Raw genomic sequence first — 115,073 nt, forward strand, 5'->3', positions numbered from 1 at the left:
ACCCGATCGTCACGCCGTCGACGCTGGTGAACCGCACCACATGTTCGATCCGTACGCCGTCCGAGCCCGGGACGCTGCCCGCGCGGGACGTGACCGTGTAGGAGCCGGGTTTGGGATGGACGGTGCTCGGCATCACCGCGAAGGTGCGCGTCACCTTGTCCTTCGCGTCGACCAGCCAGACCCGCCGCTCCCCGAGCGAATACACCACCCGGGCGCCCGCGCCCGACTGCTTCGGAGGGGTCGGCACCTCCTTGACCGGCGGCTTCACGCCGCCCGGCGCCGGAGCGGTCGGTGACGCCGCGGGCCTGGCCGGCTCCGCGGAGAGGTCGGCGGGAGCCGTGGCCGACGCCTGGTAGGCGAGGAAGCAGACCGCCGCGACCGCTGCCGCGGTGAGCCCGGCCACGAATCCCGAGCTGCTCCTAGCCACACTGCCCACCTCTCGTACGAACGTATCGGTGTGACGTTAGCAGCAGGGCGTGGACGCCACGGGGCGCCGTGCCTCCACGCGCGGAGCCGTAGGCTGTTTGCGTGCTCTTGCTCGCCATGGATACCGCCACGCCCGCCGTCACCGTCGCCCTCCACGACGGGGAATCCGTCGTCGCCCGGTCGAGTCAGGTCGACGCCCGGCGCCACGGGGAGCTGCTGCTGCCCGCCGTCGACCGGGTGCTCCAGGAGGCCGGTCTGAAGATCGACGCCGTGACGGGTGTCGTCGTCGGCATCGGCCCCGGCCCGTACACGGGACTGAGGGTCGGCCTGGTGACGGCCGCGACCTTCGCCTCCGCGCTCTCCGTGCCCGTGCACGGCCTGTGCACCCTCGACGGACTCGCGTACGCCTCCGGCATCGACGAGCCGTTCGTGGTGGCGACCGACGCGCGCCGCAAGGAGGTCTACTGGGCGCGTTACGACAACGCCCGCACCCGGGTCGGCGAGCCCTCCGTGGACCGCCCCGCCGACATCGCGGACCAGGTGGCCGGACTCCCCGCCGTCGGGGCCGGGGCACGGCTGTACGCCGAGGTGTTCCCGGACGCCCGCGACCCCGAGCACCAGTCGGCGGCCGCGCTCGCCGCGCTGGCAGCGGAGCGGATCCGGGCCGGGGAGGACTTCCCCGAGCCGCGCCCGCTCTATCTGCGGAGGCCGGACGCGCAGGTCCCGAAGAACTACAAGGTGGTCACCCCGAAGTGACCGACGCGACCGCCGGAAGCGCCGGACACGCCGAGCCCTCGGGGACTCCTGGAGCCCCTGGGCCCTCGGGGGTCGCCGTGACCCCTGGAGCCCCTGGGCCCTCTGGGGACGCCGTGACCCCTGGGGCCTCCGGGACCTCGGGGGACGCCGTGACCGTCACCGCACTGCGCGAGATGCGCTGGTGGGACATCGGGCCGGTGCTGGCGCTGGAGGACGAGCTGTTCCCCGACGACGCCTGGTCGGAGGGGATGTTCTGGTCGGAGCTGGCCCACGCGCGCGGGCCCCGGGCCACCCGCCGCTATGTCGTCGCGGAGGCCGGCGGGCGCCTCGTCGGCTACGCGGGGCTCGCCGCGGCCGGCGGGCTGGGCGACGTCCAGACCATCGCCGTCGCGCGCGACCAGTGGGGCACGGGGCTCGGCGCCCGGCTCCTGACCGACCTGCTCCAGCACGCCACCGCCTTCGAGTGCGACGAGGTGCTGCTCGAAGTGCGGGTGGACAACACCCGGGCCCAGAAGCTGTACGAGCGCTTCGGCTTCGAGCCGATCGGCTTCCGTCGCGGCTACTACCAGCCGGGCAACATCGACGCACTGGTCATGCGCCTGCACGTACAAGGAACCGAGACTCAAGGAACTGACAGTCATGGCTGACTCACGCGACGAGCCGCTCGTACTCGGCATCGAGACCTCATGCGACGAGACGGGCGTCGGGATCGTCCGCGGGACGACCCTGCTCGCGGACGCCATCGCGTCGAGTGTCGACACGCACGCCCGGTTCGGGGGCGTCGTGCCCGAGATCGCCTCGCGCGCGCACCTGGAGGCGATGGTCCCGACCATCGAGCGCGCGCTGAAGCAGGCCGGCGTCTCCGCCCGCGACCTGGACGGCATCGCCGTCACGGCGGGACCGGGGCTCGCGGGCGCGCTCCTCGTCGGGGTCTCGGCGGCGAAGGCGTACGCGTACGCCCTGAACAAGCCGCTGTACGGCGTCAACCACCTCGCCTCGCACATCTGCGTGGACCAGCTGGAGCACGGGCCGCTGCCCGAGCCGACGATGGCGCTGCTGGTGAGCGGCGGGCACTCGTCGCTGCTGCTGGCGCCGGACATCACCGCCGACGTGCGGCCGATGGGGGCGACGATCGACGACGCGGCGGGCGAGGCGTTCGACAAGATCGCGCGCGTGCTGAACCTGGGCTTCCCCGGCGGGCCGGTGATCGACCGGCTGGCCAAGGAGGGCGACCCGGCGGCCATCGCCTTCCCGCGGGGCCTGAGCGGGCCGCGTGACCCGGCGTACGACTTCTCCTTCTCCGGCCTGAAGACCGCCGTGGCCCGCTGGATCGAGGCGAAGCGCAACGCCGGCGAGGAGGTGCCGGTACGGGATGTGGCGGCGTCCTTCCAGGAGGCGGTCGTCGACGTCCTGACCCGCAAGGCCGTGCGGGCCTGCAAGGACGAGGGCGTCGACCATCTGATGATCGGCGGCGGCGTGGCCGCCAACTCGCGGTTGCGTGCGATGGCGCAGGAGCGGTGCGAACGGGCCGGTATCCGGCTGCGCGTGCCGAGGCCCGGGCTGTGCACCGACAACGGCGCGATGGTCGCGGCGCTGGGCGCCGAGATGGTGGCCCGCAACCGGCCGGCCTCCGACTGGGAGCTGTCGGCCGACTCCTCCCTGCCGGTGGCGGACCCCCACGTGCCCGGGCACGGCCACGGCCACGACCACGACCACGTGCACGAGATCAGCAAGGAGAACCTGTACTCGTGACGGTCACCCTGATGTGGGAGGCCCGTGCGGAGCCGGGCAGGGGCGCGGAGCTGCTGGAGTGGGCCCGTGCCCAGGAGCTCCCGGAGCGCCCGCTGCGCCGGGAGACCTTCACCGCGCCGCAGGACCGGGTCCTGGTGATGACCTGGTGGGACGCCCCGTACGATGCCGGGCTGCCCGAGCTCCCCGAACCTGCCGCCGGCCTGGTCGTGCGCGCCGTGCACCGCTGGCGGTTCGAGTCCCACGGCACCTGACGCAACCTCGCGCCCGATCGAGCCGTCAAGCAGTACGGCTGATCAGGCGTTCGAACATGGGGTTGCACGGTGCGGAAGAGAAGCGCGGGAGCGGCGGCGGTCGCCGCTCTGCTCATATCGGGGCTGATAGCGGGCTGCAGTACGGAGAGCACGGCCTCTCCCGCCCGTCCGTCGGCCGAGCCCGCCGCGTCCCCCGGGGCTCCGGGCGGGGCCGGTGGCGGGAAGGGGAAGGGGTCTGCCGGCGGGGGTCCCGAGCAGGCCGCCGCCGCTGCCTACGAGAAGTGGGGCCTCAAGCCGTTCGCCCCGCCGCCCGCACCCCCCGCGGTCAAACCGGTCGGAACCGGCGCGGGCCAGGTGCCGGTCATCAGCGACATACCCACCAAGGACAAGATCGTCTTCGTCACCTTCGACGACGGTGCCGAGAAGGATCCCGAGTTCGTCGAGATGATGCGGGACCTCAAGGTCCCCTTCACGATGTTCCTCACCGACGCCGCCATCAAGAGCGACTACGGCTACTTCGAGCGGCTGGCGGAGCTGGGCAACGGCGTCGCCAACCACACCCTCGGCCACCCCAACCTCCGTACCCTGGACGCGAGTGCCCAGCAGCGGGAGATCTGCGGTCAGCAGACCAGGCTCGCCGAGGAGTACGGCACCACCCCGCGCCTCCTGCGCCCTCCCTACGGCAACTGGAACGAGGACACCCGCGCCGCAGCCGGCCGGTGCGGTGTCGAGGCGATCGTGCTGTGGCGCGAGTCGATGCAGATCACCAACATGCAGTACCAGCGTGGCGACAAGAAGCTCCACCCCGGCGACATCATCCTGGCCCACTTCCGGGGCCCCGCCGACCTCAAGGGCACGTCGATGACCGAGATGACGGCGAACATGCTGCGCCGCATACAGGAACAGGGCTTCACGGTCGCCCGGCTGGAGGACTACGTCTGACGGCCCGCGCCGGAGCCCCCGTACGACGGTCCGGCTCTGGCCGCGGACCCCGTCCCCCGGCCCCGCTCCGGCGGCCGGGGGACGGGCGGGAGACCGTAACCTCGATCCATGTCCCGCCGTGATTCCCCTCCCCCTCCTCCGCCTCCTCCCGCGCACCTGCGGACCTGGCCCGACCGTGCCGCGCTGCTCGCCGACCGGTCCCTGGCCATGGGCGAGCTGAACGACCGTCTGCTGGGCGGGAAGCGGCTGACCCTGTTCCTGCTGATGCTGGCGGCGCTGCACGTGGGCTGGGCCTTCGTCGGGGGTGGCCTCGTCTCTCTCGACGGCGTCGTGGACGTGTTCTCCGTCCTCTTCGTCGCCATCGGGGTCTGCGCCGGTCTGTCCGTCATGGTCCCGGCCGTCTTCGTCGTGGCCCGCGGGGTGCGCCAGGACCGGCGGCTGCGCGAGGTGTTCGCGCGGTGGGCGGTGCTGGACCGCTCCCCGGCCCACGACGCCCGGCTCCGGGCGCCGGGGATGAGCCTGGTGTGGCTGTTGCTGTCGTTCCTGCTGTGCGCGCTCGGCCTGTGGATCTCGTTCACCGTGCCGGCGTCCGCCCGCCCCGGCGAGACCGGGTACGGCGAGGTCACCTACTTCATGGGCGCCGGGCTCATCTTCTGGATCGTGGGCCTGATCGGCGTGACCAAGGCCGTGGGCCACTACCGGCTGGTGATCCGGCTGTTGCCGCCCGTCCCGTCCGCGACGGCGGCTCCCCGGGGCGACGCCGCCCGCTGACGGCAGGGCGGGGCGTGGCTTCCGTCAGGCGGGCCCGGCCGTCAGCGGGCGGCGTCGGTCATGACGCGGCCGTCGGCCTCACCGCGCTGCCGGGCGCCCGATCAGCATGGTCGGGGCTCCCGCGACACGCGTGAGGAAGACCGTGGCGGAGTTCCGGCCCTTCGGCTTCACCTTGCGGCGCAGCTCCTCCGGTTCCACCGCCGAACCGCGCTTCTTCACCGTCAGGATGCCCACCTCGCGCTCACGGAGCAGGGCCTTCAGCTTCTTGAGGCTGAAGGGGAGTTCGTCGGTGATCTCGTAGGCGGTGGCGTACGGCGTCGGGCGCAGCTCGTCCGCCGTGATGTACGCGATCGTCCCGTCGACCAGCCCGCCGTCGAGCTCCCTGGCGACCTCCGCGACCAGGTGCGCGCGGATCACGGCGCCGTCGGGCTCGTACAGGTAGCGGCCGACCGGCCGTACCGGCGGGTCGGGCAGCGGGGCGGCCGTGGCGAGGGCGTCACCCGCCGGCAGGAGGGTCGCGCGGACCGTCCCGGGGCGCGTACCGAACCAGAGAACGGCCTCCTTCACGTCGCCGCCGTCCGAGATCCACTCGGCCTCGGCGACGTCCGGGATCACCTCGTGCGGGATGCCCGGGGCGATCTTCAGCGCCGCGTGCGGGGCCTTGCGCGCCGCCTCGATCGCCCAGGACAGGGGCGGGGAGTACGCCTCCGGGTCGAAGATCCGGCCCCGGCCGCCCCGCCGTGCGGGGTCGACGAAGACCGCGTCGTAGGGGGAGGTGTCGATGTCCGTGACGTCGGCGCAGCGCACCTCGATCAGCCCGGCCAGCCCCAGCGCCCCGGCGTTCGCGCGGGCGACCTCCGCGGTCAGTGGGTCCCGGTCGACGGCGAGGACCGAGATCCCGGCGCGGGCGAGCGCGATCGCGTCGCCGCCGATGCCGCTGCACAGGTCCGCGACGCTGCGCACGCCGAGGCCGGCGAAGGCCGCGGCCCGGTGCTCGGCCACCGTCCTGCGGGTGGACTGCTCGACGCCGCCCGGCGTGAAGTACATCCGGTACGCGTCCTGCTCGCCGAACTTCGCGACCGCCCGCTGACGCAGCCTGGCCTGCCCGAGCGCCGCTGTGACCAGCTCGGCCGGGTGCTCGCGGCGCAGCCGGGAGGCGACCGCGAGTTCCTGGGCCGGGTCGTAGTCGCGCAGGGCGGTGAGCAGGGTCCTGCCCTCGTCGGTGAGGAGCGCGGAGAAGGCGGCGAGATCGGTCACCCGGCCCATTGTGGGCCAGGCGGGGGATGGTGCGCGTCAGGTGGCGGTGTCGGCCGGGTGCGTGGGCGTGGCGCTGCCAGGATGCGAAGCCATGCAGCTAGTACGACAAAAACACCAATTGTGCGGAAGGCGGTCACGGGTGGCGGCTCTCGCCGCCGCGCTGGCCGTCGCCCTCGCGTCCGGCTGTGCGGCGGAGCCCGGCAACGGCGCCGGCGCCGGCGCACCCCCCGGCGGCCGGCCGCCCGGCACTCCGCCGTCCGGCACCCCCGCGTCGGGTCCTCCGGCTTCCGGCCCCCCGGCCTCCGGACCTCCGTCCTCCGGCGCTTCGGCGTCGGGCGGCGTCCGGTCCCCCGGGGCCGGGGTCGGGCCCGCGCCCGGCCAGCCGCGACGGCCCGTCGAGCGGCCGCAGCAGCCCGGGCTCGTGCAGCCCGGCGCGGCGGCCGCCCTCGGCGCGTACGTCGAGAAGGTGAAGCGGGCACACACCGCGCGGGCCGCCGCCGCCCGGAAGTGGGGCCTGGCCCGCACCCCGCTGGTCGCGCCCCCGCCGCCGGCCGAGAAACCCGAGATCACCTTCCGCAAGGGCTTCGAGGCCGGTGACCCCAGCCTGCCCCCCGTCTTCACGACCGTCCCGACCAAGGAGCGGATCGTCTTCCTCACCATCGACGACGGCGCGGAGAAGGACCCCGAGCTGCTGAGGATGATGACCGAACTGGACGTCCCCTACAGCGCCTTCCTCAGCGACTACCTGATCAAGGACGACTACGGCTACTTCGAACGCATGCAGGCGCGGGGCGTCGCCCTGCAGAACCACACCCTCAACCACCGCTACATGCCGGCCCTCTCCTACGCGGAGCAGAAGCACGAGATCTGCGGCCAGCAGGAGATCATCGAGAAGCGGTACGGCAAGCGGCCCCGGCTCTTCCGTCCCCCCTACGGCAACTACAACCGGGACACCCTGCGCGCCGCCCAGTCGTGCGGGGTCAAGGCGGTGCCCCTGTGGTCCGCCGAGGTGTTCCCGGACCACATGGAGTGGCGCGAATGGGACCGGGACCTGCATCCCGGCGACATCGTCCTCACGCACTTCAGGGGCCGGGGGGACTGGAAGGGCAGCATGGCGGACATGATCAGGCGCGCCCTGAACACCATCACGGCCAAGGGCTACGCGGTGGCCAGGCTGGAGGACTACGTATGAGCCGGGCGCAACGGCCGCCGGCCGCGCGGGCCGCGCTGCTGGCGGCCGCTGCGCTGCTCGCCTGCTCCGGGTGCACCACGCCCATGGATCCGATCGAACGGCTGGGGCGGAAGGCGGCACAGCGGATCGGCCCGCGGGAGAGCGCCCCCGCGCCGGTGTCCCGCCCGCGGCCCCGGCCCAGACCCGTCCCGGAGTCCCGCCCGGAGTCCCGGTCGCGGTGATCGTGGACAACACGGTCTCCCCGGAGTCCCGGCCGGAGCCCTCGTCGGAGTCCTGGCCGGAATCCCGGCCTCTGAGGCCGTGACCGGCCCCCGGCCGGAGCCGGTGCTCAGCCGCCGATGTCCGCGCACTCGCTGTTGTCGCCGCCGCTGCGGCACCCCACCGATGGCGCCGGCGGCCGGCCGGGCGCCGGCTCCGGATGCGTGTGCTCCCACTCCGTATGGGTCGCGAGGAGCGTCACCACGCACAGGAACGCGGCCGCGAGGAACTGGAACCCGGCCGCCCAGGGCCACTTCCCGCGCGCCAGCGCCACGGCGACGAGGGTGACGGCCAGCGTGAGCCCACCCAGCCAGAGCGTCGGTGCCCAGTCCATCGCGGGCGGGCGGCCCGAGGAACCGAGGTCCAGCTGCCGTCCCCAGCCGCGCATCGCGAGGCCGAAGGCGATGAGGAGCGCGATTCCGGCGTCCAGGGCGAACAGCAGCAGGCCCAGCATGACGTCGGCGCAGCCGCTGGGTGCCGACTCGCCGCCGCGGGTGCGGTTCTGGGGGGAAGTCATCTCCGTACGGTCGTACGGAATCAGCGGGTCCACGACGGTGTTTCCCGGGGTTTCCCGTATCGAGATCGAACCGCGTCGGATCCGACGCCACGAGGGGAATTGGCACTCCGCTTGACCGAGTGCTAATCGCAGTCATAGTCTCAGGTCTGGCACTCCCCACCGGAGAGTGCCAACACAGCGACGGGCAGGTCCGGCACCCGCGACGACGGATCCACCTGGTCGCCACCTCAGACAGTTAACCCCGTGAGATCTCCGAAGGGGGAGGTCGGATCGTGACGACCACCAGCTCCAAGGTTGCCATCAAGCCGCTCGAGGACCGCATTGTGGTCCAGCCGCTCGACGCCGAGCAGACCACCGCCTCTGGCCTGGTCATTCCGGACACCGCCAAGGAGAAGCCCCAGGAGGGCGTCGTCCTGGCCGTGGGCCCGGGCCGCTTCGAGAACGGCGAGCGCCTGCCGCTCGACGTCAAGACCGGCGACATCGTGCTGTACAGCAAGTACGGCGGCACCGAGGTGAAGTACAACGGCGAGGAGTACCTCGTCCTCTCGGCTCGCGACGTGCTCGCGATCGTCGAGAAGTAATCACCTGCTTCACCCGTTTTTGCTTTGATCCGCGCCCCTGGCCCCCGCTGACACTGCCGGGAGGCTGGGGGCGCGGTTCGTTCACCGAGTTTCCGAGAGGGCTGAATCGCTCCCATGGCGAAGATCCTGAAGTTCGACGAGGACGCCCGTCGCGCCCTTGAGCGCGGCGTCAACAAGCTTGCCGACACGGTCAAGGTGACGATCGGCCCCAAGGGCCGCAACGTCGTCATCGACAAGAAGTTCGGCGCCCCCACCATCACCAACGACGGTGTCACGATCGCCCGTGAGGTCGAGCTCGACGACCCGTACGAGAACCTCGGCGCCCAGCTGGTGAAGGAGGTGGCGACCAAGACCAACGACATCGCGGGTGACGGCACCACCACCGCCACCGTCCTGGCCCAGGCGCTGGTCCGCGAGGGTCTGCGCAACGTCGCCGCGGGCGCCTCCCCGGCCGCCCTGAAGAAGGGCATCGACGCCGCGGTCAAGGCCGTCTCCGACGAGCTCCTCGCGACCGCCCGCCCGATCGAGGACAAGTCCGACATCGCCGCCGTGGCCGCGCTCTCCGCGCAGGACCAGCAGGTCGGCGAGCTCATCGCCGAGGCGATGGACAAGGTCGGCAAGGACGGTGTCATCACCGTCGAGGAGTCCAACACCTTCGGCCTGGAGCTCGACTTCACCGAGGGCATGGCCTTCGACAAGGGCTACCTGTCCCCGTACATGGTGACCGACCAGGAGCGTATGGAGGCCGTCCTCGACGACCCGTACATCCTGATCCACCAGGGCAAGATCTCCTCGATCCAGGACCTGCTCCCGCTGCTGGAGAAGGTCATCCAGTCGGGTGGCTCCAAGCCGCTGCTGATCATCGCCGAGGACGTCGAGGGCGAGGCCCTGTCGACCCTGGTCGTCAACAAGATCCGCGGCACCTTCAACGCGGTCGCGGTGAAGGCCCCCGGCTTCGGTGACCGCCGCAAGGCGATGCTCGGCGACATGGCCGCCCTCACCGGCGCCACCGTCATCGCCGAGGAGGTCGGCCTCAAGCTCGACCAGGCCGGTCTGGACGTGCTGGGCTCCGCCCGCCGCGTCACGGTCACCAAGGACGAGACGGTCATCGTCGACGGCAAGGGCAACACCGACGACGTCACGGGCCGGGTCAACCAGATCAAGGCCGAGATCGAGTCCACGGACTCCGACTGGGACCGCGAGAAGCTCCAGGAGCGCCTCGCGAAGCTGGCCGGCGGCGTGTGCGTGATCAAGGTCGGCGCCGCCACCGAGGTGGAGCTGAAGGAGAAGAAGCACCGTCTGGAGGACGCCATCTCCGCGACCCGCGCCGCGGTCGAGGAGGGCATCGTCTCCGGTGGTGGCTCCGCTCTGGTCCACGCCGTCAAGGTGCTCGAGGGCAACCTCGGCAAGACCGGCGACGAGGCCACCGGTGTGGCGGTCGTCCGCCGCGCCGCCGTCGAGCCGCTGCGCTGGATCGCCGAGAACGCCGGCCTCGAGGGCTACGTCATCACCGCGAAGGTGGCGGAGCTCGACAAGGGCCAGGGCTTCAACGCCGCGTCCGGCGAGTACGGCGACCTGGTGAAGGCCGGCGTCATCGACCCGGTCAAGGTCACCCGCTCGGCCCTGGAGAACGCCGCCTCCATCGCCTCCCTCCTCCTCACCACCGAGACCCTCGTCGTGGAGAAGAAGGAAGAGGAGCCGGCGGACGCGGGCCACGGCCACGGTCACGGCCACTCCCACTGAGCAACGGGCTCCTGACCGGCAGCCGGTACGGCTGACGGTCCACGGCCGAGGCCCGGTGTCCCCTTCCCGGGGGCACCGGGCCCCGGCCGTTCTCGTCGTCCCGGCCGGTCCGTTCGGCGCACGGTCCCTCCGGTGCACGAGTCCTCACGTGGGTCCGTGCGTGGGTCCTCGCGTGGGTCCGTGCGCCGGGCCTTCGCGCGTCAGGCAGAGCGGGACAGTTCCTCCGGGGACACCGGATCCGCGAACGGCAGGCCACGCCCGTACCGCTCCAGCTCGTCCAGCGCGTGGTCCGTCATGCGGTGGAGCTCGTTGCCGAGTGAGCCCGCGATGTGCGGGGTCAGCAGGACGTTGGGCAGGTCGTACAGCGGGGACCCGGGCGGCGGGAGCTCCGGGTCGGTGACGTCCAGGACCGCGTGCAGGCGACCCGCCGTCAGATGCGGGAGCAGGGCCGCCTCGTCGACCAGGGAGCCGCGCGAGGTGTTGATGAGCGTCGCGCCGTCCGCCATGAGCGCCAGCCGCGCGGCGCCGATCATGTGGTGCGTGGCGGGGAGCTGCGGGGCGTGCACCGAGACGATGTCGGCGCGGGCGCAGAGGTCGTCCAGCGTGGTCGGTACGGCGCCGAGCGCGGCGGCCTCCTCGGCCGTCACATACGGGTCGTACAGCAGGACCCGCAGGTCGAAGGGGCGCAGGAGCTCGATGACCCGGCGGCCGATGCGGGACGCGCCGACGATGCCGACGGTGCGCCGGAAGTTGCCGGCCATGGCGAGTTCACGCTGCCAGTCGTGGCCGGCGCGCAGTTCGGCGTACCGCCGTGCCGCGCCCAGGACGCGCTTGCCGGACAGCAGGATCGCGGCGAGCGTGAACTCGGCGACCGGCAGCGCGTTGGCCCCGGCCGCCGAGGTCACCGCGATGTCCCGCTGCCAGCAGGCCTCGGTGACGTGGTGCCTGACGGAGCCGGCGGCGTGGATCACGGCCCGCAGCCGCGGGGCGCGGTCGAGAACGGCCGGGGTGAGCGGGGTCGCTCCCCAGCAGGTCAGCAGCACCTCCGCCTCGGCGAGCGCGGCGGTGGTACGGGGCGTGGGAGCGGCCAGGTCGTGGGCCACCAGGTGCGGATCGGTGCGGGACAGCGCGGTGAGGCGGGCGCGGTGCGCGTCGGTGAACAGCCGCTCGGCGATGCCGGGTGCCATCGCGAGCAGGACGGACGGCCGGTTGTCGGTGGCGTGGCGCATGGTGGCTTCCGGGCTCCTCGTTTCAGGCCGCCGGCGGTCAGGCCGGCCTTCCGGCGCCGCCGCGGGGAGACGAAGGCGACGACAGGGGGTCACGGGCCGCCTTCGGCGGCGTCACTTCGGCCCGTACTTGCGGCCCGCCTTGGAGCTCACCCCGCCGAGCAGGCTGCGCGGAGCCAGCTTCACCACACCCATCAGGGCCTTGTAGCGGGGGTCGGGGACGGACAGGGTCTTGCCCCGCGCGAGGTCGTTCAGCGCCTCGGCCACCAGCTTGTCGGCGTCCAGCCACATCCAGCCGGGGATGTTGTCCGTTCCCATTCCGGCCCGCTCGTGGAACTCCGTCCGTACGAAGCCCGGGCACAGCGCCATCAGGCGCACCCCGCTGCCGGCGAGGTCCCGGGCCGCACCCTGGGTGAACTGCACGACCCACGACTTCGAGGCCCCGTACGTGCCGCGCGGCACGAAGGCCGCCACGGAGGCGACGTTGACCACCCCGCCGCGGCCCCGCTCGCGCATCGCCCCGGCCGCCGCCGCCGTCAGCCGCAGCACCGCCTCGCAGTGCACCTTCAGCATGGTCAGCTCGTCGGCCATGGAGACTTCCAGGAACCGGCCCTTGTTGCCGAACCCGGCGTTGTTCACCAGCAGGTCCACCGGCCGCTTCGGGTCCGACAGCCGGGCCTCCACCGCCGCGATGCCCTCCTCCAGCGACAGGTCCGCGGCCAGCACCTCCGCCTCGATCCCGTGCCGGTCGTGCAGTTCGGTGGCCTGTTCGCGAAGCCGTTTCACATCGCGGGCCACGAGCACCAGGTCGCGGCCGTCCGCCGCCAGCCGCCGCGCGAAGGCGGCCCCGATTCCCGCTGTCGCGCCCGTGATCAGTGCAGTCGTCATACGCGGCACGTTAGTGCCCCGACGGGGCGCAGGGCGTACCCACCCGCCCCATCCACCCCGTACGCCCTGTCCGCCCTGTCCTCATACCCGGTCGGTTCCGGCCCGTTCCGGCCGACCAACCCGCCCGCCGGGGCGGATCCGCCGCTCCGCCTTCTCCGCGCGGGCATGCCCCTACGAGGGGGTGCGCTCCTGTGCGGCGGTGTACTTGAGCGCCGCCGCCCGCAGTTCGGGGTGGAGCGCCTCGCCCGCGGCCAGCACGCGCGGCAGCAGATCGCGCTGGATGGTCTCGGCACGGAACGCCATCTCGACGGTGACGTCATGGTCCGGCCGGTGCACCAGCCCGACCGGATCACCCGAGCGGATCTCCCCGGGCTCGATGACCCGGAGGTACGCGCCGGTGACGGCGTGCCGGGTGAAGCGCCGGACCCAGCCGGTCTGGCCGAGCCAGCTCGCGAACGTCCGGCAGGGGATGCGGCCGGTGGTGACCTCCAGCACCGGGCCGCCCGAACCGATCCGCCAGCGCTCTCCGATCAGCACGCTGCTCATGTCGATGCCGGAGGTGGTCAGGTTCTCGCCGAACGCGCCGTTGCCGATCGGCCGTCCCAGCTCGCTCTCCCAGTGGTCCAGGTCCTCGCGGGCGAAGGCGTACACGGCCTGGTCGGAGCCTCCGTGGTGCCGCAGGTCGCAGACCGCGTCCCCCGCCACCCCGCTGGCCCCCTGGCCCTTCGGCCCCGGGTCCGACACCCACACGGCCTGATCGGTGGGCTGCTTGTCGATGCCGGTGGTGCCACTGGGCGCATCGGTGTACTCGACGGCCTTCGGCCGTCCCACGTTCACGGTCAGAACCTTCATGAGCGGCACGCTAACCCGACCCCCCTCAAAGGATCCAGCGCATATGTCATCTCGCTCCCAAGGCGGACTTATATTTGTGAAGTGATCGAAGCCCGTCATCTCCGCGTCCTGCGTGCCGTGGCCGCCACCGGCTCCTTCTCCGCGGCCGCGCGCGAACTCGGCTGCACCCAGCCCGCCGTCAGCCAGCAGATGAAGGCGCTGGAGGGCTCCGCGGGCACCCCGCTGCTGATCCGCACCGGCCGGGAGATGCGCCTGACCCAGGCCGGCGAGGCCCTGGTGCGCCACGCCTCCGGGATCCTCGCCGGACTGACCGCCGCCGAGGAGGAGATCGCCGCCATCGCGGGCCTGCGGGCGGGCCGCGTCCGACTGGTCTCCTTCCCCAGTGGCAGCTCCGTCCTGGTCCCCACCGCCCTCGCCGCCCTCCGCGCGGCCCACCCCGGCACCCGGGTGTCCCTGGTCGAGGCCGAACCGCCGCGTTCGGTCGAGATGCTGCGCGAGGGCGACTGCGACGTGGCGCTGGCCTTCCGCTACGGCCCGAACGCCGCCGAGTGGGACGACCTGGTGGTACGCCCCCTGCTCACCGACCGCCTGGTCGGCCTGGTGCCCGAGGCGCACCGGCTCGCGGGCGCGGGCTCGGTGGCCATCGGCGAGCTGGCCGAAGAGTCCTGGATCGCGGGCTGTCCGCGCTGCCGGCGCCAGCTGGTGGAGGTGTGCGAGAGCGCGGGCTTCACGCCCCGCATCGACTTCGCGACGGACGACTATCCGGCGGTGGTCGGCCTGGTGGGTGCCGGCCTGGGCGTCGCGGTCCTCCCCGAGCTGGCCATCGAGTCGGTACGTCCCCGGGGCGCCCGGACGGTGGCCGTGGAGCCGGCCGTGGAGCGGGAGATCGTGGCGCTGACCCTGCCGGACCTGGCGAAGGTCCCGGCGGTCGCGGCGACCCTCGACGAACTCACCCGCGCGGCCACGCGGGACCAGAACCCCTCCGGACCCCGACCCCTCACCCGGCCGTCCGGCGGCGACGTCGGCTGACCGCCCTCACGGCCGCCGTCGGGGGCCGTCGCGGCGGGGGCGCCGCCGACGGGGCATGGCTCCGGGGCACAGGGAACCGACGGCGCCCGAGGCGCCCGGCACTCCGGCCCGGGGCCCGGCGGCGACACTCGGTTCCCGCCGGCACGGCGCGTCCCAGGGCCACCGACCGGCGTTCGGGGCGCATGACGGGGTCGAGGCGTACGGCGCGTTCCAGCGCCACCGACCGGCGTCCGATGCGTACGGCGCAGGGGCATGACAGCCCGCCGTCGAGGCGCACGGCGCAGGGCAGCCCACTGCGTCCACGGCGCACGGCGCGGCTCAGTGGCTCAGTGCGGCTCCGCGGTCACGCGGCTCGGCGCGGCTCCCCGAGGCTCGGGCGCGACGCAGCCCACCTCGACGCCTCACGGGGCCGCCTGCCGGCCCCTCGGCGCCGCACGCTTTGTACAGATGTGCAGAAACGTTCCTTCATGCGTGTGCGGTCGCCGACGGCGCCGTGATCAGGCGGGTGCGCGCCCGCCCCATGAGCTCCTCGCGCTCGTCCTCGGTAAGGCCGCCCCATACGCCGTAGGGCTCCCGTACCGCGAGTGCGTGGGCCGCGCACTCGGCGCGAACCGGGCACCGCATGCAGACCTCTTTCGCCGAGTTCTCGCGCGCGCTCCGTGCCGCGCCGCGCTCTCCCTCGGGGTGGAAGAAGAGCGAACTGTCGACCCCCCGGCAGGCCGCGAGCAGCTGCCAGTCCCACAGGTCGGCGTTGGGTCCGGGAAGGCGGGAGAAATCTGCCATAGCGCTTGTCCCCTTGAAACCGGTTCTGGGTGGATGGCTGGGCTGATACAACCTCGACCGTACAACTACTGTCTAAGTAGATGTAAATATGACTCATTGCGAATCTAGCCACAGACACCGACAAAGTGAAGCAAGAGCCGCTAAATGGGGCATAGCTCTGAGTGAACCAACGGTGACCTGCGTCGCTCTGCTCCGTACGCGCTCCCTCACGTAGAGTGCTGAAGGGGGAGGGCGTACCCGTAACTCTTTCGAGTGACCGTCGTTGAGAGTGCGGATGCGGTTGAAGAGAACAAGCGCTCGGGCAGGCGTCCGGGGGTGTCAACCGCACAGGTGACGATACGTAACCAGCCTGGAGGCTCAAGGTGACGCGCATCAGCTGCGGAGGACGGCCATGACATCCGTCCTCGTCTGCGACGACTCCCCGCTTGCCCGAGAAGCGCTCCGCCGCGCCGTCGCGACTGTGCCCGGCGTGGAGCGCGTGACGACCGCGGCCAACGGCGAGGAAGTCCTCCGCCGCTGGGGCGCGGACCGCTCGGACCTGATTCTGATGGACGTACGCATGCCCGGACTGGGCGGCGTGGAGACCGTCCGCCGGCTGCTCTCCGCGGACCCCGGCGCCCGCATCATCATGCTCACCGTCGCCGAGGACCTGGACGGTGTCGCGCTCGCCGTCGCCGCCGGGGCCCGCGGCTATCTGCACAAGGACGCCTCGCGCGCCGAACTGCGGGCCACGGTGACCCAGGCGCTCGCCGACCCCACCTGGCGGCTCGCGCCCAGGCGCCTGCGCTCGGCCGAGATGGGCGCCGCGCCCACGCTCACCGCGCGGGAGATCCAGGTGCTCGAAGGCATGAGCCACGGACGCTCCAACGCGGAGATCGGCCGTGAGCTCTTCCTGTCCGAGGACACGGTGAAGACGCACGCCAGGCGGCTCTTCAAGAAGCTGGGCGCCTCGGACCGGGCGCACGCGGTCGCGCTCGGATTCCGCTGGGGTCTGGTGCGCTAGGGCGTGACCGTTCGGTTCCCCGTCCGCCCCCCGGCGGACGGGGCGACGGAGGCCCGATATCCGTTTCCCGCGCGATGCCGCATCCTTGAGATGTGGAGTTCCTCGGGGACGAGTCGATCGAGCGGGAGGGGAGGGCGACGGAGATGACATCCGGCGCGCCTGCTCATAACGCTTCGGTGCACAACTATGAGCGCGGTGCCACGGACCGGGAGACGTCAAGGCACCATGGTCCGATGCGCGACGACGAGGCGGTGCCTGCCCGCGGGCCCATCGGCGCACTCGTTCACCGTGCCGTCGACGGTGACGAGCAGGCGACGCACGACCTTCTGGCCCATGTCCACCCCCTGGCCCTGCGCTACTGCCGCACGCGGCTGAACCGGCTGCCCGGTGACGCCCGGCACTTCGTCGAGGACCTCGCCCAGGAGGTCTGCGTCGCGGTGCTGATGGCGCTGCCCCGCTACCGGGACACCGGCAGGCCGTTCGAGGCGTTCGTCTTCGCCATCGCCGGACACAAGGTCGCGGACCTCCAGCGGGCCGCCATGCGGCACCCGGGGTCCACCGCCGTGCCGTCCGACGAGATGCCGGAGCGGCCCGACGACTCGCTGGGACCGGAGGAGCGGGCGCTGCTCAGCGACGACGCGGAGTGGGCCAAGAAACTGCTGGCCAACCTCCCGGAGAACCAGCGCGAACTGCTCGTGCTCCGGGTCGCGGTCGGCCTGACCGCCGAGGAGACCGGCCAGATGCTGGGCATGTCCCCGGGGGCGGTGCGCGTCGCGCAGCACAGGGCCCTCAGCCGGCTGCGGGCGCTCGCCGAACAGTGAGTCGCGCCCCCGCCCGGGGGCCGCACCACCCGTGCTGACGCGAACGCCGCGTCGTCCGCGTACGTATGGGTGGAGGAGAACGGGGCCGTACGTGTGAACGTACAAAGCTTGCGGGTGATCTTGCTCGTGGAATGAGACACGGCCGAAGCCCGTTAGCATGGACATCCGCACCGATCAAGGCCATTTGGGGAAGGTGTCATGACTGCCAACGTCGACGGAGTGCCCGGAAAATTCGCGACACTCGGGCTGACCTACGACGACGTGCTGCTCCTGCCGGGCGCGTCCGACATGGCGCCCGACCAGATCGACACTGCCTCGTACATCTCCAAGAACGTACGGGTGAACATCCCGCTGCTCTCGGCCGCGATGGACAAGGTCACCGAGTCGCGCATGGCGATCGCCATGGCGCGGCAGGGTGGTGTCGGTGTGCTGCACCGCAACCTCTCCATCGCCGACCAGGCCAACCAGGTCGACCTGGTGAAGCGCTCCGAGTCGGGCATGGTGTCCGACCCGATCACGGTCCACCCCGACGCCACGCTGGGCGAGGCCGACGCCATCTGCGCCAAGTTCCGCATCAGCGGCGTGCCGGTCACCGACCCGGCGGGCAAGCTGCTGGGCATCGTCACCAACCGCGACATGGCGTTCGAGACCGACCGCAGCCGTCAGGTCCGCGAGGTCATGACGCCGATGCCGCTGGTCACCGGCAAGGTGGGCATCTCCGGCGTCGACGCCATGGAGCTGCTGCGCCGCCACAAGATCGAGAAGCTTCCGCTCGTCGACGACGCGGGGATCCTCAAGGGCCTCATCACCGTCAAGGACTTCGTCAAGGCGGAGAAGTACCCCAACGCGGCGAAGGACAAGGGCGGCCGGCTGCTCGTCGGCGCCGCCGTCGGCGTGGCGGGCGACGCCTACGAGCGCGCCCAGGCCCTGGTCGAGGCGGGCGTCGACTTCATCGTCGTCGACACCGCGCACGGCCACTCCAAGCTGGTCGGCGACATGGTCGCCAAGATCAAGTCCAATGCCCCGGTCGATGTCATCGGCGGCAACATCGCCACCCGCGACGGCGCCCAGGCGCTCATCGACGCGGGCGTCGACGGCATCAAGGTCGGCGTCGGTCCCGGCTCCATCTGCACCACCCGCGTCGTCGCCGGCATCGGCGTCCCGCAGGTCACCGCCATCTACGAGGCCTCCCTCGCCGCCAAGGAGGCCGGAGTCCCGGTCATCGGCGACGGCGGTCTGCAGTACTCCGGGGACATCGCCAAGGCCCTGGTGGCCGGCGCCGACACGGTGATGCTCGGCTCGCTGCTCGCGGGCTGCGAGGAGTCCCCGGGCGAGCTGCTCTTCATCAACGGCAAGCAGTTCAAGTCGTACCGCGGCATGGGCTCGCTGGGCGCGATGCAGACCCGTGGTGAGCAGCGCTCCTTCTCCAAGGACCGGTACTTCCAGGAGGGCGTCGCCTCCGACGAGAAGCTGGTGCCCGAGGGCATCGAGGGCCAGGTGCCCTACCGCGGCCCGCTCTCCGCGGTCGTCCACCAGCTGGTGGGGGGCCTGCGCCAGTCGATGTTCTACGTCGGCGGGCGTACCGTTCCGGAGCTCCAGGCGAACGGCCGGTTCGTACGGATCACGTCGGCGGGTCTCAAGGAGAGCCACCCGCACGACATCCAGATGACGGTCGAGGCGCCGAACTACAGCAGGAAGTAGCGCGCACACGCGCGTGACGCGTGTGAGGGGCGGTCCGGGGGTTCACCGGGACCGCCCCTCACACGTGTGTCGGGGATACTGGTAGGCGCAGACGTAGAGGGAAAGGCCACACATCGTGACTGAGATCGAGATCGGGCGCGGCAAGCGCGGCCGCAGGGCGTACGCGTTCGACGACATCGCCGTCGTCCCCAGCCGGCGCACCCGGGACCCGAAGGAGGTCTCGATCGCCTGGCAGATCGACGCCTACCGCTTCGAGCTGCCGTTCCTGGCCGCTCCCATGGATTCGGTGGTCTCCCCGCAGACCGCGATCCGCATCGGCGAGCTGGGCGGACTCGGGGTGCTGAACCTCGAAGGACTGTGGACCCGGTACGAGGACCCGCAGCCGCTGCTCGACGAGATCACCGAGCTGGACGAGGCCGCCGCGACCCGCCGTCTGCAGGAGATCTACGCGGCCCCGATCAAGGAGGAGCTGATCGGGCAGCGCATCAAGGAGGTGCGTGACTCGGGCGTGGTCACCGCCGCCGCGCTCTCGCCGCAGCGCACGGCCCAGTTCTCCAAGGCCGTCGTGGACGCCGGGGTCGACATCTTCGTCATCCGGGGTACGACCGTCTCCGCCGAGCACGTCTCCGGCGCGGCCGAGCCGCTCAACCTCAAGCAGTTCATCTACGAGCTGGACGTTCCGGTCATCGTCGGCGGCTGCGCCACGTACACCGCCGCCCTGCACCTGATGCGCACGGGCGCGGCCGGTGTGCTGGTCGGCTTCGGCGGCGGCGCCGCGCACACCACCCGCAACGTGCTGGGCATCCAGGTCCCGATGGCCACGGCCGTGGCGGATGTCGCCGCCGCCCGCCGGGACTACATGGACGAGTCCGGCGGCCGGTACGTGCACGTCATCGCGGACGGTGGCGTGGGCTGGTCCGGTGACCTCCCCAAGGCGATCGCGTGCGGCGCCGACTCGGTGATGATCGGCTCCCCGCTGGCGCGGGCGACGGACGCGCCGGGCAAGGGCCACCACTGGGGCATGGAGGCCGTCCACGAGGACGTGCCGCGCGGCAAGCTGGTCGACCTCGGCATCGTCGGCACGACCGAGGAGATCCTCGCCGGGCCGTCGCACTCGCCGGACGGGTCGATGAACTTCTTCGGCGCGCTGCGCCGGGCGATGGCGACGACGGGCTACAGCGAGCTCAAGGAGTTCCAGCGCGTCGAGGTGACGGTCGCGGACGCGCAGCACAAGCGCTGACCCGGCCCCCGGCCCGGCCGCCCCGAGCGGCCGGCCGGGCGGGGCGCACCGTGGAACGCCGTACGCCGAAGGGGCCCGCACCACCCGGTGCGGGCCCCTTCGGCGTACGCCCGGTGGTTACGCGTCGGCCTTCTTGGCGCCCGCGAAGGCGGTGACCGCGGCGATGGCGAGGAAGACGTACGTCATCACGTCCGCCGCTTCCTTCCAGACGTCGATCAGCGTGCCGAAGTCCTCCAGGAGGATGTCGGTGACGGAGCCGCCGGCGAGCTCGCTGAGGACGACCGCGATGGCGACGATCTGGCCGAGGTAGACGGCGCCGATCGAGAGGACGGCGGCGATCACGGGCAGTGCGGGACTGCGGCCGCCCGCCTTGGCGGCGACGAAGCCCACGAGGAAGCCGACACCGACGGCGGCGTACCCGATCTCACGCTCGATGGCGCCGCCGATCGCGCCGTACGCGCCCGCGGCGACGAGGGCGGCCACCAGCGCGGCCAGCAGGCCGAGGACGACGTTGTCGCGCGCGGGAGCGGGGGCGGGGGCCGCCGGGTACGGGGTGGCGGGGCCGTCGGCGAACGGGTTGCCGGGCGGCGGAACGGACTGGGACATGCTGAAGGATCCCCCCTGGGACGGTGACACGATCGAGTCGCACGTCTGTGCGTATAAAGACCGTGTGAAGTCGAGGCCCGGAGACTAGCAGCCCGGTCCGACAACGGCCGGGGGGATTTTCCCGGGGCGTCGGTCAGAGGCGGTGTGCCGCGCCCGCGGGTGTCGCGCCCCGGGTGTCCAGCAGCAGCTGGGCCTTCACCGACAGACCCTGGAGGTCGTAGGTGCGGTGATGCTGGAGCAGGACGGTCACATCGGCGTGGGCCGCCGCCTCGTACAGGGAGTCCGCGCGCGGGACGGGCCGGTCACGGACGCGCCAGTCGGGGACGTACGGGTCGTGGTAGCTGACCGCCGCGCCCATGTCCATCAGGCGGCGCGCGATCTCGGCGGCGGGCGCCCCCTCGCGGTCCGCCAGGTCCGGTTTGTACGTGACCCCCAGCAGCAGCACCCGCGCCCCGCGGGCGGACTTGCCGTGCTCGTTCAGCAGGGTGGCGCAGCGCTGGATGACGTACTGCGGCATGCGCTCGTTGATCTGGCCCGCCAGTTCGACCAGCCGCAGCGGGCGGTGGGAGCCGATCGTGTCGGCGGGTACGCCGTGACCGCCGACGCCCGGTCCGGGACGGAACGCCTGGAAGCCGAAGGGTTTCGTCTCGGCGCACCGGATCACGTCCCACAGGTCGACGCCGAGCTCGTGGCAGAGCACGGCCATCTCGTTGACCAGGGCGATGTTGACGTGGCGGAAGTTGGTCTCCAGCAGCTTGACCGTCTCGGCCTCGCGTGTCCCGCGGGCCCGCACCACCTTGTCCGTGAGGCGGCCGTAGAAGGCGGCCGCGGCCTCGGTGCAGGCGGGGGTGAGGCCACCGATGACCTTGGGGGTGTGGGCGTAGTCATGGGTGCGGTTGCCGGGGTCGAGGCGGCCGGGCGAGTACGCGAGGTGGAAATCGCGGCCGGCCCGCAGCCCGGAGCCCTCTTCGAGGAGGGGGCGCAGGAAGTTCTCGGTGGTGCCCGGGTGTACCGGTGATTCGAACAGGACGGTGGTGTGGGGGCGCAGCCGGGCGGCCAGTGCCTGTGCGCCGGCGGCCACGGAGGTGAGGTCCGGCGCGTGGTCGGCGCCGGGCGGTGTGGGGGCGCAGATGACGGCGGTGCGGACCCGTCCCAGTTCGGCGGGGTCGGAGAGTGGCCGAAAGCCCCCCGAGAGCATCCGGCGGATCTCCGGGGCGGTCAGCGAGCCGTCGACCGGGGGGCGCCCGGCGGCGAGGTCCGCGACGGGGCGAGGGTCGACGTCATAGCCGATGGTGCCGATACCGGCGGCTGTCGCGGCGTGGGCGAGGGGCAGTCCGAGGTGGCCGAGGCCGATGACGGCGAGGTCTGCGGGCATGGGTGGGCCGTCCTTCCCAATAGCCGGAGTGGACGATATGCGCAAGTCCTGTGGACAGAACGAGCGGAAGCAATGTCAGACTAGGCGTAAATATGACCGTTATGCGGCATTGTGGGCTTCCGTTGTGCCGAGTGTTGTCCACAGGCGGTGGCTGAAGTCGGAGGACGGGGACAGAATCGAGTCTGTGAGCCCGACCACTTGGGGGGACGACGGGAGGCAGCAGTGAGGACAGCGACACTGGGACCCGCGGAGCGCGCCGAGGCGCTGGCGGCCATGGCCGAGCGTGAACTGGACGTGCTGGTGGTGGGCGCCGGCGTGGTCGGTGCCGGGACCGCCCTCGACGCGGCGACCCGGGGACTGGCGACCGGACTGGTGGAAGCGCGCGACTGGGCGTCCGGGACGTCGAGCCGTTCGAGCAAGCTGATCCACGGCGGGCTGCGCTATCTGGAGATGCTGGACTTCGCGCTGGTCAGGGAGGCGCTGAAGGAGCGCGGCCTGCTGCTGGAGCGGTTGGCGCCCCACCTGGTCAAGCCGGTGCCGTTCCTCTACCCGTTGCGGCACAAGGGCTGGGAGCGGTTGTACGCCGGTGCGGGCGTCGCCCTCTACGACGCCATGTCCGTCTCGTCCGGGCACGGCCGCGGCCTGCCCGTGCACCGGCATCTGACGCGGCGGCGCGCCCTCCAGGTCGCCCCCGCCCTCAGGAGGGACGCCCTCGTCGGGGCGTTGCAGTACTACGACGCCGAGATGGACGACGCGCGCTTCGTGGCGACGCTGGTGCGGACGGCCGCGAGCTACGGCGCGCACGTCGCCAGCAGGGCGCGGGTGATCGGGTTCCTGCGTGAGGGTGAGCGGGTGGTCGGTGCCCGGGTGCTGGACGTGGAAGGGGGCGGGGAGTACGAGATCCGCGCCAAGCAGGTCGTCAACGCGACCGGCGTGTGGACGGACGACACCCAGGCCCTCATCGGGGAGCGCGGCCAGTTCCATGTGCGGGCGTCCAAGGGCATCCATCTGGTCGTACCCAAGGACCGGATCCACTCGACCACCGGACTGATCCTGCGGACCGAGAAGTCGGTGCTCTTCGTGATCCCGTGGGGGCGCCACTGGATCGTGGGCACCACGGACACCGACTGGGACCTGGACAAGGCCCATCCGGCGGCGTCGAGCGCGGACATCGACTACCTGCTGGAGCATGTGAACAGCGTGCTGGCGGTACCGCTCACCCGGGACGACGTGGAGGGCGTGTACGCGGGCCTGCGGCCGCTGCTGGCCGGCGAGTCGGACGCGACGAGCAAGCTGTCGCGCGAACACACCGTGGCGCACCCGGTCCCGGGCCTGGTCGTGGTGGCGGGCGGCAAGTACACGACCTACCGGGTGATGGCCAAGGACGCGGTGGACGAGGCGGTCCACGGACTCGACATGCGGGTCGCGGCATGTGTCACCGAGGACGTGCCGCTGCTCGGCGCGGAGGGCTACCTGGCCCTGTGGAACGCGCGGGCGCGGATCGCGGCGCGCACGGGACTCCATGTGGTGCGGGTGGAGCACCTGTTGAACAGGTACGGCTCGCTCACCCAGGAGGTGCTGGAGCTGGTCACCGCCGACCCGTCGCTGGGCGAGCCGCTGGCCGCCGCCGACGACTACCTGCGGGCCGAGATCGTCTACGCGGCGTCGCACGAGGGCGCGCGGCACCTGGACGACGTGCTGACCCGGCGGACGCGGATCTCGATCGAGACCTTCGACCGGGGCACACGCAGCGCGCGCGAGTGCGCCGGGTTGATGGCGTCGGTACTGGGCTGGGACGAGGAGCAGATCGAGAAGGAGGTCCAGCACTACGAGAAGCGGGTGGAGGCCGAGCGCGAGTCGCAGCGGCAGCCGGACGACCTGACGGCGGACGCGGCGCGGCTCGGGGCGCCCGACATCGTGCCGTTGTAAGGCGTGCCCGCGAAGTCCGCTCCCGGGGTGGCACGCGGGCACCCCCGGGCGGGTGCGGGCGCCCCCGGCGCCGCTCGTGGCGGGCGGCCGGGAGTGCCGCCGGGCACGGGGGTGCTCGGGTGGCGGGTCGCTGGGGCCGTCGGGCCGGTCGGGGGAGAGGTGAGGGGACACCGGTCTGCCGGGGCCGGGGGATGGGGAGGGCCGCGGGGTTCCGGTCGCGGCGGAAACCGGAATGACCCGGCATGGGGGAATGGCTGATTCCGCCCTGTTGCGCCCCGTTGGGGCGTGGTTCTGAAGAAGTGCCAGGTGACCGGGCCGTGCCGGTGTCCGAGCAGGGGCCCGGGGCGGCCCCGGGGCGTGGGACGTCCTCCCGGAGGCGGACACGCGCATCGGACGGACCTGTCGCGACAGCGGCTGCCATCCGACGCTTCCCTGGTCACAGGCCTGTTGAAGCGGAACGGCGCGTCCCGGGGGGTTCTCTTCACGGTGATATCCGGACCCACGCCGGACCCGGGAGAATCGCCGGTCCCGGAGTGAGGGACAATGGACGCTCTTCCAGGGCGGGTTACCGCATCGCGCGGGAAGCGGCAGGCGCGGGCGAGGATCAGGGATCGCAGAGGGGACGCATGTCGGGAGCGGAGCAGTCGCGGGACGCGGCTCGGGAACCTCAGCGGGACGCAGCGGAATCGGGCGTCAGGTCGGGTAGGACGGACGTCGATTCGGACGTGAAGCCGGATGTCGGGACGGGCGAGGGTGCGGCCGTGGAGTCGGGCATCGAGCGGGACGTGAAGCGGAGTAAGAAGCCGGGCGCCGAGCCGACGGCGGAACCGGCCACGGAGCGGGACTCCGCGAAGAGCTCCGGGAAGAGTCCCGGGACGAGCCGGGAGCCGGACGCCGGGAAGGCTCCGGGCGCCGACTCGGCGACGGACCCGGCGAAGGACTCGGCAAAGGCCCCGGACGAGGATTCGGTCAAGGAGCCGGCGGCGGGACGGGACGCGGACCCGGCCACGGCGGCCGGAGCGGACGATACGTCAGCCGGCGCGACAGGCGCCGCCCGCTCGGCGGTTCCGGCCGCGCGGGCGGCCGGATCCGGGGGCACCCCGACGGGCGCGGCGCACGCGGCCGGCGAGAAGGCCTCCACCGGAGCGGCCACCGCCGCCGGCGCGGCGGGGTCCTCCGGCTCCGCGGAGTCCCGTGACGCCGCCGGGCGCGGAACCGACGTGCCGTCGAAGCCGGCCCAGGCCCCGAAGGCGCCCGGTACCCGGCCCGCCGCCCCGGCCCAGGCCCAGGGGTCCCGGCCCGCCGCCCAGGCGCCCAAGCAGTCGCAGGACGCCGCCCAGGCCGGCCGGAACGGCCAGGGCGAGCCGGGCAGGCCGCGCGTCCGCGGGGCGGTGCCGACCTCGGAGGGGCGGCTGCTCGCCGGGCGCTACCGGCTCGGCGGAGTCCTCGGGCGCGGTGGCATGGGCACCGTCTGGCGGGCCGTCGACGAGACGCTCGGCCGTACCGTCGCCGTCAAGGAGCTGCGCTTCCCCAACAGCATCGACGAGGAGGAGAAGCGCCGCCTCATCACGCGTACCCTCCGCGAGGCGAAGGCGATCGCCAGGATCCGCAACAACGGCGCCGTGACGGTCTACGACGTCGTCGACGAGGACGACCGCCCCTGGATCGTCATGGAGCTCATCGAGGGCAAGTCGCTCGCCGACGCCGTGCGCGAGGACGGTGTGCTCACACCCCGGCGCGCCGCCGAGGTGGGCCTCGCGGTGCTCGACGTGCTGCGGTCGGCCCACCGCGAGGGCATCCTGCACCGCGACGTGAAGCCGTCGAACGTCCTGATCGCCGAGGACGGCCGGGTCGTCCTCACCGACTTCGGCATCGCCCAGGTCGAAGGCGATCCGTCGATCACCTCCACCGGCATGCTCGTCGGCGCGCCCTCCTACATCTCTCCCGAGCGGGCCCGTGGCCACAAGCCGGGGCCCGCGGCGGACATGTGGTCGCTGGGCGGTCTGCTGTACGCGAGCGTGGAGGGCTGCCCGCCGTACGACAAGGGCTCCGCGATCGCGACGCTCACGGCGGTGATGACCGAGCAGCTCGACCCGCCGAAGAACGCCGGGCCGCTGGAGGAGGTCATCTACGGCCTGCTCGCCAAGGACCCGGCGCAGCGCCTCGACGACGCGGGCGCGCGGGCGCTGCTCAACGACGTCATCCACACGCCCGAACAGCCCGTCTCCGCCCCGGAGCCCGAGCCGACGCCGGAGGCCACCCGCGTCGTGCCGCTGCCGCCGCTGCCCGTCGAGCGTGAGGGCCGCGGCAAGGACAAGGCCAAGGAGGCGGCCGACGCCGCGGCGGACCGGATGCGCGGCGCGCTGCGTTCCGTACGCAACGCGGCGGCGACGGCGAAGCCGGAGCAGAGGCCGAGGCAGACGCAGCCGAGGACGCCGAACCCGGCGGATCCCTCCGGCCGGCCGGCCCCGGTGCGGGCGCCCCTGACCGATGTGGTGCCGCGCCGCACGCTGGTGATCATCGCGGTCGTCGTCGCGCTCGCCGTCGTGGCGGTCGTGCTCGCGGTCGCGTTGAGCGGTGGCGACGATCCGGCCGCGAAGGGGCAGGGCGGGCCGAGCGGCGACAAGTCGGCCGCGGCCGGCGCCACGGCGGGCACCGACGGCACCGGGACCACCGGTGGTGCCGGTGAGAAGACCGACGGGGAGCGGGGCGAGGAGCAGGGCGGCGAACAGCCCGGCACGGGCAGCACCGGGGAGCAGGGCCGGCAGGAGGGCGCCACCAGCGGCAAGCCCTCCGGGGAGCCCGGCGCAGGCGGGACCCTGCCGGCGGGTTACACCGTCGTCACCAACGACCGGTTCCACTTCTCCATGGCCATGCCGTCGAACTTCCGTATGACCGCTGTGGCGGGACAGAACTCCGGCGGGATATTCAGCGCCGACGGCGGCTTCCCCCGCGTGCAGGTCGACTTCAACAGCAGCCCCAAGGACGACGCCGCCAGCGCCTGGGCGGGCGCGGTGGCCGCTGTGTCGGCCAGCAGCAACGGTTACAAGCACCACGGCATAGCGAAGGTCGAGTACAAGGGCTACCCGACCGTGGCCGACTGGCAGTTCGAGCGCAATCAGAGCGGCCAGCGGGTATGGGTGCTCAACAGGGGCTTCAAGGTCGACGCCGCACGCGGCTACTCGATCATGATCTCCTGCAAGTCCGAAGAGTGGAACGGCGCCGAGTGCAAGACGCTTCGTGACACGGCGTTCGCGACGTTCAGCCCCAAGGACTGACCGAGGGCACGTATCGTGAGAGCTCGCGGACCGTATGCGGCGGCATGGGGTGGGTAACCGTACGGGCGTCGGCCGGAATTGACGGTATGGACAGTGCTGACGGTTCCGTACGTTCCGCGGGACCGGGGGGACAGCGCGCTCGTGGGGAGGCGTCGTGGACGACTATGCGGGGAGGGTGCTCGCCGACCGCTACCGCCTGCCGTTGCCGCCTTCGGACGCGTACGAACTCGTCGAGACCCGCGCCTTCGACACCTACAGCGGTCAGGAGGTGCTGGTCCGCCAGCTTCCGCTGCCCGAGGTCGTGGACGCGGAGGTCGTCGACACCGACGGCCGGGCCGGCGCCGTGTCGCCGCGCAGGGCGACGGGCCGGGCCACCCGCCGGCCCACCGACCCCGCCGTACGCCGTGCCATCGAGGCGGCCCAGGCCGCGGCGCAGATCCCCGACCACCCCCGGCTGGACCAGGTCTTCGACGTCTTCGCGGAGGCGGGATCCCTGTGGATAGTGAGCGAGATGGTCGCGGCACGGCCGCTCGCCGCCCTGCTCGCCGAGCGGCCGCTGAACCCGTACCGGGCCGCGGAGATCGGCTCGGACGTCCTCACCGCCCTGCGCGCCCTGCACGCGCACGGCTGGACCCACCGGAACATCACCGTCCGCACCGTCCTGGTCTGTGACGACGGACGAGTCGTCCTCACGGGCCTCGCGGCAGGAGCGGCGGAGGAGGCGCTGTGCGGGTACGCCCCGGTGCCCGTCCCCGACGACGAGGACGACGAGGACGACTACGGCCAGGATGACGCCGTCCGCGAGGACGCGGCCGTCGAAGAGGCCGCGTACGGGGACGACCACCGGGGCGAGTACGGGGACGGGTACCCGTACGGGGACGGCGAGGAGAGCGACTACCGGGGCGAGATCCTCTCCCCGGAGGGCCGGCCGTACGATCCGCCGCCCGGCGGGCAGGGGCCGTCCGCGCCGGCCCTGCCCATGGCGCCTTCCGAGGACGCCAGGGCGGCGGCCCGGGCGGGCGCCATCGCCGCGTACCGCGCCGGTGCACGCGCCGCCGCCCGCGCCCATGAGGCGGGTGGCGCCCCCGCGCTGCCGCCGGGACCGGCCCCGGCGGCGTCGCCGCCCGCACCGCAGTGGTGGACCCAGGTCGCCGCGGCGGAGGACGACGACTTCGACGACGACGACACCGCGAGCCGCCCCGGCGACCCGGCCGGTGGCGGTGCAGGGCAAGACGAGGACGGCGGCGAGGGGCCCCGGCGCGCGCTGCTCGCCGGTACCTGGCACGACGGCCCGTCGGGCGGACGTGACGCCCAGGGGTCGCTCCCGGCGGGCGGGGGCGTCTCGCCGTACGGCGGCGGGTCGCCGTACGCGCGCCGCGGTGACGGCAGCTGGCAGGGCGGCGGGTCCGGGGAGGCGCTGCGGGCCGACGCCCAGCGCGTGACCCGCGTCCCCGAGCAGCCCCCCGCGACCGGCCGGTGGAACGACATCGTGGCGACGGGGCAGGCACCGGCGTACCGCGGCCCCGCCACGCCCCTCGCCGCCGAGCGCGCCCGGCAGGCCCGCATCGCCGTCGTCGGCGCCGTCACCGAGCGATGGGCCCCCGAGCAGGCGGGTCCTGTCCACGAGAACTGGCAGCTGGCCCCGCCCATCGGACCCTCCACCGATCTGTGGGCGCTCGGTGCGCTGCTCTACCGGGCGGTCCAGGGCCACGCCCCGTACCCGGAGGAGAACGCGGCCGAGCTGGTCCAGATGGTGTGCGCCGAGCCGCCCGCGTTCGCCGAGGAGTGCGGGCCCCTGCGCCCGGTCGTCGAATCGCTGCTGCGTCAGGACCCGACGGAGCGGCCGGACTTCGAGGAGCTGCGCGGCTGGCTGCGCTCGCTGGTGCGCTCGGCCCCGGAGCCCGAGGCGGGCACGGGCATCGTGGCGATGCCGGCCGTCGACGAGACCCGGCTGCCCGTCGTGCGCCGCCGCGGCGAACTGGTCCGCAAGCGGCGGGCGGGCACCTCCGCCTCCGCGCATGGCCGCCACCGCCAGCGGAGGGGCGGCCATGCCGAGGGCACCGGAGCGTCGGCTCCGGCACGCGGCCGGGGGCCGCGCGCCCTCGGCCGCGTTCTTCTGGTCGCCATACTGCTCGCGCTCGCCGCCGCCATCGCGTATGCGGTGATGTACATGCCCAAGGCCCCGTCGGGGCGGCAGGACCCGGCCCGGAGCCCGGCCCAGGGGCAGGGGCAGCCGCAGCCCCGGCCGAGTGCCGCCGGACCGACCTCCGACGACGGGGCCGGGGGGGATCAGCAGCCGACCCCCGGCACACAGGACCCGTCCACCAACGCGGTGACGCCCAGCTCGCCCGCCCTCACCGCCGGGTACGCGGTCCGTGACGACCCCGAGGGCTTCCGGATCGGGGTCGACAAGAGCTGGCAGCGCAACCCGATCAACGACGTGGGCCAGGTCCGCTACATCGGTGGTGAATACACGCTGATCGTCGTGCCCGGCCGCGACACCGTCCAGGCCAACGGCGCCGACCCCATGGAGTACCAGCGGAACAAGGAGCGGGAGCTCCAGCCCTGGCGTGAGTCCTCCTGGGCGACCGCGTCCGGCCTGCGCCGAATAGACGTGGGTCAACAGGTCATGGCCGAGGGGCAGTTCACCTGGCAGGACGGCAACGGCCGTGAGGTGTACGTCCGCAACCTCGCCCTCGTCGTCGACGGCCGCTACCACGTCGTCCAGGTCATCGGCCCCGACAGCGAGCGTGACAAGGTGTCCGAGATCTACCAACAGGCAGTGAAGGCGTACCGCTCGACACGCTGAACGGACGCATCACAGTGCGGTCTCCGTGGCAGCCCCGAGGTTCCGCCGTACGTATCCCCCTCCGTAACCTGGCACCGGAAGAAACGGCGGGGGCAAGTGGAACACACTCAGGACAACGGATCGGGGCTGGTGCTGGCCGGGCGCTACCGGCTGGTCGAGACCATCGGCCGCGGGGGCATGGGCAAGGTCTGGCGTGCCCACGATGAGGTGCTGCACCGGACCGTGGCCGTCAAGGAACTGACGGCGGGCCAGTACGTCTGCGAGGCCGACCGGGTCGTCCTGCACGCCCGCACGCAGAAGGAGGCGCGGGCCGCCGCCCGCATCACCCACCCCGGGGTCGTCACCGTCCATGACGTCCTGGAGCACGACGCCCGCCCGTGGATCGTGATGCAGTACGTCGACGGGCCCTCGCTGGCCGACGCGGCCAAGGAGACCGGCGACGGGCGCATCCAGGCAGGGGAGGCGGCCCGTATCGGCCTGCACGTCCTGGGCGCCCTGCGCGCCGCGCACGCCGCCGGGGTGCTGCACCGGGACGTCAAGCCGGGCAACGTCCTGCTCGCCCGCGACGGCCGTGTACTGCTCACCGACTTCGGGATCGCCGCCATCGAGGGCGACTCGACCATCACCCGTACCGGTGAACTGGTCGGCTCCATCGACTATCTGGCGCCCGAGCGGGTGCGTGGCGGCTCGCCGGGACCGGCCTCCGACCTGTGGTCCCTGGGTGCCACGCTCTTCGCGGCGGTGGAGGGCACCTCGCCGTTCCGCCGTACGTCGCCCATCAGCACCATGCAGGCCGTCGTGACCGAGGAACCACCGGCGGCCGCGCACGCCGGGCCGCTCGCCCCCGTGATCACGGCACTGCTGCGCAAGGACCCCGCGGACCGTCCCGGCGCGGCCGAGACGGAACGCATGCTGCTGGAGGCGATGGAGGGCCGGGCGCCGGCGTCCGCCCAGGCGTACGTACCGACCCGGCCGGTGGGGCGGGGTGAGCTGACCGCCGCGACGAGCGAGCCGGCCGCCGGCACGTCGCCGACGGTGCCGGACATCCGGCCGCCCGGTTCCGCTTCGGGTGCCGCGCCGGACGGGGGCGCGGAGGGCGCGCCGGTCGCCACGGCGGAGTCGGCCGTGCGCGGGTCGAGCGGTCCGGGTGGTCCGGACGGTCCGGACGCGCGTGCGGAAGCCGGAGGGCGGGAGTACGCGTCGGCCCCGGGCCCGGCGGGATCTGCGGGGTCCGCGGGCGGGGCGACGGCGGCGTCGGCCGGTGCCGGGGACGGTTCCGTTCGTCCGGCGCGGCGCAGGCGTCGGCGCGCCGCCGTCCTGGCCGTCGTGCTCGCGGGAGTGATGGGCGGCGGCGCGGGCTTCGTCGTCATGAAGTACGCCGACCAGGGCGTCGGGTCCACCAGCCCGGGGGCCGGCGGCTCCACGCCTCCCGCCCAGGGCGCGCAGGCGGACCAGAAGGGCTGGCACCGGGTCGAGGATCCGGAAGGGTTCAGTCTGCTGGTGCCGGTCGGCTGGAAGCGGCAGATGGACGGCAACCAGATCGACTACACCCCGGACAACGGCCGCCACCGCATCCGGATCAGCATCGACCGCTCGCCGGACTTCGAGAACCCGTACATGCACATGCTGGATGTGGAGAAGAGTCTGATGAAGCGCCTTCCCTCCTATGACCGGAAGACGCTGCACCAGAACACCTTCCGTGATCAACTGGAATCCTGTCTGTGGGAGTTCACCTGGGTCGAGAAGAAGGATCATCCCGGCAAGCGGCGCGCGATCGACCAGGTGTACTACACGGACGACGGAACCGAGTACGCGCTGTACATGTCCTCTCCCGCGGACGACTGGCAGGCCACCCGGGAGCAGTTCGACATCATGCTGCGCGGCTGGCGTCCTGCCGAGGAGTGACCTCGGCGCGAGCAGAGGGGATGTGCCGTGCCCGTCGGACCACAGGAACCGCAGAACCCCCACGAACCACAGCGTTCCTCCGAAGTGCAGAGCTCCTCCGAAGCACAGCAACCGCACCAAGCGCAGCAACCGCACCAACCGCAGCAACCGCAGGCCCAGCAGTCTCCGCAGCCCCAGCAAGCGCAGGTACCCCGAGCCCAGGAGCAACCCCGAGCCCAGGAGCCCCCGGAGCAATGGCAACCGGAGCAACGGCAACCAGCGACTGAGCCTCAGCATGCGCAGGCGACGCGGCAACCCGACTTGCCCGACGAGCCCCACCCGCCGCACCAGCAGCACGCGCCCCAGGAACCACAGGGCACGCCCCAGTCGCACGGACCGCAGCACCCCCAACAGCCGCCCCGTGAGCCGTCCCACAGGCCACAGCACCCCCAACAGCAGCCTCAGAAGCAGCCCCTCGACGCGCCCGTGCCCCCTCCCCAGGGGCCGTCGCCCTCACACGAGCCCCAGCACGGGCAGGCCCCCCGGACTGCCCAGTCCCCCCAGGCCCCCCAGGCCCCGTACACCCCCCCGCAGCCGCACCACCTCTACCGTTCCGGTTTCCGGCGGCGCGTCGCCGGCCGCTACCGGCTGGAGACCCGGCTCGGCCGCGGCGGCATGGGCACGGTCTGGCTGGCCTACGACGAACTCCTCGGCCGGCACGTCGCCGTCAAGGAGATCCACGTCGAGGCCGGCGCCCCCACCCACTCGACCCTGCGGGAGGCGCGCGCCGTCGCGCGCGTACGCAATCCGCACGTCATCGTCGTCCACGACGTGGTCGAGGAGGACGGCGTCCCGTACATGGTCATGGAGCTGGTCGAGGGCGTCTCGCTCGCCGAACTGGTGGCCGCCCGGGGCCCGGTCGACGCCGCCGAGGCGGCCCGCATCGGGCTCGCGCTGCTCGGGGCCCTGCGTGCCGCCCATGCCCTGGGCGTGCTGCACCGGGACCTCAAACCGGCCAATGTGCTGCTGGAGGAGGGCACCGGGCGTGTGGTGCTCACCGACTTCGGGATCGCCCAGCTCGCGGGGGCGACGACGATCTCGGAGACGGGGATGTTCGTCGGCTCGCCCGAGTACACGGCACCCGAGCGCATGCAGGGTGCGGAGGCCGGTCCCGAGACGGACCTCTGGTCCCTGGGGGCACTGCTGTGCGCGGCGCTGACCGGCCGGTCGCCGTTCCACCGCGACTCCCTGGGCGGGGTGCTGCACGCCGTCGTGGAGGAGGAGGTCAGACCGCCCGCCGAGGCGTGGCCGCTGCTGCCCGTCGTGCGCGGTCTGCTGGAGCGGGATCCGGCGCGCCGGATGGGAGCGGCGGAGGCGGAGCGGCTGCTGGAGGAGTACACGGCGACGGGGACGACGCCGGCGTACCCGGGTCAGCGTTGGGGTTACGGGGCCGACCCCGCCCCCGGCGCCCCGCCCGGCTCTCCCCGGTGCGTGGCGGCCGACACCCGCCCCTCGGGCCTGCGGACGTCCCCGTACGGCGAGGCCGCCCCGTACGGCGAGGCCGCCCCGGGCGCCGGGGCCGCCCGCCGACGCAGGGGCAGGCCGCTGGTGGCCGCCGCGCTGCTCACCGCGCTCGCGGGGGCGGGAGCGGCGGGCACGGTACTGCTGCGTGCGGAAGGGGGAGGCGAGGGGCGGTCCGCGCCCCCGGCGGCGACCACCGCGACGCCGGTGACGACCACCACGGGCACGGGCGGTACGGCGGACGCCCCCGGGCCCTCCGGCGGGAGCGGGACGGCGGACACGAGGGTGCCGCCCGGCTACCGGGCGGTCTCCGACCCGGGCGGCTTCTCGCTCACCGTCCCCGAGGGGTACGAACGCTCCGCGGACGCGAAGCGCATCTACTACATGTCGCCCGACAAGGCCTTCCGGATCGGCATCCGGGTCCAGGCGCCGGTGACCGGGGGGCCGTTGGGCGCGATGCGCCTCGCCGACGCCGGCGGCCCGGACACCAACCCCGGCTACCGCCGCGCCAAGGTCACCCCGACCACGCACAACGGACTGCCGGCGGCTCTGTGGGAGTTCACCTGGAACGGCTACACGGCCACGGAGGGGCCCCGGCACACGTACGACATCTGCTGGGACGAGGGCGGCTGGATGTACGACGTCTGGGTCTCGGGTCCGGCCGCCCGGCTCGATGTGGTGAAGCGCCATTTCGACACCGTGCTCGATTCCTTCGCGGTGGGACGCTGACAGCGCCGCGGGCCGCAGCCCGCAACCTCCCACCTCTGCGATCGCTCGCCGTAAGCCCCTGATCAGGGCTTATTTGCCAGTGAACACTGGCGCGATGTGAGCGGCCGGTGAAAAGCTGTTACCGGTGGGTACCGGACGGGTCCCTTTGGGCATACCCTCGCCCCCATGACGGACTCGCAGGCCACCGCAGCCCCCCTCGGCACGACACCGCTCGGTACGAACCCGATCGCTCCCGCCCCGGCCGGCGCGCGCACCGCCGCCGACGTGGTCACGCCCGAAGTCGTCGCCCAGCTCACGCGCGGCGTCGCGGGGTCCGGCCGGACCGCCAACCACACCCCCTTCACCGGGGAGCGGCTGGCGGAACTGCCCGAGTCCACCCCGCAGGACGTCGCCGAGGCGTTCGCCCGCGCCCGCGCCGCGCAGCCCGTGTGGGCCGCGACGCCGGTCCGGGCTCGCGCCGCGGTGCTGCTGCGCTTCCACGACCTCGTCCTCCAGCGCCAGGCCGAGGTCCTCGACCTGATCCAGCTGGAGACCGGCAAGGCGCGGCTGCACGCCCACGAGGAGGTGCAGGCCGTCGCCGTGGCCGCCCGCCACTACGGCCGCAGGGCCGCCGCCTACCTGAAGCCGAAGCACCACACCGGCGTCGTCCCGACCCTCACCAAGGTCACCGAACTGCGCCAGCCGCGCGGTGTCGTCGGCCAGATCGCGCCCTGGAACTACCCCCTCGAACTGTCGGTGGGCGACGCGCTGCCCGCGTTCGTCTCGGGCAACGCGGTGGTCATGAAGCCCGACACCGAGACCGCGCTGACCGCCCTGTGGGCCCGCGACCTGCTGATCGAGGCGGGACTGCCGGCCGAGGTGTTCCAGGTGGTGCTCGGTGACGGGCCGGTCGTCGGCCCCGAGGTCGTCAAGCACGCCGACTACGTCTCGTTCACCGGCTCCACCCGCACCGGGCGCGAGGTGGCGCAGGGCGCGGCGGCCCGCCTGGTCGGCGTCTCCCTCGAACTCGGCGGCAAGAACGCCATGCTGGTCCTGCACGACGCCGACGTGGAGAAGGCGGCCGCGGGCGCCGTCCGCGCCTGTTTCTCCTCCGCCGGCCAGCTGTGCATCTCCATCGAGCGGCTGTACGTGCACGAGTCGATCGCCGACGAGTTCGTGGAGCGGTTCGCCGCCCGTACGAAGTCGATGCGGCTCGGCCGCTCCCTCGCGTACGGGGCGGACATGGGCTCCCTGGTCGGGGAGCGGCAGCTGGAGACGGTCACCCGGCACGTCGAGGAGGCCGTCGCCAAGGGCGCCACGCTCGTCGCGGGAGGAGTCGCCCGCCCCGACATCGGCCCCCTGTTCTACGAGCCGACCATCCTCGAAGGCGTGGAGGCGCCGATGGCGGTGTGCAGCGAGGAGACCTTCGGACCGGTCGTCTCGATCTACCGCTTCAGCGACGAGGACGAGGTCGTCGCGCAGGCCAACGACACCGCGTACGGCCTCAACGCCAGCGTCTGGACCAGGGACGGCCGCCGGGGACACGCGATCGCCGCCCGGCTGCGCACCGGCACGGTCAACATCAACGAGGGGTACGCCCCCGCCTACGGCAGCGTCCAGTCGCCGATGGGCGGCATGAAGGACTCCGGCCTCGGGCGCCGCCACGGTTCCGAGGGCATCCTCAAGTACACCGAGGCGCAGACGGTGGCGCAGCAGCGACTGATCCCGCTGGCTCCGTCGTTCGGCATGGACGACGAGAAGTACGCGGAGTTCATGAGCCTCAGCCTGAAGGTGATGAAGGCACTGCGCCTGCGCTGACCGCCGGCCGCCGCCCGGCCCCGAAGCCACCCGCCCCTGTCCGGCCGATTTCCCCCTTTCGGCACGAGTTCGGTACGAGGAGAGCCAATGCCCCAGGTGCCCCCTGCCCAGAATCAGGACGACGCTCCGGACGATGCCCTGTACGACTACGACGTCATCGTCGTGGGATCGGGCTTCGGCGGGGCGGTGTCGGCGCTCCGTCTGACCGAGAAGGGCTACCGCGTCGGGATCATGGAGGCCGGGCGCCGCTTCAGCCCCGCCACCCTGCCCAAGAACTCCTGGGACCTGCGCAACTACCTGTGGGCCCCGGCGCTGGGCCTCTACGGGCTCCAGCGGGTCCATCTGCTCGGCAACGTGATGGTGCTCGCGGGTGCCGGGGTGGGCGGCGGCTCGCTCAACTACGCCAACACCCTCTACGTGCCGCCCGCGCCGTTCTTCGACGACCCGCAGTGGCGCGACATCACCGACTGGCAGGCCGAGCTCGCCCCGTACTACGACCAGGCCAAACGCATGCTGGGGGTACGGCTCAACCCCACGATGACCCCGTCGGACGTGCACCTGAAGGCGGCGGCGCAGGCGATGGGCGTCGGCGACACCTTCCACCTGGCACCCATCGGCGTCTTCTTCGGCGACGGCGAGGACGCCGACGGCTCGGCCAGGGCGAAGCCCGGCCAGCAGGTGCCCGACCCCTACTTCGGCGGCGCCGGCCCGTCCCGGCGGGCCTGCAACGAGTGCGGCGAGTGCATGACGGGCTGCCGCCACGGCGCCAAGAACACCCTCAACGAGAACTACCTCCACCTCGCCGAGAAGGCCGGCGCGGTCATCCACCCCATGACCACGGTCACCGCCGTCACGGACGACGCCGACGGGGGCTACCGCGTCTCCACCGTGCCCACCCACCGGCGCCGCAAGGCCACCCCGAAGACGCTGCGGGCGCGGTACGTCGTGGTCGCCGCCGGCACGTACGGCACGCAGACCCTGCTGCACACCATGAAGGACCGCGGGCTGCTGCCGCGCGTCTCCGCCCGGCTCGGCGAGCTGACCCGTACCAACTCCGAGGCGCTCGTCGGCTCGCAGACCACGGACCGCCGCTACCGCAAGCGCCACGGCCACGCGCGGGCCGACTTCACCCAGGGCGTCGCGATCACGTCCTCGATCCACCCGGACGCCAACACCCACATCGAGCCCGTCCGGTACGGCAAGGGCTCCAACGCCATGGGCTCGCTCTCCATCCTCCAGGTCCCCTACGCGGAGAAGCGGGTGGCGGCCTGGCTCGGCAACGTGGCCAAGCACCCCTGGCTGACCCTGCGCTCGCTGTCCAACCGCCGCTGGTCGGAGCGGACCATCATCGGCCTGGTCATGCAGTCGCTGGACAACTCCCTGACGACCTACCGCAAGCGCGACGGCCTGGGGAAGGGCCTGCTCACCGCCCGGCAGGGCCACGGCGCCCCCAACCCCAAGCAGATCGCCGAGGGCAGCCGCGCGGCGTCCCTGCTGGCCGAGGAGATCAACGGCTTCGCCGGTTCCAACGTCGGCGAACTGATGGGCACCCCGCTCACCGCCCACTTCCTGGGCGGCTGCGTGATCGGCGCGACGGAGCGGGACGGCGTCATCGACCCGTACCACCGGCTCTTCGGCCACCCGGGCATCTCGGTCGTCGACGGTGCGGCCGTCTCCGCGAACCTCGGGGTGAACCCGTCCCTGACGATCACCGCCCAGGCGGAGCGGGCCATGTCGTTCTGGCCTAACAAGGGCGAGAGCGACCCGCGCCCGGAGCAGGGCGCGGCCTACGAGCGCCTCGCCGCGGTCGCGCCGAAGTCGCCCACGGTCCCGGCGGACGCCTTCGGCGCGCTGAACCTGCCGTTCCTGGGCATGCCGACGGTCCCGCCCAGGCCCTGAGAAAACAGGAGAGAGGCGCTGCACCCCCCTCCGAGTGCAGCGCCTCTCTTGTTCATGTGGAGCGGTGACGCGTGTTACGCGACCGCGCCGTCCTTGCGGCGCTTCATCGCGAAGACGACACCGGCGCCCGCGACGACGGCGATGCCACCGGCGATGCCGATGGTCGGCAGCATCGAGGAGGAACCGGTCTCGGCCAGGTTGCCGGTGACGGGGATCGGCTTGGGCTCACCCTGCGGCTTGACGTCCTTGGCCGGCTTCTCACCGCTGGGCTTCGAGTCCTCGACGTCACCGGCGGTGCTGCCGGCCTTGACGATCGTGAACGGGTAGGACTCGCCGTTCTCGAAGCACTTGTAGGTCTCGTCCTCGGCGCCGTTGTCGTAACCGCCGATGGCGAGCGCGAGGCCGTCACCCGCGGGCGCGCCCTTGTCGATCTTCACCCGGAGGTCGACGGAGACCTTCTTGCCGGCGTCCAGGGCGAACGAGCCGAAGAAGAAGCCGTTGTTGAAGCCGGAGCCGTCGAAGTCGTTGATCCACTCACCCGACTCGGGGTCCTTGTACTCGAAGTGGGCGTACTTCTCGACGAGCTTGTCGCTCGGGTCCTCGGAGTCCACCGACTTCTCGTAGACGGCGACGGTGTAGATCTGGAGGTCGGCGATGTCCTTCTTGCCGTCGTTCTTCACGTCGAACGTGAAGTTCTTCCAGCCGCTGCCCGCGACGATCTTGTTCGGGAAGCCGCCCAGGGAGACCTGGACCGAGCCTTCCTCGCAGATCAGGTCCTCGTCGAGGTCGCCCTCGTCCTCGCCCTCCTCCTCGCCGGGCTCGGTGCCGGGCTTGGTGTCGTCGGCGGGCTTGTCGCCGGGCTTGACGGTGTCGTCGGCCGGCTTGTCGCCCGGCTTGACCGCGTCGTCGGCGGGCTTGGTGTCGTCGCCCGGCGTGACGGTGTCGTCGGCGGGCTTGGTGTCGTCGCCCGGCGTGACGGTGTCGTCGGCGGGCTTGGTGTCGTCCGCCGGCTTCGTGTCGTCCGGGGTCGTGGAGTCCTGCTCCCCGGTGGTGCCGGAGGAGGTCGTGCTGGTGGTGCCGTCCGTCGCGTACGCGGCAGGGGCCGCCAGGAAGGCGGCGGGGGCGATGACGGCGGTCGCGGCGGCGACGGCCATGGCGCGGCGAAGCTTCATTGAAGACCTCAGGGTCTGGCGTACCGCGTCACGCGGCACGGAAGGTAGAGGCCCTCCCGAGGTGGGGGTGTCACGGGTGTGGCCGTTGTTTCGCATGCATGACCTGTGACCAGGGGGATTGGTTGCACGGATACTCACGGAAACTTTATGTGGCGTGCGACACATGCCACTGTCCCGTGCGCGGCGAGACGAGGGGAGGTGGGGGGCGCGGGAGCGAGGACCCCGCGATGATCCCCGTGGGGCCCTCGTGGGCCGGCGCCGGCGCCGGAGAGGCGTGCCGGAGGGGTACGGGCGCCGCCCGGGTGGTGAGGGGCGCGTGAGCCGGTGGGGGCACCGGAAGGCCGGCCCCGGGCATCCGGGGGGGCGTGCACGGTGCGGACCCATCGGGGTACGGCGGTGCGTTCGGGTCGGTCCCGTCCCGCGCGTCGATGGGGGACGGCGGCAGCCGACGTGATCGTTCCGGGCCGGTTGCGGTCGGCCCCGGGCGTCCCCGGAGCCGACCGCCTTTTCGGGTGACCGGGCTGCTGTCCCCTGCCGTCCGGTCACGCACGCTGGAGCGAGGTCCCACGGCGTGCCATCGGCACGCCACACGCTCCAACGGAGCCACGCGTGGTTTCCACGGGCCGCCCCTGGCTGGCACGGACACCGGGAACAACGAAGGCCGGGCCGGTGCGGTCACGCGCCGTACGGGTGAGGATGCGCCCGAACTCGCATACGGCCCCTACGGCCCCTGCGGCCCCGCCCGAAGGCGCCGTGCGCGGAACGGCGGCCCCGGACGCCCGGCCGGGCCCTGCGCGGGCCCCGGCCGCGCGACCGGTCTCAGACGCGGCCCCGGCACAGTTCCAGCAGCGTCATCGCCAGCGACGTGCCGGGCCGGCCGAGCGCGTCACGGTAGTGGCCCAGCACCTCCATCTCGCGCGCCAGGTTCACCCGGCGGCCGCCGGAGGAGATCCGGGCGTCCTGGATGACGGACGAGACGGCCATCCGTTCCTGGATCAGACCGATGATCCGGTCGTCGAGCGCGTCGATGCGCTCGCGCGCGCCGGTGATCACGTCGGCGGCCGCGTCCGTGCGGGCACCGGTCCTGTCGGGGGCGAGGTCGAGAGCGGTCATGGCGGGATCTCCTCAAAGGGGTCGTGGTGCCCCGGAGCGACCCGGCCCGGGAAAACACAGAACGCCCCGGGCCTTGTCGGCCCGGGGCGCCTGGGAAGTCGTCTGGCAGTCGCTCACACAGCGCGACCGTCGAACCCATGGCAGCCGGACGGGCCGGTGCCATAGGTAAAGACGAAGGTCAGGTGCTTGCGCATGCGGCCAGTATGGACCATCCGACAGGGCGGACCACCCCCGGTTCGGATGGTGGGACGAAGGGACGCCCGTCCGCGCCGGCGGACGCCGGTAGAATCGACATACAGACCCCCTCCTCCCGCCGGAAGGCCGCCGTAGTGTCATCAGCGAATCCCGCTGCCGCGCCCGACGCCGTACTCGTCGTCGACTTCGGCGCGCAGTACGCCCAGCTCATCGCCCGCCGAGTCCGTGAGGCCCGGGTCTACAGCGAGATCGTCCCGTCCACCATGCCGGTGGCCGAGATGCTGGCCAAGAACCCGAAGGCGATCATCCTCTCCGGCGGCCCGTCCTCCGTGTACGAGGAGGGCGCCCCCCGGCTCGACCGTGAGATCTTCGAGGCCGGTGTCCCCGTCTTCGGCATGTGCTACGGCTTCCAGCTGATGGCGACGACCCTCGGCGGCACCGTCGACAACACCGGCGCCCGCGAGTACGGCCGTACGCCGCTGCACGTCTCCAAGAACGGCTCCACGCTCTTCGAGGGCACCCCCGCCGAGCAGCCGGTGTGGATGTCCCACGGCGACGCCTGCTCGGCCGCGCCCGAGGGCTTCACCGTCACCGCGTCCACGGACGTCGTGCCCGTCGCGGCCTTCGAGAACGACGAGAAGAAGCTGTACGGCGTGCAGTACCACCCCGAGGTGATGCACTCCACCCACGGTCAGCAGATCCTGGAGCACTTCCTCTACCGCGGCGCCGGCATCGAACCGGACTGGACCACGGGCAACGTCATCGAGGAGCAGGTCGCGTCGATCCGCGAGCAGGTCGGCTCCAAGCGCGCCATCTGCGGTCTGTCCGGCGGCGTCGACTCGGCGGTGGCCGCGGCCCTGGTCCAGAAGGCCATCGGCTCGCAGCTGACCTGCGTGTACGTCGACCACGGCCTGATGCGCAAGGGCGAGACCGAGCAGGTCGAGAAGGACTTCGTCGCCGCGACCGGCGTGCGGCTCAAGGTCGTCGACGCGCAGGAGCGGTTCCTGAACGCCCTCGCCGGGGTCTCCGACCCCGAGGAGAAGCGGAAGATCATCGGCCGGGAGTTCATCCGCGTCTTCGAGCAGGCGCAGGCGGAGATCGTGGCCGAGGCCCCGGGCGACCAGCCCGTGGAGTTCCTCGTCCAGGGCACCCTCTACCCCGACGTGGTCGAGTCGGGCGGCGGTACCGGTACGGCCAACATCAAGTCGCACCACAACGTCGGCGGTCTGCCCGAGGACATCGAGTTCAAGCTGATCGAGCCGCTGCGCCAGCTGTTCAAGGACGAGGTCCGGATGGTCGGCCAGGAGCTCGGCCTGCCGGAGGAGATCGTCCAGCGCCAGCCCTTCCCGGGCCCCGGCCTCGGTATCCGTATCGTCGGCGAGGTCACCCGTGACCGCCTCGACCTGCTGCGCGAGGCCGACGCCATCGCCCGTGAGGAGCTCACGGCGGCCGGCCTGGACCGCGACATCTGGCAGTGCCCGGTCGTGCTCCTCGCCGATGTGCGCAGCGTCGGCGTCCAGGGCGACGGCCGGACCTACGGCCACCCGATCGTCCTGCGGCCCGTCTCCTCCGAGGACGCGATGACGGCGGACTGGACGCGGATGCCGTACGACGTACTGGCGAAGATCTCGACGCGGATCACCAACGAGGTGAAGGACGTCAACCGCGTGGTGCTGGACGTGACCAGCAAGCCCCCGGGCACCATCGAGTGGGAGTGATCCTCCCCATGGCCGCCTGACCGAAGCCGTCGCTCACTCCTCGTGGGCGGCGGCTTCGAGCGTGAAGTCGTCGTAGTCGAAGCCCGGCGCGACGACGCAGCTGACCAGGACGGGCTCGTCGCCCGACGGCCGGGCGGACTGCCAGCAGCCGGCGGGCACCAGTGACTGCGGCCGCTCGCCGGTCTCCACGGACGGGCCCAGCGCGATGTGCTCGGGCGCGGCCGAGGGGGCCCCGCCCGTGCCGCCCAGGGAGAGCAGCAGCGGGCCGCCGCGGTGCCAGAGCCACAGCTCGTCCGAGCGCACCCGGTGCCAGCGGGAGCTCTCGCCCGGGTGGAGCAGGAAGTGGATACCGGTGGCGTACGCGCGCGGGCCCGGGTATCCGGCGGGCGTGGCGGAGCCCGTGGTCCTCCAGGTCTCCCTGAACCAGCCGCCCTCGACATGGGGCCGCAGGTCCAGCAGTTCGACGAGCGGCGAGAGCCGCGAGGTGTCGGTCATGGAGACATTGTGCTTCCGGCCGCGGCCCGGAGTCCGGGTATGGGCCGTCGTCGTCGCGGCGCCGCGTCCCCCGCCCGCCGACAATCACCCGATGCGTCGACAACTGGCCGAAACACGCCAGCGGTTGACGGTCTCTTCGTACGATCCTCACGGCCGGGAAACGGTGCGGGGACGACGGGGAGTGGGACGGATCATGACTCAGCACAGCGGCGGCATCACGCCCGCGCGGGAACTCGAGATCATCGTGGACGCCGACGGCGTCGACGACACGACGACCGTGATCTCCAAGGGCCGCGGCAGGGACCGTGACCATGTCACCGTCCCCGTGTCCACCGCGCAGTTCCGCCAGAGCGTCGAAAGGAACGTCGCCGCGCTGCGCGAGATCTTCGAGCGGGTGGCCGGGACGGACTCCGCCTTCCCGCTCCGCGAGGTCCAGATCTCCTTCGAGGTCTCCGCCAAGGGCGGCTTCCAGCTCATCGGGACCAGTGAGGTGGCCGGGAAGGGCGCCATCACGCTGGTGTTCGGGGCGGCCGACGCCGGCCCCGCGGCCCGCCGCACGGACGGCTGAACCCCCCGATGGGCGCGCACCGGGCACTGCTCCTGTTCGTGCCGGAGTACGAGAAGGAGGACTGGGCCGACCTCGCGTTCCTGCGGGACGAGTACGAGGACCTGGCGGCGACCCTCGTCGACCAGGGGTACGAGATCGACGAGCCGGACAGCGGCTGCGAGCCGTTGCGGGCGACCGAGCTGGTGCGGCGCGTCGAGCGCTTCATCGCCGGCGCCCGGCGCGGCGAGCACCTGCTCGTCTTCCTCAGCGGCCACGGGTTCGAGCACGACGGGAAGCACTGGTTCGCGGGCACCGACTCCGAGGCCGAGCGGTCCGGCCGGACGACCCTGACGTACACCAACGTCGACCTCGACGGGGTCTGGGGCGACCGGGTCCACGACAGCGACGCCGAGGCGGTGCTGTTCGTCGTCGACGCCTGCCGCGACAGGGTGCTCGGGGGCGGAGGACCCGGCGATCCCCTCCACGGCACGCCGCGGGGGACGGACAGGCTGGGCTACCTGATGGCGTGCGAGCCGGCCAGGAAGGCGGCGGTCGGCGGGACCGAGGGGGCGGCCGGCGGCCGCTACAGCCTCTTCACCCGGGCGCTCCAGGAGGTCCTCGCCGACGTCCGCGGCCCCCTGACCGCAGGCGAGCTGCGCGAGCTGCTGGTGGGCGCGATGGAGGACCTGCGCAACCGGCAGCAGTACCCCCCTCCGCCCCAGACCCCCGTGGTCAGCGGCGACGGCGCGGACTTCGGCGTGCTGCCCGGCCGGGACGTGGCCGCGCCCGAGCGCGAACGGCTGCTGCGCGAGCATCCGGTGTGGGACCGGGTGGACGACCGGCACGAGGCCGAGGACTACCGCGCGGAGGCGACGAGGGTCCTCGCCAACCTCGACGAGTGGCTGAACCAGGTGAAGCCCGAGGTCAGGAGCGACCTCTGGCTCGACTGGGAGGCCGACCAGCGGGCGGCCCGCCACCTGTCGGCGCTGATCGCGCCCCTGCCCGGGGACAAGGTGCGGTTCACACCCTCCGAGGCCGCGCTGCTCGCCCTGGCGCCGGCGCTGTTCCACGCCTTCCGGGTACGACTGGCGTGGCGGGCCGACCCCGACCTGCGCGACGAGTGGACGCGCTACCCCAGGCTCCGGCGGCAGACCGACACGACCACCGACCCGCGCCGCCGGCGGCGCGACCGCCAGGTCGTCGGAGCGTGGGTGCTGCACCGGGCCAGGGCGAGGCCGGGCGACGCCCACGACCGCCCGGACGAGCTGCGGACCTTCCTCAGACTCATGCTGAGGGGCACGGACGAGCTGACCGAGCTGGGCAGGCCCCACCTGGTCTCCTGGCTCTTCCGGGCGATGCAGCACGGCGGTGGCGTGCTCGCCGACCCGCCCACGCGCCCGGCCGGGACCCCCGCCCCCGACATCCGCCCGGACGTGGTCGGCTTCCTGCTGTGCGCCGCCCAGATCATGGCGCTGGACCTGGCCGACCTCCCGCCGGTACTGGTGGAGCACATCGGGGGCAGCGACCGGATCGGCTTCGCCCATGTCCGCCGCACCGTCGAGCAGGCCGAATGGGTCGTCCCGGCCGGCGCGGAGGCGGGCGGCATCGTGCGGCTTCTGGCGGTCTGCGGACACCCGGCCCTGATGGCGGCGCTCCAGGAGCAGGCGAAGTCACTGGACGCGCTGCTCTGCAGCGACCTCGACATCCGCGGGAAGCTGCCCGGGCTTCCGAGCCGGGCCTCCGAGAAGGAGGTGCGCCCCGAGGACGGCAAGTTCTTCCCGGTCGTCACCCGCTTCGGCCTGGACGGCTCACGGGTGCGCGAGCTGCTCATCGGCGAACAGCTCTACCAGGACAAGAACCTGGCAGTCCGGGAGCTGTACCAGAACGCCATGGACGCCTGCCGGGTCCGCGACGCCCGGGTCCGGGCCCTGCCGCCCACCGTGCGCAGACCGGAGTGGACCGGGCACATCGAGATCGTGCAGGGCGTCGACGGCAACCGGCCCTATCTGGAGTGCGTCGACAACGGCTCCGGCATGGGACGCCGCGAACTGCTGGGGGCCTTCGCCCAGGGCGGCGTCCGGCTCGCCCACCTGCCCTCCTTCCAGGAGGAGAAGCTCCACTGGGAGCGCGAGGGGATCCAGTTCGAGGAGAACAGCCGCTTCGGCATCGGCGTCCTGAGCTACTTCATGCTCGCCGACGAGATCGAGGTCGTCACCCGGAAGTTCAACCGGGAAGGACACGAGGACGAGGCGCTGCGGGTGACCATCGCCGGGCCGGACCACCTGTTCCAGGTGACCTCGCACAAGCAGCCGGTCGACTTCAACGGCGACTCCTGCGGGACGAGGGTGCGCTGGTGGCTCCGGGACGACCTGCCCGGCTTCTCCGGCGTACGCGCGCTGCGCTCGGTCCTCGGGGTCGCCGAATACCGCACCGTCGCCGTCCACCGGACCGATGACGCCGTCAAGGACCGCGAGGTCTGGGAGCGGTACGACTACCGCCCCCGCCTCGACACCGGCGCGGGCAGGGCGGCGATCACCGCGGGCGGCACGATCGTCCCCGACGAGGACGGTCAGGTCTTCTGGTGCAGCGAGGGCGGGGCCCTGCTGGTGGACGGGATCGCCATCGAGGGACGGTGGTTCGGCAGCGACGAGGACACCGGTGAGCGCCGCGGGAGAGGCAAGATGGAGCTTCGCGGGGCGGTGATCAACCTCAGGGGCAAGGCGCTGCGGGGACGTACCGCCGCTCCCCGGCTCTCCGTGGACCGCGCCCGCGTCCTGGACGACCTGGCCGACACCGTCTTCGGTCTCGTCAGGAAGAAGAACGCCGCCAAGCGGCTCGCCGACAGCGACATACCCACCCCCGAGTGGCTGTTCGACGTCACGAACGCGGCCCCCCGGCTGGCCGACGCCGTCGTCGAGGGGCTGATCGCGCGCGGGGCCAGGCTGCACTACGACGACGGTGCCGTGGACATGGCACGTACCGGGTTCTTCACCGACGACGTGCTGATCAGGCGCGCCTGGTCCCGCGCCAATGTGGCCCCGCTCGGTTTCCAGCGGACCGACGACCCCGCCAAGCGCAACCGGCCGCCGGCCCATATCGCGCTGTGGCGCTATGTCGCCCACTTCCCCGAGGGCGTGGGCGAGGCGCTCGGCGGGCTGCGCCCGCCGGACCTCACGACGACGCCGCTGCGCGCGGCGCTGCCGTCCGACGGATACGTGCTGGGGGACAGCCCCGACCGCCGGGCGGGGCTGTGGGACCGGGAACCGGAGCTGGGCGCGCAGCACCTGTACGCCAACGACCTGAACGTGGACCACGACTGGGTCGTCGAGCGGCTCCGTGCTCTGGGGCGGGAGCCGAGCCCCTCGGTGGAGATCCCCGGCGTTCCGCTCTCCTCCCTGCTCACCATGATCAGTCGGGACGCCGACGGGCTGCCGCCCTGGCTGCGTCCCGGGGACCCGGTCAAGGCGCTCCACGTGCTGCTGGCGATCGACGGCACGTCCCTGTCCGCGGCGGACGCCGTGCGCCACCTCGACCGCCTGGGATTCGACGTACGGCTGTGCGAGGCGTTGGCCGAACCCGCGTCGCGGGACGCCGAGATCCTTCGGCTGATCCACAGCCAGCAGCTCAACGCCTCTCCGCCGTGGACCGCTCTCCCGCCCGCACCGGCATCGCACATCGTCTCCGCCGCGAAGGAGAGCGGCTTGAGCGTGGCGGAGATCCGCTCGCTCTTCGAAGCCCAGAACGACATGCCGCCCCAGCCCGACGAACTGCGCACCCACTCCGGGAACTGGGTCGTCGCCCCGCCGGACCCGGACGGCGGGCCGCCCCGGGTGGGACCGGCCACCGTCTACCGGCTGGCGAAGCTGAACGCCTGCCGGACGGGTGAGGCGGCTCTCCTCCTGGAGGCCCACGGCCACGAGGTGGTCGGCACCGTCGAGGACGGACCCGTGCCCCCTCACGCGGCTCTGCTCACCACCCCGCTCTTCGAGGGGAGACTGCTCGACCTGGCCGCTCCCGTCACGCTCCTCGACCTGGACGCGCTGGCCGCCGGGGAGGACCTGTCCCTGTCCGAGACGCGGGACCGGCTGCGGTCCCTGTGCGTCGACGTACCCGAACAGGACCTGCCCGCCCAACTGGACCGGCACGACCGGGAGCTGCTGACGCGACTGCCCGACCGGAGCGGCACGGACCGGACGGGGCTCGACCCCAGGCACCCGGTGCCGATGGCGCACATCGCGATCCGCGCCGCCCAGCTCGGCATCCCGGTCGAGACCGCCCGCGACCGGCTGGTAGAGCTCGGGATGGCGGTCGAGCCGGCCGACGGACCCCGGCCCGAATGGTTCGGCGAGCGGGAGGAACGGCGGCTCTCGCTGCCGTGGATCCCCTACGACCCGGGCCGGCCGGAGCCTGCCGTCCCGGTCGCCCATCTGGTACGGATCGCCACCGACCACGGCTGGAGCATGACGGAGACGGCCGAACGGCTGCGGGCCCGCGGCCTGCGTGTGCCCGATCTGCCGAGCGGGATGCCGGAGCGGCCCGGTGACCACGACCTCGCGCTGCTGAGCCAGCGGGAGGTCCAGGAGGGGGAGCGCCGCCGATGGCTCCGGCTGGACGCGCCGGCCCCCACCCGGCACGTGGTCCAGGCGGCCGGCAGGACCGGGATGACCATCGGCGAGGTCCGGTCGAGGCTGGCGGAACTCGGCGTCGTGATCTCCGGTCCCGGCACCATGGTCAACGGGGACGACCGGTATCTGGCGCTGGACGACGACTCGCTCAGTGCCGTACTGCGCACCGGTCGCCCCGTTCCGGCCGCCCACCTCTGGGCCTCCGCGGACCTCGCCAACGCCACGCTGTCCGAGGTCGCCGACCGCACCAGGGCCGCCGGGCTCGACCTCCAGGACGTGCCGTACCCCGACGAGCGCCCGGAGAAGCGGGATCTGCTGCTCCTTCAGGAGGGCGCGGTGCCGAACGGCAGCTGGCTGCCCCTCGACGAACCGGTCGGCCTGGAGCACCTCCTCGTCGCCGCGCACCGGCTGCGCACGGACGTCCTGGCCGTCGCCGAACGGCTGAGGTGGCTCGGCATGGACGCGCCGTCCCCCGAGGAGCTCGACGCGATCGTGAAGGAGGCCTGGGCGAAGGTCCCCCGCGCCTGCTGACCGCCCGCGGATCACGCCCGCCGGCCCCCCGTGGGGCAGTCCTGCCGGCCGCCCGTCGAGACGCGCCCGTTCGGCGCCCGGTGAGCACGGCCGGCCCCGCCCGTCGAGTGCGCCCGTCGCCCTCGGCCACGCACGACTGGCCCCGCCCCCGTATCCGCGACCGCGGTGGGCGGGGACAATCGTTTCAGCGACGGCACACGCGGAGGCGGTCATGACGTACGGGTACGGGACGACAACGGCCTACAACGGGACCGTCGGCCGACAGGACGGGCCGGGCGGCTGGAAGGGTGCCGCCTCCCGGTACGCCCTCCTGCCGTTGCGGATCTTCCTCGGCGTCACCTTCGTCTACGCCGGGCTCGACAAGCTCACCGACGACCGCTTCCTGGCCGCCTCCGGCAGCGGGTCGATCGGCGACCTGATGCGGTCGGTCCGGGACGGTTCGGCCGTGCCCTGGCTCGTCGACCTGGCGCTGAGGAGCCCGGAGGGGTTCGGCTACGCCATGGCCTTCGGAGAGCTGGCCGTCGGCATCGGCACCCTCATCGGGCTGCTCGCGCGCATCGCGGCCGTCGGCGGCGCGCTCATCTCGCTCAGTCTGTGGCTGACCGTCAGCTGGCAGTCCAGCCCGTACTACTACGGCAATGATCTGGCCTACCTGATGGCCTGGCTCCCGCTGGTGCTCGCCGGCGCCCCGGTGTTCTCCGTCGACGCGCTCCTCGCCGAGCGGCGGCGCCGCACCCTGTAGGCGATCCAGGTCGTGACGCCCGCGAGGAACAGGCCGGCCGGCAGCACCAGCGGCACCGTGTACCAGGGCGTGTGCCAGGCGCCGGCCGCGTCACCGGCGTACAGGGCGGCGACGGACAGGCCCGTGACCCCCACGACCAGCCTGCCGGGGCGGAACTCATGAAGCAGCACGGATGACCTCCACCTGACCGACGGCGACCTTCAGCGTGAGGTCGAGGGCGCCCGCCGGGGCCGTGCCCTTCGGCGGGACGATCGTACGGGTCACCGCACGGTCCGGGGCGATGTCCACGTCATGGGCGGGGTCGGCCGGCAGCCTCAGATCACCGAGCCCCACCTCGGCGCGCACCCGCACCGTCACGTCCTTCGGGACGACGACTTCGAGCCGTCCCGCCCCCACCTCGGCCGAGGTGCGTACGGTCAGGTCCGCGGGAACGGCCACACCCGTCAGGTCCAGCGTGCCGACCCCGGTGTCCAGTTCGTACCGGGGCTGCACCGACGCCACGGACGCCGGCCTCCAGTCCGTGCGCCTCCACTCCGTTCCGATCCGCTCGGGCACCAGCGTCGAGCCCGCCAGCAGCACCGCGGTGACCACCGTCATGAACACCGTGCCGAAGCCGGTCCGGCCCAGGAACGAACTGATCCCGAGGCCCAGCCCCAAGACCGCCAGCGCGCACACCAGACCGGTCTGGAGGCAGAGGGCGAGCGGCTGGTGCCCCCACGCCGCGCCCGTGCCGGCCGCACCCGCCAGCAGTGCCAGCAGGAACACCGGGCCGCCGATGGAACGCGGGCCACGGACGCCGGCCGGGCGGCGGGCGGCGGAAGCCCCGGTCGAGCGGCGGGGCGGCGGCGCGTCCCGCACCACCGCGTCCACGGGGCCCCACAGATAGCCGAGGGCGACCGGTCCCGTCGTACCGTCCTTGACGATCGGGTCCCGCCACCACGACGGCGAGTCCGGGGGCGGCGGCGCCTTCGTCTCGGGCGGCGCCTCCGCCACCGTCTGTGCCACCGCCTGGGCCGTCGCCGGGTTCAGGGTCGTCTCCTGGTCGACCACGAGGCGGCGCCGCTGCGACCACACGGCGGCGCCGCTCACCGCGATGATCAGCAGCAGGGCGAACGAGATCGTGTCGCCGTTGCCCAGCATCGACAGGAAGAGGCCGCAGCCGACGAGCGCCATCAGCACGGCGATGAGCGACGCCCCCTCGACCCGGCCGGACAACAGCCGCCGCGCCTCGTTCTCCTCCTCGCCCTCGGCCGCGATCAGCAGCCAGGCGAAGCCGTAGAAGATCAGCCCGACGCCGCCGGTCACGGCGAGCACCCCCAGCGCGATCCGGAAGATCACCGGGTCCAGGTCGAAGTGCCGGCCGAGGCCACCGCACACCCCCGCCACCACTTTCTGGCGCGGGGTGCGCCGCAGCGGAGGGAGGGACGGGGCGCCGGGGGACTCCGGGGGAGCGGGCGTCGTGCTCGTCATACGTCCATGGTGACGGCCCGTGAGCCGTGGCGGCACCCGCCCCGACCCTGGCCGGTCCCTGATATTCCAGGGGAAAGGGGGAGGGGGAAGGGGCAGGGGCAGGGGCCGGGGAGGGGGGAGAGGCAGGGGGCGGGAGCGGCGCCGGACCGGGTTCTCAGGGTCCGGGTAAGGGCCGACCCTGATGTCCGGCCGCACCCCGCCGTGTGACGATCGGTCCATGCCAGTCGCCGCCCGCCCGCCCGAGACCGACGAACCCCCCGTGCGCAAGCTGTACCGCAGCGCCGACGGGCGGATGCTCGGCGGAGTCGCGCGCGGCCTCGCCGGGCACCTCGGTCTGCCCGTCGTCTGGGTGAGGTTCGTCTTCCTCGCGCTCTTCATGGCCGACGGGCTCGGCGTCCTGCTCTACGCCGTCTTCTGGATCGTCGTCCCGCTGGGCGTGGGCGGCCGGGCCACCGAGCCGCGGTCCGTCTTCGAGACGACCGCCGACGGCCGGCGCCGGCTCCGCAAACCCGACCGGGGCCAGATATTCGCCCTGATCGCCCTGACCGTCAGCGCCGGCGTCTTCGTCACCAACGTCGACCTGGGCGGCCAGGCGAACCGCTACATCTGGCCCATCCTCCTGACCGGCGTCGGTGTCGTCCTGGTCTGGCGGCAGGTGGACAACGCCCGGCGTGCCCGCTGGACCGAGTCGGGGCGGCGCAAGCGTCTCTTCCAGCTGGCCCGGGGCCTCGCCGGAGTCGCCCTGGTCGGTATGGGCCTGGCCGTCTTCCTGGTGGTCCGCGGCTCCGCCGCCCAGCTCGGCACCGCGCTGACCGCCTCGATCGCCGTCCTCGCCGGCATCGCGCTGCTCGCCGGCCCCTGGCTGGTACGGATGTCGCAGGACCTCTCCGAGGAGCGCACCATGCGCATCCGGGCCCAGGAGCGGGCCGAGGTCGCGGCGCACGTCCATGACTCCGTCCTGCACACCCTCACCCTGATCCAGCGGAACGCCGACGACGCGGGCGAGGTCCGCAGGCTCGCCCGTGCCCAGGAGCGGGAGCTGCGGAACTGGCTGTACAGGCCGGAGGGAACCGGCAAGGACGAGGCCGAGGAGCCGGAGACGCTCGCCGAAGCCGTCAAGAGGGCAGCCGCCGAGGTGGAGGACAAGCACGGCGTCCCCCTGGAGGTCGTGGTCGTCGGCGACTGCCCCCTCGACGAGAAGCTGGCCGCACAGATGCAGGCCGCGCGCGAGGCGATGGTCAACGCCGCCAAGTACGGTGGCGAGGGAGGGGCGGTGCAGGTGTACGCGGAGGTCGAGGGCCGTACGGTCTTCGTGTCCGTACGGGACCGCGGCCCGGGGTTCGACCTGGACGCGGTGCCCGGCGACCGGATGGGCGTACGAGAATCGATCATCGGCCGGATGCAGCGCAACGGCGGCACCGCGCGGCTGCGGTCGGTGCCGGGTGACGGCACCGAAGTGGAGCTGGAGATGGAGAGGGCGGACGGATGACCGACGGGACGACGCACACGGGGCGTACGACGGGGGCGGGGACGGGTACGGGGCCGGGCGGAACGGGGGACGCCGCGGATCCGGGTCGCCGGGTACGGGTGGTGCTCGTCGACGACCACCGGATGTTCCGTACGGGCGTGCAGGCCGAGATCGGCCGCACCGAGACGACCGGCGTCGAGGTGGTCGGCGAGGCCGCCGACGTCGACCAGGCGGTCACCGTGATCACCGCGACCAGGCCGGAGGTGGTGCTCCTCGACGTGCACCTGCCGGGCGGCGGCGGTGTGGAGGTCCTGCGGCGGTGCGCGCACCTGATGACCGCCGTCGAGAACCCGGTCCGCTTCCTGGCGCTGTCGGTGTCGGACGCGGCGGAGGACGTCATCGGGGTCATCCGTGGCGGCGCCCGCGGCTACGTCACCAAGACGATCACGGGTGCGGACCTCGTCGACTCGGTCTTCCGGGTCCAGGACGGCGACGCCGTCTTCTCGCCCCGGCTCGCGGGCTTCGTCCTGGACGCGTTCGCCTCGACGGAGGCGCCGCCGGTCGACGAGGACCTGGACCGGCTCACCCAGCGGGAGCGTGAGGTGCTGCGGCTGATCGCCCGCGGATACGCGTACAAGGAGATCGCCAAGCAGCTGTTCATCTCGGTGAAGACGGTCGAGTCGCACGTCTCGGCGGTACTGCGCAAGCTCCAGCTCTCCAACCGGCACGAACTGACGCGCTGGGCGACGGCCCGCCGGCTGGTGTGAACCGGTCCGGCGGGCGGAGGTCGTTGCCGTCCGTACGGTTATTTGTGAGATAACCGGTACATAACTATGGCAACCCGCGCGGTCGCGACGCCCTCCTACCTTCCGTGATGAGCCTGACGGGTACTCCCTTCTTCGTGACCGCGATCGTGGTCTCCGTGATCGCGGCACTGCTCCCCCTGGCGCTGTGGAGCCGGCTGCGCGGTCCCGTGGTCGTGCGGGGCGCGGTGCGGTTGGGCATGGTGGCGTTCGCGCAGATCACCGCGATCCTGGTGGTCTTCGTCGCGGTGAACAACACCAACGGCCTGTACGACAGCTGGGGCGACCTGCTGGGCACCAGCGACCACGTCGACTCCGCGATCGACCTCGGACCCGACGGCACCGGCGGCAGGCGCGTCAGCGACCTGCCGAAGGCCGAGCAGTCCTTCACACCGGTCGACGACGCGGGCATGGGCAGCGGGATCCGCCGGGCCATGCTGAAGGGGCGCATCTCGGGGGTGGAGGCCGAGGTGTACGTATGGCTGCCGCCGCAGTACGACGACCCTGCGTTCAAGGACCGGAAGTTCCCCGTCGTCGAGCTGCTCTCCGGGTTCCCGGGCTCACCGAAGTCATGGTTCGGCAGCCTGGACGTCAGCAAGCAGCTGGAACCGCTGATGAGGTCGGGCCGGGTCGCGCCGTTCATCCTGGTCTCACCGCGGACCACCCTCCTCGGTGACACCGACACCGGCTGCGCCAACGTTCCGGGCAGGGTCAACGCCGAGTCCTGGCTGAGCATCGACGTACGCCAGATGGTGATCGACAACTTCCGTGCCGCCGACAGGGCGGACGGCTGGGCCGTCGCCGGCTACTCGGCGGGAGCCCACTGTGCCGCGAAGCTGACGGTCGCGCACCCCGACCGGTACCGGTACGCGATCAGCATGTCCGGGTACAACGACCCGGCCGCCGAGCCCTCCTCGCTCACCGCGAAGGATCCCGCCCTGCGGCACGCCGCCAACCCGCTCAACATGCTGAGGGAGGCGGCTGTCCCGCCCCGGATCACCATGCTGTTCACCGGCGACGGGCGGGACGGCTTCCAGCAGGGTGTCGCGCTGCGGGAGGCGGCGAAGGCCCCGACGCGCATCGACGTCCGCCAGGTCAAGGGCGGTCACCGGACCAGCACCTGGGTCCGGGAGGTGCCGTCGGTCTTCGAGTGGCTGACCCGCCGGTTCGAGGAGCAGGGCACGGGCGCGGGTAGGGGCACGGGTTCGGACGCCGGTGCCGGGTCGGGTACGGGTTCGGACGCCGGTGCCGGGTCGGAGACGGGTTCGGACGCCGGTGCCGGTGCGGGCCGGGGAACGGGCCAGGGCTTCGGACAGGGCTCCGGCCAGGGCCCGGACCGGGGTGCCGGCGAGCAGGGCGGAACATCCGCCCTGACCGCGGCCCGCCGCTAGGCCGGTTCCTGCCGGGCTCATCGAAACGAAGGATTCAACCGACGCGGGTCGCGCCCGCCCAGGGCATCTCGTCGATGGGGGCGACGCGTACCGGGGCCCCGGGGCGGGGCGCGTGGATCATCTTCCCGTCGCCGACGTACATGCCCACATGACTGATCCCCGAATAGAAGAAGAGCAGGTCGCCCGGGGCGAGCCGGGAGCGGGAGACCCGTTGGCCGGCGTCGATCTGGCTGTAGGTGGTGCGGGGCAGCGAGACCCCTGCGGAGCGCCAGGCGGCCTGGGTGAGGCCGGAGCAGTCGTAGGAGTCCGGGCCGGTCGCGCCCCACACATAGGGCTTGCCCAGGGCGCCGTAGGCGTACGCGACCGCCTGCGCCGCCCGGGCGTTGGGCGCCCGTACCGTGCCGCGCGGGGCGCCGCGGTCGGCGCGTCCGGCGTCGCGCCCGCCCTCCCCGGCCTCGTACCGGGCCCGCTGGTCCGACGTCAGCCGCGCGAGCAGGTCCTCGGCGGCGGCGATCTTGTTCTTGACGGTGGTCCTGTGGCGGCCCAGCTCGGTCCGGCGGGCCTCGAGGTCACGCAGGTGCCCGGTGGACTCGGACCGCAGCCGGCCGATCTCGGCGAGCTGCCCCTGGAGGCCGGCGATCGTGTCCGCCTGGCGGTCACCCGCCCGCTGGGCGAGCGCGGCGCCTTCGAGGTAGTCGTCGGGGTCCGAGGAGAGCACGAGCTGGAGGGCCGGGTCGAGACCACCGCTCCGGTACTGGGCGGTGGCCACCGAGCCGAGGGCGTCGCGGGTGGTGTTGAGCCGCGCCGTCCTGCGGGCGGCCTCGTCGCGGAGCGCGTCCAGTGCCGTCTGGGCCCGCGCGGCCTTCTCCTTGGCGCCGTTGTACCTCTCGGTGGCCTCCTCGGCCTGCTGGTACAGCCGGTCGACCTCGGTCTTGACCTGGGCGGGCGTGAGCCGGGGCTCGGCCTGCCCGATGCCCTCGAAGGCGGTGGCCGTCGCCGCCCCGGCGAGCGCGAGGACGGCGGCGGTGCGGCCGGCCGGTCCGCTCAACGGGCGCTGCCTGGGCTTCCGGTGCGCTGCCACGGGGGCGGTCACTTCCCTTCGTGCGGTCCTGACGGGTCCGGCGGCGGACCCGTCGGGGGAGCGGGCCGCCGCCGGATCTCCCGGGCGGGGCGGCCGACTGCCGTCCGGGTGGGGCCCGGACGGAGGTGGGGAGAGCCGGCCGCCTGGGGCAGGACGCTAGGCCTGAGGGTCACGGGGCTGGGAGGCCATGACCGCAACTGGCCGCAGGTGAGGTTTCCCGTACGGATTCCGAGGGGCCCCATGCGTCCGGAATTACATATTCCGGATCAGCTGTGACCGATGCGTCGAAAGAGGCGCACCTGGCCGCAGGGCGGTGCTATGGCCCCGGCTAGGCTCCGCCCCATGGACGTACTCATCAATGTCTTCGTCGCCCTGCACATCATCGGTATCGCCTCCCTGCTGGGCGGCTTCCTGACCCAGATGAAGGCGATGAGCGCGGGCACGGCACGCTTCGTCCCCGCCATGCTGCACGGCGCCCTGACGATGCTGATCACGGGCGTCGCGCTGGTGGGCCTCAACCAGGCCGACGACCAGACCGTCGACAACGTCAAGATCGGCGTGAAGCTGGCGCTGCTGGTGGTGATCCTCGGCCTGGTCTACGTGAAGCGGGACGAGGAGAAGGTGGAGAAGGGGATCTTCGCGGCCGTGGGCGGTCTGACCGTGGCCAACATCTTCATCGCGACGCTCTGGACCTGATGCCCCGGCGGCGGGGCCGGCCGCGGCCCCACTGCCGCGGCGTACGCCCTCGGTCCCGTACCGCCCCCGACCCCCGCCGTCACCGCCCGGTTCAGGCCGGGCGCACGCTGCCGTGGATCGGCATGCAGTAGACCGACTCCTCGCGGACGTTCGCGCCGGGCTTCGGCGCGTGGATCATCCGGCCCTCGCCCTCGTAGATGCCGACATGGCTGATGTCGTCGTAGAAGAACACCAGGTCGCCGGGGCGCAGAGCCTCCATGTCGACGGGGGTGCCGAACTCGATCTGGCCCCAGGTGGTCCGCGGCAGTTCGACTCCGGCCGCCCTCCACGCCGCCTGGGTGAGGCCGGAGCAGTCGTAGGAGCTCGGGCCGGTCGCGCCCCACACGTACGGCTTGCCGACCTGGGCGCGGGCGAAGGCCAGCACCTTGTCCGCCTTGGCCGAGCGGCTCCCGGTCCCGGCGCCGGCCGAGGTGCCGTACCCGGTGGCGGCGGCGGTGGCGCTTGCGGTCCAGGAGCCGCGACCGGTACTCGTCTCCGGCTGCTGTTCCCGGTCCTGGCTCTGCTCCCGGCGGAGCCGGTCCTGGCGCGCACGGGCCGCTTCCGCCTCTTCGCGGACCCTCGCCTCCGCCCGCAGCCGGGCCTGCGCCTCGCGCCTGTGGTCCAGCTCCGCCCGTCGCGTCAGCTCCTCGACGGTCACGCTCGACAGCAGGTCGCGTGCCTCGCGCAGCTTGCGCTGGACGTCCTGCTTGCTGGCCCGCAGGACCGCCTGAGAGGCGGTGAGGGCATCCACGCCGCCGGCCGCCTCGGCGGTCCGTTCCTTGGCCTCCACGGCTTCCGCCGCCTCCACGGCTTCCACCGCCTCCGCGGCCTCCGCCGACGAGTGCCGCGTCCCGTGGCCGGCAAGCGCCTGCTGCCCGTGCTCGGCGGGCGGGTCGGACAACGCGGTCCGGTGGGGCTCGTGGTCCGGTCGGGGCAGGAGCGGCCGCGGGACCTGCGGGGTCTGCCGGACCTCCTGCGTCTGCTGGGTCCGCTGGACCTCCGGCATCCCCTGGAACTGCTGGACCTGCTGGACGTCCTGGACCTGCTGGGTGTGCTGGATCTGGTGGACGTCCTGGACCTCCGGCATCTGCTGGGTCCGCTGGACCTCCGGCATCTGCTGGGTCTGCTCGGCGTACGCCTGCGGGTCGGCGGCGACGATCAGCCCCGTGGCCTGGGCGACGGCGCCCGGGCGGGGCTCCCCGGCGGTGTAGGTGCCCAGCGTGCGGCGGGTCTCGTTCAGCGGCTGCGCCCGCTTACCGGCCCCGTCGAACAGCTTGTCGACCGTCAGCCTCCGCCGGGGCGCGGCCTCCTTGGGGCTGTCGTACTGCCGCTCGTACTGCCGCGTCCCCGTACCGGCCTGCCGGTACAGGGCGTCGACCTTCCGCTGGACCTCCTCGGCCGTCGGCTTCGCGTCCGGGCTGGACGGTACGGCGTCGGGAGCCGTCCGGGAGGGCGCCGCGTCCGCGTTCTGCGCGGACAGGAGGGAGACCGAGGCGATGGCGGCCGTCGTGACCCCGACGGCGGGGGAGTGCGCGCGGGTGGTGCGGGTGCGCGGCTTGCGATGCGACGCCAAGGCCGGCATCTCCTTCCGTGAACCGCCTACCGGGTTAGCTGTCGGGTTCGGGCGACGGAAGGTGCCCTACGGCCGTACGCGGACAGGCCGATTCACCCCGGTCCTGCATGTGGGTCCCCGGTTCCGTACTTCCTGAGCGAAAGGCCGGATTCGGCGTGGACGGCCCGGTTGGCGTGGTTCGCCGATGGGGTTACAGACCGCCTTCGCGAGCACGCTAGCCAAACTGTGGTGGTGCTGTGAAGGATGATGTTCGATATGCCCTATACGTTTTCGTTATCTTTACTTCGGGTAATGAATCCGGTGCTCATCGTGACGAAGGCGGTTCGGCCGCGACTGTCAGTGGAGCGGCCTAGACTCGATAGGCGATGAGCAGCCTCTTTGACGACAGCTTCCTGGCGGACCTCCGGAACCACCGCTCCGAGGAGCCCCCGCCGCCGCCCGAGCACGACGAGCCGGCCGCGGAGGAGGTTCCGCACGACCTCTTCGGGGGCAGGTTCGACGTGCCCCCGGCCCGGGACGCGCACTACCGTGACGGCGCCCCCCGTCCGGTGGTGGACGCGGCCGCCCTGGTCGAGGGGCTGAACGAACAGCAGCGCGCCGCCGTCGTGCACACCGGTTCGCCGCTGCTCATCGTGGCCGGCGCCGGTTCCGGCAAGACCCGCGTGCTGACCCACCGCATCGCGCACCTGCTGGCCACGCGCAACGTGCACCCCGGGCAGATACTGGCGATCACCTTCACCAACAAGGCCGCCGGGGAGATGAAGGAGCGCGTCGAGCAGCTCGTCGGCCCGCGCGCGGGCGCCATGTGGGTGATGACCTTCCACAGCGCCTGTGTGCGCATCCTGCGCCGCGAGTCGAAGAGGCTCGGCTTCACCTCCTCCTTCTCGATCTACGACGCGGCCGATTCCAAGCGCCTGATGGCGCTGTGCTGCCGTGACCTGGACCTCGACCCGAAGCGGTACCCGCCCAAGTCGTTCAGCGCCAAGGTCTCGAACCTGAAGAACGAGCTGATCGACGAGGAGACCTTCGCCGACCAGGCCGCCGACGGCTTCGAGAAGACGCTCGCCGAGGCGTACCGGATGTACCAGGCGCGGCTGCGCGAGGCCAACGCCCTGGACTTCGACGACATCATCATGACGACCGTCCACCTGCTCCAGGCGTTCCCGGACGTCGCCGAGCACTACCGCCGCCGCTTCCGCCACGTCATGGTCGACGAGTACCAGGACACCAACCACGCCCAGTACACGCTCGTACGCGAACTGGTCGGCACCGGGTACGAGGACATGGCCCCGGCGGAGCTGTGCGTCGTCGGTGACGCCGACCAGTCGATCTACGCCTTCCGGGGTGCGACCATCCGCAACATCCTCCGGTTCGAGGAGGACTACCCGGACGCGACCACGATCCTGCTGGAGCAGAACTACCGCTCCACCCAGACGATCCTCTCCGCCGCCAACGCGGTGATCGAGCGCAACGAGAGCCGCCGTCCCAAGAACCTGTGGACCAACGCCGGCGAGGGCGCCCGGATCACCGGGTACGTCGCCGACACCGAGCACGACGAGGCGCAGTTCGTCGCCGACGAGATCGACCGGCTGACGGACGCGGGCGACGCGAAGGCCGGCGACGTCGCCATCTTCTATCGCACCAACGCCCAGTCCCGTGTCTTCGAAGAGATCTTCATCCGGGTCGGCCTGCCGTACAAGGTCGTCGGCGGCGTGCGCTTCTACGAGCGCAAGGAGGTGCGCGATGTGCTGGCGTACCTGCGCGTCCTGGCGAACCCCGAGGACAACGTGCCGCTGCGCCGCATCCTCAACGTCCCCAAGCGGGGCATCGGCGACCGCGCCGAGGCGATGATCGACGCGCTGGCGCAGCGCGAGCGGATCACCTTCCCCCAGGCGCTGCGCCGCGTCGACGAGGCGTACGGCATGGCGGCCCGGTCCGCCAACGCGGTGAAGCGGTTCAACACGCTGATGGAGGAGCTGCGCACGATCGTCGACTCCGGCGCGGGGCCCGCCGTCGTCCTGGAAGCGGTCCTCGAACGGACCGGCTACCTCGCCGAGCTCCAGGCGTCGACCGATCCGCAGGACGAGACCCGTATCGAGAACCTCCAGGAACTCGCCGCGGTGGCCCTGGAGTTCGAGCAGAACCGCGAAGAGGGCGAAGGAACGGGCAATCTGGCCGAGTTCCTGGAGCAGGTCGCGCTGGTGGCCGACTCCGACCAGATCCCCGACGAGGACGAAGAGGGCTCCGGTGTCATCACGCTGATGACGCTGCACACCGCCAAGGGCCTCGAATTCCCCGTGGTGTTCCTGACCGGCATGGAGGACGGCGTCTTCCCGCACATGCGCGCCCTCGGGGAGACCAAGGAGCTGGAGGAGGAGCGCCGCCTCGCGTACGTCGGCATCACCCGCGCCCGTGAGCGGCTCTACCTGACCCGCTCGACGATGCGCAGCGCGTGGGGACAGCCCTCGTACAACCCGCCGTCGCGGTTCCTGGAGGAGATCCCGGGCACGCACCTGGAGTGGAAGCGCACCGGTCCGATGGCCGCTCCGGCCGGGCCGACCTCGGGGATCGCGTCCTCACTGTCGTCGTCGCTCTCGTCACGGTCACGGGCCGGGGGCCCGTCCGGTTTCGCCACGCGGCGCACCACCGACAAGCCGGTGATCGCGCTGTCGGTCGGGGACCGGGTCACCCACGACCAGTTCGGGCTGGGGACCGTCGTGGCCGTGACCGGACAGGGCGGTGACGCGCAGGCGACGATCGACTTCGGCGACGAGAAGCCGAAGCGGCTGCTCCTGCGGTACGCGCCGGTGGAGAAGCTGTAGCGAACGGCCGAGTGGGCCGGTGGTCCGGTGGTCCGGGGGTCCGGTGGTCCGGTGTCCTGACGGGGCGCCGGCCGCCGGGTTCGTCCGGCCGGTGAACCGGTTGCCCGGCGGTCGGGTTCGCCCAGCCGGTGGACCGGTTGCCCGGTTGCCAGATTCGTCCGGCCGTCGTCGCGACATCGTCGCATCGTCCGGGGCCGTCGGGGAACGTCCGGAGGCCCGTCGGACACCAGCGTCGTGGGACACCAGCGTCGTCGGGTAGCCGGGTAGCCGGGTCGTCAGCTCGTCGGGTCGAGGCCGTGGCCGAGCAGCCACGGCAGCGGGTCGATCGCCGCTCCTCCGCCGGGCCTGACCTCGAAGTGCAGGTGCGGACCGGTGGAGTTGCCGGAGTTCCCGGAGTACGCGATGACGTCGCCGGCCTTGACCGTGCCCGAGCGGATCTTCGTCGAGCTGAGGTGGCAGTACCAGGTCTCGGTGCCGTCCTCCGCCGTCACGATCGCCATGTTGCCGTAGGCGCTGTTCCACTGGGTGCGGACGGTGCCGTCGGTGGCGGCCATCACGGGGGTGCCGTACTGCACGGGGAAGTCGATGCCGGTGTGCAGGGACATCCAGTTGACGCCGGCCTGCCCGTAGCGCGCGCTCAGCTGGTGCAGCTTCACCGGGAGCATGAACTTCGGACGCAGCGCCTCCTTGCGGGCGGCCTCCGCCTCGCGCTTCTTGCGGTCGGCCTCCTGCCGCGCCTTCAGGTCGATGCGCTCCTGGGTGCGGCTGGCACGGTCGCCGAAGTCACGGGCGTCGGCGCTCAGCGCGGCGAGCTGCGTGTCCAGTGCGTTGTTGGCGGCGACGGGCTGCACGGAGGACGGATCGGCGGCCGTCACCGTCTTCCCGTCGTCCTTGCGCTCGGCCGCGCCGTCGGTGAGGCCGCTGACCGAGGCGGCCGCGATACCGGCGACGCCCATGACACAGGCGGAGGGCACGGCGACGGTGAGCAGCGCGGAACGCTTGGCGGGCGTACGCCGACGGCCGCGGTTCCCGTTGGAACGGCGGACGGGGCGCGGGGTGACCGGCACGGCTCCGGGGAGGGGCGCGGATTCCTGATCGGACCCGGACTCGAACCCGGCGTCGGTGCCGAGCTCCGGACCGGGCTCGGACGCGGTGTCGAACCCGGCCTCCGAGGAGGCGGCGTAGTCGGGGACGGCCTCGAAGTGGGCCGTGTCGTCAAGGCCGGACGCCGTCTCGAACCGGTCCGTGCCCGCGAACCCGGAAGGGAACTCCGAGGTGTACTCGGGTGTGAACTCCTGGGCCTGCTCCGGCTGGTGCTCGTGCTCGGCCGCCGTGGCGGGGTAGTCGTACTGCTCGGGGACCAGGGTCTCGGAGCCCGCGTAGTTCCAGGCGGTGGCGTCGTACGCGCCGGTCGCGAAGCCGGGAACCGTCCACTGGCCGGTGGTGTCGTACGTACCGGTGGCCTGGTGCGCCGGATCGGCGGCGATGACGTCCTGGTGGGCGTGGTTCGCCTGATGCGCCTCGTTCCAGGCGTTGGCGTCCCACTGGCCGGTGTACTCGGAGTACTCGACGTAACCGGTGGCCGTGTCCTGGTGCGAAGCGGAATCCCACTGCGGTGCGGTGGCGGCTCCCCACTGCGTGGCGTCGTACTGGCCGCTCGGGTCCGCTTCGTAACTTCCGGGAAGGGCACCGAAAAGCGGGTCGGCCGCGAAGCCACCGGTGTCGAAGCTGCCCGTGGTGTAGGCGTCGTCTCCGACGTACCCGGCGTGGGGGTGCTGGTCGTTCACCAACGTCTCTCTCGCCTCGGCAGCAGGACCAGTTCCGGACTCGACCCCCGCGAGGGAAGGGCCCAGAGGCAAAGCAGTGGGCGCGACTGTACCCGGCGGTACGCGCGGGCGACAATCTTCCGTGGGTTTTGGGCCCTGGGGAAACGGGCATTCGGCCGTCTTTCGGCGGAGTGCGGGCAGAGCTTTGGCCCTACGTTCGAGAAGTGTTCGAGAATTCCTGGCCGGAGCGGGGTGCCGTCCGGGAGGGCGCGGCGGGCCCGGTCAGGCCACGGAGGCGGAACCGGAGGCGGAATCGGCGACTCCGGCATCCGCGCCGTCGGCCTCGAGCGCCTGCCGGATGCCGGCGGCGACCGCCGGGTGGACGGGCAGGGCAAGGTGCCCGACGCCGCTGACGCGCACATCGCGCGCGATCAGGTCCGGATGGTCCAGGCGTGCCGTCTCCACCGGGACCATCAGTCGATCGAGGTCGCTCCAGAAGCAGATGAAGTGGGTACGGCAGTGCGGAGCCGGCTCGCCCAACTCCCGGATCACGGCAGAACCGGAACGCATCTGGCGTACCAGGGGGTGGGCTCCGGCGAAGGGTGCGACGGCCGTACCCGAGTGGGGTGTGCCGAGTGTGACCAGGGTGCGCACCCGGACATCACCCCCCAGTCGCTGAACGTAGTAGCGGGCGATCAGGCCGCCGAGGCTGTGCCCGACGATGTCGATCTCGCGGTGGCCGGTTCGGGCACAGATCTCCTCCACATGACGGCCGAGAAGTTCGGCGGCGGTACGGACGTCGCAGGTCAGCGGTGAGTAGTTGAGTGACTCCACGTGGTGCCAGCCGTGCCGTGAGAGCGAGCGGCGCAGCAGGACGAACACCGAGCGGTTGTCGACGAAGCCGTGGAGCAGGACGACGGGCGGGTGGTGGTCCAGGCCGCTGGTGGGGAGCGGCACGGGGTGGGGGGATGGCGTGCTGCGGGGGGACGGTGCGGTGGCGCGGTCCGGCGGGGTGGTGGGGTGCGGGCCTGGCGCCCGGCGCTCCTGGGTGATGCCCGTGGGGTACAGGAGCAGGTGGCCGGCGAGGATCGCCAGCTCCAGGGCGGTGGCCTTGATCAGTGCGGCGGACAGGCACAAAGGAAGGAGAGGCCATACCTTCCAGGGCTGGTTCTCCATGGCTGACCTCGCCTCCCGAGGGCATACGAGGGACGGCTCTGTCCCTCGTATGTCTTGCGAAGAGCCGTGACGAAGTGCGGCGGTGGGGGCTGCGTCACCGTGCCGCGCGGCTGGCGGTGCGGTGACGCAGCGACCTCGTCTGCGGCTCGTCCACGGTTCGCCCGCTTCGCCCCATGGGCCGTCCGGTGCGGGTGCGACGCTCGGCGAACATGTCCCACGTGTGATTTCCCCCTCGGTGTCCACCGCGAAACGGCCGGTTGCGGGATGCTGTAGATAACGTTCGTTCACCACCCCGGGCACGCGTGTGCGGGGGACGCATGTGGAGGCAGTGATGGGTGTGACCGGTCCGATCCGCGTGGTGGTGGCCAAGCCGGGTCTCGACGGCCACGATCGCGGCGCAAAGGTGATCGCGCGGGCGCTGCGCGACGCCGGCATGGAGGTCATCTACACGGGCCTGCACCAGACGCCCGAGCAGATCGTCGACACGGCGATCCAGGAGGACGCGGACGCGATCGGCCTCTCGATCCTGTCCGGCGCGCACAACACGCTGTTCGCCAAGGTCATCGAGCTGCTCAAGGACCGTGAGGCGGAGGACATCAAGGTCTTCGGCGGCGGCATCATTCCGGAGGCGGACATCGCGCCGCTGAAGGAGAAGGGCGTGGCGGAGATCTTCACCCCGGGTGCGACGACGGCCTCGATCGTCGAGTGGGTCAACGCGAACGTACGCGAGGCCGCCGAGGCCTAGGACCTTCGGGACGCGCGTTCCCGCCCGTGCCGCGGGGCCCCATGGACGGCCGGCGCCGCTTCGAGGCCCCCCGGGCCGTGCTCGGGCCATGGCCGGGGGAGGTCCGGTGGCCCAGGGAGGCCCGGTGGCCCAGGGAGGCCCCGGCGAACGTCCCCGGGGCCGCGGCCGGGACCGGCCGGGAGCGTGGAGGCGTCACCGCACGGCGCCCCCCTCTGTCGTCCGTATGGAGCAGGGCGGGCCCGCCTCTTCGCGGGGCCCCGGGCCCTTGCTCCCCGGCGGCGGGACGGGCTCGGGCGCCGTGGGGGAGAGCTCCCGATGGATCGTGCCCCGCAGGCGCAGCGTCGCCACCAGGCGCTGGAACGCCTCCGACCAGTAGCCGCCCGCTCCCGGTGACGCCCCCTCGGGCTCGTCCGGGGCTGCCGTGAGTATCTCCAGGCGCGACGCCTCGGCGGGATCGAGGCACCGTTCCGCCAGCCCCATCACGCCGCTGAAGCTCCACGGGTAGCTTCCCGCGTCCCGGGCGATGTCCAGCGCGTCGACCACCGAGCGGCCGAGCGGCCCGGACCAGGGGACCGCGCAGACACCCAGCAGCTGGAACGCCTCCGAGAGGCCGTGCGCGGCGATGAAGCCGGCCACCCACTCCGCCCGTTCGTCCACGGGCAGGATCGACAGCAGCTTGGAGCGCTCGGCGATCGATGAGGTGCCGGCGCCCGTCGCCGGGGGTGTCGCGGGCGCCCCGAGGAGCGCGCGTGCCCACGCGGCGTCCTTCTGCCGGACCGCTGCCCGGCACCACGCGGCGTGCAGTTCGCTCTGCCAGTCGTCCGAGACGGGCAGGGCGACGATGGCGTCGGGCGCGCGCCCGCCGAGCTTGGCGGGCCAGACGGACAAGGGCGCCGACTCCACCAACTGGCCCAGCCACCAGGAGCGTTCGCCGCGCCCCGAGGGCGGGTTCGCGACGACCCCGTCGCTCTGCATGCCCGCGTCGCACTCGTGCGGCGCCTCCACCGATATCGCCGCCCCGTCGCCCGCACGGTCCAGGCCGACACAGGAGGCGGCGCGCACGGCCATGCGGCCGGCCAGCGCCGAACGAGGCAGCGCGGACAGCAACTCGGCCGCGGTGGTACGGACGTTCCGGCTGCGGTCGGACAGCGCCTGCTCCAGGAAGGGCTCATCCGCGTCGGAGAGTCCCTCGCGCAACGAGTCGAGGAACATCAGCCGGTCCTCGGCCCGCTCGGTGGGCCAGGTCGATCGGAGCAGCTCCCGAGCGGCGGCCGGGTCGTGCGCGCGTACGGCGCCCAGCAGCGCGACCCGCTCGGCGAACAGCCCTTCCTCCCACAGGGCGCGCACGCCGGCGGTGTCGCCGGGGCCGGGCAGTGGGACGCCGCCCGCCGCGCCGCGCAGGGCGAACCTCCACTCGGCGTTGAGCCGGGCGAGCCACAGCCCGCGCGCACCGGCGAAGGCGAGCGCCTGCGGCCGCAGATCGGTACGGGCCCTGGCGGCGTCCAGCAGCGCGGGCAGGGCGGACGCCGGTGCCCGGTAGCCGTGGTCGTTCGCGGTCGCCAGCCACTGGGGCAGGAGCTCGGTCAGATCGGGAGCCGTACCGCGCCGCCCGCCGCCCGGTGACGGCCCGGAACGGCCGGCGAGCAGCTGGGCGAGCCGGAGCCGGGCCGCCGGCGGCAGCGGGGGCCGGTCGTCGCGGGGGGCCGGCTCGGGCCGCTCGGCGGCGGCCGCCGGGAGCAGGCCCGCCCGGCGGCGCACCGTGTGCAGGGCGGCGGCGTCCAGCAGGGCGAGCGGTGCTGCCCGCCCGGTGGCCGGCGCCTGGGCGGCGGGCGGGCGGCGGTCGGTGCCCAGCAGCGCCGAGGTGACGAGGTCTTCCCAAGGTGTCGTGGTCATCGGGTCCTCCGTGCGTTCAGGTGAGCGGAACCGTCTCGGACGTGTCCGCGGACCAGGCGGTGAGCGGTGCGAAGCCCCGGTGGCCGCACTCGCCGAAGACCGTGACGGGGCCGCCTCCGGACAGGGCGACCAGTCGCCACAGGCCCGGCCGCGCCAGTGCGGCCTGGGTGATCGGCAGCGCCAGCCCTCCGTCCCGGTCCGCCAGCTGCCAGCCGCCGTCCCGGGTGGGGACCGGTATGACGTCGGCGAGGACCGCAGGCCATGAATCCAGCCACGGGTCGTCGCGCAGCGCCGTCCCGTACGCCGTGAGCGCGTCGGTGGCCGAGCCGCCCGGCGGAGCGGAGCCGATGGGGGCGGGCGGTGAGAACTGCTCGCCCAGCTCGGCCCGCAGCTGCCCGGCGCCGGGGTGGGGCGTGATCTCGGCGTCCACGCTCACCCCCACGGGCAGCGAGAGCTGGGGAGCCCGTCCGGCCGCGCCGAAGGACAGCAGCAGGGCCGTACGGCGGCTGTCGCGCCCGTACAGCCATATGCGACGGGTGGTGAGCCGGCCGTCCGATGTGTCGTACCGGGCCAGGACCGACCAGTGGTCGCGCACCGCCGGTCCTTCGGCGGGGGCGCCGAGGCCGACCCGGGTGCGGACCGTCGCGGCGAGGGGCTCCGGCAGGCGCTCCCTGCCCAGCCAGGCCCGGCCGAGCAGATGCGTGAGCGAGCACTCCTCCAGCAGCCGCACCGGCCATCCGGGCCCCGAACCCGGTATCGCCCCCAACTCCCTGACGCGCGCGGCCAGGCCGGGCGCCTGCGCGTCGACCATGCGCGCCGCGGTCTCCTCCCACTGGCCGTACCCCGCCTGGTCGGCGGAGGCGAGCCCGCCGCGCAGCAGGTCGGCCAGGCGTTGCTCCAGCTCCTGCGCGCCCGCCGTGATCCTGGCGGAGCGGCGCTCCGCCCTGCGCCGTGCCGCCTCCGCTCCGGCGGTCCCTCCCCCTGGGCCGCCGCCCGTGTGCTCCCCGCCCCCTTGACCCTCCCCGTCCGTCGCGCGTCCGCGGCGGCCCTCCAGCCACTGCCGCGCCCACTCCGGGAGGTCGTCACCGCGTACGGCGTCGTCGTCCGCCGCCCAGAGGAGCAGCAGTCCCAGCGCGTGCTTGCACGGGGACTTCCGGCTCGGGCAACTGCACGTGCAGGCGGGGCCCGTGGTGTCGACGGCCGTCCGGTACGGCCTGCTGCCGCTGGCCCGGCACAGGCCCCACACGGCGCCCGTGCCGTTGCTGCCCGCAGCCGACCAGGACCCGGACGTGCCGAGTCTGCCGCCCGCTCTGCGTGAGGCGTCGTCAGGAGCCAGGGCCAGCACCTGTTCCGCCGTCCAGCGCACCCCCTGCTGATTCATGTGTACGACCGTAGAACCCGCCACTGACAATCCCCTCCGACCTGCGCGTTCGTCCGGAGAACGAGCGCTGCGACGGAGTTGACTTTGCCTTTCCTTTACTGTGCACTGCTGAGTGCCGACGTCAACTCGCCTTGGGGGCCCGCATGAACCGCATCAGCCGATCCGCCTTCTCCGTCCTGATCGCGGGCGGCCTCGCGCTCGGGCTCGGCGCCTGCTCCGAGGTGGCAGAGGAGGCGACCAAGCGGGTCGACAAGGCAGTGAACGAGGAGTACCAGGTCACCTACGAGGTCACCGGCAAGGGCGTGGACGCGATCAGCTTCAACGCCGGTGGCGGAGACGTCACGAACCCGAAGCTCGAAACGGTGGAGAACCCCACGCTGCCGTGGAAGAAGACCGTGACGCTCCGTGGCCTCGAGGCGCCCGTCGTCACCCCCGTCGCGGTCGACATCCAGGGTGCCGAGGCCGGCTGCAGGATCACGTACGACGGCAAGGTGATCAAGGAGGCTTCCGGTGCCGGCATGGCCGCCGCGACCGGCTGCGTCGCGGAGTCCCCGCTCGTCGGCTGACTCCCCTGCCCCCCACGCTCGTTTCCGCTCCCGCCGGCGGAGACGGCCGATTGTCAGTGGCATGGTGCACGGTGGATCCCACACCCGGTCGAACACGATCTGGAGGGGGATCCATGACCGTGCCCGAAACCACGAGGACCGCCGGAACCACCGGCGAGCAGGCCCTGCGGCCGCACGCCGAGGACGCCTTCGCCGAGGAGCTGAAGGCGCTCGCCGCGGCCGACGACCGGCCGCGCCCCGTCCGCTGGCAGCTCTCGCCCTGGGCCGTCGCCACCTATCTGCTGGGCGGCACGCTGCCCGACGGCACGGTGATCACACCGAAGTACGTGGGGCCGCGCCGTATCGTCGAGGTCGCCGTCAGCACCCTCGCCACCGACCGTGCACTGCTCCTCCTCGGCGTGCCCGGCACCGCCAAGACCTGGGTGTCCGAGCACCTCGCCGCGGCCGTCAGCGGTGACTCGACCCTGCTCGTGCAGGGGACGGCCGGCACGCCCGAGGAAGCCATCCGGTACGGATGGAACTACGCCCGGCTGCTCGCCCACGGCCCCAGCCGGGACGCCCTGGTGCCCAGCCCCGTCATGCGCGCCATGTCCGACGGCATGACCGCACGCGTCGAGGAGCTGACCCGCATCCCCGCCGACGTGCAGGACACGCTCATCACGATCCTGTCCGAGAAGACCCTGCCCGTCCCGGAGTTGGGCGACGAGGTCCAGGCGGTGCGGGGGTTCAACCTCATCGCCACCGCCAACGACCGCGACCGCGGCGTCAACGAGCTCTCCAGCGCGCTGCGCCGACGCTTCAACACCGTCGTGCTGCCGCTGCCCGCCACACCGGACGCCGAGGTGGACATCGTCTCGCGACGTGTCGACCAGATGGGGCGCTCGCTCGGCCTGCCCGCCATGCCGGAGGGCATCGAGGAGATCCGCCGGGTCGTCACCGTCTTCCGCGAACTGCGCGACGGTGTCACCACCGACGGCCGCACCAGGCTCAAGTCCCCTTCCGGGACGCTCTCCACGGCAGAGGCGATCTCCGTCGTCACTCACGGCCTGGCGCTCGCCGCGCACTTCGGCGACGGCGTCCTGCGGCCCGCGGACGTGGCCGCGGGCCTCCTCGGCGCGGTGGTCCGGGACCCCGCCGCCGACCGTGTCATCTGGCAGGAGTACCTGGAAACGGTGGTCCGCGAACGGGACGACTGGAAGGACTTCTACCGTGCCTGCCGGGAGGTGTCGGCGTGAGCGTGACCGACACGTCCGGGGAACCCCTGCTGATGGGGGTGCGTCACCACGGGCCCGGATCGGCCCGAGCGGTGCGGGCCGCTCTCGACGCCGTGCGGCCGGGCGCCGTGCTGATCGAGGGCCCGCCCGAGGGAGACGCGCTGCTTCCGCTCGCCGCCGACGACCGGATGCGTCCCCCGGTCGCGCTGCTCGCGTACGCCGTGGACGACCCGGGGCGGGCGGCCTTCTGGCCGATGGCCGGGTTCTCGCCGGAGTGGGTCGCCGTCCGCTGGGCGCTGGACCACGGCGTCCCCGTCCGCTTCATCGACCTGCCCGCCGCCCACTCGCTGGCCATGGCCGACCCCACCTGGGGTGACGAGGAGGAGGCGGTCCCCGGAGGGCCGGACCCCGAGGAGTACGGACTGCGGGTCGACCCCATCGCGGTGCTCGCCGGGACCGCCGGGTACGACGACCCGGAGCGCTGGTGGGAGGACGTGGTCGAACACCGCGCCCCGCCCGACGGCGGGCAGGCCGACCACGACCCGGTGGCCCCCTTCACCGCGCTCGGCGAGGCGATGAGCGCCCTGCGCGAGACGTATGGACACGGCGGCCACGACCGGGACCTGATCCGCGAGGCGTACATGCGGCTCCAACTGCGCGCCGCGCGGAGGCGGTACGGCGACGGCGTGGCCGTCGTGTGCGGGGCCTGGCATGTGCCGGCGCTCGCGCGCAAGGCCACCGTCACCGCGGACCGGGCCCTCCTCAGGGGACTGCCGAAGGTCAGGACCGAGACGACCTGGGTGCCCTGGACACACCGCAGGCTGGCCAGGGCGGCGCCCTCGGGCAGGGGGTACGGAGCGGGCATCGACTCGCCCGGCTGGTACGGCCATCTGTTCAGCGCCCCCGACCGGCCCGTAGAACGCTGGATGACCAAGGTCGCCGGACTGCTCAGGGACGAGGACCGCCCGGTGTCGTCCGCCCATGTCATCGAGGCCGTCCGGCTCGCCGGCACGCTCGCCGCGATGCGCGGCCGGCCGCTCGCCGGACTGACCGAGACCACCGACGCCGTGCGGGCCGTGATGTGCGACGGCTCGGACGTGCCCATGAGCCTCATCCACGACCGGCTGATCATCGGCGATGTGCTCGGCGAGGTGCCGCAGGACGCGCCCGCCGTCCCCCTGCAGCGCGATCTGACCCGGATCCAGCGCACCCTGCGGCTCAAGCCCGAGACGCCGGAGCGGGAGCTCGACCTCGACCTGCGCAAGGAGACCGACGCCGCCCGCAGCAGACTGCTGCACCGCTTGCGACTGCTCTCCGTCGGCTGGGGCGAACCGGCCGCCGGACGCGGCAGTACCGGCACCTTCCGGGAGAGCTGGCGCCTGCGGTGGGAGCCGGAGCTGTACGTCCGGGTCGCCGAGGCGGGCGTGTGGGGCACCACCGTGCTCTCCGCCGCCACCGCCAAGGCCGAGTCGCAGGCCGTGTCGGCGACCGCTCTCGCCGAGGTCACCGCGCTCGCCGAGCGGTGCCTGCTCGCCGAACTGCCCGAGGCGCTCCCCGCGGTGATGCGGGCACTCGCCGACCGGGCCGCCCTCGACGCCGACGTCGGGCACCTCGCCCAGGCACTGCCCGCACTGGCCCGCTCCCTGCGGTACGGCGATGTGCGCTCCACGGACACGGCCGCGCTCTCGGAGGTGGCGGCCGGGCTGGCCCTGCGCATCTGCGTCGGCCTGCCGCCCGCCTGCACGGGGCTGGACACGGACGGCGCCGCCGAGATGCGAGGCCATCTCGACGCCGTCCACACCGCGATCAGGCTCCTGCCGGACGCCGAGGAGGTCACCGGCCGCTGGAGCGCCGTCCTGTTCAAGCTCGCCTCCCGGGACGGTGTGTCCGCGGTGATACGCGGCCGGGCGTCCCGGCTGCTGCTGGACGACGGGCGGCTCGCCGAGGACGAGGCCGCGCGGCTCATGGGGCTCGCCCTGTCACCCGGCGGTCCGCCGGCCGGGGCGGCCGCCTGGATCGAGGGCTTTCTCGGCGGCGGACCGGGCGGATCCGGCGGAGGCATGCTGCTGGTCCACGACGAACGGCTGCTCGGCCTTGTCGACGCCTGGCTGACCGGCGTTCCGGCCGACGCGTTCACCGATGTGCTGCCGCTGCTGCGCCGCACGTTCTCGGCGTACGAACCGGGGGCCCGGCGAACCCTGGGCGACCTCGTCAGGCGCGGCCCGGCGGGCGGCATCGCGACGGCCGTCCCGGCCGGGGTGCCCGGCTTCGGGCCCGGCCTCGACGTGTCACGCGCGGACGGCGTGCTTCCGCTGCTGCGGCTCCTGCTGGACACGGAGCCCGCACCGTCAACGCCCGGCGCACCGGGCGTCCCGGGCGCTCCCGGACCGGACGGCGGCGGCAGCGCGGGCGCCGACGACAACGACCTGATGGAGGTGGGGCGATGACCGAGGACGAGCGGTTGCGACGGTGGCGCATGGTGCTCGGCGGCGGCGCGGCCGACGGCACGGGACACTCGCTCGCGGGGACCGACGCCGCGATGGACGGCGCCCTGGGCGCCCTGTACGGCGACGGCACGGCCAAGGGGGAGCGGCAGGGCACCCGGGCCCGGTCCGCGGGGCTCGGGGCATCGGCCCCGTCCGTCGCGCGCTGGCTCGGCGACATCCGTACGTACTTCCCCAGCTCCGTCGTCCAGGTCATGCAGCGGGACGCGATCGACCGGCTGGGCCTGTCGGCCCTGCTCCTGGAGCCGGAGATGCTGGAGGCCGTCGAGGCGGACGTCCACCTCGTCGGGACACTCCTCTCGCTCGACAAGGCGATGCCCGAGACCACCAAGGAGACCGCGCGGGCCGTCGTGCGCAAGGTCGTCCAGGACCTGGAGAAGCGGCTCGCCGACCGCACCCGCACCGCACTCGCCGGAGCCCTCGACCGCAGCGCACGGGTCACCCGGCCGCGCCACCGGGACATCGACTGGGACCGTACGATCCGGGCGAACCTCAAGAACTACCTCCCCGAGTACGGCACGGTCGTGCCCGAGCGGCTGATCGGGTACGGGCGGGCGTCGCGGTCCGTGAAGAAGGACGTGGTGCTCTGCGTCGACCAGTCCGGGTCGATGGCGGCCTCCGTCGTGTACGCCTCGGTGTTCGGCGCGGTCCTGGCGTCCATGCGGTCCATCGCGACCCGTCTGGTCGTCTTCGACACGGCGGTCGTCGATCTCACCGAACAACTGGACGACCCCGTCGACGTCCTCTTCGGCACCCAGCTGGGCGGCGGCACCGACATCAACCGGGCGCTCGCCTACTGCCAGGACCGGATCAGCCGTCCGGCCGACACCGTCGTCGTACTGATCAGCGACCTCTACGAAGGCGGCATACGCGACGAGATGCTGAAACGGGTCGCGGCGATGAAGGCGTCGGGAGTGCAGTTCGTCGCACTGCTCGCGCTCTCCGACGAAGGAGCGCCCGCCTACGACCGCGAGCACGCGGCGGCCCTGGCGGCGCTCGGCGCACCGGCGTTCGCGTGTACCCCGGACCTCTTCCCCGAGGTCATGGCGGCGGCGATCGAGAAACGGCCACTGCCCATACCGGACATGGCGACCCATCAGTAGCAGCGGACTTGCGTCACCCCCGGAGGCTCGTGCGAGCATCGGCCGGTCGTACGCGGAAGGCAAGGTTCCGCGGCAGGGGAGGAAACCGGACACCATGACCGCCGCAGCAGCCGTTGTGCCTGTTGCCGTTCCGCGCCCGAGGCGCGGCGCGGCGGGCCGGCGCGCGCTGGCTGTGGTGTTGTTCCTCGGGGGTCTTGTGGCGCTGGGCCTCCTCTGTGGCGGTCGGGCACACGCGGTCCAGCAACCTCCCTCGGCCGGTGCGGCCGTGGAGCGTGCCGGGACGACGGTGAGCACGGCCGGCGCCGAGCGGATCCGGAGCGCGGTCGGCACGGCCGGCCCCGGCGTCGAGGGCGCCCGTACGGGAACCACGGGTTCGGCGGCCGCCCGCCCGGCGGTCGCGGGTTCGCGGGCCGCCGAGTTCACGGAGGCCGCAGCGGCCACGAGGACCATGGAGTCCCCGGCCGCGCCCCGCACCATGCCGCGGGTGATGTCCCGGGGCACCGCTGGGACCGTCTCCCGGGCGGCTCATGGGGCGCGGGAGACCGTGCGACCGGCCGCCGACCCGGTCAGCGCCACGGTCACCGACCCGGTCGCCGTCACCACGCATGCCGCCGCGACGGCCGACGCGGCGGCCGTGGGAAGGGTCGCGGGCAGCGCCGCCGCCGTCACCCGAAGCATCGCCGACAGCCTTGTCGACCCGGCGGCGGAAGCCGTCGAGCGCGTCACCGGGGACCTCCCGGGGCGGCTGTCGCCGCTACCGGTGCCGGTCCTTCCCACGACGCCGGGCCTGCCGGCGCCTGCCCCGCCGATGCCCGGTCCGCCGATGGCGGAGCAGCCACGGCCAGGCGCCCCGGTCGCGCCCGCCGACGGCCCCCACGTCCGCGACAGCCCCCGGGCGGACTCCGCCCCGGCCCGTACGACCGCCACCGTGGAGCGACGGCTCACGCTCTTCATGTACACACCGATGGCGCAGGAGCGGCGCGCGGGCACCGGAATCACCCGGGCGCAGTACCGCCCGGCGCTCCCGTACGCGCCCGGCGCGCCGTGCGGCGGCGGGCCGCAGGCCGCCGGTGACGGCCACTCGCCGCGTACGGGCGAACAGCACGCGGTGGTCCCCGGTGCGGCCGCCTTCCCCGGGCCGGTGCGCGGCTCCGGACTTCCGTCGACGGCCGCGGCGACGCTCGAACGACCCCACCGAATCCTCGAATTCCCCGGCTAGGGCAGGCCTTCCCCCGCTCATGACCTGCCGCGCGGGGGCGGGACAGGTCTGCCCGCCGTACCAAGAACCGTGAATTCGAAGGAAACGACGCCAGCATGAACAAGAACATTCGCCGCTCCATAGCCGTCGCCGCCACCGCCACCGGTATGTGGGCGCTCGGCACCGCCGCCGCCGGCGCGGACGAGCTGCCGGTCTCCGTCCCGCTCTCGACGCCGGACAAGGCGGTCGACGCGGTCGAGGACATCGCCGCGCACGTGGACGGGGACGTCGACGTGGTCGACGACGTCACCGCGGGGGCGCGGGCCGTCAAGGCCGAGGCCGCCCCGGCCGCCACGCACGTCACGGGATCCGTCGACGGGCACGCCCCGGCCGTCCAGGCCCCGGCCGTCGAGGCCCCCGCCGTCCAGGCCCCGGCCGTCCGTACCCCGGACGTCCACGTCGCCGACGAGGAGATCGACTACCTCTTCGGCCCGCTCTCCGCCTTCGCCCACGAGGCGCAGGCCGCCCCGGTCGCGACCGCGACCCCCGTCGTGGACGGTGCCGCCCAGGACGTCCTGCCGCCCCTCGCGGCCGCCGCCGTCGCCTCCGTCCTCCCGGTCGCCGGCCAGGCGGTCGGTGACGTCGGCGACCTGGCCCGGGGCGCGGTGTCGGGGGTGCAGCCGTTCGCCGGCGGTGTGGTGTCCGAGGTCCAGCCGTTCGCCGGCGGTGTGGTCGGCTCGGTCCAGCCGCTGGTCTCGACCGTCGTCGACCAGGTCCAGCCGGTCGTCCAGGGCGTCGGCGGCAGCGCCACGGGCCTGGCCCGGGGGGTGACCGGCGAGGTGCGGCCCTTCGCCGGGGGAGTCGTGTCGAACGCGACCCGCGACGCCCAGCCGCTGACCGGCAATGCCGTCTCGGGCGTCGGGTCCACCGTCACGACCGTCACCCCGGACTACCTGCCCTACGGCGTCTGAGGCAGCCGGGGTCTCCGTACCGGTCGGTGGGCGGGCGCGGCCGGTGCCCTGCCCATGGCGTGATCCGGTACGGAATCCGATGAGGGGTCCGGTACGGAATCCGTAGGGACGAGCGGTCCCCCGTCCTGGGGGACCGCTCGTTTTCGGCCGGTGTCTGTGACAGGTATCACCGCTCAGGTGTGATCTGCGATTTAGGACCCTCGGTCCCACGGGGATAACCTGCGAGACGGACATGCCGCGTCCACGGACACCGTGTACGCCTCCCTTGTGACAGCGCAGTCACGTTGCCCTTCGCGGCACGCCCACGCAGACAACGAACCGCGATCACCAGAAAAGGGACGGACGCGCGTGGACCTGTTCGAGTACCAGGCGAGGGATCTCTTCGCCAAGCACGGTGTACCGGTGCTGGCCGGTGAAGTCATCGACACGCCTGAGGCGGCGCGCGAGGCCACCGAGCGGCTGGGCGGCAAGTCGGTCGTCAAGGCGCAGGTGAAGGTCGGCGGCCGTGGCAAGGCCGGCGGCGTGAAGCTGGCCGCCACCCCGGACGAGGCCGTCGCCCGTGCGACGGACATCCTGGGGATGGACATCAAGGGCCACACGGTCCACAAGGTGATGATCGCGGAGACCGCTCCCGAGATCGCCGAGGAGTACTACGTCTCGTACCTCCTCGACCGCACCAACCGCACCTTCCTGGCCATGGCCTCGGTCGCGGGTGGCATGGACATCGAGGAGGTCGCCGCGACGACCCCCGAGAAGCTCGCCAAGGTGCCGGTCAACGCCAATGACGGCGTCACCATCGAGAAGGCCCGCGAGATCGTCGCCCAGGCGAAGTTCCCCGCCGAGGTCGCCGAGCAGGTCGCCGAGATCCTGGTGACCCTGTGGAAGACCTTCGTCGCCGAGGACGCCCTCCTCGTCGAGGTCAACCCGCTGGCCAAGGTCGCCGACGGCCGCGTCATCGCGCTCGACGGCAAGGTCTCGCTCGACGAGAACGCCGACTTCCGCCAGCCGGAGCACGAGGCGCTCGAGGACAAGGCCGCAGCCAACCCGCTCGAGGCTGCCGCCAAGGCCAAGAACCTCAACTACGTCAAGCTCGACGGCGAGGTCGGCATCATCGGCAACGGCGCGGGTCTCGTCATGAGCACCCTCGACGTCGTCGCGTACGCCGGTGAGGCGCACGGCGGCGTGAAGCCGGCCAACTTCCTCGACATCGGCGGCGGCGCTTCCGCCGAGGTCATGGCGAACGGCCTTGAGATCATTCTCGGCGACCCGGACGTCAAGTCCGTGTTCGTCAACGTCTTCGGTGGCATCACCGCGTGTGACGAGGTCGCCAACGGCATCGTTCAGGCGCTCGAGCTGCTGACCTCGCGCGGCGAGGACGTCACCAAGCCGCTCGTCGTCCGCCTCGACGGCAACAACGCGGAGCTGGGTCGCAAGATCCTGTCCGACGCCAACCACCCGCTGGTGCAGCGCGTGGACACCATGGACGGCGCGGCCGACAAGGCCGCCGAGCTCGCGGCTGCGAAGTAAGGGACGAGGGATTCCACAACCATGGCTATCTTCCTCACCAAGGACAGCAAGGTCATCGTCCAGGGCATGACCGGTGCCACGGGCATGAAGCACACCAAGCTCATGCTGGGTGACGGCACCAACATCGTCGGTGGCGTGAACCCGCGCAAGGCCGGTACGTCCGTCGACTTCGACGGCACGTCCGTACCGGTCTTCGGCTCCGTCGCCGAGGCCATGAAGGAGACCGGGGCCGACGTCTCGGTGCTCTTCGTGCCGCCGGCCTTCGCCAAGGCCGCCGTGGTCGAGGCGATCGACGCCGAGATCCCGCTCGCCGTGGTCATCACCGAGGGCATCGCTGTCCACGACTCGGCCGCCTTCTGGGCGTACGCCGGCGCCAAGGGCAACAAGACCCGGATCATCGGCCCGAACTGCCCCGGCCTCATCACGCCGGGCCAGTCCAACGCGGGCATCATCCCGGGCGACATCACCAAGCCCGGCAAGATCGGTCTGGTGTCCAAGTCCGGCACGCTGACCTACCAGATGATGTACGAGCTGCGTGACATCGGCTTCTCGTCCGCCGTCGGCATCGGTGGCGACCCGGTCATCGGTACCACGCACATCGACGCGCTCGCGGCCTTCGAGGCCGACCCCGAGACCGAGCTGATCGTCATGATCGGTGAGATCGGTGGCGACGCCGAGGAGCGGGCGGCCGACTTCATCAAGGCCAACGTCACCAAGCCGGTCGTCGGCTACGTCGCGGGCTTCACCGCCCCCGAGGGCAAGACGATGGGCCACGCCGGTGCGATCGTGTCGGGTTCGTCCGGCACCGCGCAGGCGAAGAAGGAGGCCCTTGAGGCCGCCGGCGTCAAGGTCGGCAAGACGCCGACCGAGACGGCCAAGCTGGCGCGCGAGATCCTCGCGGGCTGAACCGTCCGAACCGGTCCGCCTCGCCGTCCGAGCCGGTCCGAACCGTCCGAGCCGGTCCGAACCGTCCGAACCGGTCCGTGCCGTCCGGTCCGTGCCGTCCGACCCGCTCCGGGTCCCCGTGACCCGGGAGGGCGGGCAGAGGACGGTTTGACACGCCGATGGGCCCGCTCCCGGACATCCGGGAGCGGGCCCATCGCGTTTCCCGCAGGCCGGCGGGGGTGGCCGGTCACAGGCCACGGGCGGGCGGGCGGTCAGCGGGCGTCCGGCAGCAGCCGGGCCGGGCCGGTGACCGGCGCCGAGCGGAGCTTGTCGTGCAGTGCCTCGTTCTGCGGGGTCGGCCGTTCCGGTCCGCTGAGGACCGGGGACCCGCCGATGGGCTCGCCGGGCGCCAGGGGTGCCTGGTAACCGGTCGGCGCCGTGAGCACGGTGAACGCGGTCGCTCCGACGATCAGCGTGGTGAACGAGATGGCGGCGCGGGTCCAGAACCGGGCGCGGCGCTCGCTGCCGACGCGGACCGCCCGGGCCGGGGCCGGCACCATCGCGGGCCCGCTGCCGAGCAGCTCGGTCAGCCGTTCGTGCAGGACCGCCGGGTCGCCCAGCTCCGGCAGCCGTCCGGCCACCACCGACCGGGCGTGCGTCAGGCGGCCGGCGGCGGCGGGGGTGCTCGCCTCGGTCTCGGCGGCCGTGTCCGGCAGGTCCATGCCCAGGCCGTCGTAGAGCAGCAGGGTGCGCCGGTAGGCCGGCGGCAGGTCCAGGACCGCGCTCCGCAGCGTCGGCTCGGAACACCCCCCGACCGAGGCGTCGGGACGGCGGTGCGCACGGCGCAGCCGGTGCCAGGGCGACAGCGCGTACTCGTGCGCGACCGCACGCACCCAGCCGGCCGGATCCCGGTCCGTCGCGACCTCGGGCCAGCGCTCCCAGGCCACGTGGAAGGCGTACTCCACGGCTTCGCGGGCCAGCCGGCGCCGACCGGTGAGCAGATACGCCTGCTGGACGAGGACGGGGGCGGCGTACGCGTACAGGGCATCGAACGCGTCGAGGGGCGTGGGCGACGCCGGACCGGGGATCACGGGGCGCGCGTCCGCGGGCACGGGGTCCGACGGCGCGGTCCTTCCGGCCGCCCCTTCCACGGGTGGCGCTTCCACGCCCGCCCCTTCCACGGGTGGCGTTTCTTCACGCGCCGCCGTTTCGGGCGCCGGCTGCCCGGCGGTCGGCTCGTTCCGTGCTCCGGCCCGCGCTCCGGGTGCCGGTGCCGGTGGCGGTGTCCGAGGGGGCGCCGGGGCGGCGGCCTGGTGGGCGGCTCGCGGCGCCGGGTCGATCCGGGGCCGCCGACGCGGGGCGGGCGTCTGCGGCCTGGAGCGACCCGGCCTGGAGTACCCCGGCCTGGTCTGTTCGGCGAACCCGGCGGCCGCGGCGGCCGCAGTGACCTCGGCGGCCGCAGCGACCTCGGTGTTCTCAGTGGGCCCTGCAGACCCGACAGGCCCGCTGCGCCCGGAGACCACGGCGACCTCGCTGATCCCTGTCCCCACGCCTTCGGTGGTCCCGGTGGTCCCGGTGGTCCCGGTGGTCCCGGTGGTCCCGGTGGTCCCGGTGGTCCGGGTGTCGCCGGTGTGCGCGATTCCTGTGTCGTGCCCGGTACAACCGGAATACCCGGTATGTGCGGTGCTTCCGGAGTCCGCAGGGTGCTCGGAAGCCTCAGCCGCCTCCAGGGTGCCGAGGAATCGCGCGTACGCCTCCCGCTTGCGCCCCCGCGGGCTGGTCCGTCCGGTCTCCCAGGAGCGGACCGTCGCGCGGGTCACGCCGAGCGCGTCGGCGACCTGCTCCTCGCTCATGGACCTCGCCACGCGCAGCCGGCGCCGTTCCTTGGGTGACGGCAGGGGCGGCGTGGAGCGGGTCGTGGTGCTCTGGGTCATGGGCGGCCCCCCGCGGCGACTCTGCACTCTGCTGAAAAGTACATAAACGTATCTTGGGCGACACAACGGGCATTCGCTTGTTACCAGGAGAAAGCGCGTGTCGTTGGCAGCATGGCGGGGTGACCCAGACGACCGATCACCTTCCGTCGGAGGCGGCGGCGCCCCTCTCCCGCAGCGGGCGGGGCGCCGACCTGGCCGAGTTCTGCGCCCGTGGCGCGGTCGCCGCCGGGCTGGGGCTCGCCGCCTTCACCGTCCTGGTGATGGTGGTGTGGATCGGCTCCCCGTACCCCGACAACGGCCCCGCCGGGGCGCTGCACGTCGCCGCCGGCCTGTGGCTGCTGTCGCACGGCGTGGAACTGGTCCGCGCCGACACGGTCACCGGTGCGCCGGTTCCGGTGGGCGTCGTGCCGCTGCTGTTCGTCGTCGTGCCGGTGTGGCTGGCCCACCGGACGGCCTGCGACGTCATGGAGCCGGAGAACGACGAGCCGGAGAGCTGGGACCCCTGGGAGGCGCTGCCGGGGCTCAGGGTCGAGCGCGTGAGACCCTCCGCCCGGGACACGGTGTGCGCGGTGACCGGTGGATACCTGCTGGTCGCGGCCGGTGCCACGGTGTACGCCGCGGGCGGCCCGCTGGCCGCGGACCCGCTGAGCGCCCTGGTGCATCTGCCGGCGGTCGTCGCGTTCGCGGTGGCCGCGGGGGTCTGGACGGCGAGCGGCAGACCGCTCGGCCCGCTGCCGCACCGGATCCCGGCCCGTCTCCTGGGGCTCGCGGAACGGGCGCGGGCGGAACCGACGCGTTCCCGCCTGCGCGTCGCGGTGCGCGCCGCCGCCGGCTCGCTGGCGGTCCTGGTGGGCGGAGGAGCCCTGCTGGTCGTCGCCGGGCTCGCCTGGCGCCTCGGTTCGGCCCAGGAGTCGTTCCTGAACCTGTCGGGCGGGTGGCCGGGCCGGGTCGCGGTGCTGCTGCTGGCCCTCGCGCTCGCGCCGAACGCGGCGGTATGGGGTGCGGCGTACGGACTCGGGCCGGGCTTCTCGCTCGGTACGGGCGTGACGGTGACCCCCCTCGCGGTCGCCGGCACCCCGGTGCTGCCCGACTTCCCCCTGCTCGCGGCGGTCCCGGACGACGGGCGCGGCACCTGGCTGAACTGGTCGGCCGCCGTCGTGCCGGTCCTCACCGGGGCCGCCGTCGCCAGGTTCACCGCGCGGGGTGCGACGCGCGGGAGCCCGGACCCCGTGTGGGGTGCGCGGGCGACGGCGCTGACCGCTCTGGTGGCGGCGGTCCTGTGCGGGGCCGGTGCGGCAGTGCTGGCCGCCGCCTCGGGCGGCCCCCTGGGGGCCGGGCGGCTGGCCGCGTTCGGTCCGGTGTGGTGGCGCACGGGGGCGGCCGCGCTGGCGTGGACGCTGGTCGTGGGCGTACCGGGTGCGCTGATCGTCCGGTTCTGGCTGGTACGGGGGTGGTCGCTGCGGCTGCCGGGCGCGTCGGCCCTGCGGTCCTGGCGGGAACGGCACTGGCGGGAACCGTCCTGGCGGAAGGGGGCCCGGCGGCCGGAGGACCCGCACGAGGGGGGCCGCCTGCCACGGCGGCGGTGGTGGAGCCCCTCGGGGACCGGGTCCTTCCGCGCCCGCCCCGAGGACCCGGCCGCGGAGGCTCCGAGCGGGCCGCGGCCGGTCCCGCGCGGGCGGGGAGTGCCCCACGACCCCGCCTTCGAGCCGTACGACTTCCTGCCCGCCGCCTGGGAGGAGCCGGCGGCGCGCGAAGCGCGCTGGACGGCGCTCAAGGAGGGGTCGGGCGGGCTGACGGCCGACTTCCCGGCTCCGCCGTCGCAGCCGGAGCGCTGACCGTCCGTCACCGGCCGTCGGTCACCGGCCGTCGCCCCGCCCGTCATCGGCCGTCGGTCATCCGCCGTCCGTCACCGGGCGCCGCCGCAGTTCGTCGGCGCTGCCGCTGCCGCTGCCGCTGCCGCTGCGGTTGTGGTTGTGGTTGTGGTTGCCATTGCCGTTGGAGTGCCTACTCCTGGACGCCGAAGACGTCGCGCAGAGGCGTCGGCAGCAACTCGTTGCAGGACAGCTGGCCCGTCTTCGTCAAGGCGTCGTCCACACAGGTGTAGTAGTCGCGGTAGACCAGCTGGACGGTGAAGGTCGCCGCCACGATCGTCAGCGCCAGCGCCGCCGTGACCAGCCCGCTCACCGCCGCCGTCGTCTGGGGGCGCCCCGAGCCGGGGGCCGGGACCGGCGGAGTTCCGGGCGCCGTGGCCCCGGGTGCCGCCGTCTGCTGCGGACCGCCCTGCATGGCCTGGTACACGTTCTGGCGGACCGCCTCCTGGGCGGCCTGCTCGGGGGTCCCCGAGGTGGCCCCGGGCTTGCCGCGCAGTGAGCTGATGGCCCAGTACACGCCGAGGGCACCGAGCAGCAGCGCGATCTCCGGGAAGTCGAAGATCGCGAAGAAGAACGCCCACATGCCCGAGAGCAGTGCATAGCGCGCGCGGCGCTGGGACGGGTCGGTGGGGTCCCAGCGCAGCCCCTTGCCCTCCTTGCCCCCCGGGCCCGCGGGGCCACCGGGCCCGCCCGGGCCACCGCCCTGCTGGTCGCCCCCGGGGCGGCCGCCGAAGCCGCCGGACGAGCGGCCCGGCTGGTCCGGGCTCCACTGACTGCCCCAGGCCGGCCGGTCGCCCTCGGGCGCGCCGGAGGGGTCCTGCCCGGAGGAGCCGTCCCCGTTCCCCGGGTGGCGGGGCTGCCAGGGCTGGTCGGGCCTGCCTTCCGGCGGGGGCGCGAACGGATTGTTGTCGTCCGTGGACTGGCGTTCCCGCGGCAGGAGATAGGAGGTCGTGCGGCGGCGTCGGTCCGGCATGTGGTGAACGTCTTCCCCTCAGACCCAGCGCAACAGGGGTCTTCTGTCGTTGTGTCCGTCCGTTCGGGGACGGCCCTGTCCTCAGACGCTACCCCCCGGCTCCGCCCCCGTCCCGTGGGGGCGGCCCGGTGTGCCGGTATCGTTGCTGACGGTCGGCACCTTCGTAGAGTTCCCCGTATCCCGGGGTGCGATGCGTTTGTGCGATCACACAAAGCGACACCACGGTGCCGTCCGGCTGCCGCTCAGGCGTCCCGCACGGCCCCCGCAGTGCCTCCCGGCGCTCCCGAAGCCGCAACCGCAAGCCGCACCAGCAAGCCGAAAAGAGTTTCCCTGTGGCCGCCGCCCGCCTCGTCGTCCTGGTCTCCGGGTCAGGCACGAACCTCCAGGCCCTCCTCGACGCCATCGCCGCCGATCCGGACGGATACGGGGCCGAGATCGTCGCCGTGGGCGCCGACCGTACCGGCATCGCCGGGCTGGAGCGGGCCGAGCGCGCCGGGGTGCCGACCTTCGTGTGCAGGGTCAAGGACTACGGCACCCGCGAGGAGTGGGACCACGCGCTCGCCGAGGCCACCGCCGCGTACGCGCCGGACCTCGTCGTCTCGGCCGGCTTCATGAAGATCGTCGGGAAGGAGTTCCTGGCGCGTTTCGGCGGACGGACCGTCAACACGCACCCGGCGCTGCTGCCCAGTTTTCCCGGTGCCCACGGCGTGCGGGACACGCTCGCGTACGGCGCGAAGGTCACCGGCTGCACCGTCCACTTCGTCGACGACGGCGTCGACACCGGCCCGATCATCGCCCAGGGCGTGGTCGAGGTCCGGGACGAGGACTACTCGGACGACGGTGCCGCTCTCCATGAGCGCATCAAGGACGTCGAGCGCTCGCTGCTCGTCGAGGTCGTGGGGCGTCTGGCCCGGCACGGCTACCGCATTGAGGGACGAAAGGTTCATGTCGGTGAATAAGCCCATCCGTCGCGCGTTGATCAGTGTCTACGACAAGACGGGGCTGGAGGAGCTCGCCCGCGGGCTGCACGAGGCCGGCGTCGAGCTCGTGTCCACCGGTTCCACGGCCGCGAAGATCGCCGCGACCGGCGTACCGGTCACCAAGGTCGAGGAGCTCACCGGCTTCCCCGAGTGCCTGGACGGCCGCGTCAAGACCCTGCACCCGCGGGTGCATGCGGGCATCCTCGCCGACCTGAGGCTGGACGCCCACCGCGAGCAGCTCGCCGAGCTGGGTGTCGAGCCGTTCGAGCTGGTCGTCGTGAACCTGTACCCGTTCCGCGAGACCGTCGCCTCCGGCGCCGCTCCGGACGAGTGCGTCGAGCAGATCGACATCGGCGGCCCCTCCATGGTCCGCGCCGCCGCCAAGAACCACCCGTCCGTGGCGGTCGTCACCTCCCCGGCGCGGTACGACGACGTGCTCGCGGCCGTCAAGGCGGGCGGCTTCGACCTGACCACGCGCAAGCGCCTGGCGGCCGAGGCGTTCCAGCACACCGCCGCGTACGACGTCGCGGTCGCCTCCTGGTTCGCGTCCTCCTACGCGCCGGCCGACGAGGCGCCGTTCCCCGACTTCTTCGGCGGCACCTACCAGCGCTCCGACGTGCTGCGCTACGGCGAGAACCCGCACCAGGACGCCGCGCTGTACGTCACCGAGGAGGGTGGCGGCCTCGCGCAGGCCGAGCAGCTGCACGGCAAGGAGATGTCGTTCAACAACTACACGGACACCGACGCCGCGCGCCGGGCCGCGTACGACCACTCCGAGCCCTGCGTCGCGATCATCAAGCACGCCAACCCCTGCGGCATCGCGATCGGTGACGACGTCGCCGAGGCCCACCGCAAGGCGCATGCCTGCGACCCGCTGTCCGCGTTCGGCGGCGTCATCGCCGTCAACCGCCCGGTGTCCGTGGCCATGGCCGAGCAGGTCGCGGAGATCTTCACCGAGGTGATCGTGGCTCCGGGGTACGAGGACGGCGCCGTCGAGGTGCTCGCCCGCAAGAAGAACATCCGTGTGCTGCGCGCCGAGGGCGCCCCCGCGAACCCGGTCGAGTTCAAGCCGATCGACGGCGGCGCCCTCCTCCAGGTCACCGACCGTCTCCAGGCCGACGGCGACGACCCGGCGGACTGGACCCTCGCCACGGGTGAGGCGCTCTCCGAGGCCGAACTGGCCGAGCTCGCCTTCGCGTGGCGGGCCTGCCGCGCGGTCAAGTCCAACGCGATCCTGCTCGCCAAGGGCGGCGCGAGCGTCGGTGTCGGCATGGGCCAGGTCAACCGCGTCGACTCCGCGAAGCTGGCCGTCGAGCGCGCGGGCGAGGAGCGCGCACGCGGGGCGTACGCCGCGTCCGACGCGTTCTTCCCCTTCCCCGACGGCCTGGAGATCCTGACCGAGGCCGGCGTCAAGGCCGTGGTCCAGCCGGGCGGTTCGGTCCGCGACGAGCTGGTGATCGAGGCGGCGAAGAAGGCGGGCGTGACGATGTACTTCACGGGCACGCGCCACTTCTTCCACTGAGCGGTGAACAGGCCGACGGCCCGCCGGGGTTTCCCGGCGGGCCGTCGGCGTGCCCGGTGGCCGGCCGCTCGCGCCGGCCGTGCCCTTGCCGTGCCCTGTCGTGTCTGCCGGGTCTGTCGTGCCCTGCCGGGTATCGGGGCAGGGGACGAGGTGGTCACGGGTTCCGGTCTCCGGCGGAAGGCTGCCGCCCCTCGTCGGAGGCCGGAGGCTGTAGGCCGGGGCCCGCCGCGCGGCAAGTCGGCCCCACCTTCGGCCCTTTCGGGCCCCGGAACCCCGGGAAAGGCGGAAGGCCGCGCAGCTCGCGAGGGCGAGCGGCACGGCCTTCAGCGGCGTGTGGCAGGACTCAGTGGCGCGAGCGCTGGAACCAGGCGGCGCCGTCCTTCTTCGCCACGAACACGATGATCAGGATGAGCAGCACGATGTGCACGATGCTCAGCGGGAAGAAGGGGTAGATGCTGAGCGCGAGGCCGAGCGAGGCGTAGACGATGATGCCGACGCGCGCGCCGTTGCCGCCCTTGCCGCACTTGAGGGCCAGCATGATCGAGGCCACCAGGTAGACCACGGCCAGCGCGATGAGCGCGTAGATGACACCGCTGGAGAAGTCGGCGAAGGCGTCGAAGCCGTCGCTGGACTGGAGCGACGGGTCGTCCTTCAGCTTGTTCACCGCGGCCGCGCCGAGGGCGAGCAGGATGATGCCCACGACCTGCAGACCTGCGATGACCCACATCATGACCTGGGCGGCCTTGATGGAACCGGGCATCGTCGTCGGCGTGGCCGGGTAGCCGCCGTACGGCTGTGCGGCAGGGGCCTGCGGGTAGCCGTAACCGGGCTGCTGCTGACCCTGCTGCGGGTAGCCGTAGCCGGGCTGCTGGCCCTGGGGCTGGCCCTGCGGCTGGCCGTAGGGGTTGTTCGGGTCGCCGAAGCTCATGACCGGTTTCCTCCGTGGATGGTGCGGGGACGGCGCGGCCCGCGCGGAGGAAACTTCAGAGAACGAGCGGTTTGCCCCCCGGCACTGCCCGCGGCTTGCGCGCTTCATCGTTGTCGTAACGTCGACTTTTTGTCCAGTCGGAATACCAAGGTGTTGTGCAAGTGCAACCTCGCCTTCCGCAGGGCGTACGCGAATTGGAACAGGGGAGGGGTCATCCGCGAGGATGGGGGCATGACCGCCCAGATTCTCGATGGCAAGGCCACCGCCGCCGCGATCAAGTCCGACCTGACCGCCCGAGTGGCGGACCTCAAGGCCAAGGGCGTCACGCCCGGTCTGGGGACGCTGCTCGTCGGCGAGGACGTCGGCAGCCAGAAGTACGTCGCGGGCAAGCACCGCGACTGCGCGCAGGTGGGCATCGCGTCCATCCAGCGTGAACTGCCCGCCACCGCCACGCAGGAGGACATCGAGGCGGTCGTACGCGAACTCAACGAGGACCCTGCCTGCACCGGGTACATCGTCCAGTTGCCGCTGCCCAAGGGCATCGACACCAACCGGGTGCTCGAACTGATGGACCCGGCCAAGGACGCCGACGGACTGCACCCGATGAACCTCGGCCGACTGGTGCTCAACGAGCCGGCGCCGCTGCCCTGTACGCCCGCCGGCATCATCGCGCTGCTCCGCCGGCACGGCGTGGAGATCGCCGGTGCGCATGTCGTGGTCGTCGGGCGCGGCGTCACCATCGGGCGTCCGATGCCGCTGCTGCTCACCCGCAGGTCGGAGAACGCGACCGTCACCCAGTGCCACACGGGCACGCGGGACCTCTCCGCGCAGCTGCGGCAGGCCGACATCGTGGTGGCGGCGGCCGGTGTCCCGCACCTGATCAAGCCGGAGGACATCAAGCCGGGCGCCGCGATCCTCGACGTGGGCGTCAGCCGCGACGAGAGCGGCAAGATCGTCGGCGACGTGCACCCGGGCGTGGCCGAGGTGGCCGGCTGGGTCGCCCCGAACCCCGGCGGCGTCGGACCGATGACCCGCGCGCAACTGCTGGTCAATGTCGTCGAGGCGGCCGAGCGCGCCGCGAACGCCGCCGCGAACTGAGCCGGAGAGGGCGACCCCATGGGCGTACGGGCGAACGACGACCCCGCCACCACGGACCCGGCCCCGGAGGAGGGGCCGCCCGCCGGCACGACCGGTACCTCCGGCGCGACCGGTGCCTCCGGCACGCCGGGCACCCCGGGCGACCCCGCCTTGGAGGGCGGCGCCCAGGGACGTCCTGACGCCGCTGCCGACGATGCCGCCACCACCACGGGCGGGTCCCGCTCCGGGGCCGCTCCGGAACCGGCCGCGAGCGGCACGGCCGGCGGCACGCCCCCCGACAGCGGGACCGGAAGCGCGACGACCGGGGAGGCCCCCGGCGAACCGGCCTCGGGCGGACAGGCTTCCGGCGAACCGGCCCCCGGTGGCGACGGTGCCTCCGCCGACGGCGACGGGCCCCCGCCGGGGGCCCGCTCCCGGCGGCCGCCGGCGCTCACCCGGGACACCGCGCGGCCCGAGGGCGGCGGCCGGGCCGCACCCGGGGACGCACCGGCGCCCGCGCGTCAGTGGCCGCTGCTCACCGTGCTCGGGCTCACCGCGCTCGGGCTGCTCGTCGTGGGCTTCGACCCGTTCCCGCAGGCGCCCCGGGTCGGCACCATCCTGGTCGGCGTGGCCCTGCTCACCGGCGCCGCGCTGCGCCGGGCGCTGCCGTCCGTCGGCATGCTCGCCGTCCGGTCCCGGTTCACCGACATGGTCACGTACGGCCTGCTCGGTGTCGTCATCGTGCTGCTCGCCCTGATGACGCAGCCGGGTCCCTGGCTGGAGATGCCGTTCCTGGAGGAGGCCGTGCACTTCACGGTTCGCTAGTGGATCCCGCCGGAACGGGCAAACGGGGGAACGGGCGAGGGGGGACGGGCGACGGGGGACGGGCAAACGGGGGAACGGGGTCGGCAAAGGGGTGATGTGACGGCGGGTCGGAGGGCCGGGCGGAGTATCCCGATGTCAAGAATCTTGATGCCAAGATATATTGCCCGGGCGTTGGCCGACCGGTCGACGGCATCACCGGCCCCGCCGCAGCGTGAGAGGGACGTTCCACCTCATGGCCAAGATCAAGGTAGCCAACCCCGTCGTCGAGCTCGATGGCGACGAGATGACCCGCATCATCTGGCAGTTCATCAAGGAAAAGCTGATCCTGCCGTACCTCGATGTCGAGCTGAAGTACTTCGACCTGGGCATCGAGCATCGTGACGCCACCAACGACCAGGTCACCGTCGACGCGGCCCACGCCATCAAGCAGTACGGCGTCGGGGTCAAGTGCGCCACGATCACGCCCGACGAGGCGCGGGTCGAGGAGTTCAGGCTCAAGGCGATGTACCGCTCGCCGAACGGCACCATCCGCAACATCCTCGGCGGCGTCATCTTCCGCGAACCGATCATCATGGAGAACGTGCCCCGCCTGGTCCCCGGCTGGACCAAGCCGATCGTCGTCGGCAGGCACGCCTTCGGCGACCAGTACCGCGCCACCGATCTGAAGGTCCCCGGCCCGGGCACCCTGACCATGACCTTCACGCCGCAGGACGGCTCGGACCCGATCGAGCTGGAGGTCCACGAGTTCCCGGGCGCCGGCGTCGCCCTCGGCATGTACAACCACGACGCGTCGATCCGCGACTTCGCGCGCGCCTCGTTCCGCTACGGCCTGGACCGCGGCTACCCGGTGTACATGTCCACCAAGAACACGATCCTCAAGAAGTACGACGGCCGCTTCAAGGACCTCTTCCAGGAGGTCTTCGACGCCGAGTTCAAGGCCGACTTCGACCGGGCCGGGCTGACCTACGAGCACCGCCTCATCGACGACATGGTCGCCTCGGCCCTGAAGTGGGAGGGCGGGTACGTCTGGGCGTGCAAGAACTACGACGGCGACGTCCAGTCCGACACCGTCGCGCAGGGATTCGGGTCGCTCGGGCTGATGACCTCGGTCCTCATGTCCCCCGACGGCAGGACGGTCGAGGCCGAGGCCGCGCACGGAACGGTGACCCGCCACTACCGCCATCACCAGCAGGGCAGGGCGACCTCCACCAATCCGATCGCCTCGATCTTCGCCTGGACCCGGGGTCTGGCCCACCGCGGAAAGCTGGACGGCACTCCGGAGGTCACCCGGTTCGCGCAGACCCTGGAGCAGGTCTGCGTGGAGACGGTCGAGGGCGGCCAGATGACCAAGGACCTCGCCCTGCTGATCTCCAGGGACCAGCCGTGGATGACCACGGAGCAGTTCCTCGACGCGCTCGACTCCAACCTTCAGAAGAAGATGGCCTCCGCCTGACTCTCCGGCCGGTCTCCGAATGGTCTTCGACCGGTCTCGGACTGGTCTCGGACCGGGCCTCCGCCCGAGTGCCGGCCCGAGCGGCCGGCCCGGATCTCGGCCCGAGCCCTCTCCGCCCTCCTCGCGCCTTTCTCCGGGATGTCCCGACCGGGCTCGGTCCGCCATGCCGCCACCGGATGGGCCGGCGCCGGGCGCGCGGAGGAACGCTGTGGCGGCGCCGCCCGTCCTCTCCCCCGAGCAGGACGGGCGCCGCCGGCCTGATGAGAGCGTCATGGACGCGCCAAGCTGGATCAAGACCTGCCTGGGGCCTGTGGCACGGAAGTGACCATTCCGGCATGGTGTGATCAACGCGCAACGGATGCGAAACTGGGGCGGCAATCTGGACGGCGGTGCTCGGGGGAGCCCGTTCCCGTCCCGAATGCGCCCGTGCGCCCCCAAGACAGGAACTGTCATCCTGGCTCCGCGCATCCCTGTGGGTGGACACCCCGGGGCGGCAAGGGGGCACGCAGCACGGGGGGCACATCAGGTACGTACGGGGGGACAGGGGGAAGCAATGCCTCGTTGGAAGGCGCTACCGGAGGAACTCGACCCGCAGGTCAAGGAGTTCACGAGTCAGCTGCGCCGGCTGGTGGACCGCAGCGGACTGAGCATCGCGGCGGTCGCGGACCGCACCGGCTACAGCAAGACGTCGTGGGAGCGCTATCTGAACGGGCGGCTGCTCGCCCCCAAGGGCGCGATCGTCGCACTGGCCGAGGTGACCGGCACGAACCAGGTGCACATCACCACCATGTGGGAGCTCGCGGAGCGTGCCTGGAGCCGCGCCGAGATGCGTCACGACATGACCATGGAGGCCATAAGGATCTCCCAGGCGCGCGCCGCGCTCGGAGAGTTCGGAGGCACCGCGGGGCCCGGGGCGTCCGGGCTGCCCGCCGGCCCGGAAGGACCCGCCCGTACGGCGTCGGCGCCGGCCGACCGCCCCGGCGAGCGCCCCTCCGTCATCCCGCCCGACGGGGGCCCCAACGGGCCCGCCCGCCGCGGCCCGGCCACGGCCGCCGCGGCGGTGCCCGCGCCCCGGTCCGCCCGGGGTCCGGCCGGTCGGGGAAGCGGCCAGCGCCGGGGTCCGGCCGGTCCGGGGCGCGGCAGGCGCAGGACGACGATGCTCCTCGCGGGAGTCGTGGGCGCGCTGCTGGTGATAGCCGGCGCCGTTCTCCTCACCGACCTGGGGGGCGACGGCGAGGACGGCGGGAAGGTCGCCCAGGCACCGTCCGCCGCGCCCACGCCCAGTGCCTCGCGGGAACTGCCCGCCGGTGTGAAGTGCGGCGGCGCCGACTGCAACGGCCAGGATCCGGAGACCATGGGCTGCGGCGGCACGCTGGCCACCACCGTCGCCTCGGCGACGGTCGGCGCGTCGAAGGTCGAGGTCCGGTACAGCAAGACCTGCGGGGCCGCCTGGGCGCGCATCACGCAGGCCAAGGCCGGTGACACGGTCACCATCACCTCGGGCGACGTGACGCAGAACGGTGCCGTCAGGATCGACCAGGACGCGTACACCCCGATGGTGGCGGCGGCCGACGGCAAGGCGCCGAAGGCGTGCGCCACGCTGAAGACCGGCACGGAGGGCTGCACCGAGCCGCAGTAGGACCCGGCGGACACCCACAGGGGTGCTCGCGGGCCGGCCCGCGGCCGGGTGCGCCCTGGTCACGCGGCCCCAGCCGTCCGGGGCCGTGTGTCTCGTGACGCCGCCTCAACCGTCCGGGCACGCCCTTGCCATGGCGTACCGCGGACACGCCGCGACACGCCCCGGCCGGGCCCGGACACGCCGCGACACGCCCTCGCGGGACGCGTGTACGGCGCCAGTGAGCCGTGACACAAGGGGGCGGGGGTTGATGGGGGCCCGGGTCGGATAGCCTGACCGCTGGATATCTCTTCATGTCGAGAGATCGATCATCACGAGGAGATGTCCAGCACCAGGGGCAGGGACCCCCACCGCCAGCTGTCTTACGGAGATCGCCATGACCCGCACTCCCGTGAATGTCACCGTGACCGGCGCGGCCGGCCAGATCGGCTACGCGCTGCTCTTCCGCATCGCCTCCGGCCACCTGCTCGGCGCGGACGTGCCGGTCAAGCTGCGCCTCCTTGAGATCCCGCAGGGCGTGAAGGCCGCCGAGGGCACCGCCATGGAGCTCGACGACTGCGCGTTCCCGCTGCTCAAGGGCATCGACATCTTCGACGACCCGAACCAGGGCTTCGAGGGTGCCAACGTGGCCCTCCTCGTCGGCGCCCGCCCGCGTACCAAGGGCATGGAGCGCGGTGACCTGCTCGCCGCCAACGGCGGCATCTTCAAGCCGCAGGGCAAGGCCATCAACGACCACGCCGCGGACGACATCAAGGTCCTCGTCGTGGGCAACCCGGCCAACACCAACGCCCTGATCGCCCAGGCCGCGGCCCCGGACGTACCGGCCGAGCGGTTCACCGCGATGACCCGCCTGGACCACAACCGCGCGCTGTCGCAGCTGGCCGCCAGGACCGGCGCCTCCGTCGAGGACATCAAGCGCCTCACCATCTGGGGCAACCACTCGGCGACCCAGTACCCGGACATCTTCCACGCGGAGATCGCCGGCAAGAACGCCGCCGAGGTCGTCGACGACGAGCAGTGGCTGGCCGACACCTTCATCCCGACCGTCGCCAAGCGCGGCGCCGCGATCATCGAGGCCCGTGGCGCCTCCTCGGCCGCCTCCGCCGCCAACGCCGCCATCGACCACGTCCACACGTGGGTCAACGGCACCGCCGAGGGCGACTGGACCTCCATGGGCATCCCGTCGGACGGCTCCTACGGCGTCCCGCAGGGCCTGATCTCCTCCTTCCCCGTCACCTGCAAGGACGGCGCGTACGAGATCGTCCAGGGCCTGGACATCAACGAGTTCTCCCGCGCCCGCATCGACGCCTCGGTGCAGGAGCTCGCGGAGGAGCGCGACGCGGTCCGCGCTCTCGACCTGATCTGAGCCGTCCCCGCACGCCTCACCGCCACGCCTCACCGCCCCCGGTAGCCCGCCAGCTGCCGGGGGCGCGGTGTTTCCGGCGCCGGCGCCGGGCCCGGCCCCAGGTAGGGGCGGCGCAGGCGCAGGAACGGCAGCTCGATGGCGTGATACGTCAGGAACGACAGCGCGATCGTCACCGGGAGCGCCACGACCAGCGTGACGAGGAAGGCGCCCCACAGGGGGGACAGGCCCCAGGGCGCGGGCGGCGGGCCGTACTCGCGGATCACCGTGAGCACCATGAAGTGGGTCAGGTAGACGGAGAAGCTGACCTCGCCCAGGCGGGCCAGGGCCCGGGGGAGCGGTCCGCCGGCGGCCTTGGCGCCCGCCACGTACGCGGCCACCACCAGGGCCCAGACGGCCCCCTCCACCGCGCTCCACAGCAGCTTGAGCGGGCTGTCCGAGACGAACCCGTGGACCTGGTTGAACGCCCAGAGGGTCCCCAGCGCCAGGACGAGCGCGCAGGGCGTGAGCCAGCGCACCCGGAGCCGGTCCCGGTGGTGCAGGTAGCACCAGGCGGCGAGCATGCCGAGCAGGAATTGGTCGATCCGCCCGGCCGGCCCCAGGTACAGGGCGGCCGTGTGCGGCTCGGGCACCGGGCTGCTCAGCCAGACCAGCGCCCGCAGCAGGGCGACGGCGGCCAGCAGCCGCAGCAGCGCCCCGGGCCCGCGCTCCGTCAGCAGCCGGTTGAGCAGCGGGAAGACCAGATACAGCTGGAGCTCGACGCAGAGCGTCCAGAAGACGCCTCCGTACGGCTGGCCGGGTGTCGTGACCGCCAGGATCCGCAGCAGGTCCTGGAAGGTGGGAAGGGACACCTGGGTGGCCGTGCCGAGCACGGCGATGACCAGGTACAGCGGGTAGATGCGCAGCAGCCGGTTGGTCACGAAGCGCCCGTAGCGCACGGGCCTGCCGTGGGCGCCCACGGTGAGGATGAAGCCGGACAGAACCATGAAGAGGGCGACACCCGTGTGCCCCTCGAAGACGAGGGTGACCACCGGATTGGCGGAGTACAGCCAGTCCGTGGCGGGCGTGAAGGCCCCGCCCTCGACGCGCGCTCCCAGCAGCTGGCACCCGTGGTACAGGACCACCAGCACGGCGGCGACCGCTCGCAGATGGTCGACGGGGGCCAGGTAGACGCGGTCGCTGCTGCGCATCCTCGCACCCTAGGCCGGGCGGCCCGCCATGGCGGGCAGCGAATCCCTACGGTCATCCATACGGATCATTGTGAAAGTACGATCAGATGTAGTACTTCTTATACATGAGCGAGCAGGTGCACAACAGGCTGGCGGTCGTGAGGGCTGAGCGGAAGGTGTCGCGTCAGGCACTCGCCGAAGCCGTGGGGGTCCACTACCAGACCATCGGCTACATCGAGCGTGGGCAGTACAACCCCAGCCTCGACCTGGCGTTGAAGGTGGCCGCCTTCTTCGGGCTCCCGGTGGAGGCGCTGTTCTCCCTGAAGCCGTTCCAGCCGCTCACCAGTGAGATCTACGGGAGGAAGCAGTGATGGGCGCGACGCGTTACGACCGGCGGATGTACGCGATCATGAACAAGCGCGAGGGGGCGGTGCTGTACGCCACGGCCGCGCGCAGGCGGACGGTGATCGGTGTCCACGTCCTCCTGACGCTCGCCGCCGTGGCGACCTGGCTGGGGATGCTACTGGAGGACGCGCTCTGGCCCGCGCTCGTGATGCTCGGCCTGCTGCCGCCCTGGGTCCTCACCACCGGGATCATCAACGGCTCCACGCGCGGCCTGCTCGAACTGCGCGGCCGGATGCTGGACGAGCGGCAGCTCGTCGAACGCGACCGGGTGCGCTCCCTCGCCCACCGGATCACCACCGGTGTCCTCGTGGCCGCCGCGGCCGGCACGGGCTGCGCGGTCTGGCTGGCGGACGTGCGGTTCGAGGGCATGCTCTTCCCCGCGCTGTTCGCCGTCCTGGTCCTGCACTGGCTGATGCCGCTGTGGGTGGCCGGTCTTCGCGTACAGGACGAATGCCTCGAAGACAGCGCCGAGTGAGCAAACCCACTTTCGCAGGGTAGTTGCGCATGCTTTCCGCGCCCCGGGGCAGGGACCCCGTCCGCCGGTCACCGGTCGGCGGAGAACAAGTCGGGAACGGAAGGCAAGACGCGACGTGTCGGACCAAAAGACCATCCACGTGGGCGGAGAGTGGCGTGCCGCCGCGTCCGGCGCCACGCGAGACATCCTCGACCCGGCCGACGCGTCGACCCTCGCGGTCGTGGCGGAGGGCGGGGCCGAGGACACCGACGCCGCCGTCGCCGCCGCACGCACGGCGTTCGACCAGGGGGAGTGGCCACGAACGCCGGTCGCCGAACGGGCCGCGCTGCTGCGGCGCGTCGCCGACCTCCTGCAGCGCGACCGCGAGTCGATCGGCCTGCTGGAGAGCCGCGACGCCGGAAAGACCCTGGAGGAAGGGCGCGTCGACGTCGACTGCGTCACCGACGCCTTCCGTTACTTCGCCGACCTCGTCGTGAACGAGAGCGGCGGCCGCGTCGTCGACGCCGGCTCGCCCGACATCCACAGCGTGGTCGTGCACGAACCCGTCGGGGTCTGCGCGCTCATCACGCCCTGGAACTACCCGCTGCTGCAGGCGAGCTGGAAGATCGCCCCGGCGCTCGCCGCGGGCAACACCTTCGTGATCAAGCCGAGCGAGATCACCCCGCTCACCACCGTCGCCCTCATCGGCCTCCTGGCGGAGGCCGGTCTCCCGGCCGGCGTCGCGAACCTGGTCACCGGCCCCGGTGACACCGTCGGCGCCCGCATGTCCGAGCACCCCGACGTCGACCTGGTGTCGTTCACCGGCGGTCTCGTCAGCGGTACGAAGGTCATGCGCACCGCCGCCGACACCGTCAAGAAGGTCGCCCTGGAACTGGGCGGCAAGAACCCCAACGTCGTCTTCGCCGACGCCTGCGCCACCGAAGAGGGCTTCGACACCGCCGTCGACCAGGCGCTCAACGCCGCCTTCATCCACAGCGGCCAGGTCTGCTCGGCCGGCTCGCGGCTCATCGTCGAGGAGTCCCTGCGGGAGCGGTTCGTCGCCGAACTCGCCCGCCGCGCCGAGCGCATCCGCATCGGCCGCGGCACCGACGACGGCGTCGAGTGCGGGCCCCTCGTCTCCGAGCGGCAGCTCGCCCGTACCGAGGAGTACGTCGCCTCCGCCCTCTCCGAGGGCGCGGTCCTGCGCGCCGGCGGCGAACGCCCCGACGGCCCCGGCTACTTCTACCGGCCGACCGTCCTCGACCGCTGCCACCGCGCCATGCGGGTCGTGCGCGAAGAGGTCTTCGGCCCGGTGCTCACCGTCGAGACGTTCCGCACCGAGGACGAGGCCGTCGCCCTCGCCAACGACACCGAGTACGGACTGGCCGGTGGCGTCTGGTCGGCCGACGCCGGACGCGCGCGGCGCGTCGCCGGCCGGCTGCGCCACGGCACCGTGTGGATCAACGACTTCCACCCCTACCTCCCGCAGGCGGAGTGGGGCGGCTTCGGCAAGAGCGGCATCGGCCGCGAACTGGGACCCGCCGGACTCGCCGAGTACCGCGAGACCAAGCACGTCTACCAGAACCTCGCCCCGCGGCCCGTGCGCTGGTTCGCGGGCTGACCGACGGGAGAGAGAACAGTATGAGCACCGGCACCACGTACGACTACGTCATCGTCGGAGGCGGCACCGCCGGTTCCGTCATCGCCCACCGCCTCACCGATGACCCCGACGTCACCGTCGCGGTCATCGAGGGCGGCCCCTCCGACGTCGACCGCCCCGACGTGCTGACCCTGCGCCGCTGGATGGGGCTCCTCGGCGGCGACCTGGACTACGACTACCCCACCACCGAGCAGCCACGCGGAAACTCGCACATCCGCCACAGCCGCGCCAGGGTGCTGGGAGGCTGTTCGTCGCACAACACGCTGATCGCGTTCAAGCCGCTGCCCTCCGACTGGGACGAGTGGGCGGAAGCGGGGGCCGAGGGCTGGCACGCGGCCGCCATGGACTCCTACTTCGACAAGCTCCTCAACAACATCGTCCCCGTGGACGAGGCCGACCGGAACGCCATCGCGCGCGACTTCGTCGACGCGGCGCAGACGGCGCTCGGGGTGCCGCGCGTCGAGGGGTTCAACAAGAAGCCGTTCCACGAGGGCGTCGGCTTCTTCGACCTCGCCTACCACCCGGAGAACAACAAGCGCTCGTCCGCCTCGGTCGCGTACCTCCACCCGATCATGGACAGACGTCCCAACCTCCACATCCTGCTGGAGACCTGGGCCTACCGGCTGGAGCTCGACGGCACCCGCGCCCGGGGCGTGCACGTCCGCGCCAAGGACGGTACCGAGCGGCTCATCGAGGCCCGCCGCGAAGTGGTGGTCTGCGCGGGCGCCGTGGACACCCCCCGGCTGCTGCTGCACTCCGGCATCGGACCCCGTGAGGACCTGGAGGCGCTCGGCATCCCCGTCGTCCACGACCTGCCGGGCGTCGGCGAGAACCTCCTCGACCACCCCGAGTCGGTCATCGTCTGGGAGACGAACGGGCCCATCCCGGAGAACTCCGCGATGGACAGCGACGCCGGTCTGTTCGTGCGCCGGGACCCCGAGTCCCCGGGCCCGGACCTGATGTTCCACTTCTACCAGATCCCGTTCACCGACAACCCCGAGCGGCTCGGCTACCAGCGCCCCGCGTACGGCGTGTCGATGACGCCGAACATACCCAAGCCCCGCAGCCGCGGCCGGCTCTACCTGACCAGTGCCGACCCGGAGGTCAAGCCCGCGCTCGACTTCCGCTACTTCACCGACGAGGACGACTACGACGGCCGCACCCTCGTCGACGGCATCCGCATCGCCCGGGAGATCGCCCGCTGCGAACCGCTCGCCGGATGGCTCAAGCGCGAGGTCGCGCCGGGCCCCGAGGTCACCGGCGACGAGGAGCTCGGCGAGTACGCCCGCAAGGTCGCCCACACCGTCTACCACCCGGCCGGGACCTGCCGCATGGGCGCGTCCGACGACGAACAGGCCGTGGTGGACCCGGAGCTGAGGATCCGGGGCCTCGACGGCATCCGGATCGCCGATGCGTCCGTCTTCCCGACCATGACCGCCGTGAACCCGATGATCGGCGTACTCATGGTCGGCGAGAAGTGCGCCGAACTGCTGGGGGGTCACACCCGATGAGTACGACACAGACACCCGACGACGCCACGCCCGCCACGCCCGCTTCCCCGGCCACCGCCGCCGGTTCCGGCACGGCGCCCGCGGCCGCCGAACCCGTCTTCTCCGTGACCGGCCTGTGGAAGGTGTTCGGGCCCAGGGCGGAGCGGGTGCCCGGATCCGAGCTCGCCGAACTGCCGCCCGCCGAGCTGCGCGAACGCAGCGGCTGCACCGCCGCCGTCCGGGACGTCTCCTTCGACGTCCGCAAGGGCGAGGTCTTCGTCGTCATGGGCCTGTCCGGCTCCGGCAAGTCCACCCTCGTGCGCTGCCTGACCCGGCTCATCGAGCCGACCTCCGGCACCGTCGCCATCGACGGCGAGGACATCCTGTCCATGGACAAGGGCCGGCTGCGCGAACTGCGCCGCCACCGCGCCGCGATGGTCTTCCAGCACTTCGGCCTGCTGCCGCACCGCACGGTCCTCGACAACGTCGCCTACGGCCTGGAGATCCAGGGCATGGGCCGCGCCGAGCGGCGCGCCAAGGCCGCCGAGGTCGTCGCCAAGGTGGGCCTCGAAGGCATGGAGGACCGCAGGCCCGGCCAGCTCTCCGGCGGTCAGCAGCAGCGCGTGGGCCTCGCCCGGGCGCTCGCCGTCGACCCCGAGGTGCTGCTCTTCGACGAGCCGTTCAGCGCGCTGGACCCGCTGATCCGGCGCGACATGCAGGAGGAGGTCATCCGGCTCCACCGCGACGAGGGCCGCACGATGATCTTCATCACCCATGACCTCGGCGAGGCCCTGCGCCTGGGCGACCGGATCGCGCTGATGCGCGACGGCCGGATCGTCCAGCTCGGCACGCCCGAGGAGATCGTCGGCCAGCCCGCCGACGACTACGTACGGGACTTCGTCCGCGACGTGCCGCGCGAGCAGGTCATGACGGTACGCACGGCGATGCGACCGCCCTGTGACGACGACGACGCGTCCGGCCCCGCCGTCGCGCCCGACGCGACCGTCGCCACCGCCATCGAGGCCGTCGCCCGCAGCGGCGGCCCGGTCCGGGTCGTCGAGAACGGCCGGTGCCTGGGGATCGTCGACCACAAGGGCCTGCTGTCGATCGTTGCGGGAGTCCATCCCGGGAAGGCGGCGGCATGACCGCAGCCGTCACCTCCCCCGTCACCGAACCCTCCGCCGCCACCGAACCCTCCGCCTGGCCGCTGCGCAGACTCCTGCCGCTCGCCGCCGCGATCGTCCTCGTGCCGCTCGGCCTCCTCCTCGCGGGCGGCGGCGACTGGCCCGCCGCCCTCACGGTCGACCTGTCCGGACCGCTCGGCTCCGCCAGCGACTGGATCATCGACAACCGGGACGGCCACCCGGTCTTCCTCTACTTCTTCGGGCACATCAGCAACGCCGTCGTCCTGTCCGTGCGCGGGGTGTACCTGGTGCTGCTCGCCGCCGGATGGGCGGGCGTCACCGCCGCCGCCGGACTGATCGCCTGGCGCCTCGCGGGCGTCCGCCTCGCCCTCTCCGCCGTGGCCGCGTTCGCCGTGTGCGGACTGCTCGGCATGTGGGTGCCCACCATGCAGACGCTCGCCCTCATGGTGGTCGCCGTAGCCGCGTCCGTCGCCGTCGGCGGACTGCTCGGCCTGGCCGCAGGACTGTCGGACCGGACGTTCCGGGCGCTTCGACCGGTCCTCGACACCATGCAGGTGCTGCCCGCCTTCGCGTATCTGCTGCCGGTGGTCCTGGTCTTCGGCATCGGCGTGCCCGCCGCCGTCCTGGCGACCGTCGTCTACGCCGCCCCGCCCATGGCCCGGCTCACCGCCCTCGGTCTGCGCGACGCGGACGAGGGCGTACTGGAGGCATCCGCCTCCCTCGGCGCGACCGGCCGCCAGCGGCTGCTCACCGCCCGCCTCCCGCTGGCCCGCAAGGAACTCCTCCTCGGCGTCAACCAGTCGATCATGATGGCGCTGTCGATGGCGGTCATCGCCTCGGTCATCGGCGCGGGCGGCCTCGGCGACCGCGTCTACCAGGCGCTCGCCTCCGTGGACGTGGGCGCGGCCCTGGCCGCCGGCATCCCGATCGTGCTGCTCGCGGTGGTGCTGGACCGGATGGCCTGCGGCCGGCGCGGGCCGGACGGCCTGTCCGGCCGGGCAGGCTGGGCCGTGGCCGCCGTCGCGACGGTCGCCGTCGCCCTCGCCGGGCGGTTCCTGGGCCGGCCCGGCTGGCCCGACGCCTGGCACGTCGGCATCGCCGAGCCCGTCAACCGGGCCGTGGACTGGATGACGGCGCACCTCTACTCCGGTGTCCCGGTCATCGGCGGCACCGCCGACTGGGCGGCCCGCTTCACGGGCTGGGTGCTCGACCCCCTCCGCGGCGGCCTCCAGGCCCTGCCCTGGTGGGCCGTGCTGCTGCTGGTCGGCGCGCTCGCCCTGCTGGTGGGCACCTGGCGCACGGCGCTGACGGCCGTCCTCGCGATGTCCGCGATCGGGGTCCTCGGCGTGTGGGACGCCTCGCTCGACACGCTCTCGCAGGTCCTCGCCGCCGTCGCCGTGACCCTGGTGCTGGGCTTCGCCGTCGCGGTGGCCGCGGCGCGCGGCCCGAGGTTCGAGCGGGTCCTGCGCCCGGTGCTGGACGTCTGCCAGACCATGCCGCAGTTCGTCTACCTCATCCCGGTCGTGGCGCTGTTCGGCGTGGGCCGCGCCCCGGCGGTCGCCGCCGCCGTGGTGTACGCGCTGCCCGCCGTCGTCCGCATCACCACCCAGGGGCTGCGGGGCGTCGACCCGGTGGCCATGGAGTCCGCCCGCTCGCTCGGTGCGACGGGCTGGCAGCAGCTGCGCCAGGTCCAGCTGCCCCTCGCCCGGCCCGCGTTGCTGCTGGCCGTGAACCAGGGCGTGGTGCTCGTCCTCGCCGTCGTCATCATCGGCGGCCTGGTCGGGGGCGGCGCGCTCGGCTACGACGTGGTGTTCGGCCTCGCCCAGGGCGACCTGGCGACCGGACTGGTCGCGGGCGCCGCGATCGTCTGCCTCGGCCTGGTGCTCGACCGGGTGACCCAGCCGACGGAACGCCGCACCGGCGCCGGAAAGGGGGCCTGACATGGCTGCTCGTACGAGGATCACCGCTCTCGCCGCCGCCGTGGCCCTCACGGCCGTCACCGGTTGCGGCGCCGCCGACATGACCAAGCAGGCGTCCCCCTACGCCGCCGCCCAGGGGGCCAGGACCGTCACGCTCTCCGTCCAGTCGTGGGTGGGCGCCCAGGCGAACGTCGCGGTGGCGAAGTACCTGCTCGAACACGAGCTGGGCTACCGCGTGGACACCGTCCAGGTGGACGAGGTGCCCGCCTGGGACGCGCTCAGCCAGGGCCGGGTCGACGCGATCATGGAGGACTGGGGCCACCCGGAGCAGGAGGAGCGGTACGTCGACGACAAGAAGACGATCACCTCCGGCGGAGAGCTCGGCGTGACCGGCCACATCGGCTGGTTCGTGCCGAAGTACTTCGCCGACGCCCACCCGGACGTCACCGACTGGAAGAACCTCGACAAGTACGCCGACCGGCTCAGGACGGCGGAGAGCGGTGGCAAGGGCCAGCTGCTCGACGGCTCGCCGTCCTATGTCACCAACGACAAGGCGCTGGTGAAGAACCTGGACCTGGACTACCAGGTGGTCTTCGCGGGGTCCGAGGCGGCACAGATCACCCAGATCAGGCAGTTCGCCAAGGAGAAGAAGCCGTTCCTCACCTACTGGTACAAGCCGCAGTGGCTGTTCGAGAAGGTGCCGATGACGGAGGTGAGGCTGCCGGAGTACGAGGAGGGCTGCGACGCCGATCCGGAGAAGGTCGCCTGCGCCTATCCGCACACCCCGCTGCGGAAGTTCCTCAACACCGGCTTCTCGGAGAAGGGCGGGGAGGCGGCCGCCTTCCTGAAGAACTTCCGGTGGACCACGGAGGACCAGAACGAGGTCGCCCTGATGATCGCGGACCAGAAGCTGTCGCCGGAGGCGGCCGCCGAGAAGTGGGTCAGCTCGAACGAGTCGACGTGGCGGAAGTGGCTGCCCGCCGCGTAACGCCGTCGTCCTCCGGGCCGGCCGGACCCGCCTGGGGCGCCGGGTTCGCCGAGGCCGCCGCGCCTCCGGTGACCCCGGCGTCCGCCGGGGCCCCGGGGGCCGTTCCCGTGGCCCTTCCGGAGCCGCGCCGGGCCGGCGCGAACATCTCCGGCACCAGGGTCAGCAGGCCGAGCGCGGCCATGACCACCCCCAGCCACACCGGGGCGAGCAGGCCGAAGCCCCCGATGGCCGCGCCGCCGACCGACGAGCCGATGATGATGCCGAGGGTGATGAAGGAGGAGTGGATGGAGTTGACCAGCGGCCGGTCGTTCCCGGTGCGCTGAACCCGGGTGATCATCGCCGGGTTCATGGTCACTCCGACCAGTCCGATGCCCATCATGAACGCCACGGCGCCGGCGGGCACCTCGGCCAGCAGGGCGAAGCCGGTCAGGAAGACGGCGTTGAGGGCGAGTCCCCACGCCAGCACCGGCACGGTGTGGCGGTCGGCGAGGCGCCCGACGACCGTGTTGCCGACGACGGTGGCGGCGCCGTACGCGACGAGCAGCAGCGGTACGGCTCCGTCACCGAACCCGGTGACCCGGGTGAGGATCGGGTTGAAGTAGCTGAAGGCGCTGAACGTGGCACCGATGATCAGGGTGCTGGTGGAGAGCGCCAGCCACAGCCGGGGGTTGCGGAAGGCGCCGAGCTCCTGGCGCACGCTCCCGGCCCCCTCCTCCCGCTCCTGGCGCGGGACACCCACGACCGTGCACAGCGCGGCGAGGGCGGTCAGCGCGGAGATCGACCAGAAGGCGGCCCGCCAGCCGAGGTGCTCACCGACGAGGGTCGCCAGCGGAAGGCCCAGCAGGGTGCCGAGCATCAGCCCGTTCATGGCCACGGCGATGGCCCGGCCGCGGACCTCCGGGCGGGTGAGCCGGGCGCAGAGCGAGAGGGCGATGCCGAAGAACGCCTGGGAGGCGACGCCGGTGACGAGCCGGGCGGCGACCATCGTCCCGTAGTCGGGCGCGGTGGCGGCGAGGACGTTCCCGGCGAGGAAGAGGGCGAAGACCGACATCAGCGCGGACTTGGGCCGCAGCCTCATCAGCGCGGCGGTCAGGAGGGGGCCGCCGACCGCCATGGCGGCGGCGTAGACGGTGATCAGGTAGCCGATCTGCGGGATGGTGACGTCGAGACCGTCGGCCATCTGCGGCATGAGGCCGGCGACGGCGAACTCACTGGTCACCATGGCGAAGACGCCGACGGCCAGCACGTACACGGCAAGGGGCATGACAGGGCGCTCCATGTTTTGGATAGATCAGTACAAAACTTGCCCGGGAAAAAGCCCCCCGGGGCGAGGGGCTGTGGCGGTGGGGTGCGGCGGCGCGGTGCCGGGCGGGTGGGCGGTGGGCGGTGGGCGGTGGACTCAGCCGGGCGGGGCCGGGGCGGCCCGTCCGGTCAGCGCCTCCATCGCCGTCGCGGCGATGGCCTCCAGGGCGGCCCGGTCGGCCCCGCCCTGTGCGGACACCCGCATGCCGCCGATCACGGCGTTGAGGAAGCGCGCGAGCGAGTCGGCGTCCTGGCCGGAGGTGATGTCGCCGTCACGGCGGGCGGACTCGATGACGGCCCTGAAGGCGTCGAGCCGTCGGGCCAGGTCCCGGTCGAGCGCGGAGGCGATGTCCGGGTCCCGGCCGGCCAGTTCCACGGTGGTGTTGACCGTGAGGCACCCCGGGCTGCGTCCGTTCCCCCGCTGGGCCAGGTCGTCCTCGACGACCTTCGCGAACAGCGCGCGGATCCGCTCCACCGCCGGTCGCCCCTCGTCCGCCAGGAGGGCGAGCTGCGCGCCGGTCATCATGTCCATGTAGCGGGTCAGGGACCGCCGGAACAGATCCTGTTTGCTGCTGAAGGTGTTGTAGATGCTGCTGCGGCCCAGGCCGGTGGCTTCGCACAGGTCCTGGGTCGAAGTGGCGTCGTAGCCGTGGGCCCAGAAGGCGCGCATCGCCGCGTCCAGGGCCCGCTCCTCGTCGAACAACCGTGGTCGGGCCATGGTCGTACGTTAACAGGTTTTGGACCGGTCGTTGCAATACCTGGTCCGTGCGCCGTGCGGGGTCTCAGGCGCCGGTGCGCGTGTAGAAGGCCGAGGCCGCGATGTAGGTGAAGCCGCCGAGCGCGCAGAGCCAGGTGAAGGGGCCGCCCAGCTGGGAGCGGCTCAGTTCGACGAAGAGGCCGCACAGCAGCGCCAGGATCAGCACGTTGGAGGTCGCCTCGGAGGCGCGGAGGTTGATCATCCGGCGGCGTTCGTCCCCCTCGTGGCCGCTGAGCTGCGCCGCGACGTCGCTGCGCCGGGCGAACACCGTCACCGCCAGGCCGTAGCCGATCACGATCACGGGCAGGGCGACGGCGAGGAAGGTGTTGCCCTGCAGCGCCATGATCACCGACATCGCGGCGCCCGCGACGACGGCCGTGGCCAGGACGAGCCAGCGGGCGGCGGGGTGGGCCGAGGTGCTACGCGTCGTCGACATGGAAGATCTCCTCAACGGTGAGCCCGAAGTGCCGGGCGATTCGGATGGCCAGCGGCAGCGAGGGGTCGTAGCGCCCCTGCTCGATGGCGTTCACCGTCTGCCGGGACACCCCGAGAGCGGCCCCCAGGGCCTGCTGGGACAGCCCGAGGGTGCCGCGCAGCCGCCTGACCTCGTTTCGCACATATGGAAAGTACGCTTTACATGCCGGGGTGTCAAAGGTGCTTTACATGCCGGCCCGGCCGCCCGTGCCACGGGGCCGCTCCCGCCGCGCCCCCGCCGGGCGGACGCCGTGAACGGCCCCGGCCCGGCCGCCCGCCCGGGAGGGCGGAGGCCGGCCGGGGGAGCCGCGGGCGTCAGGCCCCGACCGTGCCGTCGATGCCTTCGCGCAGGAGGTCGGCATGGCCGTTGTGGCGGGCGTACTCGTGGATCAGATGCAGCATCACCGCCCGCAGGGACACGTCCTCGCCCCACCGGGCGTTGTAGCCGGTCACGTCGAGGGAAGCGGCGCCCTCCTCGATCCGGCGGGAGTGCTCGACCTCGGCCCGCCAGGCGTCGAACGCCTCTGGGCGGGTCGATGTGCTCGCGTCGTACGCCGCCTGGAAGTCCATCTCGTCCGACCACAGCAGGGGAAGCTCCTCGCCCGCGATCGTGCGGCGGAACCAGTGGCGTTCGACCTCCGCCATGTGCCGTACCAGGCCCAGCAGGGAGAGCGCCGACGGCGGCACGGACCGGCGGCGCAGGTCCTCGTCGGAGAGGTCGTCGCACTTCATGGCGAGGGTGGAGCGGTGGAAGTCGAGGAAGGCGCGCAGGGTGGCGCGCTCGTCCCCGCGCAGGGGAGGTCCGATGCGTTCGGTGGCCATGGGGAACCCTTCGGGCAGGCGGTGCACAGAGGTGTGGACGCCAGCATGGATCAGATCCGCCGTCGGGGTGCCATGGATTTCCCGGCCTGCGTCCGGGTGCCGGCGGACGTCCCCGACCGGGACGGCCGTCCCTCCGGCCCCCGCCCGGCCGGCGCGCGTCGGCCGCGGGGGAGGGGCGGATCGACGGGCGTGTGGCACTGTCCCGGCCGCGGGGGGGGGGGGGCGACGCCGCTCCCGCTCCATGGGCCGGCGGCGGTACGGGGGCCGGGCGGGCCGCCGTGGGCCGACCGGCTGTTCGTCCCACCCGCCGCGCGCGGCCGCGGCCCGGGAGCGCCGCGCGTCTCACCCGCCGTGCGGAAAGCCCGGGCGCACGGCCCGCACCCGGTCCTCGGCGCAGGCGCTTGCGGCCGGGCCGTTCGCGGCGGACGGCTCTCGGACAGAAGCGCGGGGCCCGGGCGCGTGGTGGCGGTGTACTGCTACGCCGGCCCGGCGATCCGGCCGGCGATGTCCCGTACGGCCTCCAGCGTGCGGTGCAGCAGCCCCGGCCCGAAGGTGATGCGCGTCGCGCCCAGGCGGGCCAGCTCCGCGACCGGCGGATGGCCGGGGAACGGCGCCACGTTGAGGGGACCCTCGATCTCCGCCCGCAGCAGCGGAAGGTGCCCGGGCGGCACCGCGATCGGGTAGACGCAGTCGGCACCCGCCTCGACGTACAGCCGGGCACGGGCGATCGCCTGCTCCGGGTCGTCCACCCCGCGCAGGAAGGTGTCGACGCGGGCGTTGACGAAGAGCCGGCCGCCCGCCTCCGCCCGCACCTCGGCCAGCCGGCCGGCGTGCTCCCGGGGGTCCTTGAGGGCCTTGTCCGGCCCGCCCGAGTCCTCCAGGTTCACCCCGACCGCCCCGGTGTCCAGGACCCGGGCGACCAGCTCCTTCGGCGACAGGCCGTAGCCGTCCTCGACGTCCGCCGAGACCGGGACGGACACGGAACGGGCGATACGGGCGACGGCCGCGAACATCTCGTCGGCGGGCGTGGCCCCGTCCTCGTACCCGAGCGAGGCGGCCACCCCGGCACTGGGCGTCGCCAGCGCCGGGAAACCGGCCTCCTCGAAGACGCGGGCGCTCGCCGCGTCCCAGGGGCCCGGCAGGATCAGCGGGTCGTCCACGGCCCGGCCCAGGTGCAGAGCGCGGAACTCCTCGGCGTTCGGCACGGCCGTCCCCCTCAGTGCTTGAGCTGGCCGGGCGTGTAGTGGCCCGGCACCATGCGGGTCGCGACGCCGAAGCGGTTCCAGGCGTTGATGACCGTGATCGAGGCGATCAGCTGAGCCAGCTCCGCCTCCTCGAAGTGCCCGGAGGCCCGCTCGAACACGTCGTCCGGCACGAAACCGTCCGTCAGCACGGTGACGGCCTCGGTGAGTTCGAGCGCCGCGATCTCCTTCTCGGTGTAGAAGTGCCGCGACTCCTCCCAGGCGGCGAGCTGGATGATCCGCTCGACGGTCTCACCGGCCGCCAGCGCGTCCTTGGTGTGCATGTCGAGGCAGAAGGCGCAGTGGTTGAGCTGCGAGGCGCGGATCTTGACCAGTTCCAGCAGGACCGGGTCGACGCCCTTCCGGGCGGCCGCGTCCAGCTTGACCATGGCCTTGTAGACCTCGGGCGCGTGCGTGGCCCAGGCCAGGCGGGGGGCGTGTTCGGGGGCGTATCCGTTCGTCGTCATGGCCTCGACCGTACGGGGAGTGTGGCGCAGGGGTATGGTCCACTTCCATGACGGATCCCTGGGCCACTTCCGAGATCGCCGGCCCCGTCGTCACCGGCGCCGACCTGCATCTGGAGGTGCGCGGTCCGGGGCTGCGGGCCGGTCTGATGGACGCGTTGCGGGAGGCCGTCAGGACCGGGCGGCTCGCCCCCGGGACGCGGCTGCCGTCCTCCCGCTCGCTCGCCGGCGACCTGGGCATCGCCCGCAACACGGTCGCCGACGCGTACGCCGAACTCGTCGCGGAGGGATGGCTCACCGCCCAGCAGGGATCGGGCACCCGGGTGGCTCCCCGGGCGGCCCCGCGCAGACCCGCGCCGCCCTCGCGCGCACCCGCCGGGCGGCGGACGCCCGTCGGCGGCGCGGACCCCGCCTCCGCCGGAAGGCCGCTCGCCGCCCCCGCCGGCGGCCCGGCTCCCGCCCCCGCCGGACGGCGGCCCGGCCGGGTGCGCCCCGGGCCCGTGCACACCCTGCACCCCGGCACGCCCGACCTCGGCTCCTTCCCCCGCGCCGACTGGCTCAAGGCGGCCCGGCGGGCCCTGTCGGCGGCCCCGAACGAGGCGTTCGGGTACGGCGACCCGCTCGGGCGTATCGAGCTGCGCACCGTACTGGCCGAGTACCTGGCCCGGGCCCGGGGCGTGTACGCCCACCCCGGCCGCATCGTGATCTGCTCCGGCTTCGTCCACGGGCTGATGCTGATGGGGAGGGTGCTGCGCGAGCGCCGGGTACACGAGGTGGCCGTCGAGTCGTACGGGCTCGACGTGCACTGGAACCTCCTCACGGAGGCGGGCCTGCGCACCCCCGCGCTGCCGCTCGACGAGCACGGCACCCGCACCGACCGGCTGGGCCGGGAGGGCGCGGTGCTGATCACCCCCGCCCACCAGTTCCCGATCGGGGGCGCGCTGCCCCCGCGGCGCCGGGCGGCGGCCGTCGACTGGGCGCGCGGCGCCGGCGGGCTGATCCTGGAGGACGACTACGACGGCGAGTTCCGGTACGACCGCCAGCCGGTCGGAGCACTCCAGGGCCTGGACCCCGAGCGCGTGGTCTACCTCGGGACGTCCAGCAAGTCCCTGACCCCCGGTCTGCGGCTGGCCTGGATGGTGCTGCCGGAGGATCTGGTGCCCGAGGTGCTGGCGGCCAAGGGCGCCGTCGACTGGGCGTCCAGCGCCCTGGACCAGCTCACGCTCGCCGAGTTCATCTCCTCCGGCGCCTACGACCGGCACGTGCGCGGCATGCGGCTGCGCTACCGGCGCCGGCGCGACCAGCTCGTGGCGGCCCTCGCCGAACGGGCGCCGGACGTACGGGTCAGCGGCATCGCCGCCGGACTGCACGCCGTGCTCGAACTGCCCCCGGGCACCGAGCAGTCCGTCGTCCAGGCGGCCGCCTGGCAGGGGCTGGCCCTCCAGGGCCTCGACCGGTTCCGCCACCCGTCCGTGCGGCGCGGGCGCGACGCGCTGGTGGTCGGCTACGGGACGCCCACGGACAGCGCCTGGGCGGGCGCGCTGGACGCGCTGTGCCGGGTCCTGCCGTAGGCCGGCAACGGCAACGGCAACGGCAACGGGAACGGGAACGGGAACGGGAGGCGGCGGCCCCCGGCGCGCGCCCGCCGCCCTCAGGGCGCCTGCGGCGCGGGCGGCTCGCCGAAGCGGGCCAGCGCCAGCGCCCCCGCCACCGCCACGGCGAAGGCCGCGACCGCCGGCCACGCCCAGCCCTCGCGCGTACGGTCCCCCAGCCACACGACGCCCACCACCGCCGGTCCGATCGTCTCCCCGAGGAGCAGCCCCGCGGTCGCCGTGGTCACCGAGCCGCTCCGCAGCGCCGAGGTGAGCAGCAGGAACGCCGCGCCCCCGCCGACCAGCAGCGCGTACAGCGCCGGATCGGTGAGCAGCGCCGGAAGGAGGAAGGAGTCGATCAGGCGGACCGCGACCTCGACCACGCCGAAGCCGAACCCCGAGCCCAGACCGAGCACCAGCGCCCGCGGCCCTTGGGGAAGACGCCCCGCCGGCACGCCGACGGCCAGGACGGCGAGCGCGGTGGCGAGCGTCGCCCAGGGCAGCGCCGCCGGTCCCGGCCGGTCGCCCTCCGGACCCGACGCCAGAGCCAGCACGGCCAGCCCCGCGCACACCGCGCCCACCGCGGCCCACTCGGCACGGCTCAGCCGCACCCGCAGGAGCCGCGAGGCGACGACCGCCGTGACGGCCAGGCTGGCGGCGAGCGCGGCTCCCACCGTGTAGAGGGGCAGGGAGCGCAGTGCCACGATCTGGAGGACGAACCCCACCGCGTCGAGGGCCAGCCCGGCGACGTACCGCCACTGGCGCAGCGCCCCCAGCAGCAGGACGGGGTCGACGCCCGATCCGGTGCCCCGGGGCGCGGCGCGGGCGCCGACGGCCTCAAGGACGGAGGCCGTACCGAAGCAGACCGCGGCACCGAGAGCACAGACCATCCCAAAGAGCACGAAGCGACTGTAGTTGGGGAGGCTTGGCGGACCGGGCTTACCCGGGCGCGGAGCGGCCCTCTAGTGTTGCGGCGTCCGAAGGGCTCACAACGGGGAGGACGGCGCATGCGCAGGCTGAGGTCGAGCACGGTGGTGCTCGGCGGCATGGGGGTGCTCGCGGCGACGATCACGTCCTGCGGCTCCGATCCGGACAGGCGCTGCGTGGACCCGGTCACGCGGGAGAAGCTGCCCAGCTACGAGTGCGACAGCGGCGGCAGCAGTGGCAGCGGTACCGCGCGCGGCACGTACTACTACGGCGGCAGCGTCAGCGACGGCCGGGTGTCGGGCGGCAGCTTCGACAAGGCGGCGGTCGACCGGGGCGGCTTCGGCTGCTCGGGCTCCGGCGGCGGCTGAGCGCGTACACCGGCCGATGAGACGTCACACCACCACTCCCCGCCCCGACTGGCAGCGGACCGTCGAGGAGCAGGGCCTCGTCTACCCGCTCACCCGCCATCCGGACGGCTCGCTGCGCCCCTACTGGGACGAGAGCGCCTACTACGCCTTCTCGCTGCCGGAGGTGGAGGCGCTGGAGGAGGTCGTCGAGGAACTGCACGCCATGTGCCTGGCGGCCGCCGCGCACATCGTGGAGCGGGACCGCTTCGCCGACCTCGGCGTCACCGACCCCCGGCTGGCGGGACTGATCGCCGAGTCGTGGCGGCGGCGGGCGGAACTCCCCTCCCTCTACGGCCGCTTCGACCTGCGCTACGACGGCACCGGCCCGGCCAAGATGCTGGAGTACAACGCCGACACGCCCACCTCGCTGGTGGAGGCGGCAAGCCCCCAGTGGTTCTGGATGGAGGAGCGCTTCCCGGGCGCCGACCAGTGGAACTCCCTCCACGAACGGCTGGTGGAGGCCTGGCGCAGGCAGTCCCGGCTGCTGCCGCCCGGCCCGCTGCACTTCGCGCACTCCGACGGCGACGAGCTCGGCGAGGACCTGATGACGGTCGCGTACCTGCGCGAGACCGCCGAGCAGGCCGGCCTCACCACGGAGGCCCTGTCGGTCGAGCAGATCGGCTGGGACCGGCTGTCCGGCCGCTTCGTCGACGACCGGCTGCGCTTCATACGCAGCTGCTTCAAGCTCTACCCGTGGGAGTGGCTCGTGACGGACCGCTTCGGACCGCATGTGCTGGACACCCTCGACAACGGCGGCGGGACCGGCACCACCTGCTGGATCGAACCCGCCTGGAAGATGCTGCTGTCCAACAAGGCGCTGCTGGCGATCCTGTGGGAGCTGTACCCCGGCCACCCCAACCTGCTGCCCGCCTACCTGGACGGTCCGCGCGAGCTGGCCGCCACCGGGGGCTACGTCGCCAAGCCGCTGCTGGGGCGGGAGGGCGCCGGGGTCACGGTGCACGAGCCGGGCGACGCCCCGGTGGTGCGTGACGAGCCCTGCTGCTACCAGGAACTGGCCCCGCTGCCGGACTTCGACGGCAACCGCGTGGTGCTCGGCGCATGGGTCGTCGAGGACGAGGCGGCGGGTCTGGGCATCCGGGAGTCGTCCGGGCTGATCACGGACGAGTACGCCCGGTTCCTGCCGCACGTCATCCTCTGAGCGCGCCGGATCAGGGCCGCCGGGTCAGGACCGCCGGGCGCGGGCCCTCCCGGTACGGGCGTGAGGGCGCACCGCACCGACGACGCTCCGGGAGCGGGCCGCCCGCCCCCGGAGCCCCGCCGTCCGGGCCGCGGCGCTTCCGGGCCGCGGCCCGGAACCGGTCACCTTCCGCCGGCCGCCAGGACCCCCCGCAGCTGCTCCAGGCCCCAGTCCAGGTCCTCCTTGGAGATCACCAGCGGCGGGGCGATCCGGATCGTCGAGCCGTGGGTGTCCTTCACCAGCACGCCACGCTCCATCAGCCGCTCCGAGATGTCGCGCCCCGTCCCGAGGCGGGGCGCGATGTCCACCCCGGCCCACAGGCCGCGTCCGCGCACCGCCTCCACCGCGCCCCCGCCCACCATCAGCCCGAGCTCGTGGTGGAGGTGTTCGCCCAGCTCGGCGGCCCGCTGCTGGTACTCGCCGGTGCGCAGCATCGCGAGCACCTCCAGGGCCACCGCGCAGGCGAGGGGGTTGCCGCCGAACGTCGAGCCGTGCTCGCCCGGCCGGTGGACCCCGAGGACCGCGGCGCTCGACACGACCGCCGACACCGGCACCACGCCGCCGCCCAGCGCCTTGCCCAGCACGTACATGTCCGGCACGACGCCTTCGTGCTCGCACGCGAAGGTCCGGCCGGTGCGGCCCAGGCCGGACTGGATCTCGTCCGCCACGAACAGCACGTTCCGCTCGCGGGTCAACTCCCGCACCCGGGAGAGGTAACCGGCCGGCGGCACCAGCACCCCGGCCTCGCCCTGGATCGGCTCCAGCAGCACGGCCACCGTGTTCTCGGTCATCGCCCCGGCGAGCGCGGTCGCGTCCCCGTACGGGACGATCTCGAAGCCCGGCGTGTAGGGGCCGTAGTCGGCACGGGCCTCCGGATCGGTCGAGAAGCTGACGATCGTGGTGGTGCGGCCGTGGAAGTTGTCGGCGGCCACGATGATCTTCGCCATGCCGTCCGGCACGCCCTTGACGCGGTAGCCCCACTTGCGGGCGGTCTTCACGGCGGTCTCCACCGCCTCCGCCCCGGTGTTCATCGGCAGCACCATCTCCATGCCGCAGAACGCGGCCAGCCGGTCGCAGAACTCGGCGAACCGGTCGTGGTGGAAGGCCCGGGAGGTCAGCGTCACGCGCTCCAGCTGGGCCTTGGCCGCCTCGATCAGGCGGCGGTTGCCGTGGCCGAAGTTGAGGGCCGAGTAGCCGGCGAGCATGTCGAGGTATCGGCGTCCCTCGATGTCGGTCATCCACGCCCCGTCCGCCGAGGCGACGACGACGGGCAGGGGGTGGTAGTTGTGCGCGCTGTGCGCCTCCGCGGAAGCGATCGCGTCTTGTGTTCTCGACACCGGATCTCCGTTCGTCCTGCGGGCCGGGGGCGGGGGTGGCGCTCCTTTCTATCGTCGCTCGCCGCGCGGACCGGGAAACCTTGGATCCGGCGCGGCGGCCGGCGATCTCCGGGCGGACCGGAACCCGGTGGCGCCCGGCGGGCATCGCCTAGGCTGTGGGGTACGCGCGGCGACTGGCGTACGGGGAACCGACCCCGGGGGAGCCGCGCGCGGCAGACCACGCAGGGTGCCGCCCGCCTGGGCACCCCGGAATCCTGTTCCGTGTGGGTGCTGCCCCGCCTGCTCCGGCGGCGCCCCCCAGCCCGAAGGACGCCATGACCACCCTTCCCCCGCACCACCCCGCGCTCTGCGCCACCGACCCCGAACTGGCCGCGCTCGTCGGTGCCGAGGAGCGGCTCCAGGCCGACACCCTGCGGCTGATCCCCAGTGAGAACTACGTGTCCCGGGCGGTCCTCGAAGCGTCCGGCACCGTCCTCCAGAACAAGTACAGCGAGGGCTACTCCGGGCGCCGCTACTACGAGGGCCAGCAGAACATCGACCAGGTCGAGACCCTGGCCGTCGAGCGCGCCAAGGCCCTCTTCGGCGTCGAACACGCCAACGTCCAGCCCTACTCCGGCTCCCCGGCCAACCTCGCCGTCCACCTCGCCTTCGCCGAGCCGGGCGACACCGTGATGGGCATGGCGCTGCCGATGGGCGGTCACCTCACCCACGGCTGGGGCGTCTCCGCGACCGGCAAGTGGTTCCGGGGCGTCCAGTACGGCGTGCGCCGGGACACCGGGCTCATCGACTTCGACGAGGTGCGCGACCTCGCCCTCAAGGAGCGCCCGAAGATCATCTTCTGTGGCGGCACCGCCCTGCCCCGGACCATCGACTTCGCCGCCTTCGCGGGGATCGCCCGTGAGGCGGGTGCCGTACTGGTCGCCGACGTGGCCCACATCGCGGGCCTGATCGCGGGCGGCGCCCACCCCTCGCCCGTCCCGCACGCGGACGTGATCTCCACGACGACCCACAAGACCCTGCGCGGGCCGCGGGGCGCCATGCTCATGTCCCGGGCGGAGCACGCCAAGGCCATCGACAAGGCGGTCTTCCCGGGCCTCCAGGGCGGCCCGCACAACCAGACCACCGCCGGGATCGCCGTCGCCCTCCACGAGGCGGCCCAGCCGTCGTTCCGCGACTACGCGCACGCGGTCGTCGCCAACGCCCGGGCCCTCGCCGAGGCCCTCCTGGCCCGCGGTTTCGACCTGGTCTCCGGCGGCACCGACAACCACCTGGTGCTGATGGACCTGACGCCCAAGGACGTGCCGGGCAAGATCGCGGCGAAGGCCCTGGACCGGGCCGGGATCGTCGTCAACCACAACACCGTGCCCTACGACCCCAGGAAGCCCTTCGACCCGTCCGGCATCCGGATCGGCACCCCGTCGCTGACCTCGCGCGGCCTCGGTACGGAGCACATGCCGGCCGTCGCCGAGTGGATCGACCGGGGCGTCACGGCTGCCCGTTCGGGCGACGAGGAGGCCCTGCTGAAGATCCGCGCCGAGGTGGCCGCCCTGATGGCCGCCCACCCGGCCCCCGGCATCCCGGCCTGACCCGTACGGCGGCCACCGGGTCCGCCCCGGCCCCCGGTCCGCCCCGGCCCACGGTTCCCTGTCCGGACCGACCGTCCGGACAGGAGCCGGGGGCCGCTGGGGCGGTACCGCGCCGGCGGCCGCCCGGAGGGGTCGCCGCGCGCGCCTCAGCCGAGCGGCGGACGTCATTGTGGTCCTCGTCTCGCCGTTCGGTTCCCGACCTGTCGGCGCCACCTGAGAGAATGAGGAACATGGCCTCTGATCGCCCGCCCGTCGCCCATCACCGCCCTCAGGGGAATGGCTCCGCCATGCGGCATCGTCCCCGCGTGCTCTCCGGGATCCAGCCCACCGCGGGCTCGTTCCACCTCGGCAACTACCTCGGCGCGGTCCGTCAGTGGGTCGCCCTGCAGGAGAGCCACGACGCCTTCTACATGGTCGTCGACCTGCACGCGATCACCGTTCCGCAGGACCCGGCGGAGCTGCGGGCCAACACCCGGCTCGCCGCCGCGCAGCTGCTGGCCGCGGGCCTCGACCCCGAGCGCTGCACGCTGTTCGTCCAGAGTCATGTACCCGAGCACGCCCAGCTCGGCTGGGTGATGAACTGCCTCACCGGTTTCGGCGAGGCGTCGCGGATGACCCAGTTCAAGGACAAGTCCGCCAGGCAGGGCGCCGACCGCGCCACCGTCGGCCTCTTCACGTACCCGATCCTCCAGGTCGCGGACATCCTGCTCTACCAGGCCAACGAGGTCCCGGTGGGCGAGGACCAGCGCCAGCACATCGAGCTCACCCGCGACCTCGCCGAGCGGTTCAACGCCCGCTTCGGTGAGACGTTCACGGTCCCGGCGCCGTACATCCTGAAGGAAACGGCGAAGATCTACGACCTCCAGGACCCGGCGATCAAGATGAGCAAGTCGGCATCCACCCCCAAGGGGCTGATCAACCTGCTGGACGAGCCCAGGACCACGGCGAAGAAGGTCAAGAGCGCGGTCACGGACACCGACACGGTGATCCGCTTCGACCCGGCGGAGAAGCCCGGCGTCAGCAACCTGCTGACGATCATGTCGACTCTTACCGGCACCTCCGTCGCGACCCTGGAGCGCGACTACGAGGGCAAGATGTACGGCGCGCTGAAGACCGACCTCGCCGAGGTCATGGTGGACTTCGTCACGCCCTTCAAGACCCGCACGCAGGAATTCCTGGACGACCCCGAGACGCTGGACTCCCTCCTGGCCAAGGGCTCGGAGAAGGCCCGCGCGGTCGCCGCCGAGACGCTCGCCCAGACCTACGACAGGGTGGGCTTCCTGCCCGCCAAGCACTGAGTCCGACGACGCTGGCCACGAAGTGGGTCCAGCCGCCACACTGGCGCTGGACCCGGTGACTGAACTGAGGAGAACGACGTGGGGACCGTAACGCTCGGCGTTTCGATCGCGGTCCCGGAGCCCTACGGCAGCCTGCTCCAGGAGCGGCGCGCGGGCTTCGGGGATCCCGCCGCGCACGGCATCCCCACGCATGTCACGCTCCTTCCGCCGACCGAGGCGGACGCGGCGCGGCTGCCGGCGATCGAGGCGCACCTGGCCGAGGTCGCCATGGCCGGCCGGCCCTTCCCGATGCGGCTGAGCGGCACCGGTACGTTCCGGCCGCTGTCGCCGGTCGTCTTCGTCCAGCTCGTCGAGGGCACGGCGGCCTGCTCCTGGCTCCAGCAGCGGATCCGCGACGCCTCCGGCCCGCTGGTGCGGGAGCTCCAGTTCCCGTACCACCCGCATGTGACGGTGGCGCACGGCATCTCCGAGGAGGCGATGGACCGGGCGTACGAGGAGCTGGCCGACTTCGAGGCGGAGTGGACCGTCGACTCCTTCGCCCTCTACGAGCAGGGCGCGGACGGTGTGTGGCGCAAGCTCAGCACGTACGGGTTCGGCCCCGGCCGTCCGGTCAAGGGCGTACCGGGCGTCCCCGCCCAGGGCACGCCCGT

At 72.8% G+C, this 115,073-nt stretch carries 92 protein-coding genes, 1 pseudogene and 2 riboswitches (2 of these 95 cut by a window edge); of the genes and pseudogenes, 60 read left to right on the forward strand and 33 right to left on the reverse strand.

Translation table 11 applies throughout. From position 1 onward, the window contains the following. Positions 1-427: the 5' portion of a hypothetical protein gene (locus tag PUR26_RS27010; protein ID WP_329876057.1), read on the reverse strand. The gene continues 137 nt to the left of window position 1, outside the view; only the first 427 of its 564 coding nucleotides appear in the window; its start codon is at positions 425-427; the stop codon falls past the left edge of the window. Positions 428-528: 101 nt separating this feature from the next. Here PUR26_RS27010 and tsaB point away from each other — a divergent pair, with 101 nt between their 5' ends. From tsaB to PUR26_RS27040, 6 genes are all read left to right on the forward strand, one after another. Beyond that, on the forward strand, positions 529-1,182 hold the full coding sequence (gene tsaB, locus PUR26_RS27015; RefSeq protein ID WP_329876059.1) for a tRNA (adenosine(37)-N6)-threonylcarbamoyltransferase complex dimerization subunit type 1 TsaB: 654 nt from the start codon (positions 529-531) through the stop codon (positions 1,180-1,182). Between the two features lie 173 nt (positions 1,183-1,355). Further along, on the forward strand, positions 1,356-1,829 hold the full coding sequence (gene rimI, locus PUR26_RS27020; RefSeq protein ID WP_443077200.1) for a ribosomal protein S18-alanine N-acetyltransferase: 474 nt from the start codon (positions 1,356-1,358) through the stop codon (positions 1,827-1,829). After that, on the forward strand, positions 1,822-2,934 hold the full coding sequence (gene tsaD / locus PUR26_RS27025; RefSeq protein ID WP_329876063.1) for a tRNA (adenosine(37)-N6)-threonylcarbamoyltransferase complex transferase subunit TsaD: 1,113 nt from the start codon (positions 1,822-1,824) through the stop codon (positions 2,932-2,934). The genes rimI and tsaD overlap by 8 nt, the downstream gene beginning before the upstream one ends. Next, positions 2,931-3,185 carry a hypothetical protein gene (locus tag PUR26_RS27030; protein WP_329876065.1) on the forward strand — a complete coding sequence of 85 codons (255 nt, stop codon included), beginning with the start codon at positions 2,931-2,933 and terminating at the stop codon, positions 3,183-3,185. The genes tsaD and PUR26_RS27030 overlap by 4 nt, the downstream gene beginning before the upstream one ends. Before the next feature lie 69 nt (positions 3,186-3,254). Further along, positions 3,255-4,127: a polysaccharide deacetylase family protein gene (locus PUR26_RS27035; RefSeq protein WP_329876067.1), complete on the forward strand. Its 873-nt coding sequence runs from the start codon at positions 3,255-3,257 to the stop codon at positions 4,125-4,127. Positions 4,128-4,235: 108 nt separating this feature from the next. After that, a complete protein-coding gene (locus PUR26_RS27040; RefSeq protein ID WP_329876069.1) occupies positions 4,236-4,898 on the forward strand; it encodes a hypothetical protein in 663 nt (220 codons plus the stop codon). 78 nt (positions 4,899-4,976) lie between these two features. Here PUR26_RS27040 and PUR26_RS27045 read toward each other — a convergent pair whose 3' ends face one another. Next, positions 4,977-6,155: a THUMP-like domain-containing protein gene (locus PUR26_RS27045; protein ID WP_443077181.1), complete on the reverse strand. Its 1,179-nt coding sequence runs from the start codon at positions 6,153-6,155 to the stop codon at positions 4,977-4,979. Positions 6,156-6,246: 91 nt separating this feature from the next. Here PUR26_RS27045 and PUR26_RS27050 point away from each other — a divergent pair, with 91 nt between their 5' ends. After that, complete coding sequence (locus PUR26_RS27050; protein ID WP_443077182.1) at positions 6,247-7,347, forward strand: polysaccharide deacetylase family protein; 1,101 nt, start codon at positions 6,247-6,249, stop codon at positions 7,345-7,347. 328 nt (positions 7,348-7,675) lie between these two features. Here PUR26_RS27050 and PUR26_RS27055 read toward each other — a convergent pair whose 3' ends face one another. Beyond that, positions 7,676-8,122, reverse strand: a complete 447-nt coding sequence (locus PUR26_RS27055; RefSeq protein WP_329876073.1) for a DUF6234 family protein — start codon at positions 8,120-8,122, stop codon at positions 7,676-7,678. A 272-nt stretch (positions 8,123-8,394) separates the two neighbouring features. Here PUR26_RS27055 and groES point away from each other — a divergent pair, with 272 nt between their 5' ends. Together groES and groL are read left to right on the forward strand one after the other, a co-directional pair. Then, entirely contained in the window at positions 8,395-8,703 is a 309-nt protein-coding gene (gene groES / locus PUR26_RS27060) for a co-chaperone GroES (RefSeq protein WP_017239619.1), read from the forward strand. 114 nt (positions 8,704-8,817) lie between these two features. Continuing rightward, complete coding sequence (groL, locus tag PUR26_RS27065; protein WP_329876075.1) at positions 8,818-10,446, forward strand: chaperonin GroEL; 1,629 nt, start codon at positions 8,818-8,820, stop codon at positions 10,444-10,446. Between the two features lie 200 nt (positions 10,447-10,646). On the opposite strand, the gene PUR26_RS27070 is transcribed toward groL, so the two are convergent. The 3 genes from PUR26_RS27070 to PUR26_RS27080 all read right to left on the reverse strand — a co-directional run bounded on the left by PUR26_RS27070 (position 10,647) and on the right by PUR26_RS27080 (position 13,412). Next, positions 10,647-11,675 (reverse strand): hydroxyacid dehydrogenase, encoded by a 1,029-nt coding sequence (locus PUR26_RS27070; protein ID WP_329876076.1) that lies wholly within the window; start codon positions 11,673-11,675, stop codon positions 10,647-10,649. 111 nt (positions 11,676-11,786) lie between these two features. After that, positions 11,787-12,560, reverse strand: a complete 774-nt coding sequence (locus PUR26_RS27075; RefSeq protein WP_329876078.1) for an SDR family NAD(P)-dependent oxidoreductase — start codon at positions 12,558-12,560, stop codon at positions 11,787-11,789. A 171-nt stretch (positions 12,561-12,731) separates the two neighbouring features. Beyond that, a complete protein-coding gene (locus PUR26_RS27080; RefSeq protein ID WP_329876080.1) occupies positions 12,732-13,412 on the reverse strand; it encodes an MOSC domain-containing protein in 681 nt (226 codons plus the stop codon). An 81-nt stretch (positions 13,413-13,493) separates the two neighbouring features. Here PUR26_RS27080 and PUR26_RS27085 point away from each other — a divergent pair, with 81 nt between their 5' ends. Next, positions 13,494-14,441 (forward strand): LysR family transcriptional regulator, encoded by a 948-nt coding sequence (locus PUR26_RS27085; RefSeq protein ID WP_329876082.1) that lies wholly within the window; start codon positions 13,494-13,496, stop codon positions 14,439-14,441. Positions 14,442-14,906: 465 nt separating this feature from the next. Here the strand turns inward: PUR26_RS27085 and PUR26_RS27090 are convergent, their stop codons facing one another. Further along, on the reverse strand, positions 14,907-15,224 hold the full coding sequence (locus PUR26_RS27090; RefSeq protein WP_329876085.1) for a WhiB family transcriptional regulator: 318 nt from the start codon (positions 15,222-15,224) through the stop codon (positions 14,907-14,909). Positions 15,225-15,615: 391 nt separating this feature from the next. Between PUR26_RS27090 and PUR26_RS27095 the strand changes: the two genes are divergently transcribed. The 4 genes from PUR26_RS27095 (at position 15,616) to PUR26_RS27110 (ending at position 19,989) form a co-directional block, all read left to right on the forward strand. After that, positions 15,616-16,227 (forward strand): response regulator transcription factor, encoded by a 612-nt coding sequence (locus PUR26_RS27095; RefSeq protein ID WP_003948568.1) that lies wholly within the window; start codon positions 15,616-15,618, stop codon positions 16,225-16,227. 233 nt (positions 16,228-16,460) lie between these two features. Then, a complete protein-coding gene (locus tag PUR26_RS27100) occupies positions 16,461-17,048 on the forward strand; it encodes a sigma-70 family RNA polymerase sigma factor (protein ID WP_329876087.1) in 588 nt (195 codons plus the stop codon). A 198-nt stretch (positions 17,049-17,246) separates the two neighbouring features. Continuing rightward, positions 17,247-18,749: an IMP dehydrogenase gene (gene guaB / locus PUR26_RS27105; RefSeq protein ID WP_329876090.1), complete on the forward strand. Its 1,503-nt coding sequence runs from the start codon at positions 17,247-17,249 to the stop codon at positions 18,747-18,749. A 115-nt stretch (positions 18,750-18,864) separates the two neighbouring features. Next, positions 18,865-19,989 carry a GuaB3 family IMP dehydrogenase-related protein gene (locus PUR26_RS27110; RefSeq protein ID WP_329876092.1) on the forward strand — a complete coding sequence of 375 codons (1,125 nt, stop codon included), beginning with the start codon at positions 18,865-18,867 and terminating at the stop codon, positions 19,987-19,989. A 117-nt stretch (positions 19,990-20,106) separates the two neighbouring features. Here the strand turns inward: PUR26_RS27110 and PUR26_RS27115 are convergent, their stop codons facing one another. Then, a complete protein-coding gene (locus tag PUR26_RS27115) occupies positions 20,107-20,595 on the reverse strand; it encodes a hypothetical protein (protein WP_329876094.1) in 489 nt (162 codons plus the stop codon). Positions 20,596-20,728: 133 nt separating this feature from the next. Next, positions 20,729-21,970: a nucleotide sugar dehydrogenase gene (locus tag PUR26_RS27120; protein WP_329876096.1), complete on the reverse strand. Its 1,242-nt coding sequence runs from the start codon at positions 21,968-21,970 to the stop codon at positions 20,729-20,731. Between the two features lie 222 nt (positions 21,971-22,192). Here PUR26_RS27120 and PUR26_RS27125 point away from each other — a divergent pair, with 222 nt between their 5' ends. The 7 genes from PUR26_RS27125 to PUR26_RS27155 all read left to right on the forward strand — a co-directional run bounded on the left by PUR26_RS27125 (position 22,193) and on the right by PUR26_RS27155 (position 37,816). After that, positions 22,193-23,899, forward strand: coding sequence for a glycerol-3-phosphate dehydrogenase/oxidase (locus PUR26_RS27125; protein WP_329876098.1), 1,707 nt, complete (start codon positions 22,193-22,195; stop codon positions 23,897-23,899). Between the two features lie 1,391 nt (positions 23,900-25,290). Beyond that, positions 25,291-27,177, forward strand: coding sequence for a serine/threonine-protein kinase (locus PUR26_RS27130; RefSeq protein ID WP_329876710.1), 1,887 nt, complete (start codon positions 25,291-25,293; stop codon positions 27,175-27,177). Between the two features lie 154 nt (positions 27,178-27,331). After that, on the forward strand, positions 27,332-29,986 hold the full coding sequence (locus PUR26_RS27135) for a protein kinase (RefSeq protein ID WP_329876100.1): 2,655 nt from the start codon (positions 27,332-27,334) through the stop codon (positions 29,984-29,986). A 96-nt stretch (positions 29,987-30,082) separates the two neighbouring features. Next, entirely contained in the window at positions 30,083-31,891 is a 1,809-nt protein-coding gene (locus tag PUR26_RS27140) for a serine/threonine-protein kinase (RefSeq protein ID WP_329876102.1), read from the forward strand. Positions 31,892-32,356: 465 nt separating this feature from the next. Beyond that, on the forward strand, positions 32,357-34,120 hold the full coding sequence (locus tag PUR26_RS27145; protein ID WP_443077183.1) for a protein kinase domain-containing protein: 1,764 nt from the start codon (positions 32,357-32,359) through the stop codon (positions 34,118-34,120). 165 nt (positions 34,121-34,285) lie between these two features. After that, complete coding sequence (locus tag PUR26_RS27150; RefSeq protein WP_329876104.1) at positions 34,286-35,917, forward strand: succinic semialdehyde dehydrogenase; 1,632 nt, start codon at positions 34,286-34,288, stop codon at positions 35,915-35,917. Between the two features lie 87 nt (positions 35,918-36,004). After that, a complete protein-coding gene (locus PUR26_RS27155; RefSeq protein ID WP_329876106.1) occupies positions 36,005-37,816 on the forward strand; it encodes a GMC family oxidoreductase in 1,812 nt (603 codons plus the stop codon). Positions 37,817-37,890: 74 nt separating this feature from the next. Here the strand turns inward: PUR26_RS27155 and PUR26_RS27160 are convergent, their stop codons facing one another. Together PUR26_RS27160 and PUR26_RS27165 are read right to left on the reverse strand one after the other, a co-directional pair. Then, positions 37,891-38,988: an LAETG motif-containing sortase-dependent surface protein gene (locus tag PUR26_RS27160; protein ID WP_329876108.1), complete on the reverse strand. Its 1,098-nt coding sequence runs from the start codon at positions 38,986-38,988 to the stop codon at positions 37,891-37,893. A gap of 819 nt (positions 38,989-39,807) precedes the next feature. Further along, entirely contained in the window at positions 39,808-40,101 is a 294-nt protein-coding gene (locus PUR26_RS27165) for a chorismate mutase (RefSeq protein WP_329876110.1), read from the reverse strand. A 329-nt stretch (positions 40,102-40,430) separates the two neighbouring features. On the opposite strand from PUR26_RS27165, the gene guaA reads away from it, so the two are divergent. After that, positions 40,431-42,014, forward strand: a complete 1,584-nt coding sequence (gene guaA / locus PUR26_RS27170; RefSeq protein WP_329876112.1) for a glutamine-hydrolyzing GMP synthase — start codon at positions 40,431-40,433, stop codon at positions 42,012-42,014. Positions 42,015-42,047: 33 nt separating this feature from the next. Here guaA and PUR26_RS27175 read toward each other — a convergent pair whose 3' ends face one another. Further along, positions 42,048-42,509 carry a cupin domain-containing protein gene (locus PUR26_RS27175; protein WP_329876114.1) on the reverse strand — a complete coding sequence of 154 codons (462 nt, stop codon included), beginning with the start codon at positions 42,507-42,509 and terminating at the stop codon, positions 42,048-42,050. A gap of 193 nt (positions 42,510-42,702) precedes the next feature. Here PUR26_RS27175 and PUR26_RS27180 point away from each other — a divergent pair, with 193 nt between their 5' ends. The 3 genes from PUR26_RS27180 to PUR26_RS27190 all read left to right on the forward strand — a co-directional run bounded on the left by PUR26_RS27180 (position 42,703) and on the right by PUR26_RS27190 (position 48,954). Continuing rightward, positions 42,703-43,077, forward strand: a complete 375-nt coding sequence (locus PUR26_RS27180; RefSeq protein ID WP_329876116.1) for a Pepco domain-containing protein — start codon at positions 42,703-42,705, stop codon at positions 43,075-43,077. 8 nt (positions 43,078-43,085) lie between these two features. Next, positions 43,086-48,212: a wHTH domain-containing protein gene (locus PUR26_RS27185; protein ID WP_329876118.1), complete on the forward strand. Its 5,127-nt coding sequence runs from the start codon at positions 43,086-43,088 to the stop codon at positions 48,210-48,212. A gap of 211 nt (positions 48,213-48,423) precedes the next feature. Further along, entirely contained in the window at positions 48,424-48,954 is a 531-nt protein-coding gene (locus tag PUR26_RS27190) for a DoxX family protein (RefSeq protein WP_329876120.1), read from the forward strand. 156 nt (positions 48,955-49,110) lie between these two features. Here PUR26_RS27190 and PUR26_RS27195 read toward each other — a convergent pair whose 3' ends face one another. Then, entirely contained in the window at positions 49,111-50,424 is a 1,314-nt protein-coding gene (locus PUR26_RS27195; RefSeq protein ID WP_329876122.1) for a PspC domain-containing protein, read from the reverse strand. A 217-nt stretch (positions 50,425-50,641) separates the two neighbouring features. Between PUR26_RS27195 and PUR26_RS27200 the strand changes: the two genes are divergently transcribed. From PUR26_RS27200 to PUR26_RS27210, 3 genes are all read left to right on the forward strand, one after another. Next, complete coding sequence (locus tag PUR26_RS27200; protein ID WP_329876124.1) at positions 50,642-51,913, forward strand: PspC domain-containing protein; 1,272 nt, start codon at positions 50,642-50,644, stop codon at positions 51,911-51,913. Beyond that, positions 51,910-52,659 (forward strand): response regulator transcription factor, encoded by a 750-nt coding sequence (locus tag PUR26_RS27205; RefSeq protein WP_329876126.1) that lies wholly within the window; start codon positions 51,910-51,912, stop codon positions 52,657-52,659. The genes PUR26_RS27200 and PUR26_RS27205 overlap by 4 nt, the downstream gene beginning before the upstream one ends. A 107-nt stretch (positions 52,660-52,766) precedes the next feature. Next, positions 52,767-54,086, forward strand: a complete 1,320-nt coding sequence (locus tag PUR26_RS27210; protein WP_329876129.1) for an alpha/beta hydrolase — start codon at positions 52,767-52,769, stop codon at positions 54,084-54,086. Between the two features lie 34 nt (positions 54,087-54,120). On the opposite strand, the gene PUR26_RS27215 is transcribed toward PUR26_RS27210, so the two are convergent. Beyond that, positions 54,121-55,167, reverse strand: a complete 1,047-nt coding sequence (locus PUR26_RS27215; protein ID WP_329876131.1) for a C40 family peptidase — start codon at positions 55,165-55,167, stop codon at positions 54,121-54,123. Between the two features lie 342 nt (positions 55,168-55,509). On the opposite strand from PUR26_RS27215, the gene PUR26_RS27220 reads away from it, so the two are divergent. Further along, positions 55,510-55,863 (forward strand): hypothetical protein, encoded by a 354-nt coding sequence (locus PUR26_RS27220; RefSeq protein ID WP_329876133.1) that lies wholly within the window; start codon positions 55,510-55,512, stop codon positions 55,861-55,863. 91 nt (positions 55,864-55,954) lie between these two features. Here PUR26_RS27220 and PUR26_RS27225 read toward each other — a convergent pair whose 3' ends face one another. Further along, positions 55,955-57,475: a C40 family peptidase gene (locus tag PUR26_RS27225; RefSeq protein WP_443077184.1), complete on the reverse strand. Its 1,521-nt coding sequence runs from the start codon at positions 57,473-57,475 to the stop codon at positions 55,955-55,957. A 7-nt stretch (positions 57,476-57,482) separates the two neighbouring features. Next, positions 57,483-57,641: riboswitch (cyclic di-AMP (ydaO/yuaA leader) on the reverse strand. Between the two features lie 199 nt (positions 57,642-57,840). Here PUR26_RS27225 and pcrA point away from each other — a divergent pair. Then, positions 57,841-60,297: a DNA helicase PcrA gene (gene pcrA, locus PUR26_RS27230; protein ID WP_329876137.1), complete on the forward strand. Its 2,457-nt coding sequence runs from the start codon at positions 57,841-57,843 to the stop codon at positions 60,295-60,297. A gap of 275 nt (positions 60,298-60,572) precedes the next feature. On the opposite strand, the gene PUR26_RS27235 is transcribed toward pcrA, so the two are convergent. Together PUR26_RS27235 and PUR26_RS27240 are read right to left on the reverse strand one after the other, a co-directional pair. Beyond that, positions 60,573-62,084, reverse strand: coding sequence for a M23 family metallopeptidase (locus PUR26_RS27235; RefSeq protein WP_329876139.1), 1,512 nt, complete (start codon positions 62,082-62,084; stop codon positions 60,573-60,575). 261 nt (positions 62,085-62,345) lie between these two features. Beyond that, positions 62,346-63,239, reverse strand: coding sequence for an esterase/lipase family protein (locus PUR26_RS27240; RefSeq protein WP_329876141.1), 894 nt, complete (start codon positions 63,237-63,239; stop codon positions 62,346-62,348). 331 nt (positions 63,240-63,570) lie between these two features. Between PUR26_RS27240 and PUR26_RS27245 the strand changes: the two genes are divergently transcribed. Further along, positions 63,571-63,984, forward strand: coding sequence for a cobalamin B12-binding domain-containing protein (locus PUR26_RS27245; RefSeq protein ID WP_329876143.1), 414 nt, complete (start codon positions 63,571-63,573; stop codon positions 63,982-63,984). A 192-nt stretch (positions 63,985-64,176) separates the two neighbouring features. Here PUR26_RS27245 and PUR26_RS27250 read toward each other — a convergent pair whose 3' ends face one another. Continuing rightward, positions 64,177-65,877: a DUF5691 domain-containing protein gene (locus PUR26_RS27250; protein ID WP_329876145.1), complete on the reverse strand. Its 1,701-nt coding sequence runs from the start codon at positions 65,875-65,877 to the stop codon at positions 64,177-64,179. Positions 65,878-65,893: 16 nt separating this feature from the next. Continuing rightward, positions 65,894-67,258: an SWIM zinc finger family protein gene (locus PUR26_RS27255; RefSeq protein ID WP_329876147.1), complete on the reverse strand. Its 1,365-nt coding sequence runs from the start codon at positions 67,256-67,258 to the stop codon at positions 65,894-65,896. A 143-nt stretch (positions 67,259-67,401) separates the two neighbouring features. On the opposite strand from PUR26_RS27255, the gene PUR26_RS27260 reads away from it, so the two are divergent. The 8 genes from PUR26_RS27260 to sucD all read left to right on the forward strand — a co-directional run bounded on the left by PUR26_RS27260 (position 67,402) and on the right by sucD (position 77,247). Then, positions 67,402-67,824 (forward strand): MmpS family transport accessory protein, encoded by a 423-nt coding sequence (locus PUR26_RS27260; protein ID WP_329876149.1) that lies wholly within the window; start codon positions 67,402-67,404, stop codon positions 67,822-67,824. Positions 67,825-67,937: 113 nt separating this feature from the next. After that, entirely contained in the window at positions 67,938-69,059 is a 1,122-nt protein-coding gene (locus PUR26_RS27265; RefSeq protein ID WP_329876151.1) for an ATP-binding protein, read from the forward strand. A 32-nt stretch (positions 69,060-69,091) separates the two neighbouring features. Then, positions 69,092-71,485, forward strand: coding sequence for a DUF5682 family protein (locus PUR26_RS27270; protein WP_329876714.1), 2,394 nt, complete (start codon positions 69,092-69,094; stop codon positions 71,483-71,485). Next, the gene (locus PUR26_RS27275) at positions 71,482-72,645 is read left to right on the forward strand and encodes a VWA domain-containing protein (RefSeq protein ID WP_329876153.1); all 1,164 of its coding nucleotides are present in this window, start codon (positions 71,482-71,484) and stop codon (positions 72,643-72,645) included. Before PUR26_RS27270 ends, PUR26_RS27275 begins: the two co-directional genes overlap by 4 nt. Before the next feature lie 265 nt (positions 72,646-72,910). After that, the gene (locus tag PUR26_RS27280; RefSeq protein WP_329876155.1) at positions 72,911-73,864 is read left to right on the forward strand and encodes a hypothetical protein; all 954 of its coding nucleotides are present in this window, start codon (positions 72,911-72,913) and stop codon (positions 73,862-73,864) included. Positions 73,865-73,959: 95 nt separating this feature from the next. Next, entirely contained in the window at positions 73,960-74,814 is an 855-nt protein-coding gene (locus PUR26_RS27285; RefSeq protein ID WP_329876157.1) for a hypothetical protein, read from the forward strand. A gap of 348 nt (positions 74,815-75,162) precedes the next feature. Continuing rightward, positions 75,163-76,341, forward strand: a complete 1,179-nt coding sequence (gene sucC / locus PUR26_RS27290) for an ADP-forming succinate--CoA ligase subunit beta (RefSeq protein WP_329876158.1) — start codon at positions 75,163-75,165, stop codon at positions 76,339-76,341. 21 nt (positions 76,342-76,362) lie between these two features. Further along, positions 76,363-77,247, forward strand: coding sequence for a succinate--CoA ligase subunit alpha (sucD, locus tag PUR26_RS27295; protein ID WP_329876160.1), 885 nt, complete (start codon positions 76,363-76,365; stop codon positions 77,245-77,247). A 251-nt stretch (positions 77,248-77,498) separates the two neighbouring features. On the opposite strand, the gene PUR26_RS27300 is transcribed toward sucD, so the two are convergent. Beyond that, positions 77,499-78,392, reverse strand: a complete 894-nt coding sequence (locus tag PUR26_RS27300; protein WP_329876761.1) for an RNA polymerase sigma factor — start codon at positions 78,390-78,392, stop codon at positions 77,499-77,501. 567 nt (positions 78,393-78,959) lie between these two features. Next, a pseudogene (locus PUR26_RS27305) lies at positions 78,960-79,160 on the reverse strand (helix-turn-helix transcriptional regulator); the annotation flags it as partial. Between the two features lie 119 nt (positions 79,161-79,279). Here PUR26_RS27305 and PUR26_RS27310 point away from each other — a divergent pair. Beyond that, positions 79,280-80,995 (forward strand): cell division protein PerM, encoded by a 1,716-nt coding sequence (locus PUR26_RS27310; protein WP_329876162.1) that lies wholly within the window; start codon positions 79,280-79,282, stop codon positions 80,993-80,995. A gap of 169 nt (positions 80,996-81,164) precedes the next feature. On the opposite strand, the gene PUR26_RS27315 is transcribed toward PUR26_RS27310, so the two are convergent. Next, positions 81,165-82,004: a hypothetical protein gene (locus tag PUR26_RS27315; RefSeq protein ID WP_329876164.1), complete on the reverse strand. Its 840-nt coding sequence runs from the start codon at positions 82,002-82,004 to the stop codon at positions 81,165-81,167. A 332-nt stretch (positions 82,005-82,336) separates the two neighbouring features. On the opposite strand from PUR26_RS27315, the gene purN reads away from it, so the two are divergent. Beyond that, positions 82,337-82,963, forward strand: coding sequence for a phosphoribosylglycinamide formyltransferase (purN, locus tag PUR26_RS27320; RefSeq protein WP_329876166.1), 627 nt, complete (start codon positions 82,337-82,339; stop codon positions 82,961-82,963). Further along, positions 82,950-84,506 carry a bifunctional phosphoribosylaminoimidazolecarboxamide formyltransferase/IMP cyclohydrolase gene (purH, locus tag PUR26_RS27325; protein WP_329876168.1) on the forward strand — a complete coding sequence of 519 codons (1,557 nt, stop codon included), beginning with the start codon at positions 82,950-82,952 and terminating at the stop codon, positions 84,504-84,506. Before purN ends, purH begins: the two co-directional genes overlap by 14 nt. A gap of 343 nt (positions 84,507-84,849) precedes the next feature. Here the strand turns inward: purH and PUR26_RS27330 are convergent, their stop codons facing one another. After that, positions 84,850-85,434 (reverse strand): hypothetical protein, encoded by a 585-nt coding sequence (locus PUR26_RS27330; RefSeq protein WP_329876169.1) that lies wholly within the window; start codon positions 85,432-85,434, stop codon positions 84,850-84,852. Between the two features lie 231 nt (positions 85,435-85,665). Here PUR26_RS27330 and PUR26_RS27335 point away from each other — a divergent pair, with 231 nt between their 5' ends. The 5 genes from PUR26_RS27335 (at position 85,666) to PUR26_RS27355 (ending at position 91,791) form a co-directional block, all read left to right on the forward strand. Beyond that, positions 85,666-86,532, forward strand: coding sequence for a bifunctional methylenetetrahydrofolate dehydrogenase/methenyltetrahydrofolate cyclohydrolase (locus PUR26_RS27335; protein ID WP_329876170.1), 867 nt, complete (start codon positions 85,666-85,668; stop codon positions 86,530-86,532). Positions 86,533-86,550: 18 nt separating this feature from the next. Further along, complete coding sequence (locus PUR26_RS27340; protein ID WP_329876171.1) at positions 86,551-87,336, forward strand: DUF3017 domain-containing protein; 786 nt, start codon at positions 86,551-86,553, stop codon at positions 87,334-87,336. Positions 87,337-87,568: 232 nt separating this feature from the next. After that, the gene (locus PUR26_RS27345) at positions 87,569-88,789 is read left to right on the forward strand and encodes an NADP-dependent isocitrate dehydrogenase (protein ID WP_329876172.1); all 1,221 of its coding nucleotides are present in this window, start codon (positions 87,569-87,571) and stop codon (positions 88,787-88,789) included. A gap of 553 nt (positions 88,790-89,342) precedes the next feature. Then, on the forward strand, positions 89,343-90,428 hold the full coding sequence (locus tag PUR26_RS27350; RefSeq protein WP_329876173.1) for an XRE family transcriptional regulator: 1,086 nt from the start codon (positions 89,343-89,345) through the stop codon (positions 90,426-90,428). Positions 90,429-90,801: 373 nt separating this feature from the next. Beyond that, positions 90,802-91,791 carry a malate dehydrogenase gene (locus PUR26_RS27355; RefSeq protein ID WP_329876175.1) on the forward strand — a complete coding sequence of 330 codons (990 nt, stop codon included), beginning with the start codon at positions 90,802-90,804 and terminating at the stop codon, positions 91,789-91,791. A gap of 29 nt (positions 91,792-91,820) precedes the next feature. Here PUR26_RS27355 and PUR26_RS27360 read toward each other — a convergent pair whose 3' ends face one another. Continuing rightward, entirely contained in the window at positions 91,821-92,978 is a 1,158-nt protein-coding gene (locus PUR26_RS27360; RefSeq protein ID WP_329876177.1) for an acyltransferase family protein, read from the reverse strand. 104 nt (positions 92,979-93,082) lie between these two features. Between PUR26_RS27360 and PUR26_RS27365 the strand changes: the two genes are divergently transcribed. The 7 genes from PUR26_RS27365 (at position 93,083) to PUR26_RS27395 (ending at position 101,018) form a co-directional block, all read left to right on the forward strand. Then, positions 93,083-93,328, forward strand: coding sequence for a helix-turn-helix transcriptional regulator (locus PUR26_RS27365; protein ID WP_329876179.1), 246 nt, complete (start codon positions 93,083-93,085; stop codon positions 93,326-93,328). Beyond that, entirely contained in the window at positions 93,328-93,837 is a 510-nt protein-coding gene (locus tag PUR26_RS27370; RefSeq protein WP_329876181.1) for a hypothetical protein, read from the forward strand. Before PUR26_RS27365 ends, PUR26_RS27370 begins: the two co-directional genes overlap by 1 nt. Positions 93,838-93,952: 115 nt before the next feature. Then, complete coding sequence (locus PUR26_RS27375) at positions 93,953-95,437, forward strand: aldehyde dehydrogenase family protein (protein ID WP_329876183.1); 1,485 nt, start codon at positions 93,953-93,955, stop codon at positions 95,435-95,437. A 20-nt stretch (positions 95,438-95,457) separates the two neighbouring features. After that, on the forward strand, positions 95,458-96,987 hold the full coding sequence (locus PUR26_RS27380; RefSeq protein WP_329876185.1) for a GMC family oxidoreductase: 1,530 nt from the start codon (positions 95,458-95,460) through the stop codon (positions 96,985-96,987). After that, entirely contained in the window at positions 96,984-98,111 is a 1,128-nt protein-coding gene (locus tag PUR26_RS27385) for a quaternary amine ABC transporter ATP-binding protein (RefSeq protein WP_329876187.1), read from the forward strand. The genes PUR26_RS27380 and PUR26_RS27385 overlap by 4 nt, the downstream gene beginning before the upstream one ends. Next, positions 98,108-100,051, forward strand: coding sequence for an ABC transporter permease subunit (locus PUR26_RS27390; RefSeq protein ID WP_329876189.1), 1,944 nt, complete (start codon positions 98,108-98,110; stop codon positions 100,049-100,051). The genes PUR26_RS27385 and PUR26_RS27390 overlap by 4 nt, the downstream gene beginning before the upstream one ends. Position 100,052: 1 nt before the next feature. Then, positions 100,053-101,018 (forward strand): ABC transporter substrate-binding protein, encoded by a 966-nt coding sequence (locus tag PUR26_RS27395; RefSeq protein ID WP_329876191.1) that lies wholly within the window; start codon positions 100,053-100,055, stop codon positions 101,016-101,018. Here the strand turns inward: PUR26_RS27395 and PUR26_RS27400 are convergent. The 7 genes from PUR26_RS27400 to PUR26_RS27430 form a co-directional block, all read right to left on the reverse strand. Beyond that, positions 100,972-102,282 carry an MFS transporter gene (locus PUR26_RS27400; RefSeq protein WP_329876193.1) on the reverse strand — a complete coding sequence of 437 codons (1,311 nt, stop codon included), beginning with the start codon at positions 102,280-102,282 and terminating at the stop codon, positions 100,972-100,974. The two genes, PUR26_RS27395 and PUR26_RS27400, sit on opposite strands and share 47 nt — an antisense overlap. Before the next feature lie 135 nt (positions 102,283-102,417). Continuing rightward, positions 102,418-103,038, reverse strand: coding sequence for a TetR/AcrR family transcriptional regulator (locus tag PUR26_RS27405; RefSeq protein ID WP_329876195.1), 621 nt, complete (start codon positions 103,036-103,038; stop codon positions 102,418-102,420). A gap of 64 nt (positions 103,039-103,102) precedes the next feature. Continuing rightward, positions 103,103-103,513 (reverse strand): hypothetical protein, encoded by a 411-nt coding sequence (locus PUR26_RS27410; RefSeq protein ID WP_329876197.1) that lies wholly within the window; start codon positions 103,511-103,513, stop codon positions 103,103-103,105. Next, positions 103,497-103,694 (reverse strand): helix-turn-helix transcriptional regulator, encoded by a 198-nt coding sequence (locus PUR26_RS27415; RefSeq protein ID WP_329876200.1) that lies wholly within the window; start codon positions 103,692-103,694, stop codon positions 103,497-103,499. Before PUR26_RS27415 ends, PUR26_RS27410 begins: the two co-directional genes overlap by 17 nt. A 172-nt stretch (positions 103,695-103,866) precedes the next feature. After that, positions 103,867-104,373, reverse strand: a complete 507-nt coding sequence (locus tag PUR26_RS27420; protein ID WP_329876202.1) for a DinB family protein — start codon at positions 104,371-104,373, stop codon at positions 103,867-103,869. Between the two features lie 476 nt (positions 104,374-104,849). Continuing rightward, positions 104,850-105,578 (reverse strand): isocitrate lyase/PEP mutase family protein, encoded by a 729-nt coding sequence (locus PUR26_RS27425; RefSeq protein ID WP_329876204.1) that lies wholly within the window; start codon positions 105,576-105,578, stop codon positions 104,850-104,852. A gap of 11 nt (positions 105,579-105,589) precedes the next feature. Then, positions 105,590-106,081 (reverse strand): carboxymuconolactone decarboxylase family protein, encoded by a 492-nt coding sequence (locus PUR26_RS27430; protein ID WP_329876206.1) that lies wholly within the window; start codon positions 106,079-106,081, stop codon positions 105,590-105,592. Positions 106,082-106,128: 47 nt separating this feature from the next. Between PUR26_RS27430 and pdxR the strand changes: the two genes are divergently transcribed. Next, positions 106,129-107,649, forward strand: coding sequence for a MocR-like pyridoxine biosynthesis transcription factor PdxR (pdxR, locus tag PUR26_RS27435; protein ID WP_329876208.1), 1,521 nt, complete (start codon positions 106,129-106,131; stop codon positions 107,647-107,649). Between the two features lie 80 nt (positions 107,650-107,729). On the opposite strand, the gene PUR26_RS27440 is transcribed toward pdxR, so the two are convergent. Next, positions 107,730-108,560: a hypothetical protein gene (locus PUR26_RS27440; protein ID WP_329876716.1), complete on the reverse strand. Its 831-nt coding sequence runs from the start codon at positions 108,558-108,560 to the stop codon at positions 107,730-107,732. Positions 108,561-108,677: 117 nt separating this feature from the next. Between PUR26_RS27440 and PUR26_RS27445 the strand changes: the two genes are divergently transcribed. Beyond that, a complete protein-coding gene (locus PUR26_RS27445; RefSeq protein WP_329876210.1) occupies positions 108,678-108,965 on the forward strand; it encodes a hypothetical protein in 288 nt (95 codons plus the stop codon). Positions 108,966-108,981: 16 nt separating this feature from the next. After that, positions 108,982-110,163, forward strand: coding sequence for a glutathionylspermidine synthase family protein (locus tag PUR26_RS27450; protein WP_329876212.1), 1,182 nt, complete (start codon positions 108,982-108,984; stop codon positions 110,161-110,163). 161 nt (positions 110,164-110,324) lie between these two features. Here PUR26_RS27450 and rocD read toward each other — a convergent pair whose 3' ends face one another. Continuing rightward, a complete protein-coding gene (rocD, locus tag PUR26_RS27455) occupies positions 110,325-111,539 on the reverse strand; it encodes an ornithine--oxo-acid transaminase (protein ID WP_329876213.1) in 1,215 nt (404 codons plus the stop codon). A gap of 159 nt (positions 111,540-111,698) precedes the next feature. After that, a riboswitch (ZMP/ZTP riboswitch) is annotated at positions 111,699-111,789 on the forward strand. Between the two features lie 64 nt (positions 111,790-111,853). Here rocD and glyA point away from each other — a divergent pair. The 3 genes from glyA to PUR26_RS27470 form a co-directional block, all read left to right on the forward strand. After that, positions 111,854-113,125 carry a serine hydroxymethyltransferase gene (glyA, locus tag PUR26_RS27460; RefSeq protein WP_329876215.1) on the forward strand — a complete coding sequence of 424 codons (1,272 nt, stop codon included), beginning with the start codon at positions 111,854-111,856 and terminating at the stop codon, positions 113,123-113,125. A gap of 287 nt (positions 113,126-113,412) precedes the next feature. Beyond that, positions 113,413-114,423, forward strand: a complete 1,011-nt coding sequence (gene trpS, locus PUR26_RS27465) for a tryptophan--tRNA ligase (protein ID WP_329876217.1) — start codon at positions 113,413-113,415, stop codon at positions 114,421-114,423. Positions 114,424-114,501: 78 nt separating this feature from the next. Next, positions 114,502-115,073, forward strand: partial view of a 2'-5' RNA ligase family protein gene (locus PUR26_RS27470; protein WP_329876219.1) — the 5' portion only. Its footprint extends 28 nt past the window's final position; 572 of the gene's 600 nt are visible here — the first part of the coding sequence; it begins with the start codon at positions 114,502-114,504; the stop codon falls past the right edge of the window.

The sequence above is a fragment of the Streptomyces sp. SP18CS02 genome, from assembly GCF_036322365.1.
Taxonomy (GTDB): Bacteria; Actinomycetota; Actinomycetes; order Streptomycetales; family Streptomycetaceae; genus Streptomyces.

What these genes read in the sequence shown, in the direction of transcription:
- rimI (WP_443077200.1), top strand. Translation starts at nt 1,356, where the DNA reads ATGCGCTGGTGGGACATCGGGCCGGTGCTGGCGCTGGAGGACGAGCTG.
- tsaD (WP_329876063.1), top strand. Translation starts at nt 1,822, where the DNA reads ATGGCTGACTCACGCGACGAGCCGCTCGTACTCGGCATCGAGACCTCA.
- PUR26_RS27040 (WP_329876069.1), top strand. Translation starts at nt 4,236, where the DNA reads ATGTCCCGCCGTGATTCCCCTCCCCCTCCTCCGCCTCCTCCCGCGCAC.
- PUR26_RS27050 (WP_443077182.1), top strand. Translation starts at nt 6,247, where the DNA reads ATGCAGCTAGTACGACAAAAACACCAATTGTGCGGAAGGCGGTCACGG.
- PUR26_RS27055 (WP_329876073.1), bottom strand. Translation starts at nt 8,122, where the DNA reads ATGACTTCCCCCCAGAACCGCACCCGCGGCGGCGAGTCGGCACCCAGC.
- groL (WP_329876075.1), top strand. Translation starts at nt 8,818, where the DNA reads ATGGCGAAGATCCTGAAGTTCGACGAGGACGCCCGTCGCGCCCTTGAG.
- PUR26_RS27070 (WP_329876076.1), bottom strand. Translation starts at nt 11,675, where the DNA reads ATGCGCCACGCCACCGACAACCGGCCGTCCGTCCTGCTCGCGATGGCA.
- PUR26_RS27075 (WP_329876078.1), bottom strand. Translation starts at nt 12,560, where the DNA reads ATGACGACTGCACTGATCACGGGCGCGACAGCGGGAATCGGGGCCGCC.
- PUR26_RS27080 (WP_329876080.1), bottom strand. Translation starts at nt 13,412, where the DNA reads ATGAAGGTTCTGACCGTGAACGTGGGACGGCCGAAGGCCGTCGAGTAC.
- PUR26_RS27090 (WP_329876085.1), bottom strand. Translation starts at nt 15,224, where the DNA reads ATGGCAGATTTCTCCCGCCTTCCCGGACCCAACGCCGACCTGTGGGAC.
- PUR26_RS27095 (WP_003948568.1), top strand. Translation starts at nt 15,616, where the DNA reads ATGACATCCGTCCTCGTCTGCGACGACTCCCCGCTTGCCCGAGAAGCG.
- PUR26_RS27100 (WP_329876087.1), top strand. Translation starts at nt 16,461, where the DNA reads ATGCGCGACGACGAGGCGGTGCCTGCCCGCGGGCCCATCGGCGCACTC.
- guaB (WP_329876090.1), top strand. Translation starts at nt 17,247, where the DNA reads ATGACTGCCAACGTCGACGGAGTGCCCGGAAAATTCGCGACACTCGGG.
- PUR26_RS27115 (WP_329876094.1), bottom strand. Translation starts at nt 20,595, where the DNA reads ATGTCCCAGTCCGTTCCGCCGCCCGGCAACCCGTTCGCCGACGGCCCC.
- PUR26_RS27120 (WP_329876096.1), bottom strand. Translation starts at nt 21,970, where the DNA reads ATGCCCGCAGACCTCGCCGTCATCGGCCTCGGCCACCTCGGACTGCCC.
- PUR26_RS27150 (WP_329876104.1), top strand. Translation starts at nt 34,286, where the DNA reads ATGACGGACTCGCAGGCCACCGCAGCCCCCCTCGGCACGACACCGCTC.
- PUR26_RS27155 (WP_329876106.1), top strand. Translation starts at nt 36,005, where the DNA reads ATGCCCCAGGTGCCCCCTGCCCAGAATCAGGACGACGCTCCGGACGAT.
- PUR26_RS27160 (WP_329876108.1), bottom strand. Translation starts at nt 38,988, where the DNA reads ATGAAGCTTCGCCGCGCCATGGCCGTCGCCGCCGCGACCGCCGTCATC.
- PUR26_RS27165 (WP_329876110.1), bottom strand. Translation starts at nt 40,101, where the DNA reads ATGACCGCTCTCGACCTCGCCCCCGACAGGACCGGTGCCCGCACGGAC.
- PUR26_RS27175 (WP_329876114.1), bottom strand. Translation starts at nt 42,509, where the DNA reads ATGACCGACACCTCGCGGCTCTCGCCGCTCGTCGAACTGCTGGACCTG.
- PUR26_RS27180 (WP_329876116.1), top strand. Translation starts at nt 42,703, where the DNA reads ATGACTCAGCACAGCGGCGGCATCACGCCCGCGCGGGAACTCGAGATC.
- PUR26_RS27185 (WP_329876118.1), top strand. Translation starts at nt 43,086, where the DNA reads ATGGGCGCGCACCGGGCACTGCTCCTGTTCGTGCCGGAGTACGAGAAG.
- PUR26_RS27190 (WP_329876120.1), top strand. Translation starts at nt 48,424, where the DNA reads ATGACGTACGGGTACGGGACGACAACGGCCTACAACGGGACCGTCGGC.
- PUR26_RS27195 (WP_329876122.1), bottom strand. Translation starts at nt 50,424, where the DNA reads ATGACGAGCACGACGCCCGCTCCCCCGGAGTCCCCCGGCGCCCCGTCC.
- PUR26_RS27200 (WP_329876124.1), top strand. Translation starts at nt 50,642, where the DNA reads ATGCCAGTCGCCGCCCGCCCGCCCGAGACCGACGAACCCCCCGTGCGC.
- PUR26_RS27205 (WP_329876126.1), top strand. Translation starts at nt 51,910, where the DNA reads ATGACCGACGGGACGACGCACACGGGGCGTACGACGGGGGCGGGGACG.
- PUR26_RS27210 (WP_329876129.1), top strand. Translation starts at nt 52,767, where the DNA reads ATGAGCCTGACGGGTACTCCCTTCTTCGTGACCGCGATCGTGGTCTCC.
- PUR26_RS27220 (WP_329876133.1), top strand. Translation starts at nt 55,510, where the DNA reads ATGGACGTACTCATCAATGTCTTCGTCGCCCTGCACATCATCGGTATC.
- pcrA (WP_329876137.1), top strand. Translation starts at nt 57,841, where the DNA reads ATGAGCAGCCTCTTTGACGACAGCTTCCTGGCGGACCTCCGGAACCAC.
- PUR26_RS27240 (WP_329876141.1), bottom strand. Translation starts at nt 63,239, where the DNA reads ATGGAGAACCAGCCCTGGAAGGTATGGCCTCTCCTTCCTTTGTGCCTG.
- PUR26_RS27245 (WP_329876143.1), top strand. Translation starts at nt 63,571, where the DNA reads ATGGGTGTGACCGGTCCGATCCGCGTGGTGGTGGCCAAGCCGGGTCTC.
- PUR26_RS27250 (WP_329876145.1), bottom strand. Translation starts at nt 65,877, where the DNA reads ATGACCACGACACCTTGGGAAGACCTCGTCACCTCGGCGCTGCTGGGC.
- PUR26_RS27255 (WP_329876147.1), bottom strand. Translation starts at nt 67,258, where the DNA reads ATGAATCAGCAGGGGGTGCGCTGGACGGCGGAACAGGTGCTGGCCCTG.
- PUR26_RS27260 (WP_329876149.1), top strand. Translation starts at nt 67,402, where the DNA reads ATGAACCGCATCAGCCGATCCGCCTTCTCCGTCCTGATCGCGGGCGGC.
- PUR26_RS27265 (WP_329876151.1), top strand. Translation starts at nt 67,938, where the DNA reads ATGACCGTGCCCGAAACCACGAGGACCGCCGGAACCACCGGCGAGCAG.
- PUR26_RS27270 (WP_329876714.1), top strand. Translation starts at nt 69,092, where the DNA reads ATGGGGGTGCGTCACCACGGGCCCGGATCGGCCCGAGCGGTGCGGGCC.
- PUR26_RS27275 (WP_329876153.1), top strand. Translation starts at nt 71,482, where the DNA reads ATGACCGAGGACGAGCGGTTGCGACGGTGGCGCATGGTGCTCGGCGGC.
- PUR26_RS27285 (WP_329876157.1), top strand. Translation starts at nt 73,960, where the DNA reads ATGAACAAGAACATTCGCCGCTCCATAGCCGTCGCCGCCACCGCCACC.
- sucD (WP_329876160.1), top strand. Translation starts at nt 76,363, where the DNA reads ATGGCTATCTTCCTCACCAAGGACAGCAAGGTCATCGTCCAGGGCATG.
- PUR26_RS27315 (WP_329876164.1), bottom strand. Translation starts at nt 82,004, where the DNA reads ATGCCGGACCGACGCCGCCGCACGACCTCCTATCTCCTGCCGCGGGAA.
- purH (WP_329876168.1), top strand. Translation starts at nt 82,950, where the DNA reads ATGTCGGTGAATAAGCCCATCCGTCGCGCGTTGATCAGTGTCTACGAC.
- PUR26_RS27330 (WP_329876169.1), bottom strand. Translation starts at nt 85,434, where the DNA reads ATGAGCTTCGGCGACCCGAACAACCCCTACGGCCAGCCGCAGGGCCAG.
- PUR26_RS27335 (WP_329876170.1), top strand. Translation starts at nt 85,666, where the DNA reads ATGACCGCCCAGATTCTCGATGGCAAGGCCACCGCCGCCGCGATCAAG.
- PUR26_RS27340 (WP_329876171.1), top strand. Translation starts at nt 86,551, where the DNA reads ATGGGCGTACGGGCGAACGACGACCCCGCCACCACGGACCCGGCCCCG.
- PUR26_RS27345 (WP_329876172.1), top strand. Translation starts at nt 87,569, where the DNA reads ATGGCCAAGATCAAGGTAGCCAACCCCGTCGTCGAGCTCGATGGCGAC.
- PUR26_RS27350 (WP_329876173.1), top strand. Translation starts at nt 89,343, where the DNA reads ATGCCTCGTTGGAAGGCGCTACCGGAGGAACTCGACCCGCAGGTCAAG.
- PUR26_RS27355 (WP_329876175.1), top strand. Translation starts at nt 90,802, where the DNA reads ATGACCCGCACTCCCGTGAATGTCACCGTGACCGGCGCGGCCGGCCAG.
- PUR26_RS27360 (WP_329876177.1), bottom strand. Translation starts at nt 92,978, where the DNA reads ATGCGCAGCAGCGACCGCGTCTACCTGGCCCCCGTCGACCATCTGCGA.
- PUR26_RS27365 (WP_329876179.1), top strand. Translation starts at nt 93,083, where the DNA reads ATGAGCGAGCAGGTGCACAACAGGCTGGCGGTCGTGAGGGCTGAGCGG.
- PUR26_RS27370 (WP_329876181.1), top strand. Translation starts at nt 93,328, where the DNA reads ATGGGCGCGACGCGTTACGACCGGCGGATGTACGCGATCATGAACAAG.
- PUR26_RS27380 (WP_329876185.1), top strand. Translation starts at nt 95,458, where the DNA reads ATGAGCACCGGCACCACGTACGACTACGTCATCGTCGGAGGCGGCACC.
- PUR26_RS27385 (WP_329876187.1), top strand. Translation starts at nt 96,984, where the DNA reads ATGAGTACGACACAGACACCCGACGACGCCACGCCCGCCACGCCCGCT.
- PUR26_RS27390 (WP_329876189.1), top strand. Translation starts at nt 98,108, where the DNA reads ATGACCGCAGCCGTCACCTCCCCCGTCACCGAACCCTCCGCCGCCACC.
- PUR26_RS27395 (WP_329876191.1), top strand. Translation starts at nt 100,053, where the DNA reads ATGGCTGCTCGTACGAGGATCACCGCTCTCGCCGCCGCCGTGGCCCTC.
- PUR26_RS27400 (WP_329876193.1), bottom strand. Translation starts at nt 102,282, where the DNA reads ATGCCCCTTGCCGTGTACGTGCTGGCCGTCGGCGTCTTCGCCATGGTG.
- PUR26_RS27405 (WP_329876195.1), bottom strand. Translation starts at nt 103,038, where the DNA reads ATGGCCCGACCACGGTTGTTCGACGAGGAGCGGGCCCTGGACGCGGCG.
- PUR26_RS27410 (WP_329876197.1), bottom strand. Translation starts at nt 103,513, where the DNA reads ATGTCGACGACGCGTAGCACCTCGGCCCACCCCGCCGCCCGCTGGCTC.
- PUR26_RS27420 (WP_329876202.1), bottom strand. Translation starts at nt 104,373, where the DNA reads ATGGCCACCGAACGCATCGGACCTCCCCTGCGCGGGGACGAGCGCGCC.
- PUR26_RS27430 (WP_329876206.1), bottom strand. Translation starts at nt 106,081, where the DNA reads ATGACGACGAACGGATACGCCCCCGAACACGCCCCCCGCCTGGCCTGG.
- pdxR (WP_329876208.1), top strand. Translation starts at nt 106,129, where the DNA reads ATGACGGATCCCTGGGCCACTTCCGAGATCGCCGGCCCCGTCGTCACC.
- PUR26_RS27440 (WP_329876716.1), bottom strand. Translation starts at nt 108,560, where the DNA reads ATGGTCTGTGCTCTCGGTGCCGCGGTCTGCTTCGGTACGGCCTCCGTC.
- PUR26_RS27445 (WP_329876210.1), top strand. Translation starts at nt 108,678, where the DNA reads ATGCGCAGGCTGAGGTCGAGCACGGTGGTGCTCGGCGGCATGGGGGTG.
- PUR26_RS27450 (WP_329876212.1), top strand. Translation starts at nt 108,982, where the DNA reads ATGAGACGTCACACCACCACTCCCCGCCCCGACTGGCAGCGGACCGTC.
- glyA (WP_329876215.1), top strand. Translation starts at nt 111,854, where the DNA reads ATGACCACCCTTCCCCCGCACCACCCCGCGCTCTGCGCCACCGACCCC.
- trpS (WP_329876217.1), top strand. Translation starts at nt 113,413, where the DNA reads ATGCGGCATCGTCCCCGCGTGCTCTCCGGGATCCAGCCCACCGCGGGC.